The 111,971-nt window shown below is 67.0% G+C and carries 103 protein-coding genes (1 of these 103 running past the window's edge); 44 read left to right on the forward strand and 59 right to left on the reverse strand.

Annotated features, from left to right (window positions below):
• The 5 genes from JLDANKMP_RS17730 to JLDANKMP_RS17750 all read right to left on the reverse strand — a co-directional run.
• The coding region (locus JLDANKMP_RS17730; protein WP_206620770.1) for a transposase at positions 1–233 on the reverse strand (233 nt) is incomplete at its 3' end.
• A 209-nt stretch (positions 234–442) separates the two neighbouring features.
• Positions 443–1,093: a response regulator transcription factor gene (locus tag JLDANKMP_RS17735; RefSeq protein ID WP_005410976.1), complete on the reverse strand. Its 651-nt coding sequence runs from the start codon at positions 1,091–1,093 to the stop codon at positions 443–445.
• A gap of 28 nt (positions 1,094–1,121) precedes the next feature.
• Positions 1,122–2,177: an ABC transporter substrate-binding protein gene (locus JLDANKMP_RS17740; RefSeq protein WP_212561760.1), complete on the reverse strand. Its 1,056-nt coding sequence runs from the start codon at positions 2,175–2,177 to the stop codon at positions 1,122–1,124.
• Positions 2,174–3,565: a sensor histidine kinase gene (locus JLDANKMP_RS17745; protein ID WP_212561761.1), complete on the reverse strand. Its 1,392-nt coding sequence runs from the start codon at positions 3,563–3,565 to the stop codon at positions 2,174–2,176. Before JLDANKMP_RS17745 ends, JLDANKMP_RS17740 begins: the two co-directional genes overlap by 4 nt.
• Positions 3,558–4,247 (reverse strand): response regulator, encoded by a 690-nt coding sequence (locus tag JLDANKMP_RS17750; RefSeq protein WP_212561762.1) that lies wholly within the window; start codon positions 4,245–4,247, stop codon positions 3,558–3,560. The genes JLDANKMP_RS17745 and JLDANKMP_RS17750 overlap by 8 nt, the downstream gene beginning before the upstream one ends.
• 242 nt (positions 4,248–4,489) lie before the next feature.
• Here JLDANKMP_RS17750 and JLDANKMP_RS17755 point away from each other — a divergent pair, with 242 nt between their 5' ends.
• From JLDANKMP_RS17755 to JLDANKMP_RS17775, 5 genes are all read left to right on the forward strand, one after another.
• The gene (locus JLDANKMP_RS17755) at positions 4,490–5,629 is read left to right on the forward strand and encodes a porin (protein ID WP_111151103.1); all 1,140 of its coding nucleotides are present in this window, start codon (positions 4,490–4,492) and stop codon (positions 5,627–5,629) included.
• A gap of 74 nt (positions 5,630–5,703) precedes the next feature.
• Positions 5,704–7,032: a CitMHS family transporter gene (locus JLDANKMP_RS17760; RefSeq protein WP_012481220.1), complete on the forward strand. Its 1,329-nt coding sequence runs from the start codon at positions 5,704–5,706 to the stop codon at positions 7,030–7,032.
• Between the two features lie 24 nt (positions 7,033–7,056).
• Positions 7,057–7,797, forward strand: a complete 741-nt coding sequence (phbB, locus tag JLDANKMP_RS17765; RefSeq protein ID WP_212561763.1) for an acetoacetyl-CoA reductase — start codon at positions 7,057–7,059, stop codon at positions 7,795–7,797.
• Positions 7,798–8,005: 208 nt separating this feature from the next.
• Positions 8,006–8,530, forward strand: a complete 525-nt coding sequence (locus JLDANKMP_RS17770) for a hypothetical protein (RefSeq protein WP_212561764.1) — start codon at positions 8,006–8,008, stop codon at positions 8,528–8,530.
• A gap of 160 nt (positions 8,531–8,690) precedes the next feature.
• On the forward strand, positions 8,691–10,988 hold the full coding sequence (locus JLDANKMP_RS17775) for a TonB-dependent receptor (RefSeq protein WP_049396509.1): 2,298 nt from the start codon (positions 8,691–8,693) through the stop codon (positions 10,986–10,988).
• A gap of 430 nt (positions 10,989–11,418) precedes the next feature.
• On the opposite strand, the gene JLDANKMP_RS17780 is transcribed toward JLDANKMP_RS17775, so the two are convergent.
• Entirely contained in the window at positions 11,419–12,672 is a 1,254-nt protein-coding gene (locus tag JLDANKMP_RS17780) for a flavohemoglobin expression-modulating QEGLA motif protein (RefSeq protein WP_212561765.1), read from the reverse strand.
• A 209-nt stretch (positions 12,673–12,881) separates the two neighbouring features.
• Positions 12,882–13,991, reverse strand: coding sequence for a ribosome small subunit-dependent GTPase A (rsgA, locus tag JLDANKMP_RS17785; RefSeq protein ID WP_212561829.1), 1,110 nt, complete (start codon positions 13,989–13,991; stop codon positions 12,882–12,884).
• Positions 13,992–14,105: 114 nt separating this feature from the next.
• Here rsgA and JLDANKMP_RS17790 point away from each other — a divergent pair, with 114 nt between their 5' ends.
• From JLDANKMP_RS17790 to JLDANKMP_RS17800, 3 genes are read left to right on the forward strand one after another with little or no spacing between them, the layout of a single operon-like run.
• Positions 14,106–15,380, forward strand: coding sequence for a pyridoxal phosphate-dependent aminotransferase (locus JLDANKMP_RS17790; RefSeq protein ID WP_049459653.1), 1,275 nt, complete (start codon positions 14,106–14,108; stop codon positions 15,378–15,380).
• A gap of 2 nt (positions 15,381–15,382) precedes the next feature.
• Positions 15,383–16,000, forward strand: a complete 618-nt coding sequence (locus JLDANKMP_RS17795) for an SGNH/GDSL hydrolase family protein (protein ID WP_212561766.1) — start codon at positions 15,383–15,385, stop codon at positions 15,998–16,000.
• 4 nt (positions 16,001–16,004) lie between these two features.
• Positions 16,005–16,724: a class I SAM-dependent methyltransferase gene (locus tag JLDANKMP_RS17800; protein ID WP_212561767.1), complete on the forward strand. Its 720-nt coding sequence runs from the start codon at positions 16,005–16,007 to the stop codon at positions 16,722–16,724.
• Between the two features lie 120 nt (positions 16,725–16,844).
• On the opposite strand, the gene JLDANKMP_RS17805 is transcribed toward JLDANKMP_RS17800, so the two are convergent.
• On the reverse strand, positions 16,845–17,624 hold the full coding sequence (locus JLDANKMP_RS17805; protein WP_033835208.1) for a polysaccharide deacetylase family protein: 780 nt from the start codon (positions 17,622–17,624) through the stop codon (positions 16,845–16,847).
• Positions 17,625–17,683: 59 nt separating this feature from the next.
• Here JLDANKMP_RS17805 and grxD point away from each other — a divergent pair, with 59 nt between their 5' ends.
• Positions 17,684–18,610 (forward strand): Grx4 family monothiol glutaredoxin, encoded by a 927-nt coding sequence (gene grxD, locus JLDANKMP_RS17810; RefSeq protein ID WP_005414445.1) that lies wholly within the window; start codon positions 17,684–17,686, stop codon positions 18,608–18,610.
• A gap of 77 nt (positions 18,611–18,687) precedes the next feature.
• Here the strand turns inward: grxD and JLDANKMP_RS17815 are convergent, their stop codons facing one another.
• Both JLDANKMP_RS17815 and JLDANKMP_RS17820 read right to left on the reverse strand, forming a co-directional pair.
• On the reverse strand, positions 18,688–19,227 hold the full coding sequence (locus tag JLDANKMP_RS17815; protein ID WP_005410992.1) for a DUF924 family protein: 540 nt from the start codon (positions 19,225–19,227) through the stop codon (positions 18,688–18,690).
• A 43-nt stretch (positions 19,228–19,270) separates the two neighbouring features.
• Positions 19,271–20,047: an AMP nucleosidase gene (locus tag JLDANKMP_RS17820; RefSeq protein ID WP_005414446.1), complete on the reverse strand. Its 777-nt coding sequence runs from the start codon at positions 20,045–20,047 to the stop codon at positions 19,271–19,273.
• A 152-nt stretch (positions 20,048–20,199) separates the two neighbouring features.
• Between JLDANKMP_RS17820 and JLDANKMP_RS17825 the strand changes: the two genes are divergently transcribed.
• The 5 genes from JLDANKMP_RS17825 (at position 20,200) to JLDANKMP_RS17845 (ending at position 24,997) form a co-directional block, all read left to right on the forward strand.
• Positions 20,200–21,609 carry an amidohydrolase gene (locus tag JLDANKMP_RS17825; RefSeq protein WP_005410994.1) on the forward strand — a complete coding sequence of 470 codons (1,410 nt, stop codon included), beginning with the start codon at positions 20,200–20,202 and terminating at the stop codon, positions 21,607–21,609.
• Entirely contained in the window at positions 21,609–22,892 is a 1,284-nt protein-coding gene (locus tag JLDANKMP_RS17830; RefSeq protein ID WP_212561768.1) for an amidohydrolase family protein, read from the forward strand. Before JLDANKMP_RS17825 ends, JLDANKMP_RS17830 begins: the two co-directional genes overlap by 1 nt.
• 20 nt (positions 22,893–22,912) lie before the next feature.
• Positions 22,913–23,545, forward strand: coding sequence for a 2-hydroxychromene-2-carboxylate isomerase (locus JLDANKMP_RS17835; protein WP_005414448.1), 633 nt, complete (start codon positions 22,913–22,915; stop codon positions 23,543–23,545).
• A 94-nt stretch (positions 23,546–23,639) separates the two neighbouring features.
• Positions 23,640–24,581, forward strand: coding sequence for a DegV family protein (locus JLDANKMP_RS17840; RefSeq protein WP_005410997.1), 942 nt, complete (start codon positions 23,640–23,642; stop codon positions 24,579–24,581).
• Between the two features lie 77 nt (positions 24,582–24,658).
• On the forward strand, positions 24,659–24,997 hold the full coding sequence (locus JLDANKMP_RS17845; protein WP_005414449.1) for a hypothetical protein: 339 nt from the start codon (positions 24,659–24,661) through the stop codon (positions 24,995–24,997).
• A gap of 112 nt (positions 24,998–25,109) precedes the next feature.
• Here JLDANKMP_RS17845 and JLDANKMP_RS17850 read toward each other — a convergent pair whose 3' ends face one another.
• The 4 genes from JLDANKMP_RS17850 to JLDANKMP_RS17865 form a co-directional block, all read right to left on the reverse strand.
• Positions 25,110–26,522 (reverse strand): efflux transporter outer membrane subunit, encoded by a 1,413-nt coding sequence (locus JLDANKMP_RS17850; RefSeq protein WP_043034035.1) that lies wholly within the window; start codon positions 26,520–26,522, stop codon positions 25,110–25,112.
• Positions 26,519–27,601 (reverse strand): HlyD family secretion protein, encoded by a 1,083-nt coding sequence (locus tag JLDANKMP_RS17855; protein ID WP_012481236.1) that lies wholly within the window; start codon positions 27,599–27,601, stop codon positions 26,519–26,521. Before JLDANKMP_RS17855 ends, JLDANKMP_RS17850 begins: the two co-directional genes overlap by 4 nt.
• 21 nt (positions 27,602–27,622) lie before the next feature.
• On the reverse strand, positions 27,623–29,152 hold the full coding sequence (locus JLDANKMP_RS17860; RefSeq protein ID WP_012481237.1) for an MFS transporter: 1,530 nt from the start codon (positions 29,150–29,152) through the stop codon (positions 27,623–27,625).
• A 153-nt stretch (positions 29,153–29,305) separates the two neighbouring features.
• Positions 29,306–30,223: a LysR family transcriptional regulator gene (locus JLDANKMP_RS17865; RefSeq protein ID WP_005411002.1), complete on the reverse strand. Its 918-nt coding sequence runs from the start codon at positions 30,221–30,223 to the stop codon at positions 29,306–29,308.
• A gap of 141 nt (positions 30,224–30,364) precedes the next feature.
• Here JLDANKMP_RS17865 and JLDANKMP_RS17870 point away from each other — a divergent pair, with 141 nt between their 5' ends.
• Positions 30,365–30,811 (forward strand): universal stress protein, encoded by a 447-nt coding sequence (locus JLDANKMP_RS17870; protein ID WP_032129880.1) that lies wholly within the window; start codon positions 30,365–30,367, stop codon positions 30,809–30,811.
• Positions 30,812–30,816: 5 nt separating this feature from the next.
• Positions 30,817–31,287 (forward strand): hypothetical protein, encoded by a 471-nt coding sequence (locus JLDANKMP_RS17875; RefSeq protein ID WP_005411004.1) that lies wholly within the window; start codon positions 30,817–30,819, stop codon positions 31,285–31,287.
• Between the two features lie 39 nt (positions 31,288–31,326).
• On the opposite strand, the gene JLDANKMP_RS17880 is transcribed toward JLDANKMP_RS17875, so the two are convergent.
• From JLDANKMP_RS17880 to JLDANKMP_RS17905, 6 genes are all read right to left on the reverse strand, one after another.
• Entirely contained in the window at positions 31,327–32,772 is a 1,446-nt protein-coding gene (locus JLDANKMP_RS17880) for a GGDEF domain-containing protein (protein WP_212561769.1), read from the reverse strand.
• A 161-nt stretch (positions 32,773–32,933) separates the two neighbouring features.
• Positions 32,934–33,764 carry an S-formylglutathione hydrolase gene (gene fghA / locus JLDANKMP_RS17885; RefSeq protein ID WP_005411006.1) on the reverse strand — a complete coding sequence of 277 codons (831 nt, stop codon included), beginning with the start codon at positions 33,762–33,764 and terminating at the stop codon, positions 32,934–32,936.
• A gap of 63 nt (positions 33,765–33,827) precedes the next feature.
• Positions 33,828–34,187 carry a YqcC family protein gene (locus tag JLDANKMP_RS17890; RefSeq protein ID WP_005411007.1) on the reverse strand — a complete coding sequence of 120 codons (360 nt, stop codon included), beginning with the start codon at positions 34,185–34,187 and terminating at the stop codon, positions 33,828–33,830.
• An 8-nt stretch (positions 34,188–34,195) separates the two neighbouring features.
• Positions 34,196–35,305 (reverse strand): S-(hydroxymethyl)glutathione dehydrogenase/class III alcohol dehydrogenase, encoded by a 1,110-nt coding sequence (locus JLDANKMP_RS17895; protein WP_005411008.1) that lies wholly within the window; start codon positions 35,303–35,305, stop codon positions 34,196–34,198.
• A 59-nt stretch (positions 35,306–35,364) separates the two neighbouring features.
• Positions 35,365–35,640 carry a formaldehyde-responsive transcriptional repressor FrmR gene (gene frmR / locus JLDANKMP_RS17900; RefSeq protein ID WP_005411009.1) on the reverse strand — a complete coding sequence of 92 codons (276 nt, stop codon included), beginning with the start codon at positions 35,638–35,640 and terminating at the stop codon, positions 35,365–35,367.
• 71 nt (positions 35,641–35,711) lie between these two features.
• Positions 35,712–36,617 (reverse strand): LysR family transcriptional regulator, encoded by a 906-nt coding sequence (locus JLDANKMP_RS17905; RefSeq protein ID WP_212561770.1) that lies wholly within the window; start codon positions 36,615–36,617, stop codon positions 35,712–35,714.
• A 129-nt stretch (positions 36,618–36,746) separates the two neighbouring features.
• Here JLDANKMP_RS17905 and JLDANKMP_RS17910 point away from each other — a divergent pair, with 129 nt between their 5' ends.
• Positions 36,747–37,850, forward strand: a complete 1,104-nt coding sequence (locus JLDANKMP_RS17910) for an alkene reductase (protein WP_212561771.1) — start codon at positions 36,747–36,749, stop codon at positions 37,848–37,850.
• A gap of 101 nt (positions 37,851–37,951) precedes the next feature.
• Here JLDANKMP_RS17910 and JLDANKMP_RS17915 read toward each other — a convergent pair whose 3' ends face one another.
• The gene (locus tag JLDANKMP_RS17915; RefSeq protein WP_005411012.1) at positions 37,952–38,629 is read right to left on the reverse strand and encodes an SMI1/KNR4 family protein; all 678 of its coding nucleotides are present in this window, start codon (positions 38,627–38,629) and stop codon (positions 37,952–37,954) included.
• Between the two features lie 114 nt (positions 38,630–38,743).
• Here JLDANKMP_RS17915 and JLDANKMP_RS17920 point away from each other — a divergent pair, with 114 nt between their 5' ends.
• On the forward strand, positions 38,744–39,160 hold the full coding sequence (locus JLDANKMP_RS17920) for a VOC family protein (protein WP_049403557.1): 417 nt from the start codon (positions 38,744–38,746) through the stop codon (positions 39,158–39,160).
• 12 nt (positions 39,161–39,172) lie between these two features.
• On the opposite strand, the gene JLDANKMP_RS17925 is transcribed toward JLDANKMP_RS17920, so the two are convergent.
• On the reverse strand, positions 39,173–39,868 hold the full coding sequence (locus JLDANKMP_RS17925; protein WP_212561772.1) for a hydrolase: 696 nt from the start codon (positions 39,866–39,868) through the stop codon (positions 39,173–39,175).
• A gap of 76 nt (positions 39,869–39,944) precedes the next feature.
• Between JLDANKMP_RS17925 and JLDANKMP_RS17930 the strand changes: the two genes are divergently transcribed.
• Positions 39,945–40,607 (forward strand): TetR/AcrR family transcriptional regulator, encoded by a 663-nt coding sequence (locus JLDANKMP_RS17930; RefSeq protein ID WP_212561773.1) that lies wholly within the window; start codon positions 39,945–39,947, stop codon positions 40,605–40,607.
• A 157-nt stretch (positions 40,608–40,764) separates the two neighbouring features.
• Here JLDANKMP_RS17930 and JLDANKMP_RS17935 read toward each other — a convergent pair whose 3' ends face one another.
• A complete protein-coding gene (locus JLDANKMP_RS17935) occupies positions 40,765–41,649 on the reverse strand; it encodes a LysR family transcriptional regulator (RefSeq protein WP_005411016.1) in 885 nt (294 codons plus the stop codon).
• Between the two features lie 107 nt (positions 41,650–41,756).
• On the opposite strand from JLDANKMP_RS17935, the gene JLDANKMP_RS17940 reads away from it, so the two are divergent.
• Entirely contained in the window at positions 41,757–42,815 is a 1,059-nt protein-coding gene (locus tag JLDANKMP_RS17940; RefSeq protein WP_212561774.1) for an NAD(P)-dependent alcohol dehydrogenase, read from the forward strand.
• 122 nt (positions 42,816–42,937) lie between these two features.
• Here JLDANKMP_RS17940 and JLDANKMP_RS17945 read toward each other — a convergent pair whose 3' ends face one another.
• A complete protein-coding gene (locus tag JLDANKMP_RS17945) occupies positions 42,938–44,302 on the reverse strand; it encodes a glutamate--cysteine ligase (protein ID WP_049450587.1) in 1,365 nt (454 codons plus the stop codon).
• A 152-nt stretch (positions 44,303–44,454) separates the two neighbouring features.
• Here JLDANKMP_RS17945 and JLDANKMP_RS17950 point away from each other — a divergent pair, with 152 nt between their 5' ends.
• The 3 genes from JLDANKMP_RS17950 to JLDANKMP_RS17960 all read left to right on the forward strand — a co-directional run bounded on the left by JLDANKMP_RS17950 (position 44,455) and on the right by JLDANKMP_RS17960 (position 47,656).
• A complete protein-coding gene (locus JLDANKMP_RS17950; RefSeq protein ID WP_012481248.1) occupies positions 44,455–45,159 on the forward strand; it encodes a VIT family protein in 705 nt (234 codons plus the stop codon).
• Positions 45,156–45,980, forward strand: a complete 825-nt coding sequence (locus JLDANKMP_RS17955; RefSeq protein ID WP_049433568.1) for an AraC family transcriptional regulator — start codon at positions 45,156–45,158, stop codon at positions 45,978–45,980. The genes JLDANKMP_RS17950 and JLDANKMP_RS17955 overlap by 4 nt, the downstream gene beginning before the upstream one ends.
• 704 nt (positions 45,981–46,684) lie before the next feature.
• A complete protein-coding gene (locus tag JLDANKMP_RS17960) occupies positions 46,685–47,656 on the forward strand; it encodes an MBL fold metallo-hydrolase (protein ID WP_212561775.1) in 972 nt (323 codons plus the stop codon).
• A gap of 91 nt (positions 47,657–47,747) precedes the next feature.
• Here JLDANKMP_RS17960 and yihA read toward each other — a convergent pair whose 3' ends face one another.
• Positions 47,748–48,350, reverse strand: a complete 603-nt coding sequence (gene yihA / locus JLDANKMP_RS17965) for a ribosome biogenesis GTP-binding protein YihA/YsxC (RefSeq protein WP_005411022.1) — start codon at positions 48,348–48,350, stop codon at positions 47,748–47,750.
• Between the two features lie 156 nt (positions 48,351–48,506).
• On the opposite strand from yihA, the gene JLDANKMP_RS17970 reads away from it, so the two are divergent.
• From JLDANKMP_RS17970 to JLDANKMP_RS17985, 4 genes are all read left to right on the forward strand, one after another.
• Complete coding sequence (locus JLDANKMP_RS17970; RefSeq protein WP_014648400.1) at positions 48,507–49,307, forward strand: c-type cytochrome; 801 nt, start codon at positions 48,507–48,509, stop codon at positions 49,305–49,307.
• Between the two features lie 106 nt (positions 49,308–49,413).
• A complete protein-coding gene (locus tag JLDANKMP_RS17975; RefSeq protein ID WP_032960695.1) occupies positions 49,414–50,064 on the forward strand; it encodes a thiol:disulfide interchange protein DsbA/DsbL in 651 nt (216 codons plus the stop codon).
• Positions 50,065–50,171: 107 nt separating this feature from the next.
• Entirely contained in the window at positions 50,172–51,005 is an 834-nt protein-coding gene (locus JLDANKMP_RS17980) for a thiol:disulfide interchange protein DsbA/DsbL (protein WP_180886878.1), read from the forward strand.
• A gap of 53 nt (positions 51,006–51,058) precedes the next feature.
• Positions 51,059–51,796: an endonuclease/exonuclease/phosphatase family protein gene (locus JLDANKMP_RS17985; RefSeq protein ID WP_021202520.1), complete on the forward strand. Its 738-nt coding sequence runs from the start codon at positions 51,059–51,061 to the stop codon at positions 51,794–51,796.
• Positions 51,797–51,908: 112 nt separating this feature from the next.
• Here JLDANKMP_RS17985 and JLDANKMP_RS17990 read toward each other — a convergent pair whose 3' ends face one another.
• Positions 51,909–52,778, reverse strand: coding sequence for an EamA family transporter (locus JLDANKMP_RS17990; RefSeq protein WP_212561776.1), 870 nt, complete (start codon positions 52,776–52,778; stop codon positions 51,909–51,911).
• A 72-nt stretch (positions 52,779–52,850) separates the two neighbouring features.
• Here JLDANKMP_RS17990 and JLDANKMP_RS17995 point away from each other — a divergent pair, with 72 nt between their 5' ends.
• The 3 genes from JLDANKMP_RS17995 to fhuE all read left to right on the forward strand — a co-directional run bounded on the left by JLDANKMP_RS17995 (position 52,851) and on the right by fhuE (position 56,225).
• Positions 52,851–53,333, forward strand: a complete 483-nt coding sequence (locus JLDANKMP_RS17995) for an Lrp/AsnC family transcriptional regulator (protein ID WP_005411028.1) — start codon at positions 52,851–52,853, stop codon at positions 53,331–53,333.
• Positions 53,334–53,342: 9 nt separating this feature from the next.
• A complete protein-coding gene (locus JLDANKMP_RS18000) occupies positions 53,343–53,894 on the forward strand; it encodes a M23 family metallopeptidase (protein ID WP_212561777.1) in 552 nt (183 codons plus the stop codon).
• Between the two features lie 171 nt (positions 53,895–54,065).
• Positions 54,066–56,225, forward strand: a complete 2,160-nt coding sequence (gene fhuE / locus JLDANKMP_RS18005; RefSeq protein ID WP_212561778.1) for a ferric-rhodotorulic acid/ferric-coprogen receptor FhuE — start codon at positions 54,066–54,068, stop codon at positions 56,223–56,225.
• 108 nt (positions 56,226–56,333) lie between these two features.
• Here the strand turns inward: fhuE and JLDANKMP_RS18010 are convergent, their stop codons facing one another.
• Positions 56,334–59,195, reverse strand: a complete 2,862-nt coding sequence (locus JLDANKMP_RS18010) for a TonB-dependent receptor (RefSeq protein ID WP_005414478.1) — start codon at positions 59,193–59,195, stop codon at positions 56,334–56,336.
• Positions 59,196–59,557: 362 nt separating this feature from the next.
• Here JLDANKMP_RS18010 and JLDANKMP_RS18015 point away from each other — a divergent pair, with 362 nt between their 5' ends.
• Positions 59,558–59,899, forward strand: a complete 342-nt coding sequence (locus JLDANKMP_RS18015; protein ID WP_134948574.1) for a hypothetical protein — start codon at positions 59,558–59,560, stop codon at positions 59,897–59,899.
• 9 nt (positions 59,900–59,908) lie between these two features.
• Here JLDANKMP_RS18015 and JLDANKMP_RS18020 read toward each other — a convergent pair whose 3' ends face one another.
• A complete protein-coding gene (locus JLDANKMP_RS18020; protein ID WP_212561779.1) occupies positions 59,909–60,316 on the reverse strand; it encodes a biopolymer transporter ExbD in 408 nt (135 codons plus the stop codon).
• Positions 60,317–60,466: 150 nt separating this feature from the next.
• Here JLDANKMP_RS18020 and JLDANKMP_RS18025 point away from each other — a divergent pair, with 150 nt between their 5' ends.
• On the forward strand, positions 60,467–62,452 hold the full coding sequence (locus tag JLDANKMP_RS18025; protein ID WP_212561780.1) for a transglycosylase SLT domain-containing protein: 1,986 nt from the start codon (positions 60,467–60,469) through the stop codon (positions 62,450–62,452).
• A gap of 204 nt (positions 62,453–62,656) precedes the next feature.
• Entirely contained in the window at positions 62,657–63,877 is a 1,221-nt protein-coding gene (locus JLDANKMP_RS18030; RefSeq protein WP_100438118.1) for a multifunctional CCA addition/repair protein, read from the forward strand.
• Positions 63,878–63,956: 79 nt separating this feature from the next.
• On the opposite strand, the gene JLDANKMP_RS18035 is transcribed toward JLDANKMP_RS18030, so the two are convergent.
• The gene (locus JLDANKMP_RS18035) at positions 63,957–64,391 is read right to left on the reverse strand and encodes an SseB family protein (protein ID WP_005411035.1); all 435 of its coding nucleotides are present in this window, start codon (positions 64,389–64,391) and stop codon (positions 63,957–63,959) included.
• A gap of 688 nt (positions 64,392–65,079) precedes the next feature.
• Here JLDANKMP_RS18035 and JLDANKMP_RS18040 point away from each other — a divergent pair.
• Both JLDANKMP_RS18040 and JLDANKMP_RS18045 read left to right on the forward strand, forming a co-directional pair.
• Complete coding sequence (locus JLDANKMP_RS18040) at positions 65,080–65,718, forward strand: hypothetical protein (protein WP_212561781.1); 639 nt, start codon at positions 65,080–65,082, stop codon at positions 65,716–65,718.
• Positions 65,715–67,199: an XVIPCD domain-containing protein gene (locus JLDANKMP_RS18045; protein WP_212561782.1), complete on the forward strand. Its 1,485-nt coding sequence runs from the start codon at positions 65,715–65,717 to the stop codon at positions 67,197–67,199. The genes JLDANKMP_RS18040 and JLDANKMP_RS18045 overlap by 4 nt, the downstream gene beginning before the upstream one ends.
• A gap of 80 nt (positions 67,200–67,279) precedes the next feature.
• Here JLDANKMP_RS18045 and JLDANKMP_RS18050 read toward each other — a convergent pair whose 3' ends face one another.
• Both JLDANKMP_RS18050 and JLDANKMP_RS18055 read right to left on the reverse strand, forming a co-directional pair.
• Positions 67,280–67,615 carry a hypothetical protein gene (locus JLDANKMP_RS18050; protein WP_212561783.1) on the reverse strand — a complete coding sequence of 112 codons (336 nt, stop codon included), beginning with the start codon at positions 67,613–67,615 and terminating at the stop codon, positions 67,280–67,282.
• A 3-nt stretch (positions 67,616–67,618) separates the two neighbouring features.
• On the reverse strand, positions 67,619–68,656 hold the full coding sequence (locus JLDANKMP_RS18055) for a S41 family peptidase (RefSeq protein ID WP_212561784.1): 1,038 nt from the start codon (positions 68,654–68,656) through the stop codon (positions 67,619–67,621).
• Between the two features lie 411 nt (positions 68,657–69,067).
• Between JLDANKMP_RS18055 and JLDANKMP_RS18060 the strand changes: the two genes are divergently transcribed.
• Complete coding sequence (locus JLDANKMP_RS18060) at positions 69,068–69,514, forward strand: hypothetical protein (protein WP_212561785.1); 447 nt, start codon at positions 69,068–69,070, stop codon at positions 69,512–69,514.
• The gene (locus tag JLDANKMP_RS18065) at positions 69,515–69,907 is read left to right on the forward strand and encodes a hypothetical protein (protein ID WP_212561786.1); all 393 of its coding nucleotides are present in this window, start codon (positions 69,515–69,517) and stop codon (positions 69,905–69,907) included.
• A 92-nt stretch (positions 69,908–69,999) separates the two neighbouring features.
• Here JLDANKMP_RS18065 and JLDANKMP_RS18070 read toward each other — a convergent pair whose 3' ends face one another.
• The 6 genes from JLDANKMP_RS18070 to JLDANKMP_RS18095 form a co-directional block, all read right to left on the reverse strand.
• Positions 70,000–73,029: an autotransporter outer membrane beta-barrel domain-containing protein gene (locus JLDANKMP_RS18070; RefSeq protein ID WP_212561787.1), complete on the reverse strand. Its 3,030-nt coding sequence runs from the start codon at positions 73,027–73,029 to the stop codon at positions 70,000–70,002.
• Between the two features lie 298 nt (positions 73,030–73,327).
• The gene (locus JLDANKMP_RS18075; protein WP_005414487.1) at positions 73,328–74,395 is read right to left on the reverse strand and encodes a heparan-alpha-glucosaminide N-acetyltransferase domain-containing protein; all 1,068 of its coding nucleotides are present in this window, start codon (positions 74,393–74,395) and stop codon (positions 73,328–73,330) included.
• Complete coding sequence (gene nagA / locus JLDANKMP_RS18080; RefSeq protein ID WP_212561788.1) at positions 74,395–75,543, reverse strand: N-acetylglucosamine-6-phosphate deacetylase; 1,149 nt, start codon at positions 75,541–75,543, stop codon at positions 74,395–74,397. Before nagA ends, JLDANKMP_RS18075 begins: the two co-directional genes overlap by 1 nt.
• Positions 75,543–76,571: an SIS domain-containing protein gene (locus JLDANKMP_RS18085; protein ID WP_005411044.1), complete on the reverse strand. Its 1,029-nt coding sequence runs from the start codon at positions 76,569–76,571 to the stop codon at positions 75,543–75,545. The genes nagA and JLDANKMP_RS18085 overlap by 1 nt, the downstream gene beginning before the upstream one ends.
• A 7-nt stretch (positions 76,572–76,578) precedes the next feature.
• A complete protein-coding gene (locus JLDANKMP_RS18090; protein ID WP_005411045.1) occupies positions 76,579–77,646 on the reverse strand; it encodes a LacI family DNA-binding transcriptional regulator in 1,068 nt (355 codons plus the stop codon).
• 39 nt (positions 77,647–77,685) lie between these two features.
• Positions 77,686–78,975 carry a sugar MFS transporter gene (locus tag JLDANKMP_RS18095; RefSeq protein WP_012481273.1) on the reverse strand — a complete coding sequence of 430 codons (1,290 nt, stop codon included), beginning with the start codon at positions 78,973–78,975 and terminating at the stop codon, positions 77,686–77,688.
• A gap of 378 nt (positions 78,976–79,353) precedes the next feature.
• Here JLDANKMP_RS18095 and JLDANKMP_RS18100 point away from each other — a divergent pair, with 378 nt between their 5' ends.
• From JLDANKMP_RS18100 to JLDANKMP_RS18110, 3 genes are all read left to right on the forward strand, one after another.
• A complete protein-coding gene (locus JLDANKMP_RS18100) occupies positions 79,354–80,373 on the forward strand; it encodes a glucokinase family protein (RefSeq protein ID WP_024957032.1) in 1,020 nt (339 codons plus the stop codon).
• A gap of 143 nt (positions 80,374–80,516) precedes the next feature.
• Positions 80,517–83,225, forward strand: a complete 2,709-nt coding sequence (locus JLDANKMP_RS18105) for a TonB-dependent receptor (protein ID WP_212561789.1) — start codon at positions 80,517–80,519, stop codon at positions 83,223–83,225.
• 111 nt (positions 83,226–83,336) lie between these two features.
• Positions 83,337–85,694 (forward strand): family 20 glycosylhydrolase, encoded by a 2,358-nt coding sequence (locus tag JLDANKMP_RS18110; RefSeq protein ID WP_212561790.1) that lies wholly within the window; start codon positions 83,337–83,339, stop codon positions 85,692–85,694.
• A gap of 105 nt (positions 85,695–85,799) precedes the next feature.
• On the opposite strand, the gene JLDANKMP_RS18115 is transcribed toward JLDANKMP_RS18110, so the two are convergent.
• Positions 85,800–86,192 carry a VanZ family protein gene (locus JLDANKMP_RS18115; protein WP_212561791.1) on the reverse strand — a complete coding sequence of 131 codons (393 nt, stop codon included), beginning with the start codon at positions 86,190–86,192 and terminating at the stop codon, positions 85,800–85,802.
• On the reverse strand, positions 86,189–87,373 hold the full coding sequence (locus JLDANKMP_RS18120) for an SAM-dependent methyltransferase (protein ID WP_062605625.1): 1,185 nt from the start codon (positions 87,371–87,373) through the stop codon (positions 86,189–86,191). The genes JLDANKMP_RS18115 and JLDANKMP_RS18120 overlap by 4 nt, the downstream gene beginning before the upstream one ends.
• Before the next feature lie 59 nt (positions 87,374–87,432).
• On the opposite strand from JLDANKMP_RS18120, the gene JLDANKMP_RS18125 reads away from it, so the two are divergent.
• A complete protein-coding gene (locus tag JLDANKMP_RS18125) occupies positions 87,433–88,170 on the forward strand; it encodes a pteridine reductase (RefSeq protein WP_005411052.1) in 738 nt (245 codons plus the stop codon).
• A 31-nt stretch (positions 88,171–88,201) separates the two neighbouring features.
• On the opposite strand, the gene folK is transcribed toward JLDANKMP_RS18125, so the two are convergent.
• Positions 88,202–88,687, reverse strand: coding sequence for a 2-amino-4-hydroxy-6-hydroxymethyldihydropteridine diphosphokinase (gene folK, locus JLDANKMP_RS18130; RefSeq protein WP_012481279.1), 486 nt, complete (start codon positions 88,685–88,687; stop codon positions 88,202–88,204).
• Positions 88,688–88,778: 91 nt separating this feature from the next.
• Between folK and JLDANKMP_RS18135 the strand changes: the two genes are divergently transcribed.
• Positions 88,779–89,522 carry a 20S proteasome subunit A/B gene (locus JLDANKMP_RS18135; RefSeq protein ID WP_212561792.1) on the forward strand — a complete coding sequence of 248 codons (744 nt, stop codon included), beginning with the start codon at positions 88,779–88,781 and terminating at the stop codon, positions 89,520–89,522.
• A gap of 437 nt (positions 89,523–89,959) precedes the next feature.
• Here JLDANKMP_RS18135 and JLDANKMP_RS18140 read toward each other — a convergent pair whose 3' ends face one another.
• The 7 genes from JLDANKMP_RS18140 to JLDANKMP_RS18170 form a co-directional block, all read right to left on the reverse strand.
• Complete coding sequence (locus JLDANKMP_RS18140; protein WP_212561793.1) at positions 89,960–90,142, reverse strand: hypothetical protein; 183 nt, start codon at positions 90,140–90,142, stop codon at positions 89,960–89,962.
• On the reverse strand, positions 90,142–90,324 hold the full coding sequence (locus JLDANKMP_RS18145; RefSeq protein WP_062605623.1) for a hypothetical protein: 183 nt from the start codon (positions 90,322–90,324) through the stop codon (positions 90,142–90,144). Before JLDANKMP_RS18145 ends, JLDANKMP_RS18140 begins: the two co-directional genes overlap by 1 nt.
• Positions 90,325–90,505: 181 nt before the next feature.
• Positions 90,506–90,688, reverse strand: coding sequence for a hypothetical protein (locus JLDANKMP_RS18150; protein WP_212561794.1), 183 nt, complete (start codon positions 90,686–90,688; stop codon positions 90,506–90,508).
• Positions 90,688–92,199 carry an ATP-binding protein gene (locus tag JLDANKMP_RS18155; RefSeq protein WP_049397140.1) on the reverse strand — a complete coding sequence of 504 codons (1,512 nt, stop codon included), beginning with the start codon at positions 92,197–92,199 and terminating at the stop codon, positions 90,688–90,690. Before JLDANKMP_RS18155 ends, JLDANKMP_RS18150 begins: the two co-directional genes overlap by 1 nt.
• A 4-nt stretch (positions 92,200–92,203) precedes the next feature.
• Positions 92,204–92,644 carry a response regulator gene (locus tag JLDANKMP_RS18160; RefSeq protein WP_005411057.1) on the reverse strand — a complete coding sequence of 147 codons (441 nt, stop codon included), beginning with the start codon at positions 92,642–92,644 and terminating at the stop codon, positions 92,204–92,206.
• Positions 92,641–94,458: an ATP-binding protein gene (locus JLDANKMP_RS18165; protein ID WP_005411058.1), complete on the reverse strand. Its 1,818-nt coding sequence runs from the start codon at positions 94,456–94,458 to the stop codon at positions 92,641–92,643. The genes JLDANKMP_RS18160 and JLDANKMP_RS18165 overlap by 4 nt, the downstream gene beginning before the upstream one ends.
• A gap of 234 nt (positions 94,459–94,692) precedes the next feature.
• Positions 94,693–95,076, reverse strand: coding sequence for a BON domain-containing protein (locus JLDANKMP_RS18170; protein ID WP_005411059.1), 384 nt, complete (start codon positions 95,074–95,076; stop codon positions 94,693–94,695).
• Between the two features lie 171 nt (positions 95,077–95,247).
• Here JLDANKMP_RS18170 and JLDANKMP_RS18175 point away from each other — a divergent pair, with 171 nt between their 5' ends.
• On the forward strand, positions 95,248–96,291 hold the full coding sequence (locus JLDANKMP_RS18175) for an oxidoreductase (RefSeq protein ID WP_212561795.1): 1,044 nt from the start codon (positions 95,248–95,250) through the stop codon (positions 96,289–96,291).
• 288 nt (positions 96,292–96,579) lie between these two features.
• On the opposite strand, the gene gnd is transcribed toward JLDANKMP_RS18175, so the two are convergent.
• From gnd to JLDANKMP_RS18210, 7 genes are all read right to left on the reverse strand, one after another.
• Positions 96,580–97,485 (reverse strand): phosphogluconate dehydrogenase (NAD(+)-dependent, decarboxylating), encoded by a 906-nt coding sequence (gene gnd / locus JLDANKMP_RS18180; protein ID WP_005411061.1) that lies wholly within the window; start codon positions 97,483–97,485, stop codon positions 96,580–96,582.
• Between the two features lie 10 nt (positions 97,486–97,495).
• The gene (locus JLDANKMP_RS18185) at positions 97,496–98,731 is read right to left on the reverse strand and encodes a hypothetical protein (RefSeq protein ID WP_212561830.1); all 1,236 of its coding nucleotides are present in this window, start codon (positions 98,729–98,731) and stop codon (positions 97,496–97,498) included.
• A gap of 17 nt (positions 98,732–98,748) precedes the next feature.
• On the reverse strand, positions 98,749–99,339 hold the full coding sequence (locus JLDANKMP_RS18190; RefSeq protein ID WP_212561796.1) for a DUF2242 domain-containing protein: 591 nt from the start codon (positions 99,337–99,339) through the stop codon (positions 98,749–98,751).
• A gap of 245 nt (positions 99,340–99,584) precedes the next feature.
• A complete protein-coding gene (locus JLDANKMP_RS18195) occupies positions 99,585–101,762 on the reverse strand; it encodes a carboxy terminal-processing peptidase (protein ID WP_005411064.1) in 2,178 nt (725 codons plus the stop codon).
• A 279-nt stretch (positions 101,763–102,041) separates the two neighbouring features.
• Positions 102,042–103,052, reverse strand: coding sequence for a lipoyl synthase (gene lipA / locus JLDANKMP_RS18200; RefSeq protein WP_005411065.1), 1,011 nt, complete (start codon positions 103,050–103,052; stop codon positions 102,042–102,044).
• A gap of 17 nt (positions 103,053–103,069) precedes the next feature.
• Positions 103,070–103,780: a lipoyl(octanoyl) transferase LipB gene (lipB, locus tag JLDANKMP_RS18205; RefSeq protein ID WP_212561797.1), complete on the reverse strand. Its 711-nt coding sequence runs from the start codon at positions 103,778–103,780 to the stop codon at positions 103,070–103,072.
• Complete coding sequence (locus JLDANKMP_RS18210) at positions 103,768–104,046, reverse strand: YbeD family protein (protein WP_005411067.1); 279 nt, start codon at positions 104,044–104,046, stop codon at positions 103,768–103,770. Before JLDANKMP_RS18210 ends, lipB begins: the two co-directional genes overlap by 13 nt.
• A gap of 351 nt (positions 104,047–104,397) precedes the next feature.
• Between JLDANKMP_RS18210 and JLDANKMP_RS18215 the strand changes: the two genes are divergently transcribed.
• Complete coding sequence (locus JLDANKMP_RS18215; RefSeq protein ID WP_212561798.1) at positions 104,398–105,456, forward strand: lipid A deacylase LpxR family protein; 1,059 nt, start codon at positions 104,398–104,400, stop codon at positions 105,454–105,456.
• A 244-nt stretch (positions 105,457–105,700) separates the two neighbouring features.
• Here the strand turns inward: JLDANKMP_RS18215 and JLDANKMP_RS18220 are convergent, their stop codons facing one another.
• From JLDANKMP_RS18220 to rodA (JLDANKMP_RS18240), 5 genes are all read right to left on the reverse strand, one after another.
• On the reverse strand, positions 105,701–106,918 hold the full coding sequence (locus tag JLDANKMP_RS18220) for a D-alanyl-D-alanine carboxypeptidase family protein (RefSeq protein WP_005411069.1): 1,218 nt from the start codon (positions 106,916–106,918) through the stop codon (positions 105,701–105,703).
• A 100-nt stretch (positions 106,919–107,018) separates the two neighbouring features.
• The gene (locus JLDANKMP_RS18225; RefSeq protein ID WP_062605617.1) at positions 107,019–108,287 is read right to left on the reverse strand and encodes a septal ring lytic transglycosylase RlpA family protein; all 1,269 of its coding nucleotides are present in this window, start codon (positions 108,285–108,287) and stop codon (positions 107,019–107,021) included.
• Positions 108,284–109,429, reverse strand: a complete 1,146-nt coding sequence (mltB, locus tag JLDANKMP_RS18230; RefSeq protein ID WP_212561799.1) for a lytic murein transglycosylase B — start codon at positions 109,427–109,429, stop codon at positions 108,284–108,286. Before mltB ends, JLDANKMP_RS18225 begins: the two co-directional genes overlap by 4 nt.
• Positions 109,430–110,420: 991 nt before the next feature.
• A complete protein-coding gene (gene rodA / locus JLDANKMP_RS18235) occupies positions 110,421–111,515 on the reverse strand; it encodes a rod shape-determining protein RodA (protein WP_033834551.1) in 1,095 nt (364 codons plus the stop codon).
• Positions 111,516–111,651: 136 nt separating this feature from the next.
• Positions 111,652–111,971: the final stretch of a rod shape-determining protein RodA gene (gene rodA, locus JLDANKMP_RS18240; RefSeq protein WP_005411073.1), read on the reverse strand. 793 nt of this gene lie beyond the right edge of the window; 320 of the gene's 1,113 nt are visible here — the last part of the coding sequence; its start codon lies off the right edge, out of view — the gene reads right to left on this strand; its stop codon occupies positions 111,652–111,654.

The following is a 111,971-nucleotide window of genomic DNA, read 5'->3' on the forward strand; positions in this document are numbered from 1 at the left end:
AGATTGGCGTTCTCGGCCCGAAGGCGGCTGATCTCGCTTTCCAGGTCGGTGGCTGGCCTGCGAGCCTCAGAGGTCAACGACCGGCCAGCACGGACCGCGTCAAGCCAGTTTGCCAGCGTCTTGACCGACATCTCCAACTGACGGGCCGCTGCGGCAGGCCCGAGCGACTCGGCCAACTCGACGGCTTGGTGCTTGAACTCATCGGTGTAGCTACGACGGGTGATACGGGACATAAGGGACCTCCAAGTGCGATCAAAGTATCGCTTCTTGGCGTCCGCTGACGGGGGGCCAGATCAGTCAGCCGCATGGATGCGGCTGCCAAGCCTCCAGGGACGGATTCACGGCGTCCCCCGCGCACCCAACCCGACCGGCCCGCTCGCAGCTTCTGCTTTCAGCGACCAACCCAAACCCACCCACGAGGGGCGGCGCCGTTGGCTGGAAACTACAACCCGATGCCGGCGTCGCCCTCAGGCTCCAGCGCCTTCACCAGTACCGCCGCCTGTGTGCGGCTGTGGCATTCGAGCTTCTTCAGGATCGCGGTGACATGTACCTTCACCGTGTTCTCGGCCAACCCCAGCGTGTAGGCGATCTGCTTGTTGAGCAGGCCATCGGCCAGGCACAGCAGTACCCGGAACTGCTGCGGGGTCAGCTGGGCCAGGCGGCTGGCCAGCAGTGCGTCGGCCTCGGAGCGTTCGGCGGCCATCGCCGGGAACCACAGGCCACCATCGAGCACCGCCTGCACCGCCTCGCCGATGGTCTCGGCCGGAGCAGACTTTGGAATGAAACCAGCCGCGCCGAACTGCTGGGCACGACGGATCACCCGCGGATGGTCGTTGGACGAGAGGATCACCACCGGAATGTCCGGATGCGAGCCGCGCACGTGCAGCAGCGCGGAGAAACCGTGCGCGCCGGGCATGGTCAGGTCCAGCAGCACCAGGTCCACATCCGGGTGGGCATCCAGCGCTTCGGCCAGGGCATCGGCACTGGCCACCTCGCGCACCTGCGCCAGCGGCAGGCTCTGCCGCAACGACTGCACCACCGCCGAACGCAGCAGCGGGTGGTCATCGGCGATCAGGATGGTGTATTCGCTCATGCCGCCATTGTACGGGCAGGCCGGAGCCTCAGCGCCCTGCCGGCTCCACGCTGCTGCGCCAGGCATCCAGGAACTGGCGGCGCTTGAGCGCGTCCAGGTACACAAGCAGGCCTGGGCCGAGCTGGATCGGACGGCGGCTGCGGCCGGGCGCATCGTCGCCACGTGCGTTGCCGGTCACGATCGGCATCAGGCGTGCCTCGCGCGACAGCACCTGCTGGCCACGCGGTGACAACAGGTAGTCGAGGAAGCGCCGGGCTTCTTCCGGGTGTGGGCCGGTGCGTGGAATCACCGCGGTACGCAGCACCACCAGCGTGTAGTCCTCGGGCTCCACGATCGCCAGCGGCGCACCCGCGTCGATGCGCGCCTGCGCGTAGGAGCCGAGTACGTTGTAGACCAGCGACAGCTGTCCGCTGGCGACCTTGTCCAGCAGCACGCCGGTGCGCTCCTCGCGCACCACGTCGTTGTCGCCCAGCGCGCCCAGCAACGCGCCAGCGATGCTGCCACGCTGTGCGTCCTGGGTGGCCAGCAGGTAGCCGACGCTGCTGCGTTCGATGTCATAGGTGCCAACCCTGCCGCGCAGCGGCGCGCCTTCGGCACGCAAGCGATCGAGCAGCTGGCGGCGCGTGTGCGGCACCTTCGCCACGGCCATCGCGCGGGTGTTATAGACCATCACCACCGGCTCGTAGCTGATGCCGAAGGCCTCGTTGCGCCACTGCGCCCAGGCCGGCAGCGCGGCGGTCTGCGCCGAACGATGCGGCAGCGCGTGGCCATCGTTGACCAGCTTGGTCTGCAGGTCCATGCCACTGGAGATCAGCAGGTCCGGCGATGCCGGCCCGGCGCGGTCATGCAGGTAACGCGCGTACAGATCCTGGGTGATGATGTCCTCGTACACCACTTCGGTACCGGGATGCAGGCGCTGGTAATCGGCGATCACCACCGCGAATACTTCGATATCGGTGGTGCCGTGGATGCGCAGCTGCGCCGTCACGGCCCCCTTCGCAGGGAAACGGCGCACGTCGCCGGGCGCGGCCAGCACCGGCAGGGCCAGCATCAGGGCAACGGCAGCGGCGAACAGGCGGATCATGGCGTACTCCGGGGCAGGCGGATGGTGGCGATCAACCCACCCTGCGGGCGGTTGCTCAGGTCGATACGGCCGCCGTGGCTGTCGACCACGCGCTTGACGATGGCCAGGCCAAGCCCGGCGCCGCCGGACGGCGCGCCTTCGCCACGGGCGAAGCGCTCGAACACGCGTTCGGCATCGGCGGCGGCAATGCCGGCACCGTGGTCGGCGATGGTCAGCACGGCCTGCCCGCCTTCCACGGTCAACGCGATCTGCAACGGGCCGTCACCGCCGTACTTGAGGGCGTTGTCGACCAGGTTCTTGATCGCCTCGCGCAGCAGCAGCGCATCACCGTGCACCTGCACGGGTTCGGCGGTCATCGCCAGTTGTACGCGCGGTGCCGGGCCGGCCTGCGGCAGTGCCTCATGCAGGGCCTGGTGCACGGTCTCGGCCAGGTCCACCGCTGCAAAGCGCTGCAGATGCGAGCGATGGATCACGCTGGCATCGCTGAGCAGCTGGTTCAACAACCGGCTCATGTGGGTGGCATTGCGTTCGATCGCCTGCAGGCTGCGCCGCATGTCCTCGGGGTCGTCGTCATCCAGCGCCAGCTGTGCCTGCGCGCGCAGGGCAGCCAACGGCGTACGCATCTGGTGCGCGGCCTCGGCCATGAACGCGCGCAAGGTCTCGTTGCTGCTGGACAGTCGTTCCATGAAGCGGTTCAACGCCGCCACCATCTGGTCCATCTCGCGTGGCACGCGCGCATCCAGCGGCTTCAGGTCGGACGGCTCGCGGCGCGACAGCTCGCGTTCCACCCGCACCAATGGCCGGAACGCGCGATGCACGCCAAAGGCCACCAGCGCCAGCAGCAGCCCGGACAGCACACCGATCGCCAGCAATGCACGGTTGACCATGTCCTGCGCAACCGCTTCACGTGCACGCCGGGTCTGGCCGACCTGTACCTGCACCTCGCCCTGTGCCGACGCGGCGGCGAAACTGCGGCCGACCACCACGAAGCGCACGGTCTCGCCGCTGTATGCCGCATCAAACAGCTGCGGTTGCGTGCCGGGCCGGCGCGGTGGCGCCGGCAGGTCGCCGTAGCCGGTGATCAGGTTGCCGCGACTGTCGGCGACCCGATAGAACACACGGTCTTCCGGGGCCATCGCCAGCAGGTCCAGCGCGGCATAGGGCAGATCGACCTGCCACTGGCCATCGACCAGGGCCACCGAATCGGCGATGGACAGTGCCGAGGACACCAGCAGATGGTCGTAGGAACGGTTGGCGGCGCGCTGGCCATAGCCGCGCGCGGCAAACAGCAGGGCCACCGCGAACACCGCCAGCAACGCGCCGAGATAGAGCAGCAACGTGCGCCGCAGCGAGCCCGGTGCGGCATTCGCGGTACGCGCGTCAGCCATCGGCGTCGGCGCTGCCGTCACTGGCTTCCAGCAGGTAGCCAACGCCGCGCACCGTGGTGATGCGCAGCGGTGCGCCTGCCAGCTTCTTTCTCAGGCGACCGACATACAGCTCGATGGCATTCGGGCCGGCTTCGTCGTCGAAGCCGAACAGGCCGTTGCCGATTTCGTCCTTTCCAATCACCTGGCCAATGCGCCCGACCAGGATTTCCAGCAACCGATATTCGCGGTTGGGCAGTTCGATCGGTTCACCGTCGAGGCTGACCCGGTGCGCGGCGTTATCGAACTGGAAGCCGCCGATCTGCACCACTTCGCTGGCCTGGCCACGCGCACGCCGCAGCAGCACGCGGCAGCGTGCTTCGAACTCGCGGAAATCGAACGGTTTGCCCAGGTAGTCATCGGCGCCGACATCCAGCGCCTGCACGCGGTCTTCGATGCCATCGCGCGCGGTCAGCATCAGCACCGGCGTGCTGTCGCCGCGCTCGCGCATGCCGGCCAGCACGCGCAGGCCATCGAGCTTGGGCAGGCCGATATCCAGCACCACCAGGTCGAAGCTCTGGTAGCGCAGCACGCTGGCCGCCGCCAGGCCATCGGCCTGCCAGTCCACGGCATGCCCACTGCGGCGCATGCGGCGGATGATCGCATCGGCCAGATCCGGATTGTCTTCGACCAGCAGCAGGCGCATGGGCACGGGGGTGGGAGGGGAAACGAATGCTACCGCATGCCGCTGCCGCGCTCGCCGAGCCCCGCCCGGAGGCAGCAGCGGGCCGCTTTACGCTGCACCGCACAATCCGTTGACAGGACGATGACAGCTTGCCCGACCCAGACTGCGGCCGCGCACCGTCCGGTGCCCACGATTGCCGCGCGCCTGGCGCGCACCTGGGAGGGTTTGTGGAATTCATGTTTGCCTGGCGGCGCCCTGCCGCCATGGTGGCGCTGGCTGCCCTGTCGGCGCCGGCCATTGCCGCCGAAGACGACCGTCCGGTCACCGCCACCCTCGGTGGTCGCCTGCACCTGGACTTCGCCACCTTCGACAACGACAACCGGGGCACCCCGAACAAGGACGACACCGAAATCCGCCGTGCGTGGGTTGACGTGTCCGGCAAGTTCTTCGTGGTCGACTACAAGCTGGAAGCCGATTTCTCCGGCGACCGCGTCGAGGCCAAGGACGTGTACCTGGCACGCAGCTTCGGCAAGGCCGGCAAGCTGACCGTGGGCCAGTTCAAGCAGTACTTCTCGCTGGATGACCGCACCAGCTCCAACTACGGCAGCTTCCTGGAACGTGGCAACGCCGGCACCACGCTGGCGCCGCTGTACCGCCTGGGTGCGTCATGGCAGGCCAACCCCGGTGACTTCACCTGGGCGGCCAGCCTCTACAGCCTGGAGAGCATCGACGCCTGGCAGGTGAAGGGTCGCGCTGCCGGTGGCCGCGTCACCTGGGCGCCCTCGCCCAGCGATGGCGACGTGCTGCACCTGGGCCTGTCGCTGGCCCGCGAGGCCTACGACAATCCCGGCGCCAACGGCGTGCCCGGCCTGCGCATCCGCCCGCGCCCGGCCGGCCATCTGTCGGACGAGAGCCGCCTGACCCTGGTCGACTTCTCCGCCGGCCGCGATACCGACGTCAACAAGTGGTCGCTGGAATACGCGCAGGTGCGCGGCCCGCTGTCGTGGCAGGGCGAGTTCAGTGGCGCCACCTTCGACGACGGCGCGCAGCGCGGCGATGTAATGGCGGCCTACGGCATGCTCAGCTGGTTCGTCACCGGCGAAAGCCGCGCCTACGACCGCAAGACCGGCCGATTCGCACGGGTGAAGGACATCCGCCACAAGGCCGGTGCCTTCGAAGTGGCGCTGCGCTACGACCAGATGTGGGGTGCGCAGCACCTCGATGGCGCGCCGGACCTGCGTCGCGGCAGCACCGAAGCCTGGACGCTGGGTGGCAACTGGTACCTGCGCGACAACCTGCGCTTCATGCTCAACGTGATCGAAAGCCGCAACCGTGATCGCCTGGCCGGGGTCACGGTGGACCGCACGCGCGCGGTCACCGGCCGCCTGCAGTACGACTTCTAGGCCCGACATTCCGGGCATTCCGCCCGGGCCCCTTCCACTCCCCACGTCCTGTTTTCGCAAGGAGTCCGCAGATGATGCTGAGCATCCTCGGCTTTGGCATGGTCATTACGTTCATGTACTTGATCATGAGCAAGCGCCTGTCGCCGCTCGTCGCCCTGATCACCATTCCCATCCTGTTCGCGCTGATCGGTGGCTTCGGTGCCGGCATCGACGAGATGATGCTGGAGGGCATCAAGAAGATCGCGCCGACCGGCGTGATGCTGATGTTCGCCATCCTCTACTTCGGGGTGATGATCGACGCCGGCCTGTTCGATCCGCTGGTGCGGGTGATCCTGCGTTTCGTCAAGGGCGACCCGATGAAGATCGTGCTTGGCACTGCAGTGCTGGCGATGCTGATCTCGCTCGATGGCGATGGCTCGACCACCTACATGATCACCGTCTCGGCGATGCTGCCGCTGTACCAGCGGCTGGGCATGAACGCGCTGAACATGACGTGCGTGACCATCCTCGCCGGCGGCGTGATGAACCTGACCCCGTGGGGCGGCCCGACCGCACGCGCGGCCACCGCGCTGCACGTGGACCCGGCCGACGTGTTCGTGCCGCTGATCCCGTCGATGGTGATCGCCTGTGCCGGCGTGCTGCTGCTGGCCTGGTACCTGGGCCTGAAGGAACGCCGTCGCCTCGGCGTGGTGACCCTGCCCAAGGGCGGCAGCTGGATGGACAACAGCGTGTCCGATGACAGCAACCCGCTGCCGACCGTGGAAGACGCCGAAGACATCAAGCGCCCGAAGCTGCTGTGGGTGAACCTGGCCCTGACCGTGGCACTGATGACCGCGCTGATCATCGGCGTGCTGCCGATGCCGGTGCTGTTCATGGTCGGCTTCGCCATCGCCCTGGTGATCAACTATCCGAACCTGGCCGAGCAGCGCCGCCGCGTGGTCAACCATGCCGGCAATGTGCTGTCGGTGGTGTCGCTGATCTTCGCCGCGGGCATCTTCACCGGCATCCTCAACAACACCGGCATGGTCGAAGCGATGTCGCACAGTTTCCTGGCCGTCATTCCGGAATCGTGGGGCCCGTACCTGGCGGTGATCACCGCGGTGGCATCGATGCCGTTCACCTTCTTCATGTCCAACGACGCGTTCTACTTCGGCGTGCTGCCGATCCTGTCCGAGGCCGCTGGCAACTACGGCATCACCCCGGTGGAAATGGCACGCGCCTCGCTGGCCGGCCAGCCAGTGCACCTGCTCAGCCCGCTGGTGCCGTCCACCTACCTGCTGGTGGGCCTGGCCAAGGTCGAATTCGCCGACCACCAGAAGTTCACCCTGAAGTGGGCCATCGCCATCTCGATGCTGCTGATGGTCGGCAGCCTGCTGTTCGGCCTGTATCCCCTCGCCGCCTGACCCTTTGCCAAGGAGCCTTCTGCAATGACGCTTCGAATCGCTTACGTCACCAGTGGAATGGGCAGTGTCGGCACTGCCATCTGCCAGAGCCTGGCCCGCAGCGGCCACACCGTGGTTGCCGGCTGCGCGCCGAACTCGCCGCGCAAGGCCAACTGGCTGCGCGAGCAGCGCGAACAGGGCTTCGACTTCATCGCCTCCGAAGGCAACGCGACGGACTGGGCCTCGACCAGCGCGGCGTTCGCCAAGGTGCGCGCCGAAGTCGGTGAAGTGGACGTGCTGGTCAACAACTCCGGCGGCAGCCGCGACCTGCTGTTCCGGCAGATGACGGTGGAGGACTGGAACGCGGTGATCGCATCCAACCTCAACGCGCTGTTCAACCTGACCAAGCAGGTGGTGGACGGCATGGCCATGCGGGGCTGGGGCCGCATCATCAACATCGGTTCGGTCAGTGCCCACAAGGGACAGATCGGCCAGGTGAACTACGCCACCGCCAAGGCCGCGATGCATGGCTTCAGCCGTGCGCTGGCTGCCGAAGTTGCGTCGCGCGGGGTCACCGTCAACACGCTGTCGCCGGGCTACATCGCCAGCCAGGCGATCAGCAGCTTCCCGCCGGATGTGCTGGACCGGCTGGCCGCCTCGGTACCAGTGCGCCGCCTGGGCCGCCCCGAGGAAGTGGCCGGCCTGTGCGCGTGGCTGGCGTCGGATGAAGCCTCGTATGTGACCGGTGCCGACTACGCGGTCAACGGTGGCCTGTACATGGGTTGAGCCCGTCTCCACGCAAGGCGTGGACCGCCTCCCCCACGGAGTGCGCGGGGCCGGTGAACCTTCGCTTGCGAGGGGGATCCGGCCCCTTTTTTGTTTCTGCATTTTCGGGACGCATTGCCCGATACATCGGCAGAACCGGTGCTATACCTGCCAACGCTCGCTGAGCCCGATGGATGAACGGCCGGAATCGTGGATCAAGGAGGTTGGCATGCGTGCATTGCTGATTGCGCTTCTTGTGGTCGCCACCCCGCCACTGGCGGCCACGCCACCCACTGCCACTGCGGAAGAGGCGGATGCGACCTGGCGGCTCGTGGAACGCTGGTCCCTGCAGCTGGCACGCTCTGACCTTGTCGCGCAGCTATCACCCCTGGCTCCGGCCGGCTCGCGTTCGGAAGCAAGAAGGGGCCGGGGCGACAGCGCCACCATCGATCTGGGGCCATTCGTGGTCGCCGGGAGGATCAAGGGGCCTTCTGGCCAGATCCACACCGATGCGTCGGGGCGAATCATCAAAGGCATTACGCTGTCGCTGGGCGGCGCCTGCATCTCGCGAAAGCAGATGGGTCGTCGCTACCCCGACTTCAATGTCCTTTCCGTGCCGTCAGGACATAGCCTGGACGAGTCGACGGTGTTCGGCACAGTAGTGAACGGCATCCAGATCGGGTTCTCATTCTCCGAACATGACCGTGACTGCATGGACCAGCTCAAATTGAGCTGGCCTGGGGAGCGCTTCTGATTCCCACCGGCCTACCACCATGACGAACATGTTGCAGGACACGCACCACTGCCCTGCACCGTTCGTTGGTTTTCCGTAAAGAAGGTTTCATGTTCCGTTCGCATAGTGGCCATGCACCGCGCACGCGTGCCGGTGACCACCCCCAATGCAACGGACCACCATGCAGACCCGACACCTGACGATCGCCGTGGCGATCGCCCTCTCCGCCGCCACCAGCGCCCATGCCGCCACCGCCGCCGATACCGGCGCCAGCACCGATGCCGCGCTGAGCGCGCAGACGCTGGATACCGTCTCCGTGATCGGCCAGGGCGAGACCCGCCAGGTGCAGCGCATCACCACCGTCGACAAGCAGGTCCTGCCGCCGGGCACCAGCGGCCAGAAGATCCTCGACCGCCTGCCGGGCGTGTCGGTGCAGTCCAACGACGCCTTCGGTGCCAACGAGGAATCGCAGACCATCAGCCTGCGTGGCTTCGACAAGAGCCGCCTCGGCTACACGCTGGACGGTATCCCGCTGGGCGACAACAGCTACGGCAACTACAACGGCCTGAGCATCGCCCGCGCGATCATCGCCGAGAACCTGGCCGGTGCCGAGCTGTCGCAGGGCATCGGTTCGCTGGGCGTGGCCTCGACCAGCAACCTGGGCGGCACCATCCAGTACTTCTCGATGGACCCGTCCACCGAATTCGGTGGCCGCGCCAGCGTCACCGTCGGCGACAACAGCCAGCGCCGTGGCTACCTGCGTGTGGATACCGGTGACATCAACGGCTTCTCGGCCTATGTGTCCGGCGTGCACCAGGACCAGGACATGTGGGCCGCGCCCTACCAGAACCAGACCACCCGCCAGTTCAACGCCAAGGCAGTGTGGAATGTCGGCGACCACCGCTTCGGTGCGTTCGTGGCCACCTCGCGCGCCAGCCAGGCCAACTACGCCTACCTGTCCAAGGACATGCTGGCGCGTGGCCTGGGCTGGGATTGGAACATCTACGCGCCGGACTGGGATCGCGCCGTGGCCGCTGCGTACTGCGCGCCGGGCACCTACAACAAGGCACGCTGCAAGTTCAGCGGCGGCGTCAACAGCATCGACGATGCCTACTACCAGAGCCGCGCATTGCGCGACGACAATCTCTACTCGGTCGATGCCGACCTGCGCCTGGGCGAGCAGGGCCGCCTGAAGCTGCTGGCCTACCACCACGACAACCGTGGCCAGGGCCACTGGTGGGCACCGGGCCAGCCGTCCTACCCGGGCACCGACAGGATGCTGCCGATCTCGATCCGCAGCACCAACTACACGATCAACCGCGATGGCCTGACCGCCGCATTGTCGTGGACGGTGGGCATCCACGAACTGGAAGCCGGCCTGTGGTATGAGCAGAACGACCACAACGTCTCGCGCAACTTCTACTACATCAGTGGCCCGTTCCTGGACGACCTGTACCTGAAGAACCCCGATCGCCTGCTGTTCAACCAGGACTTCGACATCCGCACGCGCCAGTTCTACGTACAGGACCGCATGCGCTTCCTGGACCAGCGCCTGACCGTGGACGTGGGCATCAAGAGCCCGAACACCCGCATGCGTGCCACCGCCCAGCCGGGCGTGGAAACCAGCATCGCCTCGGGCACGCTGACCGCCAAGGAATCGGTGCTGCCGCAGGTGGGCCTGGGCTTCAAGCTCAACGCCAACAACGAGCTGTTCGCCTCGTACGCCGAAAACATCGCCGCCTTCGTCGGCGGTGGCAGCGGCGGCCCGCTGCAGGTGTCGCCGGAATCGTTCGCGGCCAGCGCCGGCCTGGAGCCGGAGAAGTCCAAGAGCCTGGAAGCCGGCTTCCGTACCTTCGGCGAGAAGTACCAGGCGTCGATCGCGGGTTACAACGTGAAGTTCGACAACCGCCTGCTGTCGTTGAACCCGTGCTCGAGCATCGAAGTCGGCACGCGTCCGGAGTGCGTGACGCGCTTCATCAACGTCGGTTCGGTGAAGAGCTACGGCGCGGAACTGACCTTCATCCTCAAGCCGATCGACGGCCTGCAGTGGTACAACGCGCTGTCCTGGAACAAGACCACCTACGAGGATGACTACACCTCGGGCGGCGCCATCGTTCCGGTGGCCGGCAAGATCACGGTGGATACGCCGCAGCGCATGGCCTCCAGTGAGATCAGCTGGAACCGCGATGGCTTCTTCGCCAGCCTGCGTGCCAAGTACACCGGCAAGCGCTACTACACCTACACCAACGACCAGTCGGTGCCGGGCGTGACCACCTTCGACGCCGGTGCGGGCTACGATTTCGGCCCGGGCCTGGGCCTGCGCAACGTGCGGGTGTCGTTGAACGCGACCAACCTGACCAACAAGCGCTATGCCGGCCAACTGAGCTCGTTCGCGCCGACCGATCCGAAGGGCACGCGCTATGCGATCCATGCGAGCGCGCCGCGGCAGTTGTTCATGACGGTGGCGGCGGAGTTCTAAATCGAAAGCGGGCGCTGCGGCGCGTTGATTGTTCCTGCATGGCGTGGGTAGGCAGGCCCATGCAGGACACGCCGTAAACCCGTCCTTGGGGGCTCGATCGGCGCATCCATGCGCCTCACGGTCCTGCATGGGCCTGCCTACCCCCGCTGGACAGTTCCCCGCGCCGGCGCGGAGGCAATGGAAAGCAAGAGCAAAAGCAAAGCGCCGGGCATTGCCCGGCTCTTTGCTTTTCAAGCGCAATCCCTCTGGTGGACCTGCTACCGCGCCCGCAGAAAACTATCTGGAGGAGGCGGGGCACCCTGGCCAGGACCGTTGGCGCCATGGATGGCGCCATCGAGCACCATGGAGGGGTTTTTGCGTGTCCTGGCCAGGGTGCCCCGCCTCCTCCCCACCGATAGCAGGCAGGCGCTGGAGGATCCGCCAACGCCTTTCATTCCGGCGCCAGCTGGTCCATCCGTATCCGGTTGGCAAACAGCGAGAACGCCAGCATGCCGGCCAGGCCGTTCGCCCGGCTCACCCAGTGCGGCAGCCAGCGCGGAGGCTTCAGCACCCCCGCCTCGAACAACGGCGCGAACGCGATCGCATCGGTCAGGCTCATCTTGCCGGCGAACAACCAGCGGCAGACCTGCAGGCGGTCCTCGGCCAGCATGTGGCGGAAGAAGGTGTGCACCGACACCAGGCCGCGCAGGTACACCGTGTCCTTGGTGAAGGCCAGGCCGCCACTCGGCGGCACGCCGCGGAACACGCGCTGTGCCGAGGCGAAGCTCTCCTCCACGTTCTGTCCGGCGTCGCAGAAATAGCGGAACACTTCGATGAAATCGGCGCCTTCGCGTGCCATCGCAATCGCTTCGGTACGCAGGCTGATGCGCTTGAGGCGCTCGATGTCGATGCTGCCGGTGATCTGCTCGGCGAAGGTGGCCAGACCTTCCTGGGTGGCGGTCACCCGTGGCGAGGACAATGCCAGGCTGGGCAGCACCGGCTGTTCGCGGCCGTTCAATGCGGTCAGCGAATGCACCAGCGCTTCGTGGTGGAACAGCTGCGCGCGGTCGTAGGCACTGAAGCGCGCACTGGTGCGCAGGCGGATGCGGGTCGGGCCGGCAGCTGCTTTGGACACCAGTTCCGGGTCGAGCTGTACCTGGATGATGCGCGATTCGAAGAAGGCGTCCAGGTCGTTCTGCAGCTGCAGCTGCAGCGCGATGGCCGAGACCGGCACCTGCTCTTCCGGCGCCAGCAGTTCGTGGTCCAGTTCGGCGGCAATCTGGATGAAGTGGCGCGCTGCTTCGCGCGTGCTCGGGCCATTGCCCGGCAGCGGCTGCTCGGGTGCGCCGAACAGCTGCACCGAACAGGTATCGACGGCGGCGGTGCCCAGCCCTTCCAGCAGCTGCGCGGCCAGGTCCCAGCTCTGCGCCGACTGCCGCACGTAGTGGCCCAGTGGGTGGCTGTCGTCGCAGTCGGCGGCGATCGCGGCCAGCGCGCGACGTTCTTCGCTGAAGTCCAGCCGTGGGTAATCCACCTTCGGCAGCACCGGCTGACCACGTGCCACGCTGTCCAGGAACGGTGCCTGCACCGTTGCCGGCCAACTGGTCAGGCCCAGCAGGCGGATGCCTCCCACGGCCTCGACCAGGCGCGCATCGAGCGCTGCATGGTGGGCCACGTCACGGTCCAGCGTCGCAGTCGGTTCCATGCGCGGACTATAGCGCCCTGCCCGCGCGTTGGTAGGTGCCAATCTTGGTTGGCATCCGCCGAAGGCGGGCTTCGGACACGTCCGTGCCAACCAGGGTTGGCACCTATCAGGAGCGGGCAGTTGGCACCCGCCCGAAGCAGACAGAGGCAGGTTCATTGCAGGGGTCAGCGCCCATTGCGGTGCAATGGGATCCGACCCCGCGGTACCGATCAGCGCCTACGCGGCTTGCCGGCCGGGCGGAACTGCTGGCCCTTGCCCTTCTTGCCGCCACGCTCCTGCGCGGTCTCGGCCTGGCGGACCGCCAGCTTGGCGGCGGCGGCGGCCACTTCTTCCTTCAGCTTGAAGTAGTTGAGCAGCCGGCTCTCTTCGATCTCACCTGCGTCGATCGCTGCGCGTACGGCACAGCCCGGTTCCTGCTGGTGCTTGCAGTCGTTGAAACGGCACTGTGCGGCCAGCGCTTCGATATCGGCGAAGCCGCCTTCGGACAGCGTCTCTTCACCGGTCGGCTTCAGCTCGCGCATGCCGGGGGTGTCGATCAGGCAGGCGCCGGTCGGCAGCGGCATCAGCGCGCGGTGCGTGGTGGTGTGGCGTCCGCGCGAATCGTTGGCGCGCACCGCGTTGGTCTTCATCCGCTGCTCGCCCAGCAGGGTGTTGGTCAGCGTGGATTTGCCGGCACCGGACGAGCCCACCAGCACCACCGTGCGGCCCGGGCTCAGCCACGGCTGCAGCACCGCCACGCTGTCCGCATCCAGGCCGTTGATCGCATGCAGCGCGATACCCTGCATCTCCAGCTCTTCCAGCACCGCCAGCGCGTCTTCGCTGTACTCGGTCTGGTCGGCCTTGGTCAGCACCACCACCGGTTCGGCACCACCACCGCCGACCAGCAGCAGGTAGCGTTCGATGCGCCTCGGATTGAAGTCGGCATCCAGGCCACAGACGATGAACACCGTATCGATGTTGGCCGCGATCACCTGCTGGTGGTAATGCTCGCCGGCCGCACCGCGCTTGATCGCGGTACGCCGCGGCAGCAGCGCGACGATGCGGATGCCGTCAAGCAGCACCCAGTCGCCCACCGCCGGCCGTTCATGGCTGGGGAAGCGCGGGCGCTGCCATTCCGGCAGCGACTCGGCCTTGATCGACGCATCCGGGCCATCGGCCACCACGTAGTGGGTGCGGTGCTGTTCGATCACCCGTGCCGGGCGGGCCTGCGGATGTGCGGCCATCGCGGCCTGCCAGTCGGCCTGCTGCGCCGGGCCCGGCCAGGGCCAGCCAATGGTCTGCAGGGCGATGAAATCGGGGGTCTGGGTCATCGCCGCCATTCTACCTGTGCCGGCGCCCTGCCAGCCCAGCAATGACGGGCCCGGCGCCCTTGCCATGCATTGCAGCAATTCCGGTAGGATGGAAGCCCCATGCCCTTTGACGGCCCAGCTCCCATGTCCACCAACTCGCCCAAGCCCCTGGCCATCCGCGAGCGCCTTTCCGAAGTGCGCTACGAAATCCGCGGAGAACTGGCGCGGCGAGCCCGGGAGCTGGAGGCGCAGGGCCGCAAGCTGATCAAGCTCAACATCGGCAATCCGGGCGCTTTCGGCTTCCGCGCGCCGGAGCACCTGCAGCGTGCGATTGCTGACGACATGGGCCGCACCGACCCGTACACGCACCAGCAGGGCCTGCCGGTGGCACGTGAAGCCATCGCCAGCTACTACGCCCGCCGTGGCGCGCCCGATGCGCACCCGGACCGTGTCTTCCTCGGCAACGGCGTCAGCGAACTGATCGACCTGTCGCTGCGTGCGTTGCTCAACCCGGGCGATGAAGTGCTGGTGCCCTCGCCCGACTACCCGCTGTGGTCGGCCTCGACCATCCTCAACGATGGCCGTCCGGTGTACTACCGCTGCGCACCGGAGAACGGCTTCCAGCCGGACCCGAGCGAGATCGAGACGCTGGTGTCCTCGCGCACCCGCGCCATCGTGCTGATCAATCCGAACAACCCCAGCGGCGCCAGCTACCCGCGCGAACTGCTGGAGCGCGTGGTCGAGATCGCACGCCGCCACAACCTGTTGCTGCTGGTCGACGAGATCTACGACCAGATCCTGTACGACGACGCGGTGTTCCAGCCGGTCGCGCCGCTGGCCGGTGATCATCCGTGCCTGACCTTCAGCGGCCTGAGCAAGGTGCACCGCGCCTGCGGCTGGCGCGTGGGCTGGGCCCACCTCAGCGGCGACGATGCCCGCCTGGGTGACTTCCGCGCGGCACTGGACCTGTTGGGCGCGCTGCGCCTGTGCGCCAACGTGCCGGGCCAGTACGCCATCGAGGCCGCAGTGAACGGTCCGGACACCATTTCCGAACTGTGCACGCCGGGCGGCCGCCTGTATGAAACCCGCCGCGCGGTCATCGAGGCCTGCGAAGCCAGCGAGCACCTGTCGCTGGTCGCACCGGCCGGCGCGCTGTACGCGTTCCCGGCCGTGGTCGGCGCCGCTGCGAAGGGCTTCGACGACCACAGCTTCGCGCTGGACCTGATGAACAACGAAGGCGTGCTGGTGGTGCCGGGCTCGAGCTTCAACGTGCCCTACCGCCATCATTTCCGCGTGACCCTGATGCCGGAGGCCTCGGTGATGCGCGATGTGTTCGCGCGCATCGACCGCGTGCTGGCGCGGCGTGCCGAGGACGCGACCAAGGTCGTGCCGCTGAAGCCGCGCCGTTCGGTGGCCTGAGCGTGGCGCTGTCCTACCTGGCGCTGGGCGATTCGTACACCATCGGTGAAGCGGTTGCAGTCGAAGGCCGCTGGCCGCACCAGCTGGCCGCCACGCTGCGTGCGCAGGGCATTGAGCTGTCCGATCCGCAGACCATTGCGACCACCGGCTGGACCACCGACGAACTCGATGCGGGCATCGATGCGGCTGCGCCGCAGGGGCCGTTCGATTTCGTCAGCCTGCTGATCGGCGTCAACAACCAGTACCGCGGGCGTCCGCTGGACGAATACCGCAGCCAGTTCCAGGCGCTTCTGCAGCGGGCGATCGGCTTCGCTGGCGGTGATGCCGGACGCGTGCTGGTGCTGTCCTTCCCCGATTGGGGCGCGACCCCGTTCGGCGCAGGCAGTGGCCGCGACCTGGCCGCGATCGAGATCGAGACCGACGAGTTCAACGTGGCAGCCGAGGTGATCAGCACCCAGCAGGGCGTGGCCTTCGTCGACATCACCGATATCAGCCGCGCACAGGGCGAAGACCCGACGATGATCGCCGAGGATGGCCTGCACCCTTCGGCGCGGATGTACGCGCTGTGGAGCGCACGCGCCCTTCCGGTGGCCGCGCACCTGCTCGGCGGCACGGACTGAGGCGATGGACTGCACGCCACGGAACGGCCCGCCCCTGCCCTGCACTCCCCTGACGGCCCCGCAGGCCCGCTTGATTGCCGAGGCCTTCCGCCCGGCGCAGGCCTGGGGCAGCCGCCGCGACTACTACTACACCCGTGGCAAGCTCGGCAGCGATCCGCTGTACGACGGCGTGCTGCAGCATCTGCCTGACGATGGGCAGCCGGTGCTGGACCTGGGCTGCGGGCTGGGCCTGTTCGCCCATGTACTGCGCCAGCGCGGCGGTACCCAGCGCTACCTTGGCGTGGACGTGGATGCCGGCAAGATCACCCGCGCGAAGCGTGCTGCCGCCGACCTGCATGACGTGCGCTTCGATTGCGTGGATGTGCAGGCGCCGCTGCCGGCGCAGGCCGGGCACGTCCTGCTGCTGGACGTGCTGCAGTACCTGGACGCGGGCCCACAGCAGGCACTCCTGCGCGCGGCCAGCGCGCAGGTGGCCCGCGGCGGCCGCCTGCTGCTGCGCACGCCGCTGGCCACCGGCGATGGCCGCGACCGCACCACGCGGGTGGCGGACCGGCTGGCCTGGCTGGTCGGCTGGATGGGCACGCGACCGCGCCACTACCCCGATCCGCAGGTATTGCAGACAACGCTTGCCGAAGCTGGATTGCAGGTGACCGCACCCCGCCCGCTGCACGGGCGTACCCCCTTCAACAGCTGGCTGCTGGTGGCCAAACGCCGCGCGTTGTAGGGCCGAACCCACGCTCGGCTGTGCTGTTGCGGTAGATCCACGCCATGCGTGGATGGCCTCGCGACCACTCCTGTAGGGGCGAGCCCACGCCCGGCTGCCCCAAGCGGCCAGAAGCCTGGTTTACAGGACCGGCAGCCGCGCCTTCAGCCCCCGCTCGTCCAGCGCCTGCAGAACGCGTTCGATGATCACCCGATTGTGACCGTGGGCGGCGCCCTCATGCAGCAGCACGATGGCGCCGGGTTGCAGGTCAGGCAACAGCCGCGACAGCACGCCCTCCGGCGTGCAGCCGACGCCGTCGTAGCCCCGGGCACTCCAGCCCACGCGCACCAGGCCCAGCGCCTTCAACACCGGTGCCACGAACGGATTGGTCATGCCCACCACCGAGCGGTACCAGCGCACTGGATGCCCGCTCAGGGCCTGCAGTGCATGCTGGCAGCCCTCGATCTCCGCCCGCATCGCCGCCGGGCCCAGACGCCAGAAGCGCGCCTGTGGGTGGCTGTGGCTGTGGTTGCCCAGGTCGTGGCCGCGGCGCAGGATCTCCTGCACCAGTTCCGGCTGTGCCAGCGCACGTTCCCCCACCAGGAAGAAGGTGGCCCGCGCCTGGTGGCGGTCCAGCAGGTCGAGCACGGCGCGGGTTTCCGGGCCGGGGCCGTCATCGATCGTCAGCCAGACGCTGTTGCCGGCCTCTGGCAACCGGCTCAGCACCGGTGCGTAGAAGCGGCTGTTGGGCAGGAATATCGGCACCATGAACAGCGCGTGGCTGGCCACCATCAGCGGCAGGCCCCAGTGCCAGCCTGCCAGTACCCATACCAGGATCACGGCCAACTGCGACGCCACCAGCCAAGGCAGCCAGCGCCAGGGCCGGGTCGGGATGCGATGCAATGTTCCTGCGTTGCTCATCCCCCATGATGCCATGAGGGGTAGAATTGATGATTCGAATTCCCGGAAACCCGACGTCCATGTCCCTCGATCCCGCCCTGCGTTCGCGCATCGAATCCATCCTCAACGCCAACCGCGTCGTGCTGTTCATGAAGGGCCAGCCGTCGATGCCGCAGTGCGGTTTCTCGGCCAAGGCCGTGGGCGCCCTGCAGGACCTCGGCGTCGAGTTCGCCCACGTCAACGTGCTGGCCGACCAGGAAATCCGTGAAGGCATCAAGGCCTACGGCGACTGGCCGACCATCCCGCAGCTGTACATCGACGGCGAACTGGTCGGTGGCAGCGACATCGTGCTGCAGATGGCCGCCAGCGGCGAGCTGAGCAGCGTGCTGGGCCTGGCCGCACCGGACCGCACCCCGCCGAGCATCACCGTGACCCCGGCCGCCGTGGAAATGCTCAAGGGCGCGCTGGCCGATGCCCCGGGCGCTGCCCTGCAGCTGAGCATCGACGCCGGCTTCCAGCCGAACTTCCAGCTGGCCCCGCACGACGAAGGCGCGATCGCTGCCGAGTCCAACGGCCTGCGCGTGCAGTTCGACCTGGCCAGCGCGCGTCGCGCCAACGGCATCACCATCGACTGGGTGGACGACATCCGCGGCAAGGGCCTGGCCATCGACAATCCGAACGCACCCAAGCCGGTGCAGGAAATCAGCGTGCGTGATGCCGATGACCTGGTGCGTGCCGGCAACATCACCCTGGTGGACGTGCGCCCGGCCGACGAGCGCGAGATCGCCGCCGTGGGCGTGCCGTTCAAGAGCTTCGACGGCAACGGCCGTGCGCAGCTGGAGGCCCTGCCCAAGGACACCGCACTGGCCTTCATGTGCCACCACGGCGGCCGCAGCGCACAGGCTGCCGAGCAGTTCCGTGCACTGGGCTTCACCAAGGTGTTCAACGTCACCGGCGGCATCAACGCCTGGTCGGAAGAGGTGGACAACGGCGTGCCGAAGTACTGATCGGCACTGAAAAAGGGGATGGAGGGGATTAAGTCGTTTATGGCACAAACGACTTAATCCCCTCCGTCCCCTTTTTCTTAGCCGGCGAACCCGCCTTCGGCCAGGTAATCCAGTTCTTCCGCCGTGGGGAAGCGACCGAGCACGGCATTGCGATGCGGGAAACGACCGAAGCGGCGGATGATGTCGCGGTGCAGTTCGGCGTACTGCAGGTATTCCTTGTCACCCAGCACGTCGAACATCGCCACCGAGCGGTCCTGGTCCAGCGGATCCTCGGAGTGCTCGAACGGCAGGTAGATGAAGGCGCGCAGCTTCGGCACCAGCTGCAGGTCCAGGCCTTCCTCGATGGCGCGCATGGCGTAATGCCGGGCCAGGCCATCGGTGGCGTAGGAATGGGCAGTACCCCGGAAGCAGTTGCGCGGGAACTGGTCGAGCAGCAGCATCAGGGCCAGCGCCCCTTCGGCACTGCCCAGCCAATGTTCGCGCGCGCGCGAAGCGGCGGCGAAATGCTCATCCAGAAACAACTGGCGGAACTGCGCGTCGAACGCGTCGTCGCGGGCGAACCACTTCGCAGGGCCCGCCTCCTTCCAGAATTCCACCACTTGCGCGGCAACGTCCATCACCTACTCCCCAGGGCCGGCGCGCCGCGCCAGGCCATCATCATCATTCGTCGAAGCGCAGGTGGCGGACCGACTTGCCGTTGCGCCGGATAAGCTTAAGCGCCTCGATACCGATCTGGATATGGTTTTCCACGAACTGGGAGCTGACCTTTGCATCGGAGGCTTCGGTCTTGACCCCATCGGGGATCATCGGCTGGTCCGACACCAGCAGCAGCGCACCGCTGGGGATGTGGTTGGCGAAGCCGGCGGCGAACACGGTGGCGGTTTCCATGTCGATGGCCATGCAGCGCATCGCCCGCAGCCGCTCCTTGAAGGCCTCGTCGTGCTCCCAGACCCGGCGGTTGGTGGTGTAGACGGTACCGGTCCAGTAGTCGTGGCCGAGGTCGCGGATCATGGTCGAGACCGCACGCTGCAGCGCGAACGCCGGCAACGCCGGCACTTCCGGCGGCAGGTAGTCTCCCGAGGTACCCTCGCCACGGATCGCAGCGATCGGCAGCACCAGGTCGCCCAGCTGGTTCTTGCGCTTGAGGCCACCGCACTTGCCCAGGAACAGCACCGCCTTGGGCATCACCGCCGACAGCAGGTCCATGATGATCGCGGCATTGGGGCTGCCCATGCCGAAGTTGATCATGGTGATGCCGTCGATCGTGGCGCTTGCCATCGGCCGGTCCAGGCCGATGACCGGCGCACCGGTCAGCTCGGAAAAGGTATGCAGGTAGCCGCCGAAGTTGGTCAGCAGGATGTGCTGGCCGAACTGGTCCAGAGGCACGCCGGTATACCGGGGCAGCCAGTTGTCGACGATTTCCTGCTTGCTTTTCATGGGCGGTCCGGTACGGCGGGGGACCGGGTATTTTCGGCCACCCGGCCGGTGCAGTCGAGCCGCCGTCGACCGTCCTGTGAAGAAGGTCACTTGGCAAGCCCGCCACCACCGGGCTAGCGTCGGCGGTTGGACCAGGTTGCAAGGGGAACTGCATGGCATCGACGTTGTTGCGCGCCGGGGTGGCCCTGGCGCTGCTTTCATTGAGCACGGCTCCGGCGGTGGGCGCCTCGCGCTTCGTCGCCGATCCCTACCCCAGCACCTACCAGGCCCATCCCGATGCGCCGGTACTGATCCAGAACGCCACCGTGCTGACCGGTACCGGCCAGCGCCTGGACAACGCCGATGTGCTGCTGCGCGACGGCCGCATCGTTGCCGTCGGCCGCCAGCTGCAGGCCGATGCGGGCGTCACCCGCATTGATGCACAGGGCAAGTGGGTCACTCCGGGCCTGATCGACGTGCATTCGCACCTGGGCGTGTATCCCAGCCCGGGTGTCGGTGCGCACAGCGACGGCAACGAGATGACCGCACCGGTCACCGCCAACGTCTGGGCCGAACACTCGGTGTGGCCGCAGGACCCGGGCTTCGCCACCGCGCTGGCCGGCGGCGTGACCAGCATGCAGGTGCTGCCGGGCTCGGCCAACCTTGTCGGTGGCCGCGGCGTGACGCTGAAGAACGTCCCGGCCATCACCTACCAGGCGATGAAGTTCCCCGGTGCGCCGTGGGGCCTGAAAATGGCCTGCGGCGAGAACCCCAAGCGGGTCTATGGCGAGGGCAAGGGCGTGACCCCGGCCACGCGCATGGGCAACGTGGCCGGCTATCGTGCCGCCTTCATCGATGCCGCCGACTACATCGCCAAGAACAAACCCAAGCCGGCCAAGCGCAAGAGCTGGTTCGGCAGCGACAAGGGCGACAGCGCCGGTGATGCCGGCGGCAAGCGCGATCTCAAGCTGGACACGCTGGCCGGCGCGATCGAAGGCGACATCCGCGTGCACATCCACTGCTACCGCGCCGACGAGATGGCCACCATGCTCGATCTGGCCAAGGAATTCGGCTTCAAGGTAGCCGCCTTCCACCACGGCGTGGAGGCCTACAAGCTGGCCGACAGGCTGGCCGCCGACGGCGTCTGCGGTGCGCTGTGGGCCGACTGGTGGGGCTTCAAGATGGAAGCCTTCGACGGCATTCCGGAGAACATCGCGCTGGTCGACCGGCCGAAGAACAGCTGCGCCATCGTCCACTCCGATTCACCCGAGGGCATCCAGCGCCTGAACCAGGAAGCAGCCAAGGTGATGGCGTCCGCGCGCCGCGCGCGCATGCCGGAGATCACGCCCGAACACGCCATCACCTGGATGACCGCCAACGCCGCCAAGGCGCTGGGCATTGAAGGCCAGACCGGCACCCTGGAGGCCGGCAAGATGGCCGACGTGGTGGTCTGGAACGGCAACCCTTTCAGTTCCTACGCGCTGGCCGAGCAGGTCTTCATTGATGGCCGCAGGTTGTACGACCGCAGTGCACCGGCAGCGACGCCGCGTTCTGATTTCCAGCTTGGCCAGGAGGTGCGCTGATGGTGGTGCTCAAGCAGTTGACGCAGTCTGCCGCGAAGGGCAGCCGAGCATGGTTCGGCGCTACTGTCATGGTGCTGGCCTGCATCTCCGCATCCGCACAGGCACAGGACCTGCTGGTGCGCAACGCAACGGTGCACACGGCCAGCGCACGCGGCAGCCTGCACAACGCCGACGTGCTGGTCCAGGGTGGCATCATCCGCGCGGTCGGCCCTGACCTGTCCGCGCCGGCCGGGGCGACCGTGGTCGAAGCCAATGGCAGGCCGCTGACCCCGGCCCTGTTCGGTGGCATCACCGAAACCGGCATCGAAGAGGTCTCGGGTGAATCGAGCACGGTGGACAGTTCGTTGAAGCTCGGTGAGCAGCCGCTGCGCCCGGAATTCGACGTCACCCTCGCCTACAACCCGGCCTCGGTGCTGATTCCGGTCACGCGCCTGGAAGGCATCGGCTTCACTGCATTGGGGGCCGCCACCGGTGGTGGTTTCGTGGCCGGCCAGGGCGGCGTGATGCGGCTGGACGGCAGCGCCGACCCGATCGGCCCGCGTGCCCTGTTCCTGCGCATCGGCGCGGCCGCCTCCGAACTGACCGGCCATTCGCGCGCCGCGCAATGGATGCTGCTGCAACAGATGGTCGACGAAGCACGCGGCCAGGTGGCTGCAGACTCGCCGCACGCGCTGCTGACCCCGGCCGGGCGCCGCACACTCAGTCGCTACCTGGCCGGCCAGGGCCGCATCGTGGTGGAGGTGGATCGTGCCTCGGACATCCGCCAGCTGCTGCGCTGGGCCACACGCGAGAAGGTGAAGATCGCCATTGCCGGTGCCAGCGAAGCCTGGCAGGTCGCGCCGGAGCTGGCCGCTGCGCACGTGCCGGTATTCGTCGACGTGCTGGCCAACCTGCCAGCCAGCTTCGACCAGATCGGTGCCACTCTGGAAACCGCCGCACGCCTGCAGCGTGCAGGCGTGCCGGTGTCGTTCGTGCAGCGCGGCGACGCCACCCACAATGCGCGCAAGATGCGCCAGCTGGCTGGCAATGCAGTGGCCAACGGCCTGCCCTGGGCTGACGGTCTGGCCGGGCTGACCCGGGTACCCGCACAGGCGTTCGGCGTGGCCGACCAGATCGGCAGCATCGAGCCCGGCAAGCGCGCCGACCTGGTGCTGTGGGAAGGCGACCCGCTGGACGTGGCGCACTATGCCGAACAGGTCTGGCTGGGCGGGCGTGCGATGCCGATGCGCTCGCGCCAGACCGACCTGCGTGATCGCTACCTGCAGCGCAATGCGCAGCCCTGACCGCATTGAAGGACACCACCATGGCCACCCTGCGCTGGTACTTCGACTTCGTCTCGCCCTACTCCTACCTGCACTGGCAGAAGCTGAAACAGTTGCCGCAGTTCGCGCAGATCCAGACCGTGCCGATCGCCTTCGGCGCGGTGCTGCATCACCTGGGCAATCTCGGGCCGGCCGAGATTCCGGCCAAGCGCCGTTTCATGTACCGCCAGCTGCAATGGACCGCGCAGGCCGAGGGCACGCCGATGCGCTTCCCGCCCGGCCATCCGTTCAATCCGTTGTCGGCGCTGCGCCTGTGCCTGGCCGCCGGAGCCAGCGCACAGGCGGTGGACGTGCTGTTCGACTGGATCTGGCGCGACGGCCATGCCGGTGACAGCGCCGAGGCCCTGCGCGAACCGGGTGCGCAGCTGGGCATCGAGGATGTCGCCAGCGCCATCGCCGCCCCGGCGGTCAAGGAACAGCTGCGGCGCAACACCGAGGCCGCAATCGGCGCCGGGGTGTTCGGGGTCCCGACCCTGGCCATCGACCAGGAACTGTTCTGGGGCAACGACGCCCATCCGCTGATGGCGGCCGTGCTGGCCGATCCCGCCCTGCTGCAGCAGCCCGAATGGCAACGCCTGGACAGCCTGCCGGTGGCGGTACAGCGCGATCGCTGAACAGGGGTGGCGCCTTTCCCTCGGGCGCGGGCTCTGGTTTTGAGATAGATTTCACGTTTCCGAACCTACAACCGCCCTGGAGGGGGAGCCGCGGATGCGCATCGGAATCGTCGTCGACTCGGCCTGCGACCTGCCGCAGGACTTCATTGCCGAGCACAACATCGTGCTGCTGCCGATCACCGTCCGCATCGGCGAAGCCGTGCTGGCCGATCACCGCGATGAGCAGGCCACGCTGAGCTTCCTGCACGCGCACGTGGCCGAACACGGCGCCGAGGCGGAAACCATTCCCTTCAGCGTCAACCAGATCCGCGACCTGTTCCTGCAGCAGCTGGTGATCGATTACGACCACGTGTTCTGCATGACCATCACCAAGACCCGCAGCCCGATCCATGACAACGCGCTGCAGGCCAGCTTCGCCATCCTCAACGACTACAAGCCGGTGCGCCAGGCGGCAGGCTACAACTCACCGTTCGCGCTGCGCGTGCTCGATACCCAGAACCTGTTCGCCGCGCAGGCGGTTACGGCGGTGGAAGCCGTGCGCCTGCGCGAGAGCAACGCCAGCGTGCAGCAGATCCGCGAGCGGCTGGAGGAACTGGCCGGCAACGTGCACGGCTACATGGTCACCCGTGACCTGTACTACATGCGTGCGCGCGCACGGCACAAGGGCGACCGCAGTGTCGGCCTGCTCAGTGCGGCGCTGGGCAGCGCGCTGGACATCAAGCCGGTGCTGCACGGCTACCGCGGCGAAACCGGGCCGGTAGCCAAGATCAAGGGCTTCGACAATGCCGTGCAGAAGCTGTTCGCGGTGGTCGGCCAGCGCGTACGTGCCGGACTGATGACGCCGACGGTGTGCGTCAGCTACGGCGGAGAACTGGACGAGCTGCGTGCCCTGCCCGGCTACGCACAGCTGAAAGAGGTCTGCGCCACCCATGGCGTGACCGTGTACGAATCGGTGATGAGCCTGACCGGCATGGTCAACGTCGGCAAGGGCGCGGTCACCGTAGGCTTCGCCGATGGGCCGCATCGGTTCGAATGAGGGCTGGCCACGGCCGGAATCTGCACATCGATTCCACTGCGGTTGTGCCAGTCTTGCCGCACTTCAAGGAGAACTCCATGCCTGCGCAGTACCACATCAGCCTGCCCGACCCGTCCAAGGCCCGTGGCAATGACCCTGACCTGTCCTTCCACTCGCAGGGCGCCGCCGGTTTCGCCGAAGAGCTGCAGGATGCCCTGCGCAGCGGCACGCTGTTCGAGCGCTGGAAGGCCAAGCAGCCCGACCCGGACGCGGTGGAACCGCAGTGGGGCGTGACCGATCCGGACGCCACCGTGACCGGCGAGCAGAAGGACCTGCGCATCAACCTGGTCGCCACCACCCGCATCGACAGTGACGTGTTCAAGCAGCGCCTGCGCCTGCTGGCCGGCAGCCACTGGGAACTGCGCGACGTGCGTTGAGGCCCTGCTCTGGTAGGTGCCAACCTTGGTTGGCAACTACCGGGACGCGAGGTAGTGCCGGCCGCTGGCCGGCATCCACACCCCCCGTGAAAATGCCGGCCAGCGGCCGGCACTACCAGCCACCACCCAGCGCGCGGTACAGCTCTACACGCGCGATCGCGGCGGTGGCCTGGCTGTTGGCCAGCGCGGCCTGGTTGTCCAGTGCGATGCGCTGGGTGGTCAGCACGTCCAGCATGTCGACCACGCCGGCCTGGTACTGCCGGCGCGCCGCCCCCAGTGCCGTCTCGCTCTCATCCACCGCCACGTGCAGCTGCACCGTGCGCTGCTGCTCGGCACTGTAGCCATCCATGGCGTCATCCACTTCGTGCCATGCCTGCAGCACGGTACGGCGGAACTGCAGGGCCGACTGTTGCTGCTGCAGCCTGCTCAGCGCGAGATTGGCCTTCAGCCGTCCGCCCTGGAAGATCGGTAGGCTGATCGACGGACCGATGCTGAAACGGTGCGCGTTCCAGCCATCCAGATCATCCAGCTGCTTGGCCTGGAAGCCGGCGTCGCCATTCAAGGTGATGCGCGGCAGGAAACTGGCCTTGGCCACGCCGATGCCTGCCGTTGCCGCATGCAGTGCCGCTTCGGCACGACGGATGTCCGGGCGACGCTCGGCCAGTTCACTGGGCAGCCCCACCGCTACGGCCGGCAACGCCGGCCAGTCACGGCGTGCATCCTGCAGCTGCGCGTCCAGCGCCTGCGGCGGCTGCGCCAGCAGGAACGCCAGCGCATTGCGCAGCTGCGATTCGCGATGCCGCAACGGCGCGATGCGTGCCTGCAGCGATGCCACCTGCGCGGCCGCGCTGGACACCTGCAGCGTGCTGGCCACACCCTGGCGTTGGCGTGCTTCGGTCAGGCGCTTGATGTCGTGGGCGATGCTGAGGTTGTCCTCGGTGATCGCCAGCAGCTGCCGCGTCGCGCGCAGCTGCAGGTAATCACGCGCGGTTTCCGCCAGCAGCGCGATGCGCACTGCATGTGCATCCTCCTCGGCCATCTGCACGCGCGCGTCGGCCGCTTCCACCTGCCGCCGCACGCGGCCCCACAGGTCCAGTTCCCAGCTCAGGCCGATACCGGCCTGGAACAGCCCGTAGTCATCACGGCCGCCGTTGCCGGACGGATCATTCAGGCCCACCTCGCTGTTGCGTGCACGCACGCCACTGGCGCTCGCGCTGACGCTGGGCAGGCGATCGGCGGCGGTGATGCCGCGTGCAGCACGGCTCTGCTGCACGCGGTTGGCCGCCAGCTGCAGGTCCAGGTTGGCCGCCAGCACCTGGTTGGCCAGCTGCCCCAGCAGCGGATCGTCGAAACCGGCCCACCAGGCCGCGTCCTGGTCGATGGCGTTGCCGGCGACGGCCTCACCCTGCCAGTGGCTGGGCAGTTCCGCCTGCGGGCGTACGAAGTCCGGCCCCATCGTGCAGGCAGCCAGGGCCGTGCACAGGCTGGCCGCAACGAAGGTGCGGAACACGGTGACTGCGCTCATGCGCCCTCCCCGCTCTTGTGGCCCGGACTGTGCTGCACGCTCTGCGCGCGCGCGCGGCTGCCCAGGTCAACGCTGGCTTCCACCGACATGCCGGCACGCAGCTGGTCCAGCAGCGGCTGGCCCGGCTCCAGCACGATCTTCACCGGAATGCGCTGCACCACCTTGGTGAAGTTGCCGGTGGCGTTCTCTGGTGCGACGGCAGCAAAGGTGACGCCGGTGGCTGGTGCAATGCTGTCGATGTGCCCGCGCAGCGGCTTGCCCGGGAATACGTCCACCTTCAGTTCGACCTGCTGGCCGGCCTGCATGCGGGTCATCTGCGTTTCCTGGAAGTTGGCGACCACGAAGGCGCGCTTCAGCGGCACCACCGCGGCCACCGGCGTACCCGGCGTCAGGTAGGCACCCACGCGCACCGCGCGGCGACCGACCATGCCATCGATCGGTGCGCGCAGCACGGTGTGCGACAGATCCAGTTCGGCGCGTGCCTGCGCCGCTTCCGCACGCTGCACCGCCGCCTGTGCAGCCTGCACGCCCGCGCTGAGGATGTCGGTGCGCTGGCGTGCGGTCGACAGCGCGGCCTGGCCCTGCTGCAGATGCGCACTGGCCACGGCCTGCTTCGACTGCGCCTGCTGCGCGTTCTGCACGGTACCGGCGCCGTCACGGGCCAGTTCGCGGTAACGCTGCTGGTCGGCACTGGCCAGGGTCAGTTCGGAACGGCTGACATCGACACTGGCCCTGGCCTGCGCGATCAACGAGTCCTGCTGGGCCAGTGCGGCCTGCGCATTGGCCAGCTGTGCACGGGCATTGGCGAGGTCGGCACGGGCCGCCTGCAGGGCGACCTGGTAGTCGCGGTCGTCGATGCGGGCCAGCACATCACCGGCCTTCACCGACTGGTTGTCCTCGACTTCCACGGCACTGACGAAGCCGGGAATCTTCGGCGCTACCAGGGTGTAGTCGGCCACCACGTACGCATTGTTGGTGGTCTGGTGGCCGCCATCGCGCAGCAGCAGCCACGCGCCGACGGCCAGGGCCAGCACGCCCAGGCCCAGGCCGGTGTTGAGGGTGGTTCGATTGATCGTCATGAGGGGGTTCCTGCGAAAGGTTCAGGCCACGGCACGTGGCGGATGGATGCGGGTGGGCATCCAGGCAATGAGGGGAATGAAGGCCAGCGCCACCAGTGCGACCACCCAGTACAGGTCGGCCGAAGTCAGCGCCTGCACCTGTGCATGCAGGCGCGCGCCCAGCTGCGGGCCATCGGCCAGCCACGGTTGCTCGCCAAGGCGGTCGACCAGCACGGTGGAATGGAAATGACGGCGGCCCTGGGCGACGGCATCCAGCACGCCACCGGCGAGCACGGCAGCGAAGCCCTTGACCGTGTTGAACCAGGCCGAGGCGAACGGGCCGTCCTGCGGCGCCAGGCCGCCGGTGGCCAGCATCAGCAGCGGCAGCACCGCCATCGGTTGCGCGAACACCTGCAGCAGCTGCACCCACAGGAAGTTGTCGCGGATCCAGGCCACGTCCAGGTGCGAGCCCAGCCAGCAGGCCAGCGCCAGCATCGCCAGGCCCGTGGCCTGCACCCAGCGGCAGTCCACCGCGCGGATGTTCAGCAGCGCCGCCACCAGCGGCAGCGCGATCACCTGCGGCAGCGCCACCCACAGCAGCATCGGTGCGGTCTGCAGCGGCCGGTAGCCCTGCACGCTGGCCAGGAACCCGGACGGGATCGAGATCACTGCCAGCAGCACGAACAGCACGCCGCCCAGCGTCACCAGCGAGTAGCTGAGATTGCGGTTGGCCAGCAGCTGCAGCTTGAAGAACGGCAGCGGATGGAACCATTCATTGATCATGAACAGCACCATCAGGCCGGCACCGCCACCGATCATCAGCGTGATCATCGGCGAGTCGAACCAGTTCAGCCGCGGGCCCTGCACCAGGCCCAGCACCAGCAGCACCAGCGCCGGCAGGCCCAGCAGCAGGCCGACGCCATCGAACTGGGCGAAGCGTTCCAGCCGCAGCGGGTCCTGAGGCAGGCCCCAACCGACCATCGCCATGGCGGCCAGGCAGTACGGCACGATCTGCCAGAACGCCCAGTGCCAGCCCACCTGCTCGACCCAGAACGCGGCCAGCGGCGTGCCCATGCTCGGGCCGAAGGTAGCGGTCAGCGCGTAGCCGGCCAGGCCGTACAGCTTGATGCCCGGGGGCAGGAAGCGCAGCGCCACGCTCATCAGCAGCGGCGGCAGCGCGCCACCGCACAGGCCCTGCAGCGCGCGCAGCAGCAGGAACACCTGCAGGTTAGGGGCAAGCGGGCACAGCACGCCCAGCACCATGAAGCCACCGATCATCGCCAATGCGAAGCGGCGCAGCGAGAAGGTGGCGGCACACCACGGTGCGAAGGCCATCGCGCTGACCGACATCGCGCTGTAGAGGGCGACGATCCAGCTGCCGTCGTCAACGCTGAAACCCATCGCGCCACGGATGTCGGCCAGGGCGACCTTGGTGATGTTCTCGTTGAAGCCCGACACCAGCACCGCCAGCAGCACGCCACACAGGCCGACCAGAATGCGGCGATCGAGCCCGGGGGCGGCGGCAGGACGGGGCGCTGCGGCGGCCGGGACAGCGGCGGCCGGCGTACTCATCGCCGGGCACCTATCCGTGCAGTGCACGGCATATTGGGGGTCATTGGAATGCGCTCAGTGAAACTCCGGGGAGCGCAGTCTAGGGAGCCGGTACCCTGCGAAAAATGGCGCAACCGGCATCCCAGGCGTGCGCCAGGCGCACGCATGCAGATGTCAGCGCGGGGCCTCGCCTGCGCTTTCGCACATGGTCTTGATCGACCGCCGCAGCCACTGGTGGGCGGCGTCGTTGTCCAGGCGTGGATGCCAGGCCTGCACGATGGCGGCGGTCCGCACCGGGATCGGCAGCGGGAACAGGCGCAGCGGCAGGCGCATGCTGACGATCCGCTCCAGCATCACGCTCGGCATCTGCGGCAGGATCAGGTCCGATTCGGCCGCCGCGAAGATCGCGCCGTGGAAGGTCGGGCTGATCAGCGCCACCCGCCGCTGCAGGCCCAGCGCAGCCAGATCATCGTCGATCGGACCACGCGGCAAGCCGCGGCGCGACACCGCGATGTGGTCGCAGGCGGCAAAACGCTCGGCGCTGATCTCCTCATCGAACAACGGATGATCTTCGCGCGCGGCGCCCATGAACGAGGTACTGAACAGGTTCTGCACCTTGGTATCGGGCGCATGCTTGCCGGCCGTGCTGATGTACAGGTCGATCCGGCCCTGCGCCATCGCATCGTCATCGGTATCGCCCTCGGGCACGAAGCGCAGCACCGCGCGCGGCGCCTGCTGGCGGAACAGCTCGCGCAGGCGTCCGCCGAACCCCCCGACGAACACATCATTGGCACGCACGCTGAAGGTCCGCTCGAGCACGCGCATGTCCACTTCACGACCGGCGTTGAAGACGCGGTGGGCCTGCTCGATCACATCGCGGACCTGCTCGCGCAGCTGCAGGGCGCGGGGCGTGGGCGCCAGACCGCGGCCGGCACGCACCAGCACCGGGTCGCCCAGCGCGGTGCGGATCCGGCCCAGGGTACGGCTCATCGCCGGCGCGCTCAGGTTCATCCGGCGCGCGGCGGCGGCCACGCTGCATTCGTCAATCAGCACGTCCAGTGCCAGCAACAGGTTCAGGTCCGGCAGGGGCATGACAGTCTCCAGTAAATCAGATGACTTTACGGCACTTGCAACCACGGTGGATTGCGTTCGACGCATTCATTGACTGACGCGCACGGCATGGGTGCGCGCGGTGACATCGGCGACCATCCCCGGCCTGCCAAGGAGACATCCATGTTCAATACCCTGCTGGTCGCCCTGGATGGTGGCCCCCAGCACGCGCGCGTGCTGGACCTGGCCGCCGCCATCGCCGGCCCCCACAGCCGCCTGCACCTGCTGTGCGTGCTCGACCCCGAATTCGCGCTGGCGGCCGATGCCAGCGAAGCCGACCGCATCGAGTACCCGGAAGCCGCCCGCCAACGCTCGCGGGCCGAAGCGGTGCTGGCCGAAGCCCTGGCCGAGCTGCGCGAACGCGGCGTCGACGCCATCGCGCAGATTCCCTCCGGCGACCCGGGCGAAGTGATCAGCGAGCAGGCCCGGCGCCTGAAGTGCGACCTGATCGTCATCGGCCACCGCCACCTGTCCCGGCTGGAACGCCTGTTCGAACCCTCGATCGGGCAATGGACCATCGACCACGCGCCCTGTCCGGTGCTGGTGGAAACCCGCGACCCACAGCCCTAGCCACCATGGCCTCCCGTTCCCCGTTGTTTCCCACCCGGGTCAACTACCGCGCCTTCGGTCGACAGTTCGGCCGCGGCGAACAGGCGCTGCTGGGCGCGATACGGCAGCTGCGCGACCCCGATCTGCAGGCCGATGGCCTTGCCCAGCTGAGCGGACTCGGGCTTGGCCAGGAGGGATGCGACGCCTTCATCGGCCTGCTGCCGCTGCTGGCCACCCCCGCCGCTCCGATCGATCTGCTGCCAGCCGGCTCTCCCTTCATTGCCGCCAGCGAACTGGACCTGCTGGTCTGCCTGCTGCGCATCGCACAATGGCGGCATGCGCGGCCCCGCGAAGACGACACGCTGGCACCCTTGCGCCGGCAACTGGCACGCTGTGCGATGGCCGTGCAGGCGGCAAACCTGCCGTTGCGGCAGCGCTCGTTGTCACCGGTCGGGCTGAGGCTGCTCGATCCGACCGGCTGGTTGCGGCAGCGATAAGCCGTCGCGCCCCCCGTGTGATCGCATGCAGAGAGCTGCTCAGCAGTCCATCGTTCCGTGCGTGCTGCCCTCGTCATCCAGCACGTGCGCATGCAGGATCACCTGGTTGCGGCCAGCCCGCTTGGCGGCATACAGGCCGGCATCGGCGTCTGCCAGCAACTGATCGGCACTGGCCAGAGCCGGCGGATGCAGGTAACCCACGCCGACGCTGATGCTGACCGGGCCTTCCGGCAATGGCAGCGCTTCGACCGCTTCGCGCAGCCGCTCGGCCAGCGCCAGCACGCCCGACAACGGGCTTCCGGGCACGATGACGGCGAACTCTTCACCGCCATAACGCGCAACGCTGTCACCACCGCGACCGGCTATGGCCTTCAGCACCCCGGCCACCGCCTGCAGGCAACGATCACCGGCCGGATGGCCGTGCTGGTCGTTGAAGGCCTTGAAGTGGTCGATATCCACCAGCAGCAGGCCCAGCTCGGTGCCGCTGCGCCGTGCGCGATTCCACTCGGACGTCAGCCGTGCGTCGAACTCGCGGCGGTTGGCCACGCCGGTCAGGCCATCCTGCCGCGCCAGTTGATCCAGTGCTGCCTGGCGTTCCAGAAGATCGGTCTGCAGCAGGACGCTGCGCAGGCCGAAGCCAAGGGTGGCTACGACGAAGCCGGCAACGGCCAACGGCCGCGCATGATCGACCACCAGCGTGCCGACCACCAGCAGCAGCAATGGCAGGATGATCGGGCCGGCGGCCTGCACCGTCCTCGCTAGCCGCGGGTGTGCCGTGGTGCCTGTGTCCGGCCTCGTGTCCAGCGCCAGGCAGGCGATCAGCAGAAAAGGTACGTCGATCAGCAGATCGTTGAACGCACCGAATGCATCATCGGAGGTGTAGTGGTTGATGTAGTAGGCCACCAGCAGATAGGCCAGTGCGTACAGCGCCAGTGCGCGGAAGAACCTGCGCCGTTCGGGCACGTCGCCGGCCAGCCATCGCACCACGGCGAACGCGGCGATACACAGGTTCTGGATGTCGAACATGCGCTGCATGTTGGACATCGCATGGGCGTCGACCTCGACACGGGCGGCGAACGATGCGGTGTGCACGAAGAACAGCACACCCAGCAGCGCCGCCATCGCCGCGTCGATCAGGCTGATGCTCAGGCGCTCGCGGCGTGCCCGCGCCAGGATGAACACCAGGGGCACGCCATACAGCACGTACAACAACAGGCTTGCGCGCGGGGTGAAATCGGCACGCCCGGCGCCCAAGGCGTCGATCATGTTGAACGCCATGCCGCCGGCCCACAGCAGCAGTGCCAATGCCGTGGCGCGCCACCCCAGTGCCGCGCGGTCGCGGCGGGCCCGCCACAGGCAGGCGGCCGCCGCCAGCAGCGGTGCGCCGGTCAGGAAAACGAAGGAGCCTACCCCGGCGGGGCCAGGCCACAGGGCCAGCACCAGGCCATGGCACAGCACATACAGCAGCGCCAGCACTACCGGCATGCATCCCCCCGATCCGCAAGGCCGTCTACGCGCACGATAGCGCGGGGCGGCGCCATAAGGGTGTGATCCATCGCTGAAAAAGGGGACGGAGGGGATTAAGTCGTTTGCGGCACAGCGGCAAATGCGACTTAATCCCCTCCGTCCCCTTTTTCCCAGGGCGCTCAGCCCTGCAGGGCGCGAGCGTGGTGGGCGATGTGCTCGCCGATGAAGCTGGCGATGAAGTAGTAGCTGTGGTCGTAGCCGGGCTGCAGCCGCAGGGTCAGCGGATGGCCGGCGGCATCGCAGGCCTGCTGCAGGCGCTGCGGCTGCAGCTGGGTCTGCAGGAACTCGTCCGCCTCGCCCTGGTCGACCAGCAGCGGCAGGCGCTCGTCAGCCATAGCGATCAGCTCGCAGGCATCCCATTGCGCCCAGTCGGCCGGGTTGTCGCCCAGATAGGCATGGAAGGCCTTCTGCCCCCACGGCACGTGGCTGGGCGCGACGATCGGCGAAAACGCCGACACGCTGCGATAGCGCCCGGGGTTGCGCAGCGCGATCACCAGCGCGCCATGGCCGCCCATCGAATGGCCACTGATCGCGCGCGCGTCGGTCACCGCGAAGTTCGCCTCGATCAGCGCCGGCAGCTCCTGCGCCACGTAGTCATGCATGCGGTAGTGCTTCGCCCACGGTGCGCGGGTGGCATTGAGGTAGAACCCTGCCCCCTTGCCCAGGTCGTAGCCCTCGGCATCGGCTACGTCATCACCGCGCGGGCTGGTGTCGGGCGCGACGATGATCACACCGTGCTCGGCCGCATAACGCTGCGCGCCGGCCTTGGTGATGAAATTCTGCTCGGTGCAGGTCAGGCCGCTCAGCCAGTACAGCACCGGCAGCTTCTGTGTTTCCGCCTGCGGTGGCAGGTACACGGCGAACTGCATGTCGCAGCCCAGCGTGGTCGAATGATGGCGGTAGACGTCCTGCCAGCCGCCAAAACATGCGCGGTGTTCAATGCGTTCCATGGTGCTCTCCTGCGCGGCGCGTCAGCGCACGCGTGCTTCTGGTAGATGCCGACCTTGGTCGGGTTATCCACGCCCGGCGTGGATGCCTTGGTTGATCCGTTCATCCAGCTGTGCCAGCAGGCGCAGCAATGATTCGACGCCAGGCTGGCCGTCCAGGTTGCGATACGCCGCCACCGCCACGTCGCTGCGTGGTGGCCACTGGCCGTCGGCGCGGGCTTCGTGCAGGCGCGGCAGGAATACCTGCGCAAGCCACTGCTCGAACGGCATGCCATCGTCGCTGCCGAAGGCCGAAGTCACCGCACGCGGTGGTCCCACCTCGCCGTCGACCCAGCCCAGCGCACGCAACGCCTGCTCGATCGGCACCACCAGGGCCGCGCGCGGGTCTTCCGCACGCGGCCGGCGCAGGGCATCGAACCAGCCCATGACGCGGCTCAGTAGTGGACCACCGAACGGATCGACTTGCCTTCATGCATCAGGTCGAAGGCGTCGTTGATCTTGTCCAGGTCCATGGTGTGGGTGACGAACGGGGCCAGTTCGATATCGCCCTTCATCGCATCCTCGACCATGCCCGGCAGCTGGCTGCGGCCCTTCACGCCGCCGAAGGCGGTGCCCATCCACTTGCGCCCGGTCACCAGCTGGAACGGACGGGTGGAGATCTCCTGGCCCGAACCGGCCACGCCGATCACCACGCTCTGGCCCCAGCCACGGTGCGCGCATTCCAGCGCCGCACGCATCACGTTGACGTTGCCGATGCACTCGAAGCTGTGGTCCACGCCCCAGGTGGTCATTTCAACGATGACCTGCTGGATCGGCTTGTCGAAATCCTTCGGATTGATGCAGTCGGTGGCACCGAATTCGCGCGCCAGCTCGAACTTGGACGGGTTGGTGTCCACCGCGATGATGCGGCCGGCCTTGGCCTGGCGTGCACCCTGGATCACCGCCAGGCCGATGCCACCGAGGCCGAACACGGCCACGCTGTCGCCTTCCTGCACCTTGGCGGTGTTGTGCACCGCGCCAATGCCGGTGGTGACGCCACAGCCGAGCAGGCAGACGTGTTCCGGGTTGGCGTCCGGGTTGATCTTGGCCAGCGAGACTTCGGCAACGACGGTGTACTCGCTGAAGGTCGAGCAACCCATGTAGTGGTACAGCGGCTCACCGTTGTAGCTGAAGCGGCTGGTGCCATCGGGCATCACACCCTTGCCCTGGGTGGCGCGCACGGCCACGCACAGGTTGGTCTTGCCGCTCTTGCAGAACAGGCACTCGCCGCACTCGGCGGTGTACAGCGGAATCACGTGGTCGCCGGGCTTGACACTGGTCACGCCCTCGCCGACCTCGACCACGATGCCGGCGCCTTCATGGCCCAGCACCACCGGGAACAGGCCTTCCGGGTCATCGCCGGACAGGGTGAACGCATCGGTGTGGCAGACACCGGTGTGGGTGATCTTGACCAGCACTTCGCCTGCCTTCGGCGGGGCGACGTCGATCTCGACGATCTGCAGCGGCTGGCCGGGACCAAAGGCGACGGCGGCACGGGATTTCATGGGTGGACTCTCCAGAGACAGGCAATGACAGGATGGGCGGCGCCATGTTGCGCCGTCGTTTACTTCAGGTACGAGCGGATCAACGCGCTCATGTCGCGCACGCGTTCGGCGCGTTGTTCATCGGAGGCTGCGGGTTGCCCGAACTCCTCGCGCAGATGAGCCTCCATCACCTCGGACATCAGGCCGTTGACCGCGCCACGGATGGCGGCGATCTGCTGCAGCACCGGCCCGCAGTCAGCGCCGGCTTCCAGCGCGCGGTCCAGCGCATCGCACTGGCCGCGGATGCGGCGCACGCGGGCCAGGACCTTTTTCTTCTCTTCGGGGGAGTGCGGCATGGCGAGGCCACCTCGGAACTATACTGGGGGACAGTATACAAGCCGAAGTCACGAACTCAATCCTGGCCGGCTCAGTCAAACAATCCCTCACCCGCCAACCGGGTCAGTTCATCCACCACGTAGCGCACCTTGGGCCGCAGGTGGCGCGTCGGTGGCCACAGCGCGTGGATATCGATGTGCCGTTGCATGTGCGCATCCAGCACCGAGCGCAACGCGCCGGAATCCAGGTGGCGCCGTACCAGTGAAACCGGCATCTGGCAGATACCAAGCCCCGCGATGGCTGCCTCGATCACCGCGTCGCCGTCATTGAGTTGATACGGCGCATTCGGGATGAATGTCCCTTCGTCCTCCTCGCTACCGATCCGCCACCACACCGGTTGCCCGTGGCGGAAGCCAACAATGCTGCGGTGCTGCGCCAGTTCCTCCACCGTGCGCGGCACGCCGTGCGCCTGCAGGTACTCCGGCGATGCGCAGGTGACCAGTCGCTGGCGCCCCAGCCGCCGCGCCACCAGATGCTCGGCCTGGTGCAGCCCGCCGAAGCGGATCAGCAGGTCGATGCCTTCCTCGACGGGATCGACGAAATGATCGGTGAAGGTCATCGTCAACTGCAGGTCCGGGTACTGCCGGCACAGCCGCAACAGCACCGGCAGCACCACCAGGCGCCCGAACGAGGATGGCATGTCGATGCGCAGCCGCCCGCTGGGCAGGCCGGCCGAACCCAGGCAGGCCTCGGCGGCGGAGATTTCTTCCAGCGCCGCCGCGCACGATGCGTAGTACGCCTCGCCATCGGTGGTCAGCGCGATGCGCCGCGCGGTGCGGTGGAACAGGCGCACCCCCAGCCGCGCTTCCAGCCGGGCGATGGCCTTGCCCACCGCCGAGCGCGAGATGCCCAGCGCGTCGGCGGCCTCGGTGAAGCTGCCTGAGCGGGCCGTGGTGACGAACGTGACCAGGCCATTCAACGATTCCAGCGGCAGCATCGTTCGCGCTCCATTGGGGACAAATAGTCCCGCACCCAGGGAGATCGAAGCGCTTTATGCGCCCGCATGTCAACTCCATCCTGTGTGCATCGCGCCGCTGGCGCCTTCCCCCGCATCGAGATGACCGACATGACCGCCGCCCTGTTCCGCCCCTTCGACCTTGCAGGCACTTCCCTGCGCAACCGCATCGCGATGGCGCCGATGACCCGTGCCCGCAACCCCGGAGCGGTCGCCAACGAACTCACCGCGCAGTACTACCGGCAGCGCGCCAGCGCCGGCCTGATCATCAGCGAAGGCACGCCTGTCTCGCCGCAGGGCCAGGGCTACATCGACGTGCCGGGCATCTGGTCGGCCGAGCAGGTGGCCGGGTGGAAGCGTGTCACCGAGGCGGTGCATGCCGCACAGGGCACGATCTTCGCCCAGCTCTGGCACGTCGGCCGCATGTCGCATTCCTCGCTGCAGCCCGGCGGTGGGCAACCGGTCAGCGCCGGTACCCGCCCGGTGGCCAGCGCACCGAAGAACACCTCGTTCGTGTACCTGGACGATGGCAGCCGCGGCCACGCCGATCCCACTCCGGCACGTGCACTGGAGACTGCGGAGATCCCCGGTATCGTCGACGACTTCGTGCGCGGGGCAGACAACGCCATTGCGGCCGGCTTCGACGGCATCGAACTGCATGCCGCCAACGGTTACCTGTTCGAGCAGTTCCTCAACCCGCTCATCAACCAGCGTGATGATCGCTACGGCGGCCCGCTGCCCAATCGTGCGCGCTTGATCCTGGACACCGTCGATGCGATGGCGCAGCGTATCGGTGCGCATCGCATCGGCGTGCGCCTGGCACCGAACAACCTCACCTTCGACATGCCGTTCTACCCCGACAACGAAGCCACCTATCTGTACCTGGCCGAGGAACTGGGCAAGCGTGGGCTGGCCTACGTGCACCTCAACGACAACCTGCAGGCGGGCCGGTCGGTGCTGGGCGAGGCGTTTCTGCGGCAGTTCAGGCAGGCCTACGGTGGCACCGTCATCCTGGCAGGTGGCATGACCCGCGAACGCGCCCTGCAGCTGGTCGAAGCGGGCACCATCGACCTGGCCGCGTTCGGCCAGCCGTTCATCGCCAACCCGGATCTGGTCGAACGCCTGCAGCGCAACATCGCGTTGGCCACGCCCGACCGCAGCACCTATTACGGTGGCGGCGAAGCAGGCTACCTCGACTACCCGGCCGCGGGCTGATCCCCCACGGGGTCGGAGCCCTTTCCAACGGAAAGGGCTCTGACCCCTGTTCGGCGCACAAGGCGTCAGAGCCACGCTGCGCGCGGATCCGACCCCGGCCTTCAGGCGTCCTCGCGCACGTAGGCGAACGACTCGTCCAACCGCTCGAAGCCGATCACCTCAGCGACGATGGCCTGTGCATCCTCGTCGCTGATGTTTCCTTCAGCGATATCGTCAACGCGGGCGAACAGCCGCTGCAGGGCTGCGTACTGGTCATCGCGCAGGAACGGCTGGTGGCTCTGCAGCCAGCGCCGCAGGTTGCTGGCCAGCTCGCCGTGCGACAGCAGCGTGTACGGCCCCTGGTAGTCAGCAACGGCTTCGACCATCTTGCGGAACAGGAAATCCTGATAGCTGGCGGCCAGCACATCGGCACGATCATCGTCATGCCACACCAGCACGACGGGGGGCTCGGCAAAGCCGGGCGCGTTGCTCCAGAAGCAGTAGCTGTCGCCACCGCCGGTCCGCGCAAAGGGCAGCAACTGCAGGTCAGTGCGCAGGGGATTGTAATGATCCTCCGCAGTCAACTCCTGCCACGCCTCAAGCAGCTCATCGTCCTCCAGGGGCTCATAGTCCTGGGCATACAGCAGCACCGGCGGATCCGCCTGCAGCGTCGGGAATACCACCTCGGACCATTCCGGATGTGGGGCACCCCAACTCAACCGATCCGCTGCGTGCAGCTGCTTGAACAGGGGCGGGAAGGACTGGCCGGTGGCCTGTTCGATGCCGGATAGCGCGCTCATGGATGTCCTTGTCGATAGAGACCGCCCAGCTTGCCCGAATCCGCGCAGGAGATGAACGGGTCGCAGCACGCGGCAGGACTAGACTGCGACCACCGGATGCCGCCCATCGCTGCCATGAACGCCACTGCCCACAGCTTCATCGTCAACCTCGACGTGCCCGACCTGGCCGCCGCCGAAGACTTCTACATCCGGGCCTTCGGCCTGCGCATCGGCCGCCGTCTCGGCCCGGGCGCCGTGGAGCTGCTCGGTGGGCCAACGCCGCTCTACCTGCTGCACAACGACGCCGGCAGCGCCGCCACCGAAGACGGCGACGTGCGCGACTACGAGCGCCATTGGACGCCGCTGCACCTGGATTGGGTGGTGGATGACATCGAAGCCGCGCTGGTACGTGCGGTCGCAGCCGGGGCGACGCTCGAGCAGTCCGTGCGCGAGCGTCGCTGGGGGCACATCGCCGTGCTGGCCGATCCGTTCGGCCACGGCTTCTGTCTGATCCAGTTCAGTGGCGAAGGCTACGACGCGCTGGTCGAATGACAGGCGCCACGTTCACCACGGCAACGGCACCGCTTCGCCGTTGGCGCGCTCGCCGTAGTACAGCGACGGCAGCAGGCGCGAGAGGAAACTGAACTCCGTGTAGCAATGCTTGAGCAGGCCCAGGCCGACCGCATCGCCGGCATCGCAGCGTGGATCGGCGCTGTCCAGGCCGAGCACGAAGCGGCTGCGCAGCACACAGCCAAACGGCGTATCACGCGCCACGTGCAGCATCTGCCCGTCGCAGGGATCACCGTTTGCATCCAGGCGGACGTGGTCGCCGAAGCCGATGCGCGCGGCGATCACCGCCGATACATCGCCTGCATCCTGTGCCGCCTGCAGGCGCTCGGGCACCAGCAGCGTGCGCGGGTCATGGAACTTCAGGCGCGCCGCCACCGGCGGAATGTCGGCCAGCGATTCCACCGCATGGATGCTGGCACCGTGGTAGCTGCGTCCGCGCTGCCAGGCCGCGTCCCAGCCGCGATGCTCGACATGATCGACCGGATGCCACCAGCGGATGTGCTGGGTGGTCTCGAAGAAGGTGAACCACCAGTCCAGCATACGGCCCTTGCAGCCGTGCAGATCGGTACGCACCGCCACCAGCAGGGTGCCGTCTTCGCGGCGCTGGATGCCGGTTTCCAGGCGCATCGGTGCCGGGTCGAGCAGATCGTGGTGGTCCAGCCAGGCGCGGGCATTCACAGCGGTATCCATCGGGGTCTCCTGCGATGTTGGGAGATTCGACAATACGGAAACGTTATTCGTTTCGCAATTGTCCGGATGCGGTAAGATGGGCGCAATGAACAGCACCACCCTGCCCGAGCCACCTCCACCAACCCGCCGCCGCGGCCGCCCTGCGCGACCGGAAGCCGAAGTCCGCCATGCCGTGCTGCAGGCCACGCTGGAGCTGCTGCTGGCGCAGGGCTACGAGGCCACCACCATCGAAGCGGTGGCGGCGCACGCCGGGGTGGCGAAGAAGACCGTGTACCGCCACGCCAGCAACCGCGAGGAACTGGTCGGGTTGGCGGTGCGCGAGTGGACCGACGGCTTCGCGCCACAACTGCAGCGCGATGCGCGCAATGCCGACGAGGTGCTGCCGTTGCTGCAGGACATCCTGCACGCGATGTGCGCGCAGGCGCTGTCGGCGCAGGCGGTGCAGGTGTTCCGCCTGCTGGCCACCGACTTTCCCGGCAAGGACGCGCTGCTGCAGGCCTATCTGGACAATGGCATCGAACGCGGCCGTGCGCTGCTGGCCGACTGGCTGGCGCGCCAGCAACAGCGTGGGCTGCTGCGCGAGGGAGATCCTGTTCGCATGGCGCGATTGCTGCTGGCGATGGCCGTGGCCGAGCCGCTGCGCGAACGCGTGATCGGTGTGGTGGCCGAGGATGCGCCGGTGGACGTGCACCTGCGCGACTGCGTGGCGTACTTAGCGCCGGTGTTGCAGGCGCCGTAAGGTTGCTCCATCCACGCGTGGCGTGGATCTACCGGCCGATCCCGATTCGTTGGTCGGCAATGGCCTGCCCCGCAATGGCCTTCCCCGGTGGGTGCCGACCGTTGGTCGGCAATGGCCTTCCACGGTGCCGACCGTTGTTCGGCACTCCTGCAGCAACTCACTCGCGCAGCATGTCCACGAACGCGCGCAACGCACCGGGCATCTGCCGCTGCTTCGGGTAGTACAGCGCGAAGCCGGCGAACGGTTCGCTCCAGTCTTCCAGCACTGCCACCATCTGGCCGGATTCGATGTACGGGCGGGCGGTGTCTTCCAGCACATAGGCCAGGCCGATGCCATCGAGTACCGCTCTGACCACGGTGCCCTGCTCGCACAGCGTCAGCCGCCCCGGTACATCGATCTCCAGCGCCTGCCCACCGCGCTCGAACTGCCACTTGTACAGATGCCCGCTGGCGAAGCGGAAGCGGATGCATTCGTGTGTGGCCAGGTCGCGCGGATGCTGTGGCGCCGGGCGCCGCCGCAGGTAGTCCGGCGAGCCGACAATCAAGCCACGCAGCGGTGGGCCCATCGGCACTGCCACCATGTCCTCGGGTACGAACTCGTGCAGGCGCACGCCGGCGTCGTAGCCTTCGGCAACGATATCGACCAGGCCATCGTTCTCGGTCAGCTCCACCCGCACGTCGGGATGGGCGTGCAGGAAGCGCGCCAGCCGTGGCCCCAACTGGGTCGGCACTGCGGCGCGGGTAGCATTGATACGCAGCAGGCCCGCCGGCGCGGCGCGGAACTGGTTCATCTCCTCCAGCGCGTCATTCACCTGGCCCAGCGCGGGCTGCAGGCGTTCCAGCAGGCGCTGCCCGGCCTCGGTCAGGGCCACGCTGCGGGTGGTGCGATGGAACAGGCCCACGCCCAACCGTTCCTCCAGCGCGCGGATCGCATAGCTCACCGCCGAGGTCGACAGCGCCAGCTCGGCGCCGGCACGGCGGAAGCTGCGGTGACGGGCGACCGCCGCGAACGCGGCCAGGTGGGTGAGATTGTCAGTGGCCATGATTGTGCAGTTTCACTTGATGAATCATGCCGATATCCGTGCTTCTTGCGGCTGGGTACGGGGCGTATTGTAAAACGCCTTTCGACAAACCCTGCCAAGGATTCCCCATGTCCCTCGCCCGTGGTTACGCCGCCCACTCCCATACCGACCCGCTGGTGCCCTTCGAGTTCGAACGCCGCGCGGTCGGCCCGGACGATGTGCGCATCGAGATTCTCTACAGCGGCATCTGCCACTCCGACCTGCACCAGGCCCGCGACGACTGGGGTGGCTCGATCTACCCGATGGTGCCGGGCCACGAGATCATCGGCCGCGTGACCGAAGTCGGCAGCAACGTCACCCGCTTCAAGGTCGGCGACCACGCCGGCGTCGGCTGCATGGTCGACTCCTGCCGCCACTGCGATGCCTGCGAGCACGACCTGGAGCAGTACTGCGCAGAGGGCGCGACCTGGACCTACAACGGCCGTGAACGCGAAAGCGGCGCGCCGACCTACGGCGGCTATTCCGACCACGTGGTGGTCGAACAGCGCTTCGTGGTGAAGGTGTCCGACACCCTCGACCTGAAGGCCGCCGCCCCGCTGCTGTGCGCCGGCATCACCACCTGGTCGCCGCTGCGCCACTGGAAGGTCGGCCCGGGCCAGAAGGTCGGCGTGATCGGCCTCGGTGGCCTCGGCCACATGGGCGTGAAGTTCGCCAAGGCACTCGGCGCGCACGTGGTGATGATCACCACCACGCCGGAAAAGGGTGCCGACGCCAAGCGCCTGGGCGCCGATGAGGTGCTGGTCTCGCGCGATGCCGCGCAGATGAAGGCGCACGCGGGCAGCTTCGACTTCCTGCTCAACACCATTCCGGTCGGCCATGACACCAACCCGTACATGGGCCTGCTCAAGCGTGAAGCCACCATGTGCCTGGTCGGCGTGCTGACCGAACTGGACCCGCCGTTGACCGGTGGCAGCGTGATCTTCGGCCGCAAGTACCTGACCGGCTCGGCGATTGGAGGCATGGCTGAAACCCAGGAAATGATGGACTTCTGTGCCGAGCACGGCATCGTCAGCGATGTGGAGATGATCGACATCAAGAACGTCAACGAAGCCTGGGAACGCATGGCGAAGAACGATGTGCGCTACCGCTTCGTGATCGACATGGCGACGATGAAGAACGCGGCCTGATCCAACGCAGATGTGGAAATGAAAAACCCCGGAAATGCCGGGGTTTTTCTTCTGGTAGTGCCGGCCGCTGGCCGGCGCCCCCGCCTGGCTGCCGGCCAGCGGCCGGCACTACCGCAATCCACTCAGTACGCGAACTCGCGGAACACCGGATCGACGTCGCCGTGCCAGCGGCCATGGAACAGCGCCAGCTTGCGCTCGGCCGGGGTCAGCCCGGATTCGACGATCTCCTGCAGTACGTCCAGGAACTTGCTCTCGTCCTGGCCGTCGGCATTGCGCGCCGCGCGGCGCTTGAGGCCTTCGACGGAAATCTTCACGGCTTCGCGGGCCAGGTCGCGCACCGTGCCATTGCGGAACGGCAGGTTCATCGCATGCTTCGGCACGCCGTCGCGCAGTGCATGGCGCTCGGCCAGGGTGAAGTCACGCACCAGGTCCCACGCAGCGTCCAGCGCAGCGTCGTCGTACAGCAGGCCGACCCAGAACGCCGGCAGCGCACACAGGCGGCTCCACGGACCACCATCGGCGCCGCGCATTTCCAGGTACTTCTTCAGGCGCACTTCCGGGAACGCGGTGGTCATGTGGTCCGACCAGTCGCGCAGCGTCGGCAGCGCGCCCGGCAGCACCGGCAGCCTGGCCTGCATGAAATCGCGGAAGCTCTGCCCGCTGGCGTCGTGGTAGATGCCATCGCGGTAGGAGAAATACATCGGCACGTCGAGCAGGTAATCGACATAGCGCTCGTAACCGAAGCCATCCTCGAACACGAAGTCGAGCATGCCGGTGCGGTCAGCGTCGGTGTCGGTCCAGATGTGCGAGCGGTAGCTCAGGTAGCCGTTGGGCTTGCCTTCGGTGAACGGCGAATCGGCGAACAGCGCGGTGGCGATCGGCTGCAGCGCCAGCGATACGCGGAACTTCTTCACCATGTCCGCTTCGGTGGCGTAGTCCAGGTTCACCTGTACCGTGCAGGTGCGGGTCATCATGTCCAGGCCGAGCGAACCGACCTTGGGCATGTACGAACGCATGATCTTGTAGCGGCCCTTGGGCATCCAGGGCATCTCGTCGCGCTTCCACTTCGGCTGGAAGCCCATGCCGAGGAAACCCAGCTGCAGTTCGCCGGCCACCTGTGCCACTTCGTTGAGGTGGGTGCCGGTCTCCACGCAGGTCTGGTGGATGGTCTCCAGCGCCGCGCCGGACAGTTCCAGCTGACCGGCCGGTTCCAGCGTCACCGAGGCGCCATCGCGCAGCAGGGCGATCGTGTTGCCATTCTCCTGCACCGGCTCCCAGCCGAAGCGGACCAGGCCGTTGAGCAGCGCTTCGATGCCGCGCTCGCCTTCGAAGGTCGGCGGGCGCAGGTCATCCAGGCGGAACCCGAACTTCTCGTGCTCGGTGCCGATGCGCCACTGCGCGCGGGGCTTCTCGCCGGAGGCGATCACCTCCACCAGCTGCGAGCGGTCGGTAATGGGGGTATCGGCGACGTGGCTGGGGCTCGACAAGGGAAAGGCTCGCTGGACGGTGGCGGGGGATGTGGGGCTCGCGGCCTTCCATCGCAAGGGCGCACTATAGCGTGGCACCCCGTTGCGTCATGCGACGGTGACGGGTTTCAGCATCCTACCGACGCCCTCTTGACCCTCGTACACTCAGAGCCATGAGCCGCCATTCACGACACCCCGAACTGCATCGCTCCGAGCGCGTCGGCTGGCTGCGAGCCGCCGTGCTGGGCGCCAACGATGGCATCGTCTCGGTGGCTGGCCTGGTGGTCGGCGTGGCCGCCAGCGGCGCCTCGGCTGCGACCATCCTGGCCACCGGCGTGGCGGGTACCGTGGCCGGCGCGATGTCGATGGCGGCGGGCGAATATGTCTCGGTGCAGACCCAGGCCGACACCGAAGCGGCCGACCTGGCAATGGAAAAGCGCGAGCTGCGCGACGATCCGCACAGCGAACTGGAGGAGCTGGCCGCGATCTACCGCCACCGCGGCCTGGAGCCTGCGCTGGCGCGGCAGGTGGCCGAACAGCTCACCGCCCACGATGCGCTGGGTGCCCACGCCCGCGACGAACTGGGCATCACCGATACCCTGCGCGCCCGCCCGCTGCAGGCAGCGCTGGCCTCGGCCGGTGCGTTCACCTGCGGTGCGGCGCTGCCAGTGCTGACCGCCCTGCTGGCGCCGGTCGACAAGGTCGCACTGATGACCACGGCCAGTACCCTGCTCGGCCTGTGCCTGACCGGCGCGGTGGCAGCCCAGGCCGGCGGCGCCCCGCCGGTACGCGGCGCGATCCGGGTGATGTTCTGGGGCGCACTGGCAATGGCCGCCGCTGCAGGCGTCGGTCGCCTGTTCGGCGCCCAGGTGACATGACCGGCATGCTGCCGCCAGTTACCGCACTGCTGGCCGAGATGGCCAGCCTGGCCGGCTGCGCACGCGCCGAAGGTTATGCGTGCATCACCGCTCGGCGCGAACATGGCGCCAGCTCGGTGGAGATTCCGCAACCGCAGTTCGCGATCCTGCTGGAAGGCCGCAAGCAGGTGCGTACCGCGCACCAGTCGCTGGAGTTCATCCCCGGCGACATCCTGCTGCTGACCCAGCGCTGCCGCATCGATGTGGTCAACACCCCCGACCCACGCAGTGGCCGCTACCTCAGTGCCATCGTGCCGCTGTGTGCCGAAGTGCTGGCGGCCGCACGCACGCTGTGGAGCGAGGAGCTTCCCGTGCCAGGCCAGGTGATGGCGCGACTGCCGTTGATCGATCATGGCGCGGTGCTGCGCCAGTGGCGGCAATCGCTGCAGGACGGTCGTTACAGCGAAGCGCGGCTGGCCCTGGCCTCGCTGGTACTGACCTTGTGCCGGCAGGGCCACGGCAACCTGCTGCTGCCGCAGGCACCGAGCCTGGGCGAACAGATCCGCGACCGCATCGCCGCCGAACCGGCCCGCGACTGGCAATCGCGCGATGTGGAAGAACAGTTCGCGTTGAGCGGCGCGACCCTGCGCCGCCGTCTTGCCGCCGAAGACACCAGCCTGCGCCAGCTGCTCACCGAGGCACGGCTGGCGCATGGCATGCAGCTGCTCTACACCACGGACCTGCCGTTGAAGACCGTGGCAGCGCGCGCGGGCTACCGGTCTGCGGCGAGTTTCAGCAAGCGCTTCGCCGAGCAGTACGGACTGGCTCCCACAGACATTTGAGGGGGTTCGGCAGGGCTGCGCCCTGCACCCGCTCAATGCAACAGCAACGGCAACGGCAACGGCAACGGCCAAAGCCAGAGCCAGAGCCAGAGCGGCATTCCGTGGGATGGCGGGGCGGTGTGGGTGGGCAGGACACGCCGTAAACCCATCCATGGGGGCTCGATGGCGCCATCCATGGCGCCAACGGTCCTGCCCACCCACACCGCCCCGCCTTCGACAGGTTCACTCGGCTGTTGGCAACTGCGGCTTTGTTCCGCGCGGCTGTTGGTAGGTGTCGACCTTGGTCGACACGATTTTTCTGTCAGATATCGAATGAATTATCCACGCATGGCGTGGATCTACTGTGTCGACCAAGGTCGACACCCACCAAGGCAATACGTCGTTCCAACAGATCGCGGAAAACTGTCGAAGGCGGGGTGGGTCCGGTTGCGGGAGTGTCCGCGGCATGGATGCCGCGGCCAAGCCCCCATGGACGGGTTTACGGCGTCTCCCGCAACCGGACCCACCCCGCCATCCCACGGATAGCCCGCTGTCGCTGTTGCTGTTGCTTCGGCCGTTGCCCTGGCTCGTAGCGGGTGCAGGGCGCAGCCCTGCAGACAACACCCCTTCCCTGAGCATTCCGCGCAGTGGTTTGAGCGCCGTGCACACGCCGGCCACGGCACTCTGGGCACAACGGAACCGCCCGTCATCCACCGAGAACCGCCATGACCCTGCGTCCCCTGCCGCTGCGCGGCGCCCTGCTGCTGGCCCTGTCGTCCCTGCCGCTGGCTGCACTGGCCGAAGCCACCTCGCCCGCTCCCACCCAGCAGGTGCCCGGCGTCTACCACCAGCGCGTTGGTGCGCTGCAGGTCACCGCCCTGTTCGACGGCGTGGTCGCGCTGGGCCGGCAGGAAGTGGTCGACGTGCCGCCGACACTGGTCAGCCGCCTGTTGGAAGGCCGCTACGTACCGGAAGACAAGAAGGGCCTGCAGACCGCGATCAACGCCTTCCTGGTGCGCCAGGGCAACCACCTGACCCTGGTCGATACCGGCACCGCGCAGTGCTTCGGCCCCGGCCTGGGCCAAGTGCTGGGCAACCTGCGCGCCTCCGGCGTGGACCCGGCCGAGGTGGACGAGGTGCTGCTGACCCACGCCCACCCGGACCATCTGTGCGGCGTGCTCGACGCGCAGGGCAAGCCGGCCTACCCGAATGCCACGGTGTGGCTGTCCAAGGCCGATGCCGATTACTGGCTCAGCCCGGCCAGCGAGGCCACGGCGCCGAAGGGCGTGCGCTTCGCCTTCCCGCTGGCACGCAACGCGGTCGCGCCCTACCAGGCCAGCGGCCACCTGCGCACGTTCAGCCCCGGCGATGCCCTGCCCGGTGGCGCGGTGGCGATGGACACCCACGGCCATACCCCCGGCCATGTCTCCTACCGGTTCGACAGCCAGGGCCAGTCACTGCTGGTGTGGGGTGATGTGCTGCACTTCCATGCGGTGCAGTTCGCGCACCCAGAAGCGGCATTCGAGGCCGATTCGGACCGCAAGGCGGCCATCGCCAGCCGTCGCGGGCTGCTGCAGCAGGCCACCGCCAACGGTTGGTGGGTGGCCGGTGCGCACCTGCCGTTCCCGGGCCTGGGCCATGTGCGTGGCGAGGGCCAGGCCTATGCGTGGGTGCCGGCGGAGTATTCGCCGTTGTGAGGGTGTGCCGACCAAGGTCGGCACCCACCCGATCGGGTAGCGGCCGGCTGCCCGGTAGCGCCCGGCTGCCAGCCGGGCGACCGTAAATGCCTTATTCCAGCCCCAGCCAACCGCCGATCACGCCGCGGGCTTCGTCCACGCCGGTACGGTCTTCGCCGGAGAACACCTGCACGCTGACGCTGTCACCGTAAGCCGATTGCAGCTCCTTGCGCACCTTCTGCAGGGACTGCATCTGCTGGCTGCGGCTGAGCTTGTCGGCCTTGGTCAGCAACGCGTGCGCCGGCAGGCCACGCTGCACGGCATAGGACAGCATCTGCCGGTCGTAGTCCTTCAGGGGGTGGCGGATGTCCATCACCACCACCAGGCCCTTGAGGGCCTCGCGGGTGCGGAAATACTTGTCAATGAAGGCCTGCCAGTGCGCCTGCAGGTCCAGCGGCACCTTGGCGTAGCCGTAACCGGGCAGGTCGACCAGATGCGCTTCCGGGGTGACCTGGAAGAACACCAGCTGCTGGGTGCGGCCGGGGGTCTTGGAGACACGGGCCAGGGCGTTCTGGCGGGTCAGCGCGTTGAGCGCACTGGACTTGCCGGCGTTGGAGCGGCCGGCGAAGGCCACTTCAGCCCCTTCGTCGGGCGGCAGCTGCCGCACGTTGTGGGCCGAAAGGTGGTAACGGGCGCGTTCGATGAGCAATGACATGTGCCTAGGATCGCATGTTGCGGCGCCGCGCGCCCGTGCCGGCGGCCGCTGCGGCCATTTTGCTGCACTGCTGCGTTGACCGTGCGCGGAAACGGCGTTGATAATCCGGGCGATGCCGGCGGCCACCGTCCGGCCCGGTCCATACGGAGCTTCAGCATGCGCCACGCTCGCGTTCTTGCCGTATCCGCCCTTGCCACTGCTGTAGTCGTTGCCGCTGCTGCGTTCGCGCAGACCACGTTGACCCCGCTGCCCGACAACGGGCCGATCAATACCGCCTCGCTGGAGGTGGACTTCAGCAAGACCCACTGGGGCGATGCCAAGGCCGGCCAGACCAAGGCGACGGCCTGTGCGGCCTGCCATGGCGCCGACGGCAATTCCACGGTGGAGATGTATCCGTCCATCGCTGGCCAGAGCGAACGCTACGTGGCCCAGCAGATGGCCCTGATCGCCAATGGCCAGCGCAGTTCCGGCGCGGCGGTGGCGATGGTGCCGTTCGTGCAGAACCTCACCCCGCAGGACATGCGCGATATCGGCGCCTACTTCGCCACGCAGAAGGCCAACGCCGGCATCGCCGATGACACGGCAGTGACCGATGGCCCCTACAAGGGCATGAAGTTCTACGAGATCGGCCAGCAGCTGTACCGCGGCGGCGATGCCAAGCGCGGCCTGCCGGCCTGCATGGCCTGCCACGGCCCCAGCGGTGCCGGCAATCCCGGCCCGGCCTATCCGCACCTCGGTGGGCAGCACGCCAGCTATGTCGCGCGCCGCCTGCAGGAGTACCAGGCCGGCCAGACCAACGAGACCGACAAGGCGCACTTCCAGATCATGGCCACGGTCGCGCAGAAGCTCAGCGAGCAGGAGGTGCAGGCGCTGTCGAGCTACCTGCAGGGCCTGCACAACAAGGCCGACGATGTAGCCGCTGCGGCCACGCCGACGCAACCGGCTGCCGCCCCCTGACCACCACTGGTCGGCCCGGGCCGCGACGCCGGCCCACGGCTGCGGTATGTTTCCTTCACGCCGGCGACCGCGCCGGCGTTGCTTTTTTCAACGGAGATGCGTGTCGATGAGGTTGATTTCCCGCCTGCTGTTGTCCGTGCTGGTGCTGCTGCCGCTGGCAGCCTGCGCCGCCACCCCCGCCAATGCCCCGCTGGTCGAGGGCAAAGACTACGAGCGCATCGCCCAGCCAGGCCCGTTCCAGCCGCTGGCCGGCAAGATCGAAGTGGTCGAGGTCTTCGGCTATACCTGCCCGCACTGCGCCCATTTCGAACCGCAGCTGGAAGCCTGGGCGGCCAAGCTGCCGGCCGACGTGCGTTTCACCCCGGTGCCGGCGGCCTTCGGTGGCGCCTGGGATGCCTGGGCACTGGCCTACTACGCCGCCGACGAAGTCGGCGTGGCCAAGCGCAGCCACGCTGCCGTGTTCAAGGCCCTGCACGAGCAGGGATCGCTGCCGATGCAGAACGTCTCGGCCGATGAGCTCGCCACGTTCTACAAGGCCTACGGCGTGACCCCGGACCGCTACCTCCAGGCGCTGCGCGGCGATGCCGTGCAGAAGAAGGTCGAGGCCGCGCGCGCGTTCGCCCAGCGCACCAAGATCCCGGGCACCCCGGCCATCATCATCAACGGCCAGTACCTGGTGCGGGGCAACAGCTTCGACGACCAGCTGCGCATCGCCTCGGCGCTGATCGCGCAGGCCCGCGCCGCCCGCGGCCGCTGAACCAACGCCCACCCTCGACACGGCGCTGTCGCCGCCGCATGTCATCATTTCCCCCTGGCTGGCGCCTGGCGCCGGCCCCCACCTTTCCAGATGCTGGAGACGTTTCCATGAAGATCCGTTACGCCCTCGCCCTCGCAGCGCTGCTGCCGATCCTGGCTGCCTGCAAGGCTGATGACGGCAGCACCAACACCACCGCGGCCCCGGCCGCACCGGCAGCCGCCCCGGCCACCGCCGAACCGGCCGCTGCGCCGGCCACGGGCAGCGAAGGCACCGCTCCGGCTGCCGCCGAAGGCGAAAAGGCCCCGACCGAAGCCGCCCCCGCCGCGGCGCCGGCCCCGACCACCGCCGCGCTGACCGGCCCGGCCCCGGTGGAAGGCGCCGATTACCAGGTGATCCCGAACGGCCAGCCGTTCCAGCCGGCTGCCGGCAAGATCGAAGTGACCGAGATCTTCGGCTACGTCTGCCCGGCCTGCGCCGCATTCCAGCCGCTGGTCGGCCCGTGGAAGGCCGGCCTGCCCAGCGACGTGAACTTCGTCTACGTGCCGGCCATGTTCGGCGGCACCTGGGATGACTACGCCCGTGCCTTCTACGCCGCGCAGACCCTGGGCGTGCAGGAAAAGACCCACGAAGCGCTGTACGCCGCCATCCACTCGCAGAAGACCCTGAAGGGCGAGCGCGGCCGTGACTCGGTGGAAGACATCGCCAAGTTCTACGCCGCCTATGGCGTGGATCCGAAGCAGTTCGCCGCCACCATGGGCAGCTTCGCGGTGAACGCCAAGACCAACTCGGCCAAGCAGTTCGCCCAGCGCAGCCAGATCAGCGGCACCCCGTCGATCATCGTCAACGGCAAGTACCTGGTGAAGGGCAAGAGCTTCCCGGACATGCTGCGCATCGCCGACCACCTGATCGCCCGCGAACGCGGTGCGGCCCAGGCTCACTGATCCAAGAGAAGCATTTCCCGGCCGTGAATTCCCCCCGTACACGGACCCTGCGCTTGCTGACGGCCAACATCCAGGCCGGCTCAAGTACCCGCCGCTACAGCGACTATGTGACCCGCAGCTGGTCACATGCGCTGCCGGCGGGGCGCAAGCGCAGCAGCCTGGACGCGATCGCCACCCTGGCGCGCGACCATGACATCGTCGGCCTGCAGGAGGCCGATCCGGGCAGCCTGCGCTCGGGCTTCACCAACCAGACCCACTACCTGGCCCAGCGCGCCGGCTTCAACTACTGGAGCCACCAGCCGAACCGGCGCATGGGCGGCGTGGCGTCCAGTGCCAATGGCCTGCTGAGCAAGCTGGAACCGGTGGAAGTGCAGGACCATGCCCTGCCCGGCCGCATCGGCGGGCGCGGCGTGCTGCTGGCCAAGTTCGGCGACGGTACCGATGGCCTGGCGGTGGCGGTGGCGCATCTGTCATTGGGCGCGGGCTCGCGGATGTCGCAGCTGGGCTTCATCGCCGAGCTGCTGTCCGACCACCCCAACGCGGTGCTGATGGGCGACTTCAACTGCCTGGCCGAACGCCCGGAAATGCAGGTGCTGTACCAGAAGACCCGGCTGCAGCCCCCGGGCTGCATCGTGCCGACCTTCCCCAGCTGGCGCCCCGACCGCGCCATCGACCACATCCTGGTCAGCAGTGGCCTGCAGACTCGTACCGTGGAAGCCGTACCAGCCGCGTTCTCCGATCACCTCGCCCTGGCGATGCAGATCGACGTCCCGGCCGACGCCCTGCGCTGACTCGCCCTTACGGTAGGTGCGGACCGTTGGTCCGCACGCTCTGCGCCGGCCGCCGCCCGGCGCCCCCCTAAATCGGGGCATAAACGACTTAATCCCCTCCGTCCCCTTTTTTTCAGGCGGTGACGGGTGCCTTCAGGCGCCGCGCGGTCGTCGTGCTGCCCACCGAGGCCAGCACCGTGCAGCCGATCGCCAGCCACTGCAGCCCATGCAAGTGCTCGTGCAGCAGAAGCATGGCCCACAGCGCGGCCACCGCCGGTTCCATGCTGATCAGGATGCCGAAGGTCTCCTTCGGCAGCCGCTTGAGCGCCATCATCTCCAGTGACATCGGGATCGCGCTGGACACCAGCGCCACCAGCAGCCCGGCGGCCAGGATCTTCGGGTCGAGCAGCGCGGCACCGGCATGCACCACGCCCACCGGCACCACCACCAGGGATGCCGCCAGCAGCCCCAGCGACACCGAATGCCCGGCATGCAGGTGGCCGGCACGCTTGCCGAACACGATGTACAGGCCCCAGCACGCCGCAGCCCCCATCGCATACAGCACGCCAGCGGGATCCAGCGCCGGACCACCGCCGATCGGCAGCAGCAACAGCAGCCCCACCGCCGCACAGCCCACCCAGAGGAAATCGATCGGCCGTCGCGACGACAGCATGGCCACCGTCAGCGGCCCGGTGAATTCGATGGCCACCGCGATGCCGAAGGGAATGGTGCGCAGGGCCATGTAGAACAGCAGGTTCATCAGGCCCAGGGTGAGGCCGTAGCGCAGGATGGTGATCGCATCCGGGCGGCTGGTCTTCCAGCGCCACGGCCGCCAGAACAGCAGCAAAAACAGCGCCGAGAAGCCCACGCGCAGCGCGCTGGTGCCCTGCGCGCCGATCAGCGGGAACAGGTGTTTTGCATAGGAGGTGCCGATGGCCAGCGAGGTGACCGAGCCAAGCACCGCCAGCGCCGGCAACATCGGCGCGAGTCGTGGGGTCTGCATGGGCAAAGTCTATTGCGCCAGCGCCGAGCACTTGGCTCAATTGACGGCCCGTTCGTGCAACTTCTGCTCGCCATGGCCATCGCTCCCGTGCTCGACAGTTTCGACCGCGCCATCCTCGACCTCCTGCAGCGGGACAACACCCTGCCGCAGCGCGAAATCGCCGAGTCCGTGCACCTGTCCACCCCGGCCGTGCAACGGCGCATCAAGCGCCTGCAGGACAGTGGCGTGATCGCGGCCAACGTGGCGGTGGTCGCCGCAGCCAAGATCGGTCGGCCGCTGACCATCATCGTCGAGGTGCGCGTGGTCAGCGAGCAGCGCGACCGCGTGGCGCCGTTCAGGCGCCGCGTGCAGGACGACCCGGCGGTACAGCAGTGCTACTCCATCACCGGCGATGGCGATTTCCTGCTGCTGCTTTCGGCGGCGTCGATGGAAGAGTACGAGGCCATCACCGAGCGGTTGTTCGGCGGCGATGACAACATCGAGCGCTTCCGCACCTCGGTGGCGCTGGGCACGTTGAAGCGGAGTTTCGAGGTCCCGCTGACACCGGTTCTGTAGCGTCGAGCCATGAATACACCGTCCTCCCACGCCCACCGCCTTCGCCGCTGGTTGCTGCGTGGCCTGTGGCTGGCCATTGCGCTCGTCGCGGCGATGACGCTGTGGAACAGCCCATGGGCGGCCGCACCGAAGATGCTGTGGGCGCTCTCGCGGATGCCGCCGGCCACGCAACTACCGGTCCCGGTGGACGGCGTGCGGCCACGCCAGATCGCCGATACCTTCGGCGCGCCACGTGGCCGTGACCGCTCCCACGCCGGCATCGACATCTTCGCCAAACGCGGCACCCCAGTGCGCAGCGCCACGGCCGGTGTCGTCGCGGATGTCAGCGAACGCGGGCTCGGCGGGCGCCAGGTCTGGGTGATCGGGCCCGGGCGCGAACGCTACTACTACGCGCATCTGGAGGACTGGGCCGACGGCCTGGTACGCGGCCAGGTGGTGCAGCCCGGCGATCTGCTCGGCCATGTCGGCGACAGCGGCAACGCCAAGGGCACGCCGCCGCACCTGCACTGGGGCGTCTACGGCACCGACGGCGCGCGAAACCCGCTGCCATTGCTGCGCTGACTGCCACTGCACACCCGCAGATCGATCTGTTCATGATTTGTAAACAGGAATAGTTCGTATTACCATTTCTTTCGTTTCCGGTGGTGCCAGGACGGCCTGCCCGTCCGTTTCCCACCCGTAGCGCCACGCCTCTGGATGCCGGCCGAGCGCGCGTGCTCGTCCAGGACCCCCATGACCCGTTCCGTCTTCCGTACGCCGCAGCCACAACGGCTGTCCGTTGCCGTGCTCGCCGTTCTCTGCGCCGTGGCCCCGGCCGCCTTCGCCGAAACCGCCGCCGATCCGACCAACCTCGACAAGGTGGCGGTGAAGGGTGAACGCGCCGAAGGCTATTCGGTGCGCCGCACCTCGGCCGGTACCCGCTTCGACCTGGCCCCGCGCGAGATCCCGCAGTCGATCAGCATCATCAGCCACCAGCGCATCGAAGATCAGAACCTCGACGACATCATCGACGTGCTGGCCAACACCACCGGCGTGACCAGCACCCAGTCCGACAGCGAACGCACCGAGTTCTACGCGCGCGGTTTCTACATCGATGCCTACCAGTTCGATGGCCTGCCGACGCAGATGGTGCAGAACTGGAGCTACGGTGATTCCGGCCTGGACCTGGCGCTGTACGACCGCGTGGAAGTGGTGCGTGGTGCCACCGGCCTGCTCAGTGGTGCCGGCAATCCGTCCGCGTCGGTGAACCTGATCCGCAAGCATGCCGACAGCGCCGAACTGACCGGCAGCGTCTCGGTGAACGTCGGCAGTTGGGGCCGCACCCGCACCACGGTGGACGTGGGCAGTGCGCTGAACGCCACCGGCACCGTGCGCGGCCGCGTGATCGGCAGCTACCTGGACACCGACGGCCAGATGGATCGTTACAACCAGCGCAAGACGCTGGGCTATGCGGTCATCGACGCCGACCTGACCCCGGACACCCAGCTGAGCGTGGGCTACGACTACCAGCAGAAGCGCGCCAACGGCGCGACCTGGGGCGGCTTCCCGATGCTGTACTCCGATGGCTCGCGCACCGGCTATGACGAATCGTTCAACGCCAGCCCGGACTGGACCTACTGGGACACCACCAGCAAGCGCGCGTTCGCCACCCTGCAGCACGCCTTCAGCAATGGCTGGAAGTTCAAGGTCGGTGCCACGCACGATGAGACCAAGGCCGACGACAAGCTGTTCTACCCGGCATACAACGACTGGACCACGGGCGCATCGAACTTCGACAGAACCAACGGCACGGGCATCTCGCCTTCCGCGGGTTTCTACAACACCGAGCGCAAGGTCACCGGTGTTGATGGCTACGTTGACGGTCCGTTCCAGCTGTTCGGCCGCGAGCACCAGTTCATGGCCGGACTGAGCTACAACAAGCGCGACTATGCCAACTATGGCGACTACCAGGTCGGTGGCGCCGGCAAGACCTGGGACCCGTTCACCAGCTACCTGCACTGGACCGGCAACATCAGCGAGCCGAACTGGAACCCGCTGGCACTGGCCAGCCAGGGCACCATCACCCAGAAGGCCGGTTACGCCGCCGCACGCCTGTCACTGGCCGATCCGTTGAAGCTGATCATCGGCGCCCGCTACACCGACTGGAAGAGCGAAGGCGAAGGCGCCGACCGCGCACACAAGGTTACCACGCCGTATGCAGGGCTGGTGTTCGACATCAACGATACGTACTCGACCTACGCCAGCTACACCGAGATCTTCCAGCCGCAGACGCTGAAGGATCGCGACGGCAGCTATCTCGATCCGGTCGATGGCAAGAGCTACGAGGTGGGCGTCAAGGGGGCATGGTTCGACAACCGCCTGAATGCCTCGCTGGCGGTGTTCCGCATCGAACAGGACAACGTCGGCCAAGCCACCGGCGAGCCGGTGCAGGGCAGCCCGAACGAGTTCGCCTATCGCGCCGCACGCGGCACCGTCAGCCGTGGCTTCGAGTTCGAGGTGAACGGTGAACTGGCACCGGGCTGGAATGCCACCTTCGGCGCCTCGCGCTACGTGGCCAAGGACATCAACGACGCCGACATCAACACCAACCTGCCGCAGACCGCCCTGAAGCTTTTCACCAGCTACACCCCGCAGTCGCTGCAGGAACTGACCGTCGGCGGCGGTGCCAACTGGCAGAACCGCATCTACTACCCGGTACCTGCCTACGGCCGCATCGAGCAGAGTGGCTATGCACTGGTCAGCGCCTTCGTGCGCTACCGCATCTCGCCGGAGTTCAGCGTGCAGGCCAACCTCAACAACCTGCTGGACAAGAAGTACCTGTCGCAGATCAACGGCTACGGTGCGTATGGCGATGGCCGCAACGGCTCGCTGACGTTCACCTGGTCGTTCTGATCCAACCGGCTTTGTAGCGTCGAGCCATGCTCGACTCGATCATGCAGGACAGTCGAGCATGGCTCGACGCTACAACGGCGCCGGGCTGAGCCCGGCGCCACTCTCACATCAGAACCGCAGATCCGCGCGCAGGTACCAGTAGCGGCCACGCGGGATGTCGTAGGTCGAAGCGTCGTAGCCGTTCAACGAGCACGACAGGCAGATCGGCGGATCCTTGTCGAACACGTTGTTCAGGCCGGCGGTCAGCTGCAACCCTTTCATCCAGTCGATCTTGTAGCCCACCTGCATGTCGTGGAAGGTGGTGGCCGACAGCGTGTTGGTGCCCGCTGCCTGGTTGCTGCACACCGGGAAGGCCGCGGCATCGCCACAGTTCTCGGTCAGCTCGGAGATGTGCCGCACCGTCCAGTTGGCGCTCCAGCGGTCCATCGTCCAGCCGATGCTGGCATTGCTGGTCCACTCCGGAATCGAGCTGTCGGCCACTTCCACGCCCGGCTTCTGCGGCTGCTTCTGCCCGGCCGCGCCGGTGGCCTCGTAACGGCCGACGAAGGTGTTCTTCCACGCCAGCTTGAACTGGCCGATGGAGGTCTGCGGCAGGGTCCAGAACAGATCCACGTCCCAGCCGTCGGTCTTGATCGAACCCAGGTTGGTCAGGCGGTTGTTGAAGCTGCTGACCGCACCGGTGCTGGCACGGGTGATGCCATCGCAGTAGACCGGGTCCAGCGTATCCACGCACAGGTCCAGCTGGGTCTGCGCGTTGATCGCCTGGATCGCACCATCGATGGCATGGCGGTAGAAGGTCACCTCCACGTCGAAGCGCTCCGACCACGACGCATTGTTGCCGAACCACGGGCTCCACACGAAGCCGGCGCTGAAGCTGCGCGAGCGTTCCGGCTCCAGTTCGCGGTTGCCGCCGGTGGTCACCGAGATCTGCGAGTTGGCCTGCTGGAAGCCGGCCGGCACGCCCAGCGCGGCACAGTTGGCGGCGCTGCCACGCGGCGGAGTGCCGCCCAGCCCCACCGAGCACGGGTCGAACAGCTGCAGGTCGGCACGCGCCGCCGAGCCGTACAGTTCACCGATCGACGGTGCGCGGAAGCCCTCGGCGTAGGTGGTGCGCAGCACGAAGTCATCGGTCACCTGCCAGCGCAGGCCGTACTTGGGCGTGAACTCGCCACCGAAGGTGGAGTAGTCCGAATAGCGGCCGGCCAGGCTCAGGTCCAGTTTCTTGCCGAACGAGGAATCGGCGAAGATCGGCACGCTCAACTCCAGGTAGGCCTCGTTGACGTCGTAGGAACCGGAGGTCGGCTGCGACGGCACGCCGTTGTAGTGGCCGATCACCGTCAGCGGATCGGGCTGGTAGGAGCCCTTGTACTTGCGGTACTCGAAGCCGGTGGCGAAGGATACCGGACCGGCCGGCAGCGAGAACAGCTCGCTGGACAGGTTGGCGGTGAACAGGCTCAGTTCGTTCTGGCTGCGGTCGCGCACCACCGGCTGGATCCACTTCAGCATGTCCGGGGTGATCGAACCGACGCCGCCGAAGATGTTCAACGGCACGCAGCCCGGCGTGGCCGCACAGACGGACGGATCGCCCAGCGCCATGTTCACCTTGTAGATGTCATAGCTGCCGTAGTTGGTCTGTTCGGCCTTGTTCTTGCTGTACATGCCGTTGACGTCCCAGTACCAGCTGCGGTCGGCGGCATGGAAATCACCGACCAGGCCGGTGGCGAAGTAGGTGGTGTCCACTTTCTGCTTGAACACGCGCGCACCGCCTTCCACCGGGCGACGACCGATCAGGCTCATGTTGTCGCCGGAAACCAGATCGAAGCCGAACGGGTTGTACGGATTCAGGCGCGAGACCACGATGTTGTCGGCCAGCGGATTGCCGGTGGCGCCATCGGGGCCGAAGAACAGCGGCTCCGGGCCGGCCTGGTTGGTCGACTCACGACGGTTGCCCAGTGCCTTGACGTACCACTGCACGTTGTCGGTGATGTCGAAGCGGAACTGACCGAACAGGCCCTTGCGCTCCGACGGCGTCAGCACCATGTTGTATTCGGCGAAGTTGAAGCGGTCGGCGGTGGTGAAGCAGTGGTAGTCATCCGTGCGGCTGCAGCCGGCGCTGCCGTCGTAGCGTGGATTGCTCACGCCGGTATTGGGCACGATGTTCTGCACCGCACCGGTGTTCGGGTCGGTGAACATGAAACGGCCCTGCGGAATGCCACCGCTGCCGAACGCCAGGCCGGTGCCGGGAATCGGGAAGCGCGACTGCTCGCGGTCCTTGGCAAATACCGGATCCTGCTTGGTCCAGCTGGCGCCCAGGAACAGGCTGAAGCGGTCGCCACTCTTGCCCCAGGCCAGGTCCACGCCCTTCTGCGTGCCGTCGCCCTTGCTGTACTCGCCGTAGTTCAGCGTCACCTGCCCACCATCGAAGTCACGGCGGGTGATGATGTTGACCACGCCGGCAATGGCATCGGAGCCGTACAGCGACGACGCGCCATCTTCCAGCACCTCGATGCGCTCGACGATGGCCAGCGGAATGGTATTGAGATCGGTAGCCGAGCCGACGCCGGAGGCGGACGACTCATTGACCCAGCGGATGCCATCGACCAGCACCAGCACGCGCTTGGCCCCCAGGTGGCGCAGATCGACCTGCGCCGAGCCGGCACCCACGCCACTGCCATCGGGCGGGAAACCGAAGTTGCCGGACGAGTTGAACTTGGCGTTGAGCGCCGAACCGGAACCGGTGAGCTGCTGCAGCACTTCGCCGATCGAGGTCAGGCCGGTGCGTTCGATGTCACCGCGCGTCAATGTCTGGATCGGCACCTGGCCTTCGACTTCAGCGCGCTTGATGCGGGTACCGGTCACTTCCACCGCATCCAGGTTGGTGGTGGATTGCGCAGCGGCACCCAACGGTGCCAGGGCCGTCACGCACAGCGCAACGGCAACCGCCAACGGGCGGTGATGCAGGTGAATCATTCGCTCTCTCTCCAAAGGAATGTCGGGACATGGACTGCCGCGCTCCCCCCTGCGTGGCGGCAGCGTCTCCTTTGTAAACAAGTGGTAAAAATCACGGCGTGATGATCGACACTATTTCACGCGGAATTGACGCAATTGCAGGCCGATTACGTCAGATAGCTGCAGGTTATGACCGGACGATACTGTTCGCAGCAGGCAGCCTTGATGCTGGCTGCGACAGCGCGCGCCGGGAGCTGCCGCATTCATGAAAAAGGTCTTTGCCGGACCGTTTCAGGAATAGTTTGAAATTCCTTCGTTTAGAAGGCCCCGCTAGTCGACCCCGTGCAGACTCGCACCTGCAGCCATTCGCGGGAGGATCGATCATGAAAGCAGCAACTGCCGTGCCGGGCGTCATGATGGTACTGACGCTGCTTCTTTCCTTGGCAGGCGAATCAAGGGCAGGCGGCGTGATCGAGTGCAACAACTGCCCCTCTCCCAGCGATGCGGCCTTGGCCTCGGGAGAGGGACTGACGGTTGTGGTGGATTTCGAGAGAGCCGAGTTGACTGCTTTCGACGTTGAACATGACCCTGAGAGCAGAAAGTGGCGAGCACATCCGACAGCGGTTCCAGCGCAGATTGAAATGGCTTTTCTGCGGATCCTGGATGCGACACTGTCAGCAGGGCAAGCGCCGCTCATGCAGCAATCACCGCATGAGCGGCAGTGAGACAACGCCCTACCGCACGAACGCAATGCGCTCCATACCGGTGGCCTCGGCAGCGGCCAGAATCCGCGCCATGCCTTCGTACTCGGCCGCCGGATCGGTGGCGATGCGCAGCTCCGGCAGGTTGCCGGCATGTTCGCCCACCTGTGCCTGCAGGCGCGCCTGCAGATCGCCGATGACCATCGGCTGGCCATTCCAGCTGAGCTGGTTGCCAGCGTCCAGGCTCAGCTCGATCGGCGGTGGCGGTTCGAGGCGATCGATCGTGCGATCGGTGGACTGTGGCAGCTGCACGGCAATCGGCCGGGCCACGATCGGCGCGGTCACGATGAAGATGATCAACAGCACCAGCATCACATCCACCAGTGGCGTGACATTGATGTCCGTCAGCGGGCCGCTTCTTCCTGCGCTACTGAACGCCATGTGCCGCTCCGTGCAGCCGGGCCGTTCGCCCAAGGCCGACAGTACGTCGCCTTCCGTCACCTGCGGCAGTGCCTGTACGGGTTCGTTCAGCTGTCGTTGCCGACGCCCGGCGTGCACGCAATGCGAAACTGAATTCAGCCAGCCCCCGCTATGCTGGGCGCCATGACCCGACGCTCTTCGACCGCCCTGTCCCTGCTGCCCTTGGCCACCTCGCTGCTGATCGGCTGCGCCAATGCCCAGTCCCTCGACGCCCAGAACGCGCAGCTGAAGGCCGCGATCGCTGCCGCCGAACGCGGCCAGTTCGATCCCGGCCAAGCCGCCGCACTCAGCCGCCATCCGGCTTACGGCTGGCTGGAGTACGCCAACCTGCGCCGCAACATCGACACCGTCGATACCGCGCAGGCGCAGGCCTTCCTCAAGCGCTACGACGGCCAGGCCGTGGCCAACACGTTCCGCAGCGTGTGGTTGCCCTCGGTCGCGCGCCGCCAGGACTGGCCCACGCTGCTCGCCAACTGGGCGCCCACCGACAACGTCGGGCTGCGCTGTGCGCAGCTGACCGCGCGCCAGATGACGGGCAAGGTCGATCCGCAGTGGATCAGCGAGGCGCAGGACCTGTGGCGCAAGAACGGCAAGTCGCTGCCAGACGGCTGTGACGCCGTTTTCGCCGTGCTGCAGGCACAGGGCGGACTGAGTGACGCATTGCGCTGGGAACGCATCGATGCCGCCGCCGACGCCCAGCAGCCGGCCGTGATGCGCAGCGCCGCACGTGGCCTGCCTGCCACCGACCTGGCGCTGGCCAACAATTACGCCGCCTTTGTCGACAAGCCCAATGCCAGCGCATTGAACTGGCCGCGCAACGAGCGCAGCCGGCGCATCGCCACCGACGGCCTGGCCAAGCTGGCCAAGGCCGACCCGGCCGCCACCGAACAGCAGTTGCCGCAGTACGCCCAGGCGCTCGGCCTGAGTGCCGAGCAGCAGGGCCAGGTGCTGTACCAGATCGCGCTGTGGACGGTGGCCTCCTACCTGCCCGATTCGGCACGCCGCCTCAACGCAGTGCCGGAATCGGCGTATGACGAACGCCTGCACGAATGGCGCGTGCGCGAAGCGATGTCGCGCGGCGACTGGCCGGCAGCGCTGACCGCGATCCGCAAGATGAGCAGCAAGCAGCGCAGCGACCCGCGCTGGCGCTACTTCGAAGGCCGCCTGCTGGAGAAGACCGGCCAGTCCCAGCAGGCGCAGCCGCTGTTCCGCGAGGCCGCGCGCGCACCGACCTTCCACGGCTTCCTGGCTGCCGACAAGCTGCAGCAGGGCTACACCCTGTGCCCCTGGAAGCCGAATGACAGCGCGCAGGCACAGGCGGTGATCGCGCGTGACCCGGCCATCCAGCGCGCGATGGCGCTGTACCAGATCGACCGCACCGGCTGGGCCGTGGCCGAATGGAACAGCGCACTGTCGCGCTTCGATGACACCCAGCGCCGCCTCGCGGTACGCGTCGCGCAGGACAACGGCTGGTTCGACCGCGCCGTGTTCGCGCTCGGCAAGCAGCCGCAGGAACAGCGCCTGTACGACCTGCGCTTCCCGCTGCACCACGACGCCACCATCCGCCGCGAATCGGCACGCAACGCGATCGATCCGGCCTGGGTGGCGGCGGAAATCCGCGCCGAGAGCACGTTCACCCCGCGTGCGCGCTCGCCTGCAAACGCCATGGGCCTGATGCAGGTGCTGCCGGCCACCGGTGCCGGTGTGGCCAAGTCGATCGGCCTGACCGGCTACGGCGGCGCCGACAGCCTCTACGACCCGGACACCAACATCGCCATCGGCACCGCCTACCTGCGCCAGCTGATGAACAAGTACGACGGCCTGCCGTACGTGACCATCGCCGCCTACAACGCCGGCCCGACCCCGACCGCGCGCTGGCAGAGCCAGCGCCCGGGCTTTGACCCGGACCTGTGGATCGAGACCATCAGCTACAAGGAAACCCGCGAGTACGTCGCCCGTGTGCTGGCCTTCAGCGTGATCTACGACTGGCGCCTCAATGGTGATGCACTGCCGCTGAGCGACCGCCTGATGGGCCGCCTGGTGGACAAGCGCAAGAACTTCAGCTGCGCCGCCAACGCCGAGCAGGGCGGGGATTGATCGCAACACGGTACTGCCGGCCGCTGGCCGGCATTCCCCGGTATCCACGCCCTGGAGTGAAACGATGAGCCTGCTGGCCTGGATCAGGCTGGCCGCTGTATCGGTAGTGCCGGCCGCTGGCCGGCAGCTTCGGTGTGACTGCCGTTGCCGGCCAGCGGCCGGCACTACCGGTGCATCTGCGCCGGGCATGCGATGATTCCAGCCATGAAGATCTATCTTGTCGGCGGCGCCGTACGTGACCGCCTGCTGCAGCGCCCCGCCGGCGACCACGACTGGGTGGTGGTTGGCGCCACGCCCGCGCAGATGGAAGCGCAGGGCTACACCGCGGTCGGCCGCGATTTCCCGGTATTCCTGCATCCAAAGACCGGTGAGGAGTACGCACTGGCGCGCACCGAACGCAAATCCGGCCGCGGCTATCGCGGCTTTGTGGTCGATGCCGACCCGGGAGTGACGCTGGAAGAAGACCTGCAGCGCCGCGACTTCACCATCAATGCGATTGCCTGCGACGAAGACAGCGGGGCGCTGGTCGATCCTTACGGTGGCGTGCGTGATATCGAGCAGCGCGTGCTGCGCCATGTCGGCCCTGCGTTCGTGGAAGATCCGTTGCGCGTGCTGCGCGCGGCGCGCTTCATGGCGCGCTTCGCGCCGCTGGGCTTTACCGTCGCCGAAGAGACCATGGCGCTGATGCGCGAGATCGCCGCCAGTGGCGAACTGGATGCACTGGTGCCGGAGCGAGTGTGGCAGGAACTGCGCAAGGCGCTGGTCAGTGAGCGGCCCTCCGCCTTCCTGCGCACGCTGCACGATGCACATGCACTGGGCCCTATCCTGCCCGAGCTGGAAGCGCTGTATGGCGTGCCGCAGCGTGCCGAATTCCACCCGGAAGTCGATACCGGCATCCACCAGGAAATGGTCAGCGACATGGCGGCGAAGCTGGCCCCCGGCGATGACCTGGTCGGCTTTGCCGCGCTTACCCACGATCTCGGCAAGGGCCTGACTCCGCCGGAGGAGTGGCCGCGCCACATCATGCACGAACAGCGCGGCATCAAACCCCTGAAGGCACTGTGCGCGCGGTTGAAGATTCCCGCCGAGCACCAGCAGCTGGCCGAAGCGGTCTGCCGGGAGCACTTGAACGTGCACCGCATCGACGAACTCCGCGATGCCACCGTGTTGGAACTACTGGGCCGCTGTGATGCGCTGCGCCGGCCGGAGCGCGTGGCCCGCATCGCACTGTGCTGCGAGGCCGACAAACGCGGCCGGCTCGGCTTCGAGGACGCCGACTACCCGCAGGGCGAAACGCTCAAGCGCCTGCACCAGGCGGCACTGTCAGTACAGGCGCGGGACCTGGATACCACCCATCTGAAGGGCCCGGCCATCGGTGAAGCGTTGGCCAAGGCGCGCGTAAAAGCCATCGCCGCCGCCCGCTGATCCGCAACCGCCGTGGCGGCCGCGCACCGACTCCCATGGGTAGTGCCGGCCGCTGGCCGGCAACCCTATATCGCTGGCTTCAATGCGCCATCCCGCGGGTGATCGCCGCCGCCCGCTGCTTCAGCTGGGCCACGGCATCGGGAATCATCTCCATGCCCACGTCCAGGCCGGGGTTCAGCACCAGGCCGACGCCGTCGCCGATCCCGGCCAGCAGCGCGTGCACCGCGATCGGCATGGCGTGGGCGAACTGCGGCAGCTGCTCATGCCACAGGCCAGCGCGCTCAGGCGCAGTGAACACCGCGAACATCGGCTCGCCGCTCTCGCTGGTCAGCACCAGCGGCGAGATGCTCTCGTCCCAGGCACCGTCTTCGCCGATGGCCTTGTCCAGCAGCACGAACGCCGTCGAGGTCAGCAGGCCATCGAGGAACTGCGATGCGGTCAGCGTGCCGTCCTGGGCCTGCAGCAGGCGCACCTCGAGGTCGTTGAGGGGTTCGAACGGGGTGTCGTGGTCCATGGTCGGTTCCGGTACGTGGTTGCAGGCTGCAACTTTAGCAGTCCGGGTGTGAGGCACGGCAGCGTGTCGGCAGGGGCGCGCGGGGCTTCAGCGGCCGATGTACCAAAGCGCCCAGCGCTCACCGGCCTGGGCCCCGCCATAGGAATTCGGGGCCGTGCGGAAGTCTTGATAGCTTTGGGAGGAAAGCATGGCGGGCAGGATACGGCCGGCCGCAGATGCTAGAACCCTGCTACCCCACCTGAACCGCTCGACGGGGGAATTGTTAAGGCCTGCTTCGACAGTCTGACGAAATCGTCAATGTGTCCAATTCGCTTGTGACCGTGTGCCGGCGCCGCTCCACTCAATCCTGGAAGGACGTTGAGACTGGCATGACCAAGAGCTTTGAGCACGGCTGGAGCGGGTCGTATAGTCGTATGACGTAGAGCAATGGAACGCCGATGAACGCTACCTCGCGAGGCCTCGCGCCACAGGCCTGCATGGATGGAGGCCAAGGAAGCTGGCAGCACGAGCGGGACAACCTGTCGCATGTGCCCCTTAACGCGGTACATCGCGCCGTCTTCCTCGGCCATCCCTCCTGTCCAGCCGATCAAGGATCAGGGCAATCCTGCCAGTATCCTCACGCGCAGAGAACCGTGCCCCGTAGTAACCCTGAAGAGGCGCCTACTTCAATCAGCGACATGGACCGCTCATGCTGAAACCCTCCCCCCCCCTCACTCACGTGGCGTTGATCGCCTTGATCACACTGGCTGTTTCCGGATGCAACAAGGAACGCTCATACCCGGTCTATCGCGAGAATCCTGCACCCAAGGATGCGCTACCGATTGTGATCCGGGTCCACGATGCGCCTGTGGAGCTCACCCTCCCGAAGGTTTTCGTCTCCTACGAGATAGACCCGCTCTGCCTCCCACCGATCAACAACTACGAGGGTGTGCAGTACGCCCCCCAACGGCACTCAGTAGAGTTCCCAGTACAACGCGTCAGTGCAACCGAGTTCAGCAGCACCGTGTTCGAGGACGGCATGGCAGTCGCTGACTATTACGGGCGCGGGCCATGCGAATGGAAACCCAGCATCATTCGAGCTTCATTCCCAGTCATTTCCGAGGGACGCGAAGGCTTCATATCAGTTGCCGTCCACCATCTCGAACTGAAGAAACTACTCACGTCGGTTTCGTACGCAGACAGTCAAATGACCCTGCAAACAAAGAGTTCGACGCCTGGGTGGGTGCGAACGCAGTCCCAGTATAGCTACAACAGATTGTCTGATATCGAGAAGCAGAAGTACTTTGCCATAGAGATATCGTCTCCTTCGAAAGGAATCGCCCCATGAGACCTCTAACCAATGCAGCCCTAGCCAATGCAGCCTACTCCCCACCGTCACATCCAGCTCCAGGCGATAAGGAATCGCTGCGCGTTGATGGTGAAGACTTCGAAGTTCTAGGGCGACGTGACGCAGTCAGCGGCTATCAAGGCGTTGTGTACCGGAACATCAAGACCAACGAGATCATCATCGCCCACCGAGGCACCGAGTTTGATCGCCAGGCCATACTTGATGGCGGCGTCGACGCAGCGATGGTCAGCGCCAGAGTCAACGCACAGATTGATGATGCCCTCGTACTGACCAAGCAGGCAATCAAGCAAGCTGAGGAAAACGGATATGGTCCGGTGTACGTCACTGGACATTCCCTAGGCGGCGCACTCTCGCAGATCACTGCCCACCACTACAATCTTCCTGGCGACGCCTTCAATCCCTACGGCGCTGCGGGGCTGGCGTATCGCCTGCCTGAAGGCCAGCCGGCCAATGCGGCGCCCTTCACCAACCATGTGATGGCGGGCGACCTGGTTAGTGCGGCCGGCCCTCATTACGGCAAGGTTGAGATGTACGCGCTCCCCAAGGAACTGGGAGTCTTGCGCGATGCCGAGCAGGGCCAGCGCATCGCCTCGCTCGTATCGCTTGGGATGAAAAGCGGCCATGTCATGTCCGCTGCGGTTGCGGTCCAGTTGGGTGATTCCCATCGAATGGTTCACTTCATTGACCGTATGACCGACAAGGGCCCAGTGCAGTCCGTACTGGACGACCCCGGGGCGCGGATCACTGATGCCGAGGACCTACGCCGGATAGCGGAGTATCGCAAAGACATCCACCAGTTGCGCCTGGGGGCGACCGTACTTGTCGGCGGTGGCCCTGGACTCCTGCGCGACGGGGTCAATTGCCTTCGCGGCACCGGGGAAGCCGGAGCGTACGCCCGTCGCGAAGCCGAAGCCGTGCAGCACGCAGAAAGTGCATTGAAGGCTGGGGAGCGTTCGGTCCAAGAGGCAACCGAAAAGGGCTCGCCCTCTCTGAGCAACCCAGGCTTCGCTCCCAAGAGCCCATTGCAGGAGAGCATAGAATCAACCTTGGACAAGGCAGGCCTGGATCCCCGAAAGGAAGGCCACCCCGACCATGCGCTCTACCGGCAGATTCGCGACGGTGTATCGGCCGTGGATGCCAGGCACGGGCGCGGCTTCGATGAAACCAGTGAGCGCGTGACGGCCGGCCTGCTTGCAACGGCCAAGCGCAGCGGCCTGGAACGCGTCGATCATGTTGTCTTGGGCAACCCTCCCAGCGATGGATCAGGACCTCGCATGTTCGTCGTGCAGGGAGCGCTCGACAATCCGGCACACCTGAGGGCATCGATCGCGGTCAGCGAGGCCGTCAATACACCCGTAGATCAGTCGCTCGCCAAGGTCGAGCAGATTTCGCAGGCACAGCAGGTCGCTCAGCAAGAGCAAACCCAAGAGCAGACCCGAACAGCGATGCGCATGGGCTAGGCCAGCCTGATGGCTTGGCCCCACCGGAGGCTGGCGCCCGCTGGAACGGCCTGCTGAGGCTGTGTCGGCCCGCCCTCTCCCTAGGAGGAGTACAGGTTCCGCCACATCCATCCGGCCACCGCCAGCCCTACCACCACCACCAGCATCAGCGGCAGGCCGAAGCGGTGCCGCCACGGGATCGGCACCCCACCCAGCTGCTGGTCCATGGTGTCGGTGTCCAGCACCCAGCCGTGCCCGCACCGGCTGCAGGCCAGCTCGTAGCGGCGATGGTAGGTGAGGCCAAACAGCAGGTCGATGCGCGCCATCCTGTAGCGCAGCTGGGGCGCGAACTCGGTTTCCGTCTGGCAGCGCAGGCAGTGGTGGGCTTCGGTTGGGCCGACCACCACCACCCGCTCCTGCTGGCCGATCAGGATCATGGATCAGCGGCCCTGGCAGGCGGGTTGGGCCAGCAGCCAGGCTTGGGCGGCGGCAAGGGTGGCGGCATCACCCTCGATGCGCTGGTCGGGCTCGATATTCAACCCATCACCACGATCATTGCGGTCGCGCATCACGGTGGTGGTCAACAACAGGCGGCTGCCATCGGCCAGTGTGCGCACGTTGTTGCCAGTCGAGACCCCTGCCGTCGGCTGGCCGAAGCTGCGCGTCTGCGCGCGGCCACGCCACGCCAGTGCCGAGGCCTCGCCCGAACTGCCGGTACGCGGTCCGAACAGCACCGCCACCGGCGCGCCAGGCTGCCGCAGCACATAGCCGGTCTGGCCGAAGTCCAGCACCGGCTTGCCTGCACGCTGCACGGCGGTCGCGGTCAACGTCCAGCGCTCCGGCCCCTGTGCGGTTTCGAACGACCCCACATCTTCGTTGTTCACCACCGAGGTGCGCAGCAGCGGTGCCATGCCCAGCAGCATCGGCCACATGTTGCCACCGCTGTTGTCACGCAGGTCGACGATCCAGCCACAGCGCATGCCGTCGTCCTTGCTGCGGATGACCTGCTGCCACCGCGCGGCGCGCTGGATGTTCTGACGGAACGCTTCCTGTGGCGTCGCGCCGGGCGTGGAGGCATATCCCTCGATGACCAGCCAGCCGATGCGCGCATCCACCGCATCGGCGGCCTTGGCCCTTTCCACGGCGGCGGCGCCGACCTGCTGCGCGCGCGCAAGGGATTCGCTCTGGCGCTGGGTCGTCGTCCATACGCCATGATTGCCAGTGCTGACCGCAATGGCTTCGCGCAGCAACGCCAGCCGCTTCACGGGGTCGCCCTGCACCGATTGCAGTCGTGTGCGGGTGGCAGGCCAGTCCACCCGGTCGCGATACAGCGCCTGCCGTTCAAGCAGGTTGAGGATCTCGGCCTCCGCCTCCGGCGAGGGCAACTCGATTGCCTTGGGCGTATCGGCCATGGCGTTGGCAGCCACCAGCGCGATCACCAGCGCACCAATGCGACGCACTCCCTTGCGAACCTGCATGTGACGTTTCCTTGTCGTTGAGGCAGGCGCACAGCATAGCCCGCAGGTGATGGCTTTCGCCATGCGCGGACTGTCGTATCTGGCTCCGCCGCGGATTGCAGCAAGACAGCTTGCACGCGATCAGTAGATTGCAACTTTGCCCATGTCATCACCACGTAGAACGCGAGAAGGTTGCCTCCGTCGGCGCCCCTTGTGCCGGCCGGGATTGGCGTCCTGAATCAAACATCAAGGAAAACGGGTTGCCGTCGTTGCGGCAATCACGACAATGCACCGGCTCGCCCATGGCGGGCGGTGCGTGGGGGTCCTCGTGATCCGTCGGCTTTTTTTCTCTTTGATTTTGACCGGCACGCCAACCCGCACCGCCCGCCACCTTGCATGCCGCAGGTGGCCTTGCTCCGTGAGGGTGCCGTCATGAACACGTCCTACCCCACCTATCCACGCCTGCAGGCACTGCTCGGCGTTGCGTTGCCCTGCCTGCAGCTGTCCACTACGGCAGCCGAAGCGTTGGAAGACGCGCTCACCGAAGTCCACGAACAGGCGCCGCCCTCCGCATTCTTTGCGCGGTTGCGCGGCATCACGCACAGCCACGCTGCCGATGGTCAGATCTGGCGCGAACGGCAACTCAGCGAGGCGCGTGGCCGGGAGTTGGCTGAGGCGACGCGCTGTCTGGCGGCGGTGTCTGCGTGTGGGGGTGTGCTGTTGGCGGCGCAGTCGGCGCGTGAGATGGATGATGCGCAGGCGCAGTGTCCGCCGCAGGTGGAGGAAGGGTTGCTGCATGCGGTGATGGTGTTGGCCGATCATGCTGGGGCGCTGGTCGCGCCCGAGCTGCTGCCGACACGAGCCAATGAATGCTGCTAGATGTTGGAACCCTACAAAAAAAATCGACCCATGAGAAAGCAATCAGATCAAGCCCTGGACGACAAGAGATATGAATTACTTCGAAAATTCGTGCAGGCGCTATCGGATCGGGATAGCAGCACACTGCAGGAAGACTTTGACCTGACCTCAGTCATGATTCTGGAAATCTACGAGCTTCTGCCGGTGTACTTCCTAGAAGGTGCCGCCATTTCCATCCCTCTACCTACGTACGGCGCAGCAGGCGACTTGATACCGTTGATGACCACGTATGACTATGGTGATGGTGACATTGCAGTTGAGTGCTATCTCCTCGGGGATGGCGAGCCCAGCGAAGCCATTCTTCATGTCCATTTCGAAAAAGGTAATCTCATCTACGGATTCATCAATTCGTAGCAATTCCCAATCGTCCAGAGCGAACGATATTCCAGAATGTGCCGACCAAGGTCGACACCCACCAGAGCGGGTCATGACACCCGTACCACGCGCTACCAGTCCGCGCGCAGGCCGATGTTGCCTTCGATGATGCGGCGCTTCTCGTTGCGGTCACCGCCCAGTTCGCGGGTGTAGTCGGCCACGGCATAGGCGCTGATCGTGCGGTTGAAACGCCCGACCACACCCACGCCGCCTTCGAGTGCACGCGAGCGCTGCGAATTGAAGATCACGTCATCGTCGAAGCGGATACGGTCCTCGCCGGAACGGCCATGCCAGTAGTTGAGCTTGAAGTACGGCTGCCAGCCGTTGTCGGCCAGCTGATAGTCGCCGGCAAGGCGCAGGCCGATGCGGCCGGTCCAGGCGTTGTCGTTGTCGAAGCGTACGCTCGACACCGCATCGCGGCGGTCGTCCAGCGAGGTGCGTTGCCAGATCACCTGCACCTGCGGTTCCAGCCACCATGCGGACTGACCGAAGTGCAGCAGCGGTTTGCCCGCCTCCACCGACACGCTGGTGCCATTACCCTTGATCCCGAAGCCCAGCCCGCGCGAGGAACGTACGCGGCCGTCGTAGCGGCTCTGCATCGCCACGGCGTCGATGTAGCCGCCACTGCTGTCGGTGAAGGTCCAGTACAGGCCCACGTGCTTGTCGTCCAGGCGGTTCTGGCCCACCTGCACATTCTCCCAACCCAGTGCCAGGCCGGTGGTCTTGCCCTGCGCGCGGGTGCGGCCGACGAACACGCCGATCTGGTTGCGGTGGTTGTCAGAAGCAGCAGCCCACACGTCGAGGCCGGCCTGCAGGCCCATCACATCGCCATCGAAGCCCGGCTGCGCATCGCCCTTCCAGTGGATCTCACTGCTCTGGCCCACCAGACGGCCCCAGGCGGTGCGGAACGCACCCTGGCTGTACAGCAGGCGCTGCTCGCCCTGCCGCTCGTGGAAGGTACCCAGGCTGGCCAGCGTGGTCTCGCGCAGCAGCGGCGGCACCACGGCATAGGCAGCAGTCTCCACGCGGTACAGCGGTACCACTGCGCCCTCAGCGGGGCGTGCGCCCGGCGTCGGCGGCGTACCGGTTCCGGGCAGCGCACCGCCGGCCACCGGCACGTCCGGCACCGCTGGATCACTGGGCGGCGCCACAGGCGCCGGTTCCGGTGGCGGCGGCGGTGGTGCGGTCTCGCCGGCTGTCAGGTCTGGATCGGTGGCGCCTTCGGGCGGCGGCGGCGGTGCCGGGGTGATCGGTGGCGGTGGTGCGACGGGTGGCGTCGGCGGCGGCGGCACGCCATTGATACCGCTTCCGTTTGGCGCTGGTGCCGGGCCGGCCACCAGGGTCGAGCGCAGGTACCAGTTCTCGCTGGTACCGGCACTGACACCCCCCTTGAACAGGAAGTACTCGTAGGCGCCGGCCGCCACCGGCGCGAACAGCGAAAACGCGCCCGGCGCGGTGCGGCCACCATTCAAGGCCTGCACCACCAGGATGCCATCGGCCAACGTGGCAGCGCCGCTGCCGCCGGCATTGAGCACGCCGATGCCGGTCGTGCCGGTGGCGGCACCACCATCGATCACCAGGCGGTCGCTGGTTGAATTGTCCGCCCCCAGAACGGTGCGCAGGTACAGACCACCACCGTCACCGCGGTAGTTGCCACGCACGGTGAACACGTCGCCGGCGCCAGTACCGGTCAGGTCGATGCGCCCGGCATTGACCATCTCCACCAGTGCACCACTGTTGAACGGACGGACGGCATGGCTGCCACTGCCCGCGTAGACGGTGCTGGTGTCATCCACCTTGAGCGTGCCGGTGCCGGTTCCGCTGTCGCCCAGCACCAGATCGCCATCGAAGGTCAGCTCTGTACTGTTGGCCAGGCTGATCGTCTCCCAGTTCTGGAAGCGGCCCACGCCCGTGGTCTTCACGTTGTTGAAGTTGAGCTGATCGATGCCACTGCCACCGTCGAACAGCGGCACCGCACCGAGGTTGCCCTGGTTGAGGTTGCTGAGGTTGGCCACGTCGTTGTCCGGGCCCATGTCGATTGCGCCGTAGACGATGCCACCGCCACTCCAGTTGAAGGTGTCGCTGCCGGTACTGAGCAGCACCTGCCCGCGCACGGTGCCGTCGGTGATGGTCACGCTGTCGTTGCCGCCACTGACACTGATGTTGCCGCCGATGTAGGCCGTGCCCGAGATGATGATGGTGTCGGTGTCGAAGCCGGTCACCACGTTGCCGTCAACCGTACCGCCAGACTGGTCCCACAGGTTCTTGTCCAGCTTCATGTTGACGCGGCCGATGCGGCCAGCGGTCATCCAGGCCTGGTCGCCATCCTCGAACGCGCCGATGATGCGGCCACCGCTCATGCGGAAGGTATCGATGTTGTCGCCCTGCTGCAGCGCGCCGATCGTGCCGCCACTCATGATGAAATCATCGCGGCCACTACCCTGCGCCACCACGCCGGTGACGGCGCCGCCGGTGACGGTCATCTGGTCATCGCCGCCGCCCTGGTCGACGCTGTCGATCGTGCCATCACTGAGCAGCAGCACATCATTGCCATCGCCCTGCAGGACGCCGCCGGTGATGCTGCCGCTCTGCATCTCGAGGCGATCATTGCCCGCATCGAACTGTACGCCGGTGCGCCCGCTGATCGTTCCTCGATTGACCAGCACGCTGTCGCCCGCTCCGACGAACTGCAGGGCGGTGTTGTTGCCGGTGCTGATGCTGCCGGTGTTGTCGACGCGGCTGCCACCCCCAAGCTGCACGGTTACACCGCCGACCGAACTGATCGCGCCCTGGTTTGACAGCAGGTGACCACCGGCGCCGACCAGCGCGATGGCCGATCCACCACCACTCTGCTGCAGCTGTGCACCGGCGGCGACATTGACGGTGATGCCGGCCGCACCATTTGCGGTAACGGGAGTGGTCTGCGGATTCGGCGCGTTTGTATCACAGGTGACCGTCTGGCCGGCGGTCGGTGCCGGGCTGTTGCAGCCGGCCCAGGCAACGCTGGCGGTCGTCAGAAGCAGGGAGGGAACGGCGAGGGCCTGCAACACGGAAACAGCAAGGCGGCGCGGACGGAACTCACGCGGAACGGCACGGTACATGGGGCACTCCTGGGCGGGAAATCAGGAACTGCGTATGTGCGGCACGGCGCTTGCAGTCTGCCGTGTGGTGAACCATTTCGATAGGTGAACTTGCGTGCGGGAAATCACAGTTCAGATGTGAAATCGCCCAGCCCTCACGCCGATGTGATGTGGCTGAAATCGTTCATTTTTCCGGCATCCGGAATCACGCGCAAAGCATCCACGCATGGCGTGGATCTACTGATCCTGCATCGCCAATCGATTCGCTCACGGCACCTGGTAAATCTACGTCATGCGTGGATGCCGTTGGCGGGTGGGGTCAGATCTTCAGGTAGATCTTCCGCTTATCCAGCCACCACGCCACGCCCCACCACAGTGCGACGAACACCAGCGCCTGCAGCATCGACGCCAGCTCCAGCGCCTGCGGCATCGCGGTGGCCAGCTGCTGCCAGATCCCCCCCCAGATCCCGGTGGCCATCAGCACCACCGACATCACCGATGCCCCCAGGTACGCGGTGATCGCATTGACCCCGAAGCGCCGGCCGAGTGCCGGCCAACCCTTCTGGTCGATCAGCACGTGGCCCAGCCACAGTGCCAGCGCGGCCAGGCCGCCGGTCCACAGCACGTAGCTGGGCGTCCACAGCTGCTTGTTCAACGGCAGCACCACGGCCAGCAGCAGGCCCAGCACAGCGGTCGCCACGCCCAGCCCTGCCAATGCCGCCGAACGCCCGTTGCGCAGCAGGCCACCGGCAAGCAGGCCGAGCACGGTACTGGCCAGCGCCCCCAGCGTGCTCAGCAATCCTTCCGGGTCATGGCCCAGTCCGGTATCGGCATGCCACTGGTAGATCCACGGTGCGAACAGCGCGGTATCCAGGCGGCTGGCCGGGTTGGTCCACGGCGCCAGGTCGCCGATGCCCAGCAGCAACACGGTGTACCCCACCAGCAGCGCGATCAAAGCGCCCACCTGCACGCGTGGTCGCGCGTAGACCGCCAGTACGCCCACCAACGCCGCGCACACCGCGATGCGTTGCAGCACGCCCCAGATGCGGAAGTGATGCGTATCCAGTGCCCACCAGATCAGCAGGTGCAGCAGCGCACCGGCCACCAGGATGCGCAGCGCGCGCTCCAGCACCCCGCGCGCCAACGCGGGTCGCGCCGCCGCATCCTGCGCGCGCGGAGCCACGCTGAAGGCCATCGACACGCCCACCAGGAACAGGAAGAACGGGAACACCAGGTCGGTGGGCGTGCAGCCATGCCATTCCGAGTGACGCAGCGGCGCGAACACCGCACTCCAGTCGCCCGGATTGTTGACCAGCAGCATCGCCGCCACGGTGATGCCGCGCAGGGCATCGATCGAGCCCAGCCGGCGTGGCGGCGAACTGTTCATCAGGCGGCCTCGTACTGTCCGGCAATCCAGGTACCCCGCACCTGCAGGGCGTCGTCCAGCAGCACCAGGTCAGCCTGGTAGCCCTCGGCGATGTGGCCCAGGCGATCATCGACATTGAGGAACTGCGCTGGGTACGTCGATGCCATGCGCGCCGCTTCGGCCAGCGGCTGGCCAAGCAGCTGCACGGTGTTGCGCACCGCGGTGGCCATGTCCAGCGCCGAGCCGGCCAGCGAACCGGCAGCATTGCGCACCACGCCGTCGACGGCGGTAATGGTTTCGCCGTACAGCACGTAGCTGGGATCGTCGGCACCGACCGGCGGCATCGCATCGGTGACCAGCAGCAGGCGGCCTCGCGGCTTGGCCGCCAGCGCCACGCGCAGGCTGGCCGGGTGCACGTGAACGCCATCAACGATGATGCCGATCCAGCTGTCGCGGTCCTCCAATGCGGCGCCCACCGCACCGGGCTCACGGCCCTGCAGCGGCGACATCGCGTTGTACAGGTGGGTGAAGCCACGCACACCGGCATCCAGGCCGGCACGGATCTCTTCGTAGGTACCTGCGGTGTGCCCGGCGGCAACGATCACGCCACGCTCGACCAGCGCACGGATGGTCTCCAGCGGCACGCGCTCCGGCGCCAGCGTCAGCACGGTCACACCGTTGTCCAGCGATGCCGCCAGCGCGATTTCTCCTTCGTCCGGCACGCGGAACTTGCTGGCATCGTGCGTGCCCTTGCGCGCCGGTGCGATGTACGGGCCTTCCAGGTGGATGCCGATCACGCCTGGTACACCCTGCGTGATCGCCTCGCGCATCGCAGCGATCGCGTCGCGCATCACACCCACGTCGTCGCTGATCAGCGTTGGCAGCATCGCGGTGGTGCCGAAGCGGCGGTGCGCCTGCGCGATGGTGCGCAGCGAGGCGACATCGGGCGTGTTGTTGAACAGTGCACCACCGCCACCATTGACCTGCACATCGATGAAGCCGGGCAGCAGCCAGCCGCCGCCCAGGTCCACCTGCTCGGCGGCATGGCCGAGCTGCGGTGCGGCGTCGGGCAACAGCGCGCTGATGCGACCGTTCTCGATCACCAGCGCCAGATCATCGCGGAAGTCGTCGCCCGCCAGGATGCGGGCATTGCGCAGGACGGTCGCCATTACACGGTCTCCGTCACCTTGTTCAGGTGCGGCGGCAGGTCCGGGTTGAAGCCACGACGCAGCGCCAGCGCATTGATCGCGCGGTAGAAGCTCTGCACGGTCAGCAGCGGTGCGCACAGCGGGTGCGGCGCGGCAGCCACCGGCAGGTTGCCGCCAGCACCGGCCATCCATACCTGTGCGCCACGCGCGGTGAATTCTTCGACGACGGCACGGGTGCCGGCGCCGGTTTCATCCGGCTGGGCAAAGGCCAGCACCGGGAAGCCGCGGTCGACCAGCGCCATCGGGCCATGCTTCACTTCAGCCGAGCTGTAGGCTTCGGCATGCAGGCTGCAGGTTTCCTTGAACTTCAGCGCCGCTTCCTGCGCCGCCCCCAGGCCCAGGCCACGGCCGAGCACGAACAGGTTGGTAGCCTCGACCAGGCCTTCGGTCACCGCGCTCCAGTCGCACTGCCACGCCTCACGCAGCGCGTCGGGCAGCAGGTCCAGCGCCGCACGCAGGCTGCTGTCCTGCTTCCAGTACGCGGCCAGCTGCAGCAGCGCTGCCAGCGACGCCAGGTAGCTCTTGGTCGCCGCCACGCTCTTTTCGGCACCCGCGTGCAGCGGAATGACCGTGTCGGCCAGCTGCGCCAGCGGTGAATCCTCGACGTTGACCAGCGCGATCACGCGCGCACCGGCCGCCTTGGCGGCCTCGGCGTTGCGCAGCAGGTCCGGGCTCTTGCCCGACTGCGAGATGACGATGAACAGTGCGCCGCGCAGCTGCAATGGTGCGGCGTAGACCGACCCCACCGATGGCGAGGCCGACGCGACCACCAGGCCCAGCTGGGTTTCCAGCAGATACTTGCCATAGGTGGCGGCGTGGTCGGAGCTGCCGCGTGCACAGGTGACCACGAACGGCGGCGGTGCAGCACGCAGGCTGGCGGCCAGGGTTTCCATGGTGGCGTGGTTGCGCGAGAACTGGCGCGCGACCACGTCGGCCGCTTCAGCGGCCTCGGCGAACATCAGGGTGGACGTGGGGTCTGACAGCGACATGGCAGGCTCAGGCAGGATCGGAAGGAAGGGGGCGTGCGCCGGCGGGGCGCATCGGCGCGGTCGAACCACGCACCACCAGCTGCGGCACGAAGCCCTGGTTGTGCAGCGGCGCCGGCGCGTCGTCGTAGGCATCGCTGCGCAGCTGCGCGATCAGCAGGCGCGCGGCGTGGCGGGCGATGTCTTCGGTGGCCTGCTTGGCCGTGGTCAGCGGCGGCCACGACTGGCGCGAGAACGGGCTGTCCTCGAACCCGGCAATGGACAGGTCGTAGGGCACGTTCATGCCGGCCGACTTGGCGGCGGCCAGTACGCCGGCGGCGATTTCGTCGTTGGAACCGAAGATGGCGGTGGGCGGCTCGCGCAGCGCCAGCAGGCGGCGCGCGCCGCGGAAACCATCGTCGAAGGTGTAGTCGCCCTGCACCACCAGATGCTTGTCCACGGTCATGCCGTAGTCCTTCAGCGCGGCTTCGTAACCGGCGTAGCGCTCGCCCGAAGACCGGTGCGAGCTGCCGCCCCAGAGGAAGCCGATGCGCTGGTGGCCCAGCTGGATCAGGTGCTCGGTGATCTCGTAGGCGGCCTCGCGGTCGTCCACGAACACACAGGCGCCATCGGCCGGGTCTTCGGTGGCGGCGATGATGCGCACCAGCTTGATGCCACGCGCGGTCAGGGCCTGGATCAGGTCGCGGCGCTCGGACATCGGTGCGGTCAGCACCAGCCCGGCCAGGCGCGAACGCTGCACCCAGTCGGCCAGTTCATCGGCCAGCAGCGGCGAGCTGGAATCGCAGGGATGGATCTGCAGCCCGAACCCGGTCTCGCGGCAGGCGGCGAGCACGCCGTTCTGCACGCCGATGATGTGGTATGGGTTCGGGTTGTCGTAGACCAGCCCGATCACGAAGGTGGTGCCGCTGCGCAGGTTGCGCGCGGACGGATCGGGCTCGTAGTCCAGCTCGGCGATGGCACGCAGCACCCGCGCGCGGGTGGCCTGCATCACCGAGGGCTCGTTGTTGATCACGCGCGAGACCGTCTTCAGCGAGACCTTGGCTTTCTCCGCAACGTCCTTGATGGTCGCTCTGCGCATGGGTTTTCCCTGGGGTTGGCTGCCGTCCATCATCGCCGATCAGGCCTTGTCCTGCGGCAGGCCGGCGCGATGCCCGATCACCGAATAGAACAGGATGTACAGGTAGCACGGCACCATCAGCAGAACGAACACCAGCTGGAAGTCGATGTGCTGCTTGAGCACGGCGAACAGCTGCGGAATGATCGCGCCACCGGCGATGCCCATCACCAGCAGGGCCGAGCCGGTTTCGGTGAAGCGGCCCAGGCCACGGATCGCCAGCGGGAAGATGGCCGGCCACATCATGGCGTTGGCAAAGCCCAGCAGGGCCACGAAGGCTACCGACACATAGCCGTGGGTGGCCCAGGCGCCAAGGCAGAACACCACGCCCAGCACCGCCGAAATGGTCAGGTAGCGCGACTGCGAGACAACCTTGGGGATCAGCAGCAGGCCGACCACGTAACCGACCAGCATTGCGCCCAGGGTAAGCGAGGTGAACATCTTGGTCTGGTCCAGCGGCAGGTCGAAGCCGTGGCCGTAGGTACCGATGGCATCGCCGGCCATCACCTCCACGCCCACGTAGACGAACAGGCACAGCACCCCCAGCCACAAGTGCGGGAACTGGAAGATGCTGCGACGCTCGGCGGCACCGGCCGCAACCGGCGTGGCATTGGCTTCGGACGACTTGATTTCCGGCAGTGGCGAGAACAGCACCGCCACCGCCAGCAGCACCAGCAGGCCGGCCATGGCCAGGTACGGCGCGTGGATCTTGGCGGCGAATTCGTTGAGCAGCTGTGCCTTGGTGGCTTCGTCGGCGGCGGCCACGCTGGCCGACAGGTCGCCGATGCCGTGCAGCACTACGGTGCCGATCAGCACCGGCGCCAGCATGCCGGCAATCTTGTTGCAGATGCCCATCAGCGCGATGCGGCGTGCCGCGGTCTCGATGGGCCCAAGGATGGAGATGTAGGGGTTGATCGCGGTCTGCAGCAGGGCCAGGCCGCTGCCGATCACGAACAGGCCGCCGAGCGCGCCCGGATACCAGCGCTGGGTGGCGAATTCGCCGAACAGCGCGGCGCCCCCGGCCATCACCAGCAGGCTCAGGCTCAGGCCCTTCTTCATGCCGGTGCGGCGCAGGATCCACGATGACGGCAGGGCCAGGAAGAAGTAGGACAGGTAGAACACCATCAGCACCAGGAAGGCGCCGACCTCGCTGAGTTCGAAGGCGAGCTTGACGAAGGTGATCAGCGGGCCGTTGAGCCAGGTGAAGAAGCCGATCAGGAAGAACAGCACGCCGACGATGGCGATGGAGGTGGCCACGTTCGGGCGCACGCTTGCAGCGGAGACGGCGGACATCGGGAAGGGCTCCTGCGGCGACGGCCGCAGAACGCGGCGTCGGAGAGTGGCTGGGAACAACGTTGTCACATTCTTTCGATGGACAACCGCGGTTTGTCAACTTCCCCGCGAGGCCGCGTGAACCTCGTGCTGCACCGCGCAACCCGATGGCAGCGGATCGTGCTGAATGCGCCGCAGCCCTTGAGCCCCGTGCAGCAACGGCTCCAGCGTGAAACCCATGCTCACGCCATGTAAACGTTTACTGCACGCCGCATTCGTTGCGACGCAGCAACGAAAGTGTCACGAACTCGTTGACATCGTTGTCAGCGCGGTTACAGACTCCGCCCCAATCGCCGCCCTCGAACCTTGGGGACGGCCCCACCTGCAGCAGGAGCCCGCGTGACCGCCAGCCACCCCGCCCCGGCCCATGTCCTGTCCCGAATCGCGCCCTCGTTCCTGGCCGCCGACGTCGGTGGCACCCATGTGCGCGTGGCCCGGGTCCAGGCCAGCGGTGATGCCGCCCATCCGGTGCAGGTGCTGGAGTACCGCAAGTACCGCAACGCCGACCATGCAGGCCTCAGCGCGATCCTGTCCGACTTCCTCGGCGAAGGCCCGCGGCCCACGCACTGCGTGGTCGCCAGTGCCGGTTACGCCCGCGAGGACGGCACCGTGATCACCGCCAACCTGCCGTGGCCGCTGTCGGCGCGCCAGGTGGAAGCCGACGTCGGCCTGCAGCGGGTCTTCATCGTCAACGACTTCGAAGCCGTGGCCTATGCCGCTGCGCAGGTTGACGCCAGTGGCGTGCTGCACCTGTGCGGACCGGAAACCGCCGCCCGCGGCCCGACCCTGGTGGTCGGCCCCGGTACCGGCCTCGGCGCCGCGCTGTGGATCCCCACCGCGCACGGCCCGGTGGTGCTCCCGACCGAAGCCGGCCAGCCGACCCTGGCCGCCAGCACCGAACTGGAAATGGCCATCGTCCGCCACATGCAGCGCGACCGCGCGCATGTGTCGATCGAACATGCGATCTCCGGCCCGGGCCTGATGAACCTGTACCGCGCGGTGTGCGCACTGCAGGGCCAGGCGCCGACCCTGGCCAGCCCCGACGCGGTCACCGCTGCGGCCATGGCCGACAGCGATGCACATGCGCGCCAGGCGCTGGATGTGTTCTGCGGCCTGCTCGGCAGCACCATCGGCGACATGGCGCTGTTCTACGGCGCCCATGGTGGCGTCTACCTGGCCGGCGGCATCCTGCCGCAGATCCGCGAATACCTGCACGCCAGCACCTTCGTCGAACGCTACCTGCAGAAGGGGCCGATGGGCGAAGCGCTGGCACGCATCCCGGTGAAGGTCGTCGAGCACGGCCAGCTGGGCGTGGTCGGCGCTGCCAGCTGGTACCTGCAGCAGCAGTCGGCCGCCTGACACCGCAACAGGCTTCAACGCAATCGCAGCACGCAGTACGTGGCACGCCAACGCACGGGACTTCGCCGCCGCCCCGCGCATGTCATCGCAACCGTAATCGAACACCGCCGCCGGCATCCAATCGAGTGATGAGGAGAGACATCATGAACACCCGCAAGACCCTGCTTTCGGCCGCCATCGTCAGCTGCATCGCCTTCAGTGCACATGCGCAGCAGGCCGCCCAGACCGCCACCGACCTGGATACCGTGCAGGTCACCGGCATCCGTGGGTCGATGGAAAAATCGCTGGACACCAAGCGCGAAGCCAATGCGCGCGTGGAAGTGGTCACCGCCGAAGACGTGGGCAAGCTGCCCGCGCACAACGTCGCCGACACCCTGCAGCGCCTGCCGGGCGTGAACATCAGCTCGTCCAGCGCCGACGAAGGCGGCTTCGACGAAGCCGACCGTGTCAGCCTGCGTGGAACCAGCCCGAGCCTGACCCAGACCCTGATCAACGGCCACACCGTCGGCACCGCCGACTGGTTCGTGCTCAGCCAGGGCAACAACGTCGGCCGCAGCGTGAGCTACTCGTTGCTGCCGTCGGAACTGGTGCGCTCGGTGGAAGTGAACAAGTCCTCGCAGGCCAAGCTGCAGGACGGCGGCACCACCGGTACCGTCAACATCCTCACCCGCAAGCCGCTGGAATTCTCCAAGCAGCTCACTGCGGAAGGCTCCATCGGCATGGTGCGTTCGGACCAGGCCAAGTCCAACGACCCGCAGCTGTCGGCACTGTTCAACTACAAGAACGACGAAGGCAACTTCGGCGTGATGGTGCAGGCCTTCAGCCAGAAGCGCGAGCTGCGCCGCGAAGCGCAGGAAATCCCGGGCGGTTTCTTCCAGATCGATCCGAATGGCACCGTGGCCAAGTCCAACCCGGACCTGGCCGGCGTATACGCGCCGGGCCTGCTCGGCTCGACCCTGTTCGAACAGACCCGCGAGCGCAAGGGCGGCCTGGTGTCGCTGCAGTTCAAGCCGATGGACAACCTGACCCTGGGCCTGGAAGGCTTCAGCTCGGAACTGAAGGCGAACAACTACAACCGCAACTTCATGCTGTGGGGTGGCCGCATCCTCAACGACCGCACCGTTGAAGATGCCAATGGCAACAAGATCCTGATTCCGGGCCAGGCCCCGAATCCGGGTTACGTCATCAAGGATGGCGTACTGTCCAACGCCACCTTCGCCGGCCAGGCCGACCGCGACTACGCGGTGTACGACATGATCTACCGCGAGTCGAAGGCCAAGACCAACTACATCACCTTCGATGCCGACTGGCAGATCAGCGACAACCTGGGCATGAAATTCCAGGCTGGCAGCACCAAGGGCACCGGCGAAACGCCGCGCCAGTACATCGCCGAAGTCAACCTGGCCCGTGGTGGCGGCGCCACCTGGGCAACCCACGGCAACGGCTCGCCGATCGACTGGAACGTCGGGGGCAACATCGGCCCGAGCGGCGTGACCGACTTCGGCACCTGGGGCAACCAGCAGGTCACCGCGATCGACAAGGAAAAGTGGGCCACGCTCGATTTCAACCAGTACTTCGCCGACGCTGGCGTACTGAACTCGATTGATTTCGGCGCCCGCTTCGGCGACCACAAGCGCGAGGCCAAGTCGCCGGAAGGCGCAACCCCGGGCGCGATCTGGAATGCGCTGAAGAACGGCGCCACTGCCAACTTCCCCGGTGGCTTCGCCAACGGCATCGGTGGCAGCTTCCCGCGTGACCTGTGGTACTTCACCCCGGGCGCACTGAAGGAAGCAGTGACCAACAACTCCACCTGGCTGTCCGGCAATGACGGTCCGACCGGCCGCCACAACTACGGCGCCGAGTGGACGGTGTCCGAGAAGAACTTCGCTGCCTACGTACAGGGCAACTTCAGCGGCGACCGCTGGAGCGGCAACGTCGGCCTGCGCTACGTCAACATCAAGCAGGATATCGATACCTACGCCGCCGCCACCGGCTCGACCGTGCCGGACGTGAGCAGCCTGTTCGGCGCGTGGACCCGCGAAGCTTTCGAGAACAAGCACAACCGGGTGCTGCCGAGCGCCAACTTCAAGTACGACCTGCGTGACGACCTGGTGCTGCGCGTGGCCGCCTCGCAGACCCAGACCCTGCCGGACTTCTCGGCACTGGGTGCCTCGTCGTACGGTTCGGACCTGAACCGGACCGGCGGTGGCGGCAATCCGAAGTTGAAGCCGGTGGTGTCGACCAACTTCGACGCCAACCTGGAGTGGTATTTCATGCCGCGCGGCATGTTGTCGATCGGTGCCTACTCGATGCGCCTGAAGGACTACGTCGCCTTCAGCACCGAGAAGGAAATGCTGTTCAGCGAGCTGACCAACCGTCTCGAGGAGTACAACATCTCCCGCCCGCGCAATGCCGACGGCAAGGTGCGCGGTATCGAAGTGGCCTATGAGCAGCCGATCGGCGAGTACTTCGGTGTCAATACCAACTACACCTACGCCGATGGCAGCACCGACCACACCTGGGCCGATGGCAGCGACAACCTGCTGGGCACTTCGAAGAACACCTACAACGTCGGTGCCTACTTCGAGAACGATACCTTTGGGGCACGCGTCAGCTACACCCGCCGTTCGTCGTTCCTGATCGGCCTGTCCGGCGCCAACCCGTACTACCAGGATGACTTCGGCACCCTGTCGGCGTCGCTGAGCTACAAGGCCACCGACTGGCTGAGCATCAGCTTCGATGCGCTCAACCTCAACAACCCGACCTACAAGTACTACCAGACCGCGGCCATCCCGACCTCGTTCTACAGCAACGGTCGCCAGTACTACCTCAACTTCCGCTTCAAGTACTGATCCAGCGGCGGCAACATCGCCGAGTCGTGCACGCACGCCGGGCCTGGGTCATTCCGGGCCCGGCGTTTTTCATGTATAGCGTTCATCGCACCGTTCCAAGGAGTCGTACCGATGGTCAAGCCTTCCCGCGCCCGGATGCGCAGCGCAGTGCTGCTGGGCAGCCTGCTCGCCCTGTTGCCGGCACTGCCGGCACTTGCCGCCGACCCCACACCCGCCACTGAAGCACCCGGCCCCCTGCTGCGCGCCGGCAGCCTGATGCTGATTCCTGCCCCGGCCAGCGTGCAGCGCGGCCAGGGCAGCGGCATCACCGTCCGCGCCGACACCGTGCTGCAGGCCGAAGGCGAAGCCGCGCAGCGCGTCGCCAGCCAGTTCGCCGATCTGCTGGCCCGCAGCGGTGGTCCGCGCCTTGCACGAGCCAGCGGCAAGGCGGCAGGCACGTCGGGCAGCATCCGCTTCCAGGTCGTGCCCACCTTCCGCGACAGCGGCGAAAGCTACACGCTGGAGAGCACCGCGCAGGGCGTGCTGATCCAGGCCGGCAACGAAACCGGCCTGTTCTACGGCGCGACCACCCTCGCCCAGCTCGCCACCGGCGGCAGCAATGGCGTGCTGCCGGCGGTGCAGATCCAGGACGCGCCGCGCTTCAGCTGGCGCGGTTTCATGCTCGATTCCGCACGTCACTTCCAGAGCCTGGACGAGATCAAGCGCGTGCTCGATGCGATGGCCGCGCACAAGCTCAACACCTTCCACTGGCACCTCACCGACGACCAGGGCTGGCGCATGGAGATCAAGCGCTACCCGAAGCTGACCGACGTAGGCAGCTGCCGCCTGCCGGCCGGTGATGGCGGCGTCGACCCGGCCAGCGGCCAGGAGCATCCGTACTGCGGTTTCTACACGCAGGACCAGATTCGCGAGGTGATCGCCTATGCGGCGAAGCTGCATATCCAGGTGATCCCGGAAATCGATGTCCCGGGCCACGCGACTGCCGCGATTGCTGCGTATCCGGAGCTGGGCACCATCGATACGCCGTTGAAGCCGATCAGCGAATGGGGCGTGTTCCCCAACCTGTTCAACACTGAGGACAGCACCGTCACCTTCCTCGAGAACGTGCTGGAAGAAGTGATCGACCTGTTCCCGGCCAAGTACGTGCACGTCGGTGGCGACGAAGCAGTGAAGGACCAGTGGGAAGCGTCGAAGCAGGTGCAGCAGCGCATGCGTGCGCTGGGCATCAAGGATGAAATGGCCATGCAGAGCCACATCATCAAGCGCCTGGAGACCTTCCTGGAGGAGCACGACCGGCGCCTGATCGGCTGGGATGAGATCCTCGAAGGCGGGCTGCCGCCGCAGGCCACGGTGATGTCCTGGCAGGGCACCGAAGGCGGCCTGGCTGCGGCCAGCGCCGGCCATGACGTGATCATGTCGCCGGTCGGCTACCTCTATCTGGATTACCTGCAGACGGCCTCGCCGAACGAACCGCCCGGCCGCCCGACCCAGGTCAACCTCGGCAAGCTGTACAACTTCGAGCCGGTGCCGGCCGAGCTGGCCGCTGACAAGCGCGGGCACATCCTCGGCCTGCAGGCCAACATGTTCACCGAGCACACGCGCAGCTACGCACGCCTGCAGCACAACCTGTTCCCACGCCTGGCCGCCGTGGCCGAGACCGGTTGGAGCACGCCGGAACATCGCGATTTCCGCGATTTCCTCGCGCGCCTGCCGTCCCAGCTGCAGCGCTACCGTGCCTGGGGCCTGGCCTATGCGCAGACCCCGTTCGAAGTGGGCGTGGACTACACCGACAATCGCGCGGACAACACGGTGACGGTGTCGCTGGCCAATCCGCTGGGCTATGAAGTGCGCTACAGCACCGATGGGCAACCGGTGAGCGCGCAGTCACCGCTGTACCAGCAGCCGCTGACCGGAAAACTGCCAACCACCGTGCAGGCTGCCGCGTTCTACCAGGGCCAGATGCTGGCGGCGAAACCGACCATTGCCACCTTCACCGCACAGTCGCTGCTCAGCCGCCGCAGCGATGAGCTGCTCAGCTGCGTGGGCAAGAAGGGCCTGGTGCTGCGCCTGGAAGACGATGGCCCACGCGAAGGCAACCGTGCGGTGTTCAACGTGGACATCTTCCAGCCGTGCTGGCGCTGGCCGCAGGCACAGCTGGACGGCATCGGCAGCCTGGAGGTCCGCGCGGGGCGTATTCCGTACTACTTCCAGCTTGCCCACGATGAACCCAAGCGTCGCTTCGAGAAGGCCAAGCGGCCACACGGTGAGATGCAGGTGCGTCGTGGCGACTGCAGCGGCAAGGTGCTGGCGGAAGTGCCGTTGCCGGCCAAGCCGGATGCCGATGGCTTCGTGACCCTGCGTGCGGCGCTGCCGAAGGGCACGCAGGGCAGCGGTGACCTGTGCATCAACTTCACCGGCGACACGCGCCCGGCGATGTGGGTGCTGGATGAGGTGACCCTGGGGAAATGACGGCAGGCCTGTCCGGGTGGGTGCCGGCCTTGGTCGGCACCTCGGGCAGAGCATCCACGCATGGCGTGGATCTACGGGTAGGTGCCAACCTGGGTTGGCACGCCTTTACCCGCGCCAGCGCAGCAGCAGGTCGCGCAGCGGGGTCAGTGCGGTGGTCATGCCGGCGAGCACACCGATCGTGTTGGCGATGGCATCCATCGGGTCGGCCATGCGGTTGCTGGTCAGCGCACCCTGGGCAAATTCGATGCCGATGCCCATCAGCACCAGGCCCACGCCCACCCACAGCAGCGGGCGGCCCCGACGGAACAGCTGCACCGCGCTGCCGGCCAGGATGAAATAGGCGAGGAAGTGCTCGCCCTTGTCGCTGTTTTCCGGCAACGGAATCGGCGGCGGTGGAATCAGGCAGACCACGATCACCAGCAGTACTGCCGTCGCCCATAGCGCGGCCCACAAGCGCGGCCGCCGCAGCGGCTTGATCGCCGGCAACACTTCGCTCACAGGCGCCAGCTCAGGTCACCCAGCTCGAAGGCCGGTTCGAAGTCGACGCCACGCTGCAGGCCGATGGCCTGGAAGCGCTCGCCCATCTCGGTCGGCAGGGTCAGCTTCTTCACCTGGTCGCGCAGCTGGATGCGGCCGACCTCATCGGTGCGTTCCTCGGCCAGCAGCAGCACCTGGTCCAGGCCATTACCGAGCAGGAAGCTGGCCTGGCTGCAGTAGCCGGCCAGCTCGAATCCGCCGTGCATGCCGGCCTCGGCCATCGCGGTGAAATCCACCGACGCGGTGATGTCCTGCAACCCCGGCCAGCGGTGCACGTCGTTGTGCACGTGGTGGCGGTAGAACGCACGCACGGTGCCATCGTCGCGGTCGTGCTGGTAGAACTCGCCGCGGCTGTAGCCGTAGTCGACGAACAGCATCGCACCACGCTGCATGCCACCGGCCACCGCCTGCAGCCAGTACGGCAGCTGCGGCAGCACTTCAGAACGGTAGCCCTCGGCGAAGGGCTTTTCCAGGTAGCGCTCGATATGGCGCACCGCACCGTTGAGCAGGATGTCGGCCGGCTGCGCGCCACGGATGAAGTTGCCCTCGGCGTCCAGCTCGACGGTTTCCTCGTAGACCTCGCCGTCCCGGATCAGGAAGCGCGGGGTCGGCAGCGCGTCGATCACCTCGTTGGCGAACACCACGCCTTCCCAGTCCTCCTCGAACGGGCGGTCGACCCAGTCCACCCGCGCGGCCAGCTCCGCCGGCAGGTTCTGCTGCAGGCGCTGCTGCTGGCGCTCGCGCAGGTCGGCGCTGGGTTCCAGGATGGCGTAGCGCGACGGCAGCGCATCCAGCTCGGCCAGGCGCAGCAGCACCGCCTCGGCGAAGGCGCCGGTGCCGCCGCCCAGTTCCAGCATGCGCGCCTGCGCACCCAGCTGGGCGAACACGGGCGCCAGCGCATTGGCGACGCTGCCGGCGAACAGGCTGCCGAGCTCGGGCGCGGTGGTGAAGTCGCCACTGCCACCGAACTTGCTGGCGCCGGCGCTGTAATAGCCCCAGCCGGGGGCATACAGGCAGAGCTCCATGAAGCGCGAGAACGGCATCGCCCCGCCCTGCGCAAGGATCTCGGCGCGCAGGGCGGCCGCCAGCTGGTCGCTATGGGCCAGGGCATCGGCTTCGGGCAGGGGGAAGGTGGGCTGCATGGCGTCTTCGAATGCGGTGACAATGGTGCACAGGATAGCCGAGCCTTGGAGGACCCTCGATGAGCGATACCCACCCCGTGGTCCTGATCACCGGCAGCGCGCGCCGGATCGGTGCGGCCATCGCCCGCCAGTTCCACGCCTGTGGCTGGTCGGTGGTGCTGCACGCCAATACCTCCAGCGCCGAGCTGCAGCAGGCCGCGTTCGATTTCGACAACGTGCGCCCGGGCAGCGTGCTGGCCCTGCAGGCCGACCTGCGTGACGCCGACGCCCTGGCCGACCTGGTGGAACAGGCGGTCACCCACTTCGGCCGACTGGACGCGCTGGTCAACAACGCCTCCAACTTCTTCCCCACCCCGCTCGGCCAGGTCACTGCCGAGGCAATGGACGAGCTGTACGCGGTCAACGCGCGCGCGCCGCTGCTGCTGTCACAGGCGGCGGCGCCCTACCTGCGCCGCCAGCAGGGCTGCATCGTCAATTTGACCGACCTGCATGGAACCGACCCGATGCGCGACCACATTGCCTACACCATGGCCAAGGCCGCGCTGGAGATGGCCACCCGCGCGCTGGCACTGGAGCTGGCGCCGAAGGTGCGGGTCAATGCGGTGGCGCCGGGTGCGATCCTGTGGCCGGAACAGGGCAAGGACGATTTCGCCCGCGAGGCGTTGCTGGCGCGCACGCCGCTGGCGCGGATCGGCACGGTCGAGGAGATCGCCGAAGCGGTCTACTGGCTGGTGGCCGAAGCCAGCTTCGTCACCGGCCACACCCTGCGCGTGGATGGTGGGCGCACGGTCAGTTGAGGTAGTGCCGGCCGCTGGCCGGCAACCGCCATCATTCCAGGTCCACCACCTCGAACGCTTCGCCAAACTGCGCGTGCGCCCGCCACAGCGTGGCCAGGTCCTGCCCGCTGACCGGGTCGATGAAGCCCGGCGCGATGTCCGCCAGCGGCTTCAGCACGAACGCATGCTTAAGTTCCGGGCGCGGAATGCGCAGGTGGCCGGGGCCTTCCACCACCAGGTCGCCGTAGAACACCACGTCGATGTCCAGGGTCCGGTCGGAGAAGCGCGGCCCGCTGCGATCGCGGCCATGCGCGTCTTCCAGCGCATGCAGCCAGTCGTCCAGTTCCTGCAGCGGCAGATCGGTCTCGATCGCCACCGCATTGTTGAGGAAGGCCGGGCCATCGAAGCCGACCGCGGCAGTACGGTAGGCGGGTGACACCTGCAGTGCGCCAAAGCGCTCGCGCAGGGCCGTCACCGCGGCGTGGAGGTAGCGGCGGGGCTGGACGTTGCTGCCCAGGCTCAGGAGCACGGTGGTCATGCGGTTCAGGTGACGGCACTTGAGGGGCGTGGACATGCCGTCGTCACGGCGGCCTGCCTACAATCCGGGACGCACATGATAGGGCACCGACATGACCTATTGCGTTGGAATCGAGGTGGACGAAGGCCTGGTCTTCGCTGCCGACACCCGGACCAATGCCTCGCTGGACGATGTGCGCGTGCACCGCAAGCTGCACGTGTTCGAGTACCCCGGCCAGGCAGCCTACGTGCTGATGGCGGCTGGCAACCTGGCCACCACCCAGCTGCTGGTGTCACGCCTGGGGCGCGACGCCGGTGAACGGCGCACGCCCAACCTGCGCGACATGAGCCATCTGTTCGAAGCTGCCGAGTACGTCGGCCAGCTGCTGGTGGACAGCCAGGTGCACAGCAGCCACAGCGAGCACGGCCATGACGGGGTCAACACCCAGGCCACGCTGATCTTCGGTGGCCAGATCGCTGGCGAGCGGCCCGGGCTGTACATGATCTACCCGCTCGGCAACGCCATCGCCGCTTCGCCGGAGACGCCCTATCTTCAGATCGGTGAGTCCAAGTACGGCAAGCCCATCCTGGACCGCATCCTCAGCCCGGCCACACGCCTGGAGGACGCGGCGCGCACGGCAATCGTGTCGCTGGATTCGACCATTCGCTCCAATCTGTCGGTAGGCCTGCCGATCGACCTGGCGCTGCTGCGTGATGGTGACCTGCGCATCGGGCAGCAGCTGCGGCTTGGCGCGGATTCAACGTTGTATGCGGACATCCACCAGAACTGGTCACGGCGCCTGGAACAGGCGGTGGACGCCCTGCCACGCTTCCCCTGGGAAACTGCCGAACGGTAGTGCCGGCCGCTGGCCGGCAACCGCGTTGATCCCACCACACAAGGATGCCGGCCAGCGGCCGGCACTACCTGGCATCAGCCCAGCGCTTCGGCCACCGCGCGGAAGACCTGCTGCATCTGCAGGCTGGAACAGGCGGTGGACGCCCTGCCGCGGTTCCCCTGGGAAACTGCCGAACGGTAGTGCCGGCCGCTGGCCGGCAACCGCGTTGATCCCGCCACACAGGGATGCCGGCCAGCGGCCGGCACTACCGGGCATCAGCCCAGCGCTTCGGCCACCGCGCGGAAGACCAGCTGCATCTGCTGCGGCTGGAACAGGCGATGGACGCCCTGCCACGCTTCTCTTGGGAAACTGCCGAACGGTAGTGCCGGCCGCTGGCCGGCAACCGCATTGATCCCTCCACACAGGGATGCCGGCCAGCGGCCGGCACTACCGCGGCATCAGCCCAGCGCTTCGGCCACGGCGCGGAAGACCTGCTGCATCTGCAGCGGCTGGAACAGGCGATGGGCGCCCTGCCGCGTTTCCCCTGGGAAACTGCCGAGCGGTAGTGCCGGCCGCTGGCCGGCAACCGCATTGATTCCACCACACTGGGATGCCGGCCAGCGGCCGGCACTACCTGGCATCAGCCCTGCGCTTCGGCCGCTGCGCGGAAGACCAGCTGCATCTGCAGCGGCTGGAACAGGCGATGGGCGCCCTGCCACGCTTCCCCTGGGAAACTGCCGAACGGTAGTGCCGGCCGCTGGCCGGCAACCGCATTGATCCCGCCACACAGGGATGCCGGCCAGCGGCCGGCACTACCTGGCATCAGCCCAGCGCTTCGGCCACCGCGCGGAAGACCTGCTGCATCTGCAGCGGCTGGAACAGGCGGTGGACGCCCTACCGCGGTTCCCCTGGGAAACTGCCGAACGGTAGTGCCGGCCGCTGGCCGGCAACCGCGTTGATCCCGCCACACAGGGATGCCGGCCAGCGGCCGGCACTACCTGGCATCAGCCCAGCGCTTCGGCCACGGCGCGGAAGACCTGCTGCATCTGCAGCGGCTGGAACAGGCGGTGGACGCCCTGCCACGCTTCCCCTGGGAAACTGCCGAGCGGTAGTGCCGGCCGCTGGCCGGCAACCGCATTGATCCCGCCACACAGGGATGCCGGCCAGCGGCCGGCACTACCGGGCATCAGCCCAGCGCTTCGGCCACCGCGCGGAAGACCTGCTGCATCTGCAGCGGCTTGTGCAGCACATGCACCTCTACGCCGTCCGGGAAGGCATCGGCCGCGACCGGCACTGCCGGATCTTCCAGTACCAGTGCCGGGCCGCGATAGCCCAACGTCGCCATCTCGCCCAGCAGCTGGCTGGCCGGCAGCAGCTTGGAGCCGGCATCGGCAATCACCAGCGCGGGCATCGCCTCCTGCTGCATCCAGCGCAGCGCTGCCGGCCCATCGGAGGCCAACTGCAGCTGGTAGCCCTGGCTGGACAGCGCATTGCCCAGCAGCGATAGACGCGTGGCCTCGCCATCGACCACCAGGATCGATTGGCCGCTGCCCAAGGCCACCAGCTGTTCGATCGGCTCGCTGCCATCGATGGCGTCGTGCATCGGCAGGCGCAGTTCGAAGCAGGTGCCCTGCCCCGGCTGGCTGCTGACGTGAATGCTGCCGCCGGCACCTTCAACGATGCGCTTGCAGGAAATCAGCCCCAGGCCAGTGCCGTCGGCCTTGGTGGTGAAGAACGGATTGAACAGGTGCGACAGCGTGTCCGCATCCATGCCGATGCCTTCGTCGGCGACCCGTATGTGCATCCAGTCCACGCCATCGCGGTGGCCGGCATGGCTGGCAGTCAGGCTCAGGCGGCCACCGTTGGGCATCGCCTGTATCGCGTTGAGCGCCAGGTTCAGCATCACCTGCTGTAGTTCGGTGTAGTTGGCGTCGACCACCAGGCCTTCGTCCTGCACCTGCAATTCCAGGCGCACCGCATCAGGCACGTTGCTGCGCAACAGCAGTGCCACCGCATCGAACAGGCCATCGATCTCGATGCGCTCGCTCGGCTTGCGCGAACCGCGCACGAACGACAGCATCGATTCGGCCATCTCATGGCCACGGCGGCCGCACTCGGCGATGACATCGGCCAGGTGGTGCAGCTGCGGATCGTCGGTACGCGCCTTCAGCAGGTCCGGCATGATCAGCAACGGCTGCAGGATGTTGCGCAGGTCGTGGCTGAGCCCGGCTGCGAGCAGCGACAGGCTTTCCAGGCGCTGTGCGCGCATCAGCTCGGTCTCCACCCGTGCGCGCTCGATCGCGCTGCGTGCATCGCGGATCGCACGTGCCACCGCCGACGGCAGGCGCGCCGGCTGGTGCTTGATGATGTAGTCATTGGCGCCCTTCTGCAGCGCCGCCACCGCATTCTCCTCACCCATGGTGCCGGAGACGAAAATGAAGGGTATTTCCGGCGAGGTCTCGCGCACGATGCGCAGCGCATCATCACCGGAAAACCCCGGCATGCTCAGGTCGGACAGCACGATGTCCGGCTGGAACGCGGCCAGTGCCTGGCGCAGTTCGGCCTCGCTCTCGACACGCTCGAAGCGGGCCTCCAGGCCCGCTTCGAGCATCTGTTCGGACATCAGCTCGGCATCTTCCGGTGAGTCCTCCACCAGCAGGATGCGCAGCGCCCCCAGGGCGGGACCGGTCAAGGGCATGGGCTCACTCGAGTTCCGGTGCCTGGTTGATCAACGCCCAGAACTTGCCCAGCGTCTGTACGGCGCCGAAGAACTGGTCCACGTCCACTGGCTTGACCACATAAGCATTCACGCCCATGTCCCAGCTCCGGGCCAGATCGCTTTCCTCGCGCGAGGACGACAGGATCACCACCGGCAGGCGCTTGAGCTCTTCGTGTTCGCGGATCTGCCGCAGCACTTCCAGGCCATCCATGCGCGGCATCTTGATATCCAGCAGCAGCACCGCCGGCAGGCCTTCCTCGCGGTTGGCGAAAGCACCACGGCGCAACAGGTAGTCCATCACTTCCACGCCATCCTCGACGTGCACGATGGGGTTGGCCAGACGCGCCTCTTCCAAGGCGTCGATCGCCATTTCGGCGTCGGCCGGGCTGTCTTCGGCGAGAAGAATGGTGCGCAAAGTGGTCATGCAGAAGGCCCTTGTTTGTCCGCATCGATCGCGGGAGGCAGGTAGAAGTGGAAGGTGGCGCCGACGTCCGGTTCAGCCTCGGCCCAGATACGGCCGCCATGACGGGTGAGCACGCGGCGCACGCTGGCCAGGCCGATGCCGGTACCCGGGTAGTCGCTGGCCTTGTGCAGGCGCTGGAAGACACCAAACAGCTTGCCGGCGTAGGCCATGTCAAAGCCTGCACCATTGTCGCTGACCGTGAACTGATGACCGCCGTCAGGCTGCGGCTGGTAGTCCACGCGGATCTTCGCCGGTTCGCGGTTGCCCGAGTACTTCACCGCGTTGCCGAGCAGGTTCAGCCAGACCTGGCGGATCATGTTCTCATCGCCGACCACGATCGGCAGCGGCGCGATGCTCCACTCCACCTGGTGCACATGGCCACTGTTCTCCGCCTCGGCCTGCAGGTTGGAATCGAGCATGGCACGGGTATCGGCCACCAGCGACTGCATGTCCACCGCCTGCTGGCGCATCGCCGCGCGGCCCAGGCGCGAGTAGACCAGCAGGTCATCGATCAGCGCCGCCATGCGCCGGGCCGAACTGGAGATCACGTCCAGGTAATGACGGCTCTTGTCATCGGCAGCGTCGCCCAGGTGGCGCGACAGCTTGTCGGAGAATCCGGCGACGTGGCGCAGCGGTGCGCGCAGGTCATGCGAGACCGAGTAGCTGAAGGCCTCCAGCTCGCGGTTGACCTCGGACACCTGCGCGACCTTGCCTTCCAGCTGGCGGTTGAGCTCTTCAACGCGCAGCTGGACTGCGCGTTGCATGGTGACATCGCTGACCGTCAGCAGCACCACTTCATCATCGGTATCGGGCAGCGGCATGCGCCGTGCGTTCAGCAGCATGTAGCGCGCCATGCCGTCGGCGGTGCGCTGTTCGTGCTCGAAATCCCACAGCTCGCGGCCGCGCAGCAGCACGTCGGACAGGCGTTGGCGCACGACGGCGTCCTTCCAGGCACCGTCGCCGACGCTTTCCAGCAGCAGGCCATCGGCGCGTTCGTCCTGCAGCCCGTACAGCTCGGCGAAGGCGGGGTTATGCAACTGCACGCGCAGGTCGCGGTCGAGCAGCACGATGGGTTCGCGCACGGTCTGCAACACCGATGCCGCGCGTGCCGCTGAGCGCAGCGATTGGCGTTCGGCGTGCAGGCGCCGCCCGATCTGCCGCTGCAGGAGCCACAGCACCAGGCCGAGCAGTCCCAGCTGGATCACCAGCGAACTCCAAGACACCAGCTCGGTCTGCTTGCGCTGGCGCGCCGCCTGCTCGGCCCGCAGTGTCAACAGTTGCTGTTCGCTGGCCTGCAGCTCCTCCACCAGGCCACGGATCGGATAGCGCGTGCTCAGGTCTTTCACCAGCTCGCGCTGATCGCTGTTGGGTTCAGATCTGGCCAGTTCGCGGGCAAGCGCCATCCGCCCTTCCAGCATCGATTCGATACGGCCGATGCGGATCAGCTGGTCAGGGTTGTCGCGGGTCATCCGCCCCAGTTCGGCCAAGCGCCCGGGGATGTCGTTGGCTGCGGCCATGCGCTCGCGCAGCCCGGGTGCGTCCACGCCCTTGGACAGCGTCAATGCGGCCGATTCGACGTCGCGCACATCAGCCTGCAGCTGCTGCAGGGCCACGCCCACCGCCTGGGTATGGTTGACCCAGGCCATTGCCTGCTCGTTGTCCTGCTGCAGTTTGCGCAGGGTCAACCACGGCACCACGATGATCGCTGCGGCCGCCAGCGCCAAGGCCGGCAACCGCCAGCGGTCCCAGATGTCGTCACTGAAAACCAGCGCCATAGTTCCTCTTCAGCACGGCCGCAGGGCGTCGGCCGGACCCTGTCCGGCTGCGGCGGAACCGGCAATATAGCGCAGGCGGTCACAACGCAGGGGTTTCCCCCTGGTTGGCTGAACAGGTTCGCAGTCATCAGACCTGTAGAGGCGGGCCATGCTCCGGCTGCCTTGGAGGTCCAGCCGAACATGGCCGCGGCCCTACAGCTCAACGGGCGCCCCGCGAGGGGGCGCCCAACGGGTTCAGCGCTTGGCGGCAGCGCTGACCTTCAATGCGGCTGCATCAACGCGGGTCACGCCCTTGATGCCCTTGGCGGTGGTGACGGCCTTGTCCTTCTCGGCCTGGCTCGCTACGGCACCACTCAGGCTGACCACGCCGTTCACGGTTTCCACCTTGATTTCGGTACCGGGAACGTTGCTGCTGGCGAGCAGGTCGGCCTTCACCTTGGTGGTGATCCAGGTATCGGTCACCGGCTCGTTGGAATCGTGGCGATCAGCATGGGTCGCCGGGTGCGCGCTGGTCGGCGGGCTCTTGGCGGCCGGATCCTTGGCGAATGCGGCCGAGGAGGACAGCGCCAGGCCCAGCGTCAGGGCGGAGGCAATCAGCGTGCGGGTCGTATTGCTCATCGTGTCGTACTCCTTCGGAATGTGCTGCCAGTCTGGACAACCCGGCGTAGAGCAGGCGTGGCGTTACGGTCATGCCGCTGTGAATCGGGCTATCTGCAACGACAACCGTTCAGCTTTGGCCCGTGAGCCCGCGTCGTTTACCCTGCCCTTCCCCACTGCCGGAGCTCTGTCATGCGCCCCGACCTGCAACTGGCCCTGATCGGCTACGGCCTCGCCGGACGTGTCTTCCACGCACCGCTGATCCAGCACACACCCGGCCTGGTGCTGCACAGCATCGTCAGTTCGCAGCGAGACACGTTGCTGCGCGCGTTCAGCGACGTGCACGTGCGTGCCACGCCGCAGGAGGTGTTCGACGACCCGGCCGTGGATGCCGTAGTGATCGCCACGCCCAATGAACAGCACGCGCCGCTGGCGATCGCAGCGCTGGCCGCCGGCAAGCACGTGCTGGTCGACAAGCCGTTCGCGCTGGATGTCGCTGAAGCCGAAGCCGTTCTGGCTGCGGCACGCGATGCCGGACGCATCGCCACCGTGTTCCAGAACCGGCGCTTCGATGCCGACTTCCTCACGCTGCAGGCGCTGCTTGCGGACGGGACACTGGGCGACATCGCCGAGTGCCATGTGCATTTCGATCGCTATCGCCCGCAGGTGCGTGACCGCTGGCGCGAGCAGGACGGTCCCGGCAGTGGCCTGTGGTACGACCTGGGCCCGCACCTGCTGGACCAGATGCTGGTGCTGTTCGGCTGGCCCGAAGCGGTCGATGCAGATCTGGCCGTGCAGCGCGATGGCGGCAGCGCCATCGATTACTTCCACGCCGTGCTGCACTACCCGCGGCATCGCGCGATCGTGCATTCCGGTTCCCTGGTGGCAGCTCCCACGCCGCATTTCAGCGTGCATGGCAGCAAGGCCAGTTGGATCAAGCACGGCCTGGATGTACAGGAAGCGCAGCTGCGCCGCGGTGTGGCGCCCGGTGCGCCCGGCTGGGGCATCGACCCGCGGCATGGCGAGCTGGTGCGCTGTGATGCCGAGGACAACGTGCAGCGCAGCACCGTCGACAATCTGCCCGGTGACTACCGTCGGTTGTATGCGCAGTTCGCCGCGGCCATGCATGGCGACGGCGAAGCCACGGTCGATCCGGTGCAGGCGCTGCAGCTGATGCGGCTGCTGCAGGCAGGCATGGACAGTGCGCGCGAAGGGCGGCGGATCGCGTTGGGGTGATCGGCAGGGCTGCGCCCTGCACCCGTGGTAGTGCCGGCCGCTGGCCGGCAACCTCAACAGCAACGGCATAACCGGCAATCCGTGAGATGGCAGGATGGGTCCGGTTGCGGGAGCCGGACCCACCCCGCCTTCGACAGAGTCCCGCGCCCGACGGTAGGTGTCGACCTTGGTCGACACATCGACGTGGAAGCCATCGGAGACGGCTTTTGCAGAGTCGAGCCATGCTCGACTGCCTGCATGGGGTCAGAGCCCTTTCCTGCGGAAAGGGATCCGACCCCGGCTTCGTGCTTACGATTTCTTGATCGCGTGGCCGCCGAATTCGTTGCGCATCGCCGACAGCAGGCGGTCGGTGAACGAATTGGATTCGCGCGAGCGCAGGCGTTCCAGCAGCGACAGGGTGATCACCGGTGCCGGCACATCGAGCGCGATCGCTTCGGCCACGGTCCAGCGGCCTTCACCGGAGTCCTCCACGTACGGCGCGATGCCATCCAGCGACGGATTGCGCTTGAGGGCTTCGGTGCTCAGGTCCAGCAGCCACGAGCGCACCACGCTGCCGTGGCGCCAGACTTCGGCCACCTGGGCCAGGTCCAGTTCCATTTCCTGCTTGCGCTCCATCAGCGCGAAGCCCTCCGCGTAGGCCTGCATCATTCCGTACTCGATGCCGTTGTGGACCATCTTGGTGAAGTGGCCAGCGCCGGACGGGCCGACACGACCCCAGCCACGGTCTTCGGCCGGTGCCAGCGTGCGCAGCAGCGGTGCGATCTGCTCCACCACCGCCGCTTCACCACCGACCATCAGGCTGTAGCCTTCCTGCAGGCCCCACACGCCACCGCTGGTGCCGCAGTCGACGTAGCCCAGGTCGTCTTCGGCCAGCGCCTTGGCACGACGGATCGAGTCCTGGTAGTTGGAGTTGCCGCCGTCGATGACGATGTCACCCTCGGCCAGGTGCGGAGTCAGCTGACCCAGGGTCTGGTCGACGGTTTCGCCGGCCGGCACCATCAGCCACACCACGCGCGGCACCGGCAGCGCGGCCACCGCGGCGGCCAGCGAATCGACCACCTCCAGGCCGGCCTCGGCGGCGCGCTGGCGGGCACCTTCGCCCGGGTCGTAGCCGACGACGCGGTGGCCGCCGCGATGCAGGCGCTGGGCCATGTTGGCGCCCATGCGGCCGAGGCCGATCATTGCAATATCCATTGTTTCACCTTCAGTTGGGGTCTAGGGTCAGGCTGCCTGGCCTGCCGGTAGCCGCGCAGTGGCGCAGCTGCGCCTCGCGCCAACGCCGGTAGAGCGTGGTATGCAGATTGTGCACCGCCAGGTCGATCGAAAAGGGGGTTCGCGGGTTGCGGTCAAGCAGGCGGGCGATGTGGTAGCCGATGGGACGTATACCGCGCGGATGCACATAGATCGCGAACTGCTGGTAGAACGGATCGTCCAGCAGGCGGTCCATGCGTGCCAGCGTGGCGTGGTAGCGCGGTTCCAGCCGTGCACGAAGGTCCGGGTCGCGCTCGAACAACAGGCGTTCGAAGTAGCGCCGGCCGATACGCGGGATGTCCTGCGCCAGCGCCCACAGCTCGGCATTGCGCTGGTCGTACCAGGCAAGGCCGCCGTGCGCGGCCAATGCCTGCGCGGCCTCCTCGCCCACCGACACCACCACGAAGTTTTCGGCCTGGTTGCTCAGGTCGTCCAGCATGCCCTTGTCGTACACATGTTCGATGAAACCAGGCACACCGACGAAGGCCTGGCGGCCCATCGCCGAGGTGCGCACCGCCTTGCCATCGGCGAAGTAGTCACCGGCGTGTGCGCCAAGCAGGATGCTGTCGGTATCGTGCAGCGCGAGGAACGTACCGATCGACAGTTCTTCTGCGGAGAATCCAGCGTCGAAGGCCGCATCGCCATACAGCTCGCGCTGGGTGGCCAGTTGTGCCACCTGGCGACCGACTCCACATTCGGCGCGCACATTGCCGCTGTAGAACGCCTGCAGCGCCTGGCTGTTGCCCTTGATGGGCACGAAACCACGGCCGAAGCTTCGCGTGCGCTGCCAGCCTTGCGCGTGTGCGCCGTGCAGGCCGAAGCCGATCCAACCGAGCTGCAGGCCAGAGAAGCGGAATCCTGCATTGCCCTGCAGTGCAGCAGCGGCACGTTGCGTGGCTGCACCCAGCTGGAAGGCGTAGGCGCAAACCGTAGCCGGATCGTCCAGCACCTGCTGCAGCAACGCCTTGCGCGCTGCAGCGGGCATGTCCGCCGGCCATTGCACGCGCAGATCGCCTGCCGCCTGAGCCTCCGGCAGCGACGCGCGCGTGCACACAGGGCCACCATGCACCTGCGGTGCACCGATCGCGCGTGTTTCGAAGTGCCACCCCAGGCGCTGCAGCAGGCCTTGGGTACAGTCCAGCGGCGTGGCTGCCGTGCCCAGCGCGGGCAGCAGCAGGGCCACGCCCATCCATCTGCCGCGCACGTTCAATCCTGGTCCGTGCTTGCCTGTGCGGGCTCCGGGGTTGTGGCCACAGGCGGAACGGGCTTGCCTGCCTCCGCCGGAAGGTACTGTTGCAGGCGCTGGAAGAAGCGACGATAGAACTCAGCATCGGTAACCGTGCTGCTGGCCACTTTCACCAGCGAGTCGTCATTGCTGCCGAACGGCAGCGATACAGATCCGAGCGCACCGACGCCAACACTGGCCGAGGTCGGACTCTTCTTCAACGCATAGCGATCCTGCACGGCACTGACGAATACCAGTGTCTGGCTCCCGCGCGGTGCGCAGGAAATACGCAGCACCAGCTGCTCGTGATCGTCCTCGCGCGGCTGGAAGTTCTTGTTGCCTTCCACCTGGGCCGCGTCGGAACGGGCGATGGCATAGCCCTGGCTGAGCAGGGTGCGCCGTGCGGCCTCGCAGGCGTCACCGGGACGGCCATCGACGGTGCGCGAGAAGGTGTCGCCGGAATCAAAGGATTCGCGAAGCAACGTGCTGTCAGCGGCGCGGCCACCACAGGCCGACAGGATCAGGGCGCTGGCGAGCGCCACGGCAACACTGGAAAGACGGGAGGCCCGCATGGGTACTCCTGCGAGGACGGTACCGCCAAGGGTAGTCCTGCGGCCGTGTGCGGCAGGTCGAAAGTACGCCCGCCAGCCCCCGCCGTTGCTGCCGGTTCATGCACGGAAAAGGGGACGGAGGGGATTAAGTCGTTTGTGGCACTTCGCCCCGCCACGCATGGCACGGCGCTACCGTGAACGAGGTCCCCCAAACGAAAAAAGGGCCGGCAATGCCGGCCCCTCGGGTATCACATGCCGTCGCCGGCTCAGTCCGCCCAGCGGCCGGCACCGGTGGACTGCGGCAGCACCTGCGCCGACAGCGGGCGGTCGTTGGCCAGCAGGTTCACCGCGTCGGCCAGGATCGAGGCTGACTCGCGCAGCAGCGGGTCCGGGCGCTTTTCGGCAGCCTTCTCGCGCGCGGCATCCTTGACGATGTCGCGCTCGTTGCCGGTCAGGCCGTCATCGCTGCTGTCATCGGCCAGCGGGTCCAGGGCCAGGCCCAGCTCCTTGCGCTGCACCTGGCGCTCCTTGCGCTGGGTATCCTGGCGCTCGCGCTCAGCGCGACGGGTCGCCTCGTTGAGCGAGATGTACTTCTTCGCCGCTTCGGTGCGGAACTGCTGCACGTCCTCGTTCCACCACTGGAACTCCTTGTCGGTGGCGATGCGCGCGTCGTGACGGGTTTCCAGCTTCGGCAGCAACGGCGCGAAGTTGCCGTACTGGGTGTGCGGCACGGCGGCGATGCGGGTCCACGGCAGTGCGTTGTCGTAGGTGCTCTCGCCGAACTCGGTGGCATCGACGCTGGCCGGGAAGGCCAGGTCCGGCACCACACCCTTGTGCTGGGTGCTGCTGCCGCTGATGCGGAAGAACTGGGCAATGGTCAGCTTGACCTGGCCGAAGCGCTGGGTCTCGCCGCTCGGCCAGCGGTCAAGGTCGACGATGTTCTGTACGGTGCCCTTGCCGAAGCTGGTTTCACCGATCACCAGGCCGCGACCGTAGTCCTGGATGGCGCCAGCGAAGATCTCCGAGGCCGAGGCCGAACCACGGTTGATCAGCACCGCCAGCGGGCCATCCCACGCCACGCCCTGGTTACGGTCGCTGTTGACGGTGACGCGGCCACCGGATTCGCGCACCTGCACCACCGGCCCCTGTTCGATGAACAGGCCGGTCAGTTCGATCGCTTCATCCAGCGAACCACCGCCGTTGTTGCGCAGGTCCAGCACCACGCCGTCCAGCTTGTCGTTCTTGAAGCCGGCCAGCAGCTTGGCCACGTCGCGGGTGGCCGAGGCGTAGTCGGCGGCATTGCGGCGACGGCCTTCGAAGTCCTGGTAGAAGGTCGGCAGCTTGATCACACCGATCCTGCGTGCCGGCTCGCCGTTGGCAGCCGGGATGGTCATGGTCTCGCCCTTGGCGGCCTGTTCGGCCAGGCGCACCTTCTGGCGGGTCAGCACCAGGGTGTGGTGCTTGCCATCGGCGCCTTCGGCAGCCGGGATGAATTCCAGCTTGACCTGGGTGTCCTTGGCGCCGCGGATCTTGGCCACGACATCGTCGATGCGCCAGCCGATCACGTCCTCGACCAGGCCGGACTTGCCCTGGCCAACGCCGACGATGCGGTCACCCGGCTTCAGCGTGCCATCCACCGCGGCCGGGCCACCGGCAATGATCTCGCGGATGACCACCACATCGTCCTGGCGCTGCAGCTGCGCACCGATGCCTTCCAGCGACAGCGACATCGCCTGGTTGAAGTTCTCGGCGGTGCGCGGGGTGAAGTAATCCGTGTGCGGGTCAACGGCACTGGTGTACGAATTCATGAAGAACTGGAAGACGTCTTCGCCCTTCAGTTCATTGACCGACTTCTCCAGCGTCGCGTAGCGCTTGTCCAGCGTCTTGCGGATGTCATCCGGCTTCTTGCCGGCCAGCTTCAGGCGCAGCCAATCGTTCTTCACCGACTTGCGCCACAGCTCATCGAGCTCGGCACTGCTGGCCGCCCACGGCACCTTCTTGCGGTCGTACTCGAAGCGCTCGTCGGTGGTGAAGTCCGGCTCCTGCTTGAGCAGCTTGCGCGCGTACGCCACGCGCTCGCCGACGCGCTGCTTGTAGACGGCGAACACCTGGAACGCCGGCTCCAGCTCGCCGCCCCGGATGGCCGAGGCGATGTTGGCCTCGAACGGTGCGAAGCGCGCCACGTCGGCCTGGGTGAAGTACTGCTTGCCACCGTCAAGCGTTTCCAGATAGCGCTTGAACACGTCCTTGGAGGTGGCCTCGTCCAGCGCGCGCGGGCGGTAGGCGTAGCGGCTGTCGGACAGCAGGCCGTACACCAGTTTGGACGTGGTCACCTGGTCGGCGGTGGCCGCCGCGGGCAATGCGGGCGAGTCGGCCTTGGCCGCCAACGCCAGTGGCGCGACCAGCGCCAGGGCCATCAGGAATGCGGGGGCTTTGAATTTCATTGACGTGCTCGAAGGCGCCTTGCCAAGGGGAAGACTGCGGGGTGTTAAGACACCACGACAGTGCCGAAAGTTGCCGGGTTTGTCACCCGGCCGCGCTCGGTGGAAAACCAGCCTAGCCGGGCCGGTGTAGCAAATTGTGAATGCAGGCGAAGGCGTGCGGACCAACGGTCCGCACCCACCCGGGAAGAGGTCAGCAGCTACCGGTAGCGCCGGGCCATGCCCGGCGGAAGCGTGCGGACCAACGGTCCGCACCCACCAGTGAGGAGGTCCGCACCCACCTCAGGAGACGCCGGCGCCCTTGGCCTGCACGTCGGCGTGATACGACGAGCGCACCATCGGGCCGGAAGCAACATGGCTGAAGCCCAGCTCGTAGCCGTAGTCTTCCAGCGCCTTGTAGTCTTCCGGGGTCCAGTACTTCAGCACCGGGTGGTGGTGTGCGGTCGGCTGCAGGTACTGGCCGATGGTGATCATGTCCACGTCGTGCGCGCGCAGGTCGCGCAGGGTGGCCTTGATCTGTTCGAAGTCCTCGCCCAGGCCCAGCATGATGCCGCTCTTGGTCGGCACGTCCGGATGCTGCGCCTTGAAGTTCTTCAGCAGGTTCAGCGACCACTGGTAGTCCGCACCCGGGCGCACATTGCGGTACAGGTCCGGCACGGTCTCGATGTTGTGGTTGAACACATCCGGCGGGTTCTGCGCCAGGATCTCCAGCGCGCGCTCCATGCGGCCCTTGCCACGGAAGTCCGGGGTCAGCACTTCGATGCGGGTGCCCGGCGACTTCTCGCGAATGGCGGTGATGCAGTCGACGAAGTGCTGGGCACCACCGTCGCGCAGGTCATCGCGGTCGACGCTGGTCACCACCACGTACTTCAGGCCCATGTCGGCCACGGTCTGGCCGAGGCTGGCCGGTTCGTTGGCATCCGGCGGCTTCGGGCGGCCGTGGGCCACGTCGCAGAACGAGCAGCGGCGGGTGCAGACCTCGCCCAGGATCATGAAGGTGGCGGTGCCGTGGCCGAAGCATTCGTGGATGTTCGGGCAGCTGGCTTCCTCGCACACGGTCACCAGGCGGTTTTCGCGCAGCTTGGCCTTCAGGTTCTGCACGGCATTGCCCGAAGGAATGCGCACGCGGATCCAGGACGGTTTGCGCAGCACCGGCGCATCGGCGAACTGCACCGGCGAGCGGTTGATCTTGTCACCGCCCAGCTGCTTGACCCCGGCCTGCAACGGCGCGGCGGACGGGGAGTCGCCCTGCACGATCTGCAGGGGAATGGAACGGGCGGTGGTTTCAGTCATGGCAGTTCCGGGGGCGGTCAGGCGGCCGCAGAAAGATCGGGCAGTTCGGGGGTGTGCTGCAGCAGCAGGCCGAACTGGCGGGCCAGGTGGTCCAGCAGCACCGGCTTGACGGCCTCCATCCCGGAGGGACCGCCCAAGTCTACCACCGAGGTCACCTGCAACCCCTGATAGCCACAGGGATTGATGCGGTGGAAGGGTTCCAGGTCCATGGCCACATTGAAGGCCAGGCCGTGGAAGGTGCAGCCGCGACGCACGCGGATGCCGAGGGCAGCGATCTTGGCGCCGCCGACATAGACGCCCGGGGCGCCCTCGCGGCGTTCGGCACCGATGTTCCACTCGCCCAGCGTATCGATGATGGCCTGCTCGATGCGGCACACGTAATCGCGCACACCGATGCCCAGGCGCGGCAGGCGCAGCAGCGGGTAGACCACGATCTGGCCGGGGCCGTGATAGGTCACCTGGCCGCCACGGTCCACATGCAGCACCGGGATATCGCCCGGCGCCAGCACATGCTCATCCTTGCCGGCCTGGCCCAGGGTGAACACCGGGTCGTGTTCGACCACCCACAATTCGTCGGCATCGGTGCCGCTGCGCTGGTCGGTGAAGCGCTGCATGGCGCGCCACACCGGCTCGTACGCCTGGCGGCCAAGGTCACGCACCAGCGCCGGACGCGGCGCGCGGTCCTCGGGGGCGGCTTCAGCCGGGCAGCTGTCGGCTACAGCGTCCACTTCACTTCCGGGTGGTCGCGCAGCGCCTGGTGCGCCAGGTCGTACTGTTCGCGGCTCTCAGCCTTGAACACGATGCGGACGGACACGTACTTGCCGTTGGAGGAATGCTTCCAGCTGATGCGTTCATTGACGACATCGATGCCGGCAGCCAGCAGCAGGCGGGGGAGCTCATGTTCCAGGCCGCGGTTGGCCGGGCCCATGGCGCTGAGCTCGAACTGGCCGGGGAACTGGAAGCCGTGGTCGGGGTTGTCGGACTTGATTTCCATGGACCCATTATCGGGCCGCAGGGCAACAAACCCAAGAGTATTCATCAACGTCAAAGACGGCACCGGCGGCCTGCTGCGTTGCAGGCCACCCAGAGGCGCGGGCCGAAAGCCCAACGGCAGCTGACTGCAATCTGCTGTCACGCACTGGCCCAGGCATCGTATGGCGGCCAGTGGTCACCTTCACACCAGACCCGCGGCGCTTGCGCGGGTAACAAATTGTGTCCGCTGGACAATGTTGTTTTCGGAACAGACAAGTGATTCGAACGTGCTCGTTCCGCCGCGCGGGCGCGAGTACCGTAGCGTTGCATATAACGACTAAAAACCTTCCCCTTCCCCATGAGCATTCCATCCATGCGTAGTGTCGCAGCCCTGGGGCTGGCCGGCCTGCTGGCCTCTGCCCTCCCCCTTGCCGCCCAGGCGGCCGAACAATGTGGCCCGGACGCGATGCGCGACCACCCGCCGCAGATCAACTTCCGCGTTGACAACGACCTGTTTGGTGGCCGCCACCAGGACCAGGGCTACACCAACGGTGCGCTGCTGACCCTGGTCTCGCCCAATCTGGTCGACTACACCGACGACCCCTGCCTGCCGCGCATGGCGCGCTGGGTGAACCAGTACCTGGAAGGGCTGCATCCGGGCAGGTTCGAACAGCAGAACATGATCTTCAGCATCGGCCAGGGCATCTTCACCCCGACCGATTTCAGCCGCAGGGACCTGATCGAGGACGACCGTCCTTATGCCGGCGTACTGATCGCAAACTTCGGTTTCAATGCGCGCAGCGGCGACCGCCTGCAGACCACCCAGCTGACGCTGGGCGTGGTCGGCCCGTGGGCACAGGGCAAGCAGGTGCAGAATGCCGTGCACGAAGTGCTGGGCGACGAGAAATTCAAGGGCTGGGACAACCAGCTGCACAATGAGCCCCTGTTCATGCTGACCCATGAGCGCATGCGCCGCTGGCCCGGCGATGCCAGCATCAATGCCGACGGCTGGGGTTGGGACGCGATCAGCCACTACGGCGGGTCGATCGGCAACCTGGAAACCAAGGCCAACCTCGGCGGCGAAGTGCGCTTTGGCTGGAAGCTGCCGGACGACTTCGGCAGCACGCCGTTGCGCCCGGCCGGCGAGAACACTGCGCCGACCCGCAGCGGCCGTCCCAATGGCTGGTCCTGGCACCTGTTCGCGACCTCGGACGCGGCCTGGGTGATCCGCGACATCACGCTGGATGGCAACACGTTCCGCAACAGTCACAGCGTGGACAAGCGCCATGTGGTGGCCTACGGCGGCTATGGCGTGGCCGTGATGTACGGACGCTGGAAGTTCGCCGCGGCGCGCTACCACAGCACGCGCGAGTTCAACGGCCAGCGCGAAGCACCGGTGTTCGGCAGCTTCACCATCAGCCGCTCGCTGTAAGCGAGGGGCTGAGGGTGAAACGGGTAGGTGCCGACCGTTGGTCGGCACACCGGTTATTGCATGGCTCGCTGTAAGCGAGGGGCTGAGGGTAGTGCCGGCCGCTGGCCGGCTGTTGGCATATCCGGATGGGTCCATGAGGAGCCGGCCAGCGGCCGGCACTACCTGCATCCGGATGGGACCTGCATCCCGAAACGGAAAAGGCCGGCATTCGCCGGCCTTTTCCTTCACCACGCCAGGGCGTGGATCATTCCGATTCCCACCACATCCAGAAGCTGTCCCACAGGCGCTTGAAGAAGCCGGCCTGCTCGACGGCGGCCACGGCCACCAGCGGTGCCTCGGCGATGACCTTGCCATCCAGGGTGACCTTCACGGTACCGATCTGCTGGCCGGCGGTGAACGGTGCTTCCAGGGTCTTGGGCACGTCGATGCTCGGCTTCAGGTCGTTGTAGCGGCCGCGCGGCACGCTGACCAGCATCGGCTGGGCCACGCCCAGCTGCACCTTGTCGGTGGTGCCCTTCCAGACCTTGTGCTCGGCCACGGCCTTGCCCGGCTCGTAGAGGCGGTGGGTCTCGAAGAAGCGGAAGCCCCAGTTCAGCAGGGCCAGGCTGTCATCGGCACGCTGCTTCTCCGACGCACCGCCCAGCACCACCGCGATCAGGCGCTGGTCGCCACGCTGGGCCGAGCTCATCAGGCAGTAGCCCGCCTCGGAGGTGTGGCCGGTCTTGATGCCGTCCACGCTGCCATCGCGCCACAGCAGCAGGTTGCGGTTCGGCTGCTTGATGTTGCCGACCTGGAATTCCTTGATCTTGTTGTACGCGTAGGTTTCCGGGTAATCGCGGACCATCGCGCGGCCCAGCAGCGCCAGATCGTAGGCGGTGCTGTGGTGGCCCTGCGCGGTCAGGCCATGGGCGTTGACGAAGTGCGAGTCCTTCATGCCGATCTTGGCGGCGTAGCTGTTCATCAGCGAGGCAAAGGCCTCTTCGCTGCCAGCCACATGTTCGGCCAGGGCGATCGCGGCATCATTGCCGGACTGGATCGCCATGCCCTTTTCCATGTCTTCCAGGCGCGCGGTCTGGTTGACCGGGAATCCGCTGTAGCTGCCATCGGTGCCGGCGCCGCCCTCGCGCCAGGCGCGCTCGCTCATCATCACCTGGTCATCCGCACGGACCTTGCCGTTCTTGACCTCGGCGGCGATCACGTAGGACGTCATCACCTTGGTGATGCTGGCCGGGGCCAGCTGCTCGTGGATGTTTTCACCAGCCAGCACCTGGCCGGTGGCGTAATCCATCAGCACCCAGGCCTTGGACACGCTTGGCGCCGGGGCCGGCGGAGTGGCGACGGTGGCCGGGGCGGCGGCGGCGGCGGGCGCCGGCGTGGCCGGAGTCGGCAGCGGCGTCTGGGCGGAAGCCAGGCCCACCACCAGGGTGGCGGCCAGGGCGGTGGCGGCGGAACGGAAATTCATTGGACAGCAGGCTCCAGGGGACGGCCGGGAATGGAGGGTGGAACGTAACGGCCATTGTAAGGCCGGGGGAGCATGGGTCGGCAGCACCGGCCCGGGCGGATCAGTCCTTGACGATCTGCGGCGAACCCAGGCCCAGACCGGCGATGCGACCGACAAGTTCCGCCGCACTGGCATGGTCGCTTGCCGGAACACGCAGGCGGAACAGGGTGCGGCCACCGGCGGCGATGTCGCTGATGGTCGCGCCGACGATGCCGGCGGCACTGAGCTGGCCCATCGCGCGGTTGGCGTTGTCGCGGTTGGAGAAGCTGGCGACCTGCACCATCACCGCGCCGACCATCTGCTGCGACAGGCTCGGCGCCGCCGCGGCGGCACGCACCGGTGCCGGTGCCACCGCGCGCGGGGCCGTGCTGGCGACAACCGCCGGAGCCGGCGCGGAGGTGCGCACCACCGGCGCGCTTGGCGGCAGGCTGCTGACCGCCACGTCCGGCGCGGTGCTGGCCACGCCCCGGGTGGTGGCCGGCTGGCCGCGCGCCGGGGCGCCATCGGTCGGCAAGCGGTTGACCAGGCGATCGATATCACTGTCGGTGGAAGCACGTGGCGCCGGCACCGGGCGCGCGCTGGCCACTGCAGTGGCGGCAGCCGCTTCAGCCGCGCGACGCTCGCGACGCGACGGCTTCTGCGCCATCAGGTTGCTCTCGCCCGGTTGCAGCGCGCGCACCTCGACATTGCCGGTACCGCGTTGGGTGATGCCCAGGCGCACGGCGGCGGCATAGCTGAGATCGACCACGCGGCCGTCATGGAACGGACCACGATCGTTGACACGCACGATCACCGACTCGCCGTTGTCCAGGTTGGTCACGCGGGCGAAGCTGGGCAGCGGCAGCGTCTTGTGCGCGGCAGTGAACTGGTACATGTCGTAGACCTCGCGGTTGGAGGTCAGGCGGCCGTGGAACTTGGCCCCGTAGTACGACGCGGTGCCGCGCTCGACGTAGTCATGGGTGTCGTCGAGCACCTTGTACGATTTACCCAGCACCACGTACGGCGACTTGTTGCCGATGGCCGAACGTTCCTCGGCGGTCACTTCCGGCTCGGGGATGCAGGCCACATTGGGAATGTAGTCGGGCGTGCTGTCACGCACGCCTGGTTTGTACAGGCCACCAGCGGTGTAATTGCCGCGGGTGCTGAGGTCTTCCTTGGCCGCTGCATACGGCGAACCTTCCGGGCAGTGCGCCGGTCGCGAACCACGGCCCTGCACCAGCGTGCCGCTGGACTTGCCACCATGGCCGGCCGTGGCCGGCTTCTTCGGCGCGCTGCTGCAGGCCGCCAGCGCGAAGACGATCAAGCTCGGGACCAGCCATCTGATGTTCATGCCGGGGGCAGCTCCTGTCCGGCGATGGCCTGGGACAGCTGGAACACGGCCATCGCGTACATCTTCGAGAGGTTGTAGCGGGTGATCGCGTAGTAGTTCTGGAAGCCCAGCCAGTACTGCTTGCCGGTGCTGCCTTCCAGGGTGATCGGGGTGGCGGTGGCGCCCGGCTGCACCGGCGTGCTCGGCTGGTAGCCGCGCTGTGCGAGGTCAGCCAGCGACCAGGTGGGCATCCATTCGGTCGGGTTGAACTCCTCGCGGCCCGGGGCCAGCGTGGCCGGTACCGCAACCTGGCCACCACGCACCCAGCCCCCCTTCTTCACGAAGTAGTTGGCGATGGAGGAGAACACGTCGTCGTAGCTGTTGAACAGGTCGCGTCGACCATCACCGTTGCCGTCCACCGCGTAATCGAGGTAACTGGACGGCATGAACTGGCCCATGCCCATCGCACCGGCATAACTGCCCTTGAGCGTGGTGATGTCCAGTTTCTCTTCGCGGCCCAGCTCGAACAGCTTGGCCAGCTCATCGCGGAAGAACAGTTCGCGGCGCACTTCGCGTTCGAGCTTGGCCGGGTCGCCGCTGCGTGGGTAGTAGAACGCCAGCGTGTACAGCGCATCGAGCACGCGATGGCTGCCGGCATTCCTCCCGTAACTGGTTTCCACGCCGATGATCGCCACGATCACTTCGGCCGGCACGCCGGTGCGCTGCTGCACGCGATCCAGTTCGGCACGGTGTTCGGCCAGGAACGCGCGGCCGCCATCAATGCGTGCCTTGCTGATGAACATCGGCCGGTATTCGTTCCACGGCTTGACCCGCTCGGCCGGGCGCGACATCGCGGCGATGATCGGCTGGCGCACCTGCGCCTGGTCGAGCACGCTGCTGATCTGCTCCGGCTTCAGGCCATAGCGCTTGGCGGTATCGGCAATGAAGCGGGCCCGCGCGACCTCGAACGGCACCGGTGTGAGATCCACCGGCGGCGCGGTAGCCGCAGTTGCTTCGGGTGCAGCCTCGGCCGGCCCATGGGCCTTGGTGGCGGGCTGGCGCGGCGTACTGCTGGCCTGGGGTGAAGACGGTGGGGACTTCGGCTGGGTCGCGCAGGCGACCAGGCCGAGGGTGAGCATGCAGGCCAGAGTGCGTCGAATCATCGTCGCAGGTTAGCAGGTCATGGATGAATTAAAACCCCTAACACCATGAATCACAACGATTTGCCCGTGTTCAGCGGGAAATGTGAAGGCGTCGTGATCGTGCTTCCCCATTCAGATAGAGGTGGCCGGTTGCGTCCCCATCCCCGCAGACGCAACCGGCGACCGGATCCGGTCGATACCTGCGCGGCTGCCGCTCCCCAGTGGCAGTGCCCCGCGCTCCCTGTATCCGTTGGATCAGTACTGCTTCCCGCCCGACGCCCCCTCGCGCTGCAACGATAGACGGCGCGCCGTGCCGAACGGGCCGCCATTGTGCAGGCCGATTACGACAAGTCCATTGATCAAGATCAACGCGGCGTAAAAGTGTGAACCAGCTAACGTTTTTTGCGGACTTTGGTCGGCGAGTGTGCTGTCCTGCATCGTTGTGAGAACGCTTCCACAGCGAGCGTTGCGCAGAGTCAGGAAGTTTCCAGCCAACGGCGCAGCCCCTCGTGGGTGGTCGCGAAAAGCAGTTAACGGGTGAGGCCAGGTAGATGGGCTGCGCAAGGGCCGCTGCAAGTACGTCCATGTAAGCTCGGTCGCCGCATCCATGCGGCTCACGCCCCTGCGCAGCCCATCTACCCGGCCACGGACAGGTTCCGTGCGCGTCTACCCACGGAGAAGAAAGAGAAGATCAAAAGCAAAAGCGGCTTGGCGGGTCGCTTCATTGCCTTGTGTGGAGCCGAGCCATGCTCGGCTCACAAGCAAGCGCAGCGCCGCGCCCCGCTTTTGATTTTCTCTTTCTTCTCCGTGGGTGGCAGACCGCCAAAATCTGTCAGAGGGCGGTCGGGTTGGGTACGCGGGGGTGTCAGCCGCATGGATGCGGCTGTCAAGCCTCCAAGGACGGATTCACGGCGTCCCCCGCGTACCCAACCCGACCGACCTACCCGCGGCTTCTGCTTTCCGCGACTCCCCAGACACCACCCACGAGGGGCTGCGCCGTTGGCTGGAAACCCTATCCCCCGTGCACGGGCCGGTGCCCGCGCACCGCCATCACCAGCCCGATACCCGCCAGCAGCGACACCGCCGAGGTACCGCCATAGCTGATCAACGGCATCGGAATGCCCACCACCGGCAGCAGGCCGGAAATCATCCCGCCGTTCACCAGTACGTACACGAAGAACGCCAAGCCCAGGCTGCCGGCCAGCAACCGTGCGTGCGTGTCGCGGGCGTGCACCGCGATCCACAGGCAGCGGCCGACCACGAACAGGTACAGCGCAAACACGGTGGCCACGCCGATCCAGCCGAACTCTTCGGCCAGCACCGAGAACGCGAAGTCGGTGGTGTACTCAGGCAGGAAGTCCAGCGTGGCCTGGGTGCCCTGCCCCCAGCCGCGCCCGTCCCAGCCACCGGAGCCGATCGCGATGCGCGACTGCAGGATGTTCCAACCGGTGCCAAGCGGATCCGCCGACGGATCAAGGAAGGTCAGCACGCGATCCTTCTGGTACTGCCGCAGCAGGCCGAACCAGGCCAGCGGCGCGGCAACGGCAAGGCCCGTCGCGCCAGTTGCCACCCAGCCCCAGTGCAATCCGGCCAACAGCAGCGCGAACACGCCGCTGGCGGTAACCAGCGTGGCGGTGCCCAGGTTGGGCTGCATCAGGATCAGCACGGCGGGTACACCGATCAGCACGGTGGTGGTCAGTACGGTGCGCGGCGACGGTGGCAGCGGTTGCCGATGCAGGTACCAGGCCATCATCAGCGGCAGGCTGAGCTTGAGCAGTTCGGATGGCTGCAGGTAGAACACGCCGAGATTGAGCCAGCGCTGCCCGTACTTGCCTGTACCGATCACATACACCGCCATCAGCGGCAGCATCGACAGCGCATAGATTGCCGGCGTCCACGCGCGCAGCCGCAGCAGCGAAACGCGGGACAGCAGCCACATCGACGCCAGGCCACCGGCAAAACGCGCCGCCTGCCCAGCCACCGGACCGGACACGCTGTGCAGCACCGCCAGGCCCGCGCCCATCAGGATCAGCAACGCGATCAGCAACGGCAGATCGATCGTGCGCGCCACCTCACGGCAGCCGCCAAGCAGTCGTTTCCATTCCACGCGGGCACGGTAGCAATGCGTGCTTGCGTGAAGCTGTCAGGGTGCGCGTGCGCTTGTAGAGTCAAGCCGTGCTCGACTCTACAGAACAGCGGATGCAATCGAGCGGATGGAAGCGCGGCAAAGCGCGCAACCGATGCTAGCCGTAGCCGCCGTGCACCGGGTTGTGACTGCGCACGGCCATCACCAGGCCGAAGCCGGCCAGCAGTGACACCGCCGAGGTACCGCCGTAGCTGATCAGCGGCATCGGCACGCCCACCACCGGCAGCAGGCCGGAAATCATCCCGCCGTTCACCAGTACATAGACGAAGAACGCCAGGCCGGTAGCGCCGGCCAACAGGCGCGAATAGGAATCGCGCGACTGGCTGGCGATCCACAGGCAACGCCCAATCACCACCAGGTACAGGGTCAGCACCAGGGCCACACCCATCCAGCCGAACTCCTCGCTCAGCACCGAGA

Source organism: Stenotrophomonas sp. PE591, assembly GCF_018320795.1.
Taxonomy (GTDB): domain Bacteria; phylum Pseudomonadota; class Gammaproteobacteria; order Xanthomonadales; family Xanthomonadaceae; genus Stenotrophomonas; species Stenotrophomonas maltophilia.

Bases quoted from the DNA above. Each gene is read 5' to 3' on its own strand.
- JLDANKMP_RS18140 (WP_212561793.1), bottom strand. From the start codon at position 90,142: ATGCCAGGTAGTGCCGGCCGCTGGCCGGCATCCCAGTGTGGTGGAATC.
- JLDANKMP_RS18050 (WP_212561783.1), bottom strand. From the start codon at position 67,615: ATGATCCTGATCGGCCAGCAGGAGCGGGTGGTGGTGGTCGGCCCAACC.
- JLDANKMP_RS18010 (WP_005414478.1), bottom strand. From the start codon at position 59,195: ATGATTCACCTGCATCACCGCCCGTTGGCGGTTGCCGTTGCGCTGTGC.
- JLDANKMP_RS17980 (WP_180886878.1), top strand. From the start codon at position 50,172: ATGAAGATCCGTTACGCCCTCGCCCTCGCAGCGCTGCTGCCGATCCTG.
- JLDANKMP_RS18160 (WP_005411057.1), bottom strand. From the start codon at position 92,644: ATGACCACTTTGCGCACCATTCTTCTCGCCGAAGACAGCCCGGCCGAC.
- JLDANKMP_RS17780 (WP_212561765.1), bottom strand. From the start codon at position 12,672: ATGGAACCGACTGCGACGCTGGACCGTGACGTGGCCCACCATGCAGCG.
- JLDANKMP_RS18165 (WP_005411058.1), bottom strand. From the start codon at position 94,458: ATGGCGCTGGTTTTCAGTGACGACATCTGGGACCGCTGGCGGTTGCCG.
- mltB (WP_212561799.1), bottom strand. From the start codon at position 109,429: ATGATTCGACGCACTCTGGCCTGCATGCTCACCCTCGGCCTGGTCGCC.
- JLDANKMP_RS17880 (WP_212561769.1), bottom strand. From the start codon at position 32,772: ATGCCGGTAGTGCTGGCGCTGCTGTATGTGCTGTGCCATGGCCTGGTG.
- JLDANKMP_RS18020 (WP_212561779.1), bottom strand. From the start codon at position 60,316: ATGGCGTTCAGTAGCGCAGGAAGAAGCGGCCCGCTGACGGACATCAAT.
- rsgA (WP_212561829.1), bottom strand. From the start codon at position 13,991: ATGGCGGCGATGACCCAGACCCCCGATTTCATCGCCCTGCAGACCATT.
- JLDANKMP_RS17755 (WP_111151103.1), top strand. From the start codon at position 4,490: ATGGTGGCGCTGGCTGCCCTGTCGGCGCCGGCCATTGCCGCCGAAGAC.
- fghA (WP_005411006.1), bottom strand. From the start codon at position 33,764: ATGGAACGCATTGAACACCGCGCATGTTTTGGCGGCTGGCAGGACGTC.
- JLDANKMP_RS17990 (WP_212561776.1), bottom strand. From the start codon at position 52,778: ATGCAGACCCCACGACTCGCGCCGATGTTGCCGGCGCTGGCGGTGCTT.
- JLDANKMP_RS17910 (WP_212561771.1), top strand. From the start codon at position 36,747: ATGACCGCCGCCCTGTTCCGCCCCTTCGACCTTGCAGGCACTTCCCTG.
- JLDANKMP_RS17855 (WP_012481236.1), bottom strand. From the start codon at position 27,601: ATGACGATCAATCGAACCACCCTCAACACCGGCCTGGGCCTGGGCGTG.
- JLDANKMP_RS17745 (WP_212561761.1), bottom strand. From the start codon at position 3,565: ATGGCTGACGCGCGTACCGCGAATGCCGCACCGGGCTCGCTGCGGCGC.
- JLDANKMP_RS17735 (WP_005410976.1), bottom strand. From the start codon at position 1,093: ATGAGCGAATACACCATCCTGATCGCCGATGACCACCCGCTGCTGCGT.
- JLDANKMP_RS17750 (WP_212561762.1), bottom strand. From the start codon at position 4,247: ATGCGCCTGCTGCTGGTCGAAGACAATCCGGATCTGGCCGATGCGATC.
- JLDANKMP_RS18125 (WP_005411052.1), top strand. From the start codon at position 87,433: ATGAGCGATACCCACCCCGTGGTCCTGATCACCGGCAGCGCGCGCCGG.
- JLDANKMP_RS17820 (WP_005414446.1), bottom strand. From the start codon at position 20,047: ATGAAAAGCAAGCAGGAAATCGTCGACAACTGGCTGCCCCGGTATACC.
- JLDANKMP_RS17790 (WP_049459653.1), top strand. From the start codon at position 14,106: ATGTCCACCAACTCGCCCAAGCCCCTGGCCATCCGCGAGCGCCTTTCC.
- JLDANKMP_RS18215 (WP_212561798.1), top strand. From the start codon at position 104,398: ATGCGTAGTGTCGCAGCCCTGGGGCTGGCCGGCCTGCTGGCCTCTGCC.
- JLDANKMP_RS18055 (WP_212561784.1), bottom strand. From the start codon at position 68,656: ATGCAGGTTCGCAAGGGAGTGCGTCGCATTGGTGCGCTGGTGATCGCG.
- JLDANKMP_RS18150 (WP_212561794.1), bottom strand. From the start codon at position 90,688: ATGCCCGGTAGTGCCGGCCGCTGGCCGGCATCCCTGTGTGGCGGGATC.
- JLDANKMP_RS17975 (WP_032960695.1), top strand. From the start codon at position 49,414: ATGAGGTTGATTTCCCGCCTGCTGTTGTCCGTGCTGGTGCTGCTGCCG.
- yihA (WP_005411022.1), bottom strand. From the start codon at position 48,350: ATGTCATTGCTCATCGAACGCGCCCGTTACCACCTTTCGGCCCACAAC.
- JLDANKMP_RS18045 (WP_212561782.1), top strand. From the start codon at position 65,715: ATGAGACCTCTAACCAATGCAGCCCTAGCCAATGCAGCCTACTCCCCA.
- JLDANKMP_RS17915 (WP_005411012.1), bottom strand. From the start codon at position 38,629: ATGAGCGCGCTATCCGGCATCGAACAGGCCACCGGCCAGTCCTTCCCG.
- JLDANKMP_RS18095 (WP_012481273.1), bottom strand. From the start codon at position 78,975: ATGTCCGCCGTCTCCGCTGCAAGCGTGCGCCCGAACGTGGCCACCTCC.
- JLDANKMP_RS17825 (WP_005410994.1), top strand. From the start codon at position 20,200: ATGGCATCGACGTTGTTGCGCGCCGGGGTGGCCCTGGCGCTGCTTTCA.
- fhuE (WP_212561778.1), top strand. From the start codon at position 54,066: ATGACCCGTTCCGTCTTCCGTACGCCGCAGCCACAACGGCTGTCCGTT.
- JLDANKMP_RS18075 (WP_005414487.1), bottom strand. From the start codon at position 74,395: ATGAACAGTTCGCCGCCACGCCGGCTGGGCTCGATCGATGCCCTGCGC.
- grxD (WP_005414445.1), top strand. From the start codon at position 17,684: ATGTCCCTCGATCCCGCCCTGCGTTCGCGCATCGAATCCATCCTCAAC.
- JLDANKMP_RS18085 (WP_005411044.1), bottom strand. From the start codon at position 76,571: ATGTCGCTGTCAGACCCCACGTCCACCCTGATGTTCGCCGAGGCCGCT.
- lipA (WP_005411065.1), bottom strand. From the start codon at position 103,052: ATGACTGAAACCACCGCCCGTTCCATTCCCCTGCAGATCGTGCAGGGC.
- JLDANKMP_RS18060 (WP_212561785.1), top strand. From the start codon at position 69,068: ATGAACACGTCCTACCCCACCTATCCACGCCTGCAGGCACTGCTCGGC.
- JLDANKMP_RS18185 (WP_212561830.1), bottom strand. From the start codon at position 98,731: ATGGGCGTGGCCCTGCTGCTGCCCGCGCTGGGCACGGCAGCCACGCCG.
- JLDANKMP_RS18025 (WP_212561780.1), top strand. From the start codon at position 60,467: ATGCTGGGCGCCATGACCCGACGCTCTTCGACCGCCCTGTCCCTGCTG.
- JLDANKMP_RS17950 (WP_012481248.1), top strand. From the start codon at position 44,455: ATGAGCCGCCATTCACGACACCCCGAACTGCATCGCTCCGAGCGCGTC.
- JLDANKMP_RS17850 (WP_043034035.1), bottom strand. From the start codon at position 26,522: ATGAGCGCAGTCACCGTGTTCCGCACCTTCGTTGCGGCCAGCCTGTGC.
- JLDANKMP_RS17865 (WP_005411002.1), bottom strand. From the start codon at position 30,223: ATGCCCCTGCCGGACCTGAACCTGTTGCTGGCACTGGACGTGCTGATT.
- JLDANKMP_RS17890 (WP_005411007.1), bottom strand. From the start codon at position 34,187: ATGGGCTGGTTCGATGCCCTGCGCCGGCCGCGTGCGGAAGACCCGCGC.
- JLDANKMP_RS18070 (WP_212561787.1), bottom strand. From the start codon at position 73,029: ATGTACCGTGCCGTTCCGCGTGAGTTCCGTCCGCGCCGCCTTGCTGTT.
- JLDANKMP_RS17860 (WP_012481237.1), bottom strand. From the start codon at position 29,152: ATGAGTACGCCGGCCGCCGCTGTCCCGGCCGCCGCAGCGCCCCGTCCT.
- JLDANKMP_RS18155 (WP_049397140.1), bottom strand. From the start codon at position 92,199: ATGCCCTTGACCGGTCCCGCCCTGGGGGCGCTGCGCATCCTGCTGGTG.
- JLDANKMP_RS17920 (WP_049403557.1), top strand. From the start codon at position 38,744: ATGAACGCCACTGCCCACAGCTTCATCGTCAACCTCGACGTGCCCGAC.
- JLDANKMP_RS17760 (WP_012481220.1), top strand. From the start codon at position 5,704: ATGCTGAGCATCCTCGGCTTTGGCATGGTCATTACGTTCATGTACTTG.
- JLDANKMP_RS18170 (WP_005411059.1), bottom strand. From the start codon at position 95,076: ATGAGCAATACGACCCGCACGCTGATTGCCTCCGCCCTGACGCTGGGC.
- JLDANKMP_RS17845 (WP_005414449.1), top strand. From the start codon at position 24,659: ATGCCTGCGCAGTACCACATCAGCCTGCCCGACCCGTCCAAGGCCCGT.
- JLDANKMP_RS17870 (WP_032129880.1), top strand. From the start codon at position 30,365: ATGTTCAATACCCTGCTGGTCGCCCTGGATGGTGGCCCCCAGCACGCG.
- frmR (WP_005411009.1), bottom strand. From the start codon at position 35,640: ATGCCGCACTCCCCCGAAGAGAAGAAAAAGGTCCTGGCCCGCGTGCGC.
- JLDANKMP_RS18175 (WP_212561795.1), top strand. From the start codon at position 95,248: ATGCGCCCCGACCTGCAACTGGCCCTGATCGGCTACGGCCTCGCCGGA.
- JLDANKMP_RS17955 (WP_049433568.1), top strand. From the start codon at position 45,156: ATGACCGGCATGCTGCCGCCAGTTACCGCACTGCTGGCCGAGATGGCC.
- JLDANKMP_RS17770 (WP_212561764.1), top strand. From the start codon at position 8,006: ATGCGTGCATTGCTGATTGCGCTTCTTGTGGTCGCCACCCCGCCACTG.
- JLDANKMP_RS17925 (WP_212561772.1), bottom strand. From the start codon at position 39,868: ATGGATACCGCTGTGAATGCCCGCGCCTGGCTGGACCACCACGATCTG.
- JLDANKMP_RS17970 (WP_014648400.1), top strand. From the start codon at position 48,507: ATGCGCCACGCTCGCGTTCTTGCCGTATCCGCCCTTGCCACTGCTGTA.
- JLDANKMP_RS18135 (WP_212561792.1), top strand. From the start codon at position 88,779: ATGACCTATTGCGTTGGAATCGAGGTGGACGAAGGCCTGGTCTTCGCT.
- JLDANKMP_RS17740 (WP_212561760.1), bottom strand. From the start codon at position 2,177: ATGATCCGCCTGTTCGCCGCTGCCGTTGCCCTGATGCTGGCCCTGCCG.
- JLDANKMP_RS17940 (WP_212561774.1), top strand. From the start codon at position 41,757: ATGTCCCTCGCCCGTGGTTACGCCGCCCACTCCCATACCGACCCGCTG.
- JLDANKMP_RS17840 (WP_005410997.1), top strand. From the start codon at position 23,640: ATGCGCATCGGAATCGTCGTCGACTCGGCCTGCGACCTGCCGCAGGAC.
- JLDANKMP_RS18190 (WP_212561796.1), bottom strand. From the start codon at position 99,339: ATGCGGGCCTCCCGTCTTTCCAGTGTTGCCGTGGCGCTCGCCAGCGCC.
- JLDANKMP_RS17805 (WP_033835208.1), bottom strand. From the start codon at position 17,624: ATGAGCAACGCAGGAACATTGCATCGCATCCCGACCCGGCCCTGGCGC.
- JLDANKMP_RS18015 (WP_134948574.1), top strand. From the start codon at position 59,558: ATGAAAGCAGCAACTGCCGTGCCGGGCGTCATGATGGTACTGACGCTG.
- JLDANKMP_RS17930 (WP_212561773.1), top strand. From the start codon at position 39,945: ATGGGCGCAATGAACAGCACCACCCTGCCCGAGCCACCTCCACCAACC.
- JLDANKMP_RS18220 (WP_005411069.1), bottom strand. From the start codon at position 106,918: ATGAATTTCCGTTCCGCCGCCACCGCCCTGGCCGCCACCCTGGTGGTG.
- JLDANKMP_RS18030 (WP_100438118.1), top strand. From the start codon at position 62,657: ATGAAGATCTATCTTGTCGGCGGCGCCGTACGTGACCGCCTGCTGCAG.
- JLDANKMP_RS18105 (WP_212561789.1), top strand. From the start codon at position 80,517: ATGAACACCCGCAAGACCCTGCTTTCGGCCGCCATCGTCAGCTGCATC.
- JLDANKMP_RS17995 (WP_005411028.1), top strand. From the start codon at position 52,851: ATGGCCATCGCTCCCGTGCTCGACAGTTTCGACCGCGCCATCCTCGAC.
- JLDANKMP_RS18065 (WP_212561786.1), top strand. From the start codon at position 69,515: ATGTTGGAACCCTACAAAAAAAATCGACCCATGAGAAAGCAATCAGAT.
- JLDANKMP_RS17815 (WP_005410992.1), bottom strand. From the start codon at position 19,227: ATGGACGTTGCCGCGCAAGTGGTGGAATTCTGGAAGGAGGCGGGCCCT.
- JLDANKMP_RS18040 (WP_212561781.1), top strand. From the start codon at position 65,080: ATGCTGAAACCCTCCCCCCCCCTCACTCACGTGGCGTTGATCGCCTTG.
- JLDANKMP_RS18110 (WP_212561790.1), top strand. From the start codon at position 83,337: ATGGTCAAGCCTTCCCGCGCCCGGATGCGCAGCGCAGTGCTGCTGGGC.
- JLDANKMP_RS17895 (WP_005411008.1), bottom strand. From the start codon at position 35,305: ATGAAATCCCGTGCCGCCGTCGCCTTTGGTCCCGGCCAGCCGCTGCAG.
- JLDANKMP_RS18210 (WP_005411067.1), bottom strand. From the start codon at position 104,046: ATGGAAATCAAGTCCGACAACCCCGACCACGGCTTCCAGTTCCCCGGC.
- JLDANKMP_RS18195 (WP_005411064.1), bottom strand. From the start codon at position 101,762: ATGAAATTCAAAGCCCCCGCATTCCTGATGGCCCTGGCGCTGGTCGCG.
- JLDANKMP_RS17935 (WP_005411016.1), bottom strand. From the start codon at position 41,649: ATGGCCACTGACAATCTCACCCACCTGGCCGCGTTCGCGGCGGTCGCC.
- nagA (WP_212561788.1), bottom strand. From the start codon at position 75,543: ATGGCGACCGTCCTGCGCAATGCCCGCATCCTGGCGGGCGACGACTTC.
- JLDANKMP_RS17830 (WP_212561768.1), top strand. From the start codon at position 21,609: ATGGTGGTGCTCAAGCAGTTGACGCAGTCTGCCGCGAAGGGCAGCCGA.
- folK (WP_012481279.1), bottom strand. From the start codon at position 88,687: ATGACCACCGTGCTCCTGAGCCTGGGCAGCAACGTCCAGCCCCGCCGC.
- JLDANKMP_RS18120 (WP_062605625.1), bottom strand. From the start codon at position 87,373: ATGCAGCCCACCTTCCCCCTGCCCGAAGCCGATGCCCTGGCCCATAGC.
- JLDANKMP_RS17875 (WP_005411004.1), top strand. From the start codon at position 30,817: ATGGCCTCCCGTTCCCCGTTGTTTCCCACCCGGGTCAACTACCGCGCC.
- JLDANKMP_RS17960 (WP_212561775.1), top strand. From the start codon at position 46,685: ATGACCCTGCGTCCCCTGCCGCTGCGCGGCGCCCTGCTGCTGGCCCTG.
- gnd (WP_005411061.1), bottom strand. From the start codon at position 97,485: ATGGATATTGCAATGATCGGCCTCGGCCGCATGGGCGCCAACATGGCC.
- JLDANKMP_RS18035 (WP_005411035.1), bottom strand. From the start codon at position 64,391: ATGGACCACGACACCCCGTTCGAACCCCTCAACGACCTCGAGGTGCGC.
- JLDANKMP_RS17905 (WP_212561770.1), bottom strand. From the start codon at position 36,617: ATGCTGCCGCTGGAATCGTTGAATGGCCTGGTCACGTTCGTCACCACG.
- JLDANKMP_RS17800 (WP_212561767.1), top strand. From the start codon at position 16,005: ATGGACTGCACGCCACGGAACGGCCCGCCCCTGCCCTGCACTCCCCTG.
- JLDANKMP_RS18145 (WP_062605623.1), bottom strand. From the start codon at position 90,324: ATGCCAGGTAGTGCCGGCCGCTGGCCGGCATCCCTGTGTGGCGGGATC.
- JLDANKMP_RS18090 (WP_005411045.1), bottom strand. From the start codon at position 77,646: ATGCGCAGAGCGACCATCAAGGACGTTGCGGAGAAAGCCAAGGTCTCG.
- phbB (WP_212561763.1), top strand. From the start codon at position 7,057: ATGACGCTTCGAATCGCTTACGTCACCAGTGGAATGGGCAGTGTCGGC.
- JLDANKMP_RS18000 (WP_212561777.1), top strand. From the start codon at position 53,343: ATGAATACACCGTCCTCCCACGCCCACCGCCTTCGCCGCTGGTTGCTG.
- JLDANKMP_RS17835 (WP_005414448.1), top strand. From the start codon at position 22,913: ATGGCCACCCTGCGCTGGTACTTCGACTTCGTCTCGCCCTACTCCTAC.
- JLDANKMP_RS17775 (WP_049396509.1), top strand. From the start codon at position 8,691: ATGCAGACCCGACACCTGACGATCGCCGTGGCGATCGCCCTCTCCGCC.
- JLDANKMP_RS18225 (WP_062605617.1), bottom strand. From the start codon at position 108,287: ATGAACATCAGATGGCTGGTCCCGAGCTTGATCGTCTTCGCGCTGGCG.